A 107,629-nucleotide genomic window follows, 5' to 3' on the forward strand; every position below is an offset into this window, starting at 1 on the left:
GTTCCGCCCACGACGCCCCCACCGGTCACGCCGCCCGCTCCCCCGGTGAGCGTGACGCCTCCGGCTCCGCCCACTTCACCGCCGGTCACGCCGCCGCCGATCAGCACCACGATGCCGTGCCGAGAGTGGAGCGAGAACCGAACGATCAACTGCCCAGTGGGCCAGGTGGGCCAGGTGTTCCAACACCGCCGTCACCACTGCGGAACCGACCCGAGTGTTTACGAGGCGTGGGCTGGGTCCACGACGGCCGGCAGTTGGACCACGACCAGCAGCACCTGCACTCCGTGCCCTGCTCCCGAGACCCGCAACGTGGGATGCCCTGCAGGTCAGTTTGGCTCGATCGGCCAGCGGCGGACCTTCTCATGCACGGGCACCGGTTCGTGGGACGCTTGGACGCAAACCAACACCACCTGCGCGGCTTGCCCAGCACCTTTCCCACAAGCCGAAACCCAGTGGGTCGCCGCGAGTGCCGCTTGCCCGGCAGGCCAAAGTGGATCGCACACGTGGCAGGCCGAGCAGCGGCGGACCAGGATGGGGTCTTACAACTGCCCGGCCACCACGTGGTCGCTGCCCAGCCCGACGTTCACCACTTGGACAAATTGGGCGGAGACGGGGGTTCGTCGCAACGAGGCCAATACATGCACACCCAACGCACCACCCCCGACGTTTCCCGAATACACCGGGCGATCTTGGCATTCGTGGGGAGACGGAGGGCACTACGGCTGGGCGATCTTCTGCAACGCTCCCCGGACCCTGGCCGAGCTTCAAGCCACCTCGTTGGCATGCACCTGGCAATACGAAACGAACGACACCCCCACGTTTACGCCAGAGCCACCTGGCGTGACCCGCCCAACACCGGCTTTGGAAGCCTGTGTCTACGCGCTGCGCGCCAACTTAACTCCGATGCCAGGTTACGGCTTCGTCAACCACCCAGGCACCGCGGTTTGGCCGGCGGCTTGCTCGTGCAGCGTCGTGGGTCCAGGCGCGCGGTTCTACTGGCAAGACCTGGGAGCGAGCGACTGGGTGGGCTTTGAATTCAAATGCCCCTGACGGCAAAGAAGGCGGGGGGCATCCCTCACGTTCGAAGTGGCAAAGCTTCGGATCTCCAAAACCGACCGGAGGCAATGCCCTCGCACCAAGCGTGCTTTTCAGAAGGCAGGTGGCTTGGCCACCTGCGGCGGCTTCTGGGCTCTTCGCTGTTGTGCCTCGAAGTCAAACCCCAGCCAGGGTTTTCCACATCGCCTTGCCCTGGGCTTCGTGAACCGATGCGTATTGCTGTGGATCCCAGCTGGTCCCGGTCAGCAGCAGCCCCAGCTCTGCCACGATGGCCTGACAGCGATCGCCAAAAGCCAAGACCTCATTGAAGGTCAACCCAAGCGTGTTGATGTCAAACGCGCCAGGCTCCTCGTCCAGCTTGCGCATTTCCAGGTGGGCGTGGTGCTTGTCCCGTAGGGTCTTGATTTTCGCTGCCACGGGATCAGCCGAAAGGATCACCATTTCATTGGAGACCTTTTCCCAGCCATTATCGAAGCGCGAGTAATTTTCGTCCCGATCGCTATGTCTGAACTTCTCCTGGAAAACAGCCGAGCTTTCGGGCGGCAGGTCACTGATCGGTTCGTCGTGGAAGTGATCGAACATGCGCCCGTAGCGCTCCCGGTAGTGCTCCTTGATGGCTGGATCTGCTTGCAGCTTTCTCCACAGGTTGGTCAGGCTACCCGACCTGAGATCGTTGTCCAGAAAAAGCCGTGACTGATCGCGCACCAGGTCTTGCCCAAGAAGCGGAGCCAAGTGGTTCCACGCATTGGCGCCGGGGGTCTTATCCAATTTGGCTTTGAGCCCTGCCTGGATCGCGGGGTCTTGAATGAGTGGGGACAAAATGTGCCGGCGCTCGTCGAGGATGTGGCACTCCTGCGTGAGCACCCGAACGAATCCATCGATTTGGCGAATACGTTGTTCCAGTTCCTCAGGCTTCATTCTTGCTCCGCCTCCAGCGGCACCTGCTGGAAACGCACCTGCAGCCGCTTGATGAGCGCACGGGTTTCCGCGTTCGGAGCGCGCGTGGACACCAGCACCGCCTCCCCGTTGGGCACGTGGCGGATGGCCTTCTGCTCGGCCCGGAGAACGGCGCGGTATTTCACCGCTTGATAGACGCCTCGCTGGAGTTCGTCCTCCGAGCACTTGCTGGTTTTAACTTCCACCGCCAGGCGATGTCTTCCGTTATCGAAATGCGCGTCCAGTCGGTCACCCGAGCTCAACAACTTCTCGTTGCTCCCCATGGGGAAGTACCCAAAGTCCACGAACTCTTCGGGATGGCTGGCCACCCACGCCTTCAACGCTTTGTGCTCGTCGCTCTCTGGCCGCCCCCCCTCCTGGACTTTAGGAAGGGGAAGAGGCGCATCCGCTGCCACCTCTTCAACCGCCCCGGCGGACGGGGTCAGCATGGTGGCTCCCAGAGCGCGGGCGACCCGGTCCCAATTGGGATAGGTGAAAACGTCTTCCATCGCCTCTCGCAAGTGCGCACGGCGCTCTTCCTCGGTGTCCAGCTTCTTCCCCGCGAAGTAAGCTGGCGAGATGGTGATCGCCCCCTCGCCAGGGTGTTTCGTGTTCTTGTTGACGACGATTGCGTGGAGGGGCGGGATGGGTTCCTTCCACTGCTCGCTGAGCCACTGCAGGGCCTGGGCCACTCCCCCGGCGACGGTGCCGTAGAGGTCTTTGCGGGGTTTGATCTCGTGTCCGAAGGTGTCGTGCAGCTCTTGGGCCAGGTCGCTGTAGGAATGAGCTTCACCCTCCTGCGCCCACCGGATGAGGATGGGCAGCGCGTCCGGGATAACCCGGCTCCGCCAGGGTGTGCGTGCAAACTCCACCTTCGACCAATCGAACTTTTCCATCCTCTACTCCTCCCTTGTCGTCTCGCCATGGTAGCGGCGGGACCAGCACGGGAAAACGATGGGGGCCGATGTCCTGCCCCCTCCCTTCTCAATCCTCGTTGGGCAGCATGATGGTGACCACCGGCTCCAGGGCGTCCCCGGGCCCACACAGTGCTTTCAAGGTGACAAGGCGATGGGTCGACCGCGTCAGGCCAGACCCGGCCTCCGGGTGGGCTTCGTTTGACAACCAGTCGCCGGCGTCGGACAGAGCCACGTGGAGCTGGTAGTGGATCTCCGAACCGTTGCCCTGATGCCGCTTGATGGCGACGTGGAGCATAAAAAGCACATCCCAGAGCCGGCCGTCCACCGACTGGCCGCGCACCTCCAGTCCCGCGGGCACTTCCACGTAGCGTGCCCACGCAGCGCGGGTGATGGCCACGGGCAACTTGAAACCGGCTTCTTTGGCCACGTCGGACACGTCCACTAAGACGCCGTCCTCGATCGCCTGGGCGCGGGTGTAGGAATGGATGAGGTCGGAAGGCTCGAACATGTTGTTTCCTCGCTTGGTGAGTAATGGCCCGGTCCAGGGCATCCGGTGCGGATGTCTTGGAATGGGAAACCCACCGCCCCACCGCTCGGCGCGGTCAAGGGAGGAAATGGAAGGGCTGGCGCGGCCCGCAGCGAAGCGAGGACACGGGCCCTGGAATGGCCCTTGACCGGAGAAGCCGGGCGTTGGGGCCGCGCGCAGCGCACAGGGCTTGAATGAGGTGCCGCGGGCGGCACACCGATTCGGCGTTGAACTTGGGAATACCGTCAGGCCTGGGCGCAGGCCAGAGGGACCCGGTCCATCCAGGTGCTCTGCCCTGCCGATGCTTGGGCGGTGAGCGGGCCAAGGCCCTGGACAAACGTCAGGCGTGCAAGCTCGACGTCGCTCTGGGGCCAGTAAGGACCATCCGGCGAGAACACGAAGTGGTCCCCTTGAAGGGCCCCACAGGTGGTGCAGTGATGGGCCAGGTAGGTTTGCCCTGACGTTCGAGTAGTGGCGAAACGAAGCCAGGGCGCGTGGCCCGCCACGAAAGCGACAGTGTCCTCGTCCAAACGCTCGATGTAGCGCAACACGGCACCCTCCCCCTGATCCACCAGACCCTCGTCGTCGTGCTCCTCGAGCGAGGGCACCCAGATCGCGGCGGTGGGGGTCGGGGCGTGGCAGAAATGGCACTCGGTGTGGCCGAGCAGCAGGCCGTAGGCCGGAGCCTGAAGGGTGGATGGAGGGGCAGCGTGGGTCATGGAGCCATTTTGCCCTGCCTGGGTGTCAGCCGGTGAGACGAGCCTGCGCTGAATCATGGGTGTTTCGGAGCGTGCCCCGCTGTGAACCCAGCCACGCCATTTGCTTGTATTCGTCTTTGCTGAGCAACTTGGACACTCCCAGCCACTGCACCAGGTGGTAGTGCGCAATCGTTCGTGGGTAGCGCTGAATCCCCTCGTGCAACAGTTTTGGCAGGTAACACACAGAACCATCGCGGCGCTCGTATGCGTAATAGCGGTGGCGGGCGGCACGCGTGGTCATGGCGTTTCCCTCAGTGCGCCCAAAGGGCACGATCGATGCAGCGTTCAAGGCGCTGGGCCAACCTAACGCTGAAAGGAAGGGCGATGGGGGCAGCGATGGCGAGAAGAGAAAGGGTCATGTCGGCGGTTCCAGTCGGTGGGTAGAGCGTTGCGTTCTTCCTGATCCCAACGTAGACCGCCCTGGAAATTTGTCCACGGTTGTAGTGGACAGAATCTTGACAAAAAGTAAAAACTGCGGAGCTAAGGCCGCAGTTATTCCTAACATCCCTTCTCGCGCCGAAGGCGTCACCTGCTCTTTTCCACCGCTGCTTCTACAGATGCCGGCGCGCAGCGACCGGTGGCGGCGTTGGGCCGTTGGCTCTACAGCCTTGCCCGCTTTGCACTGACACTTCCCCGGGCTGCCCATGCATGCTGCAGGTGGACAGCACGTTGTTCGGCTTCCACCGTGGCCACCACGTGCGGCATCGCCGCCTTCAGCGATGGCGTGTTCCAGAACGGGCTGCCCCGGTGAGGGTTGCCGCCCAGCCGCAACAGCAGCAACGCCGTCTGTTCAAGTCGGCTGCGCTCGTCGGCGTCGTCGCTCAGCTGGTAGTCCGCCGCCAGCTTTTCCAGCGGGCGCTCGCACCAGTGGTTCCTCTCTTGAGGGTGCGCACCAGCTTGCAGGAGGGCTTCGACGATGCGGGGCCAGGCAAGTGCGGAATGGAGCGCGGGACCTTCGTTGAGGCGCCACGCGTTGGGGTTGGCGCCCTGCCGCAGGGCCTGTAGAGCGCCGAAAAGGCTTCCCTCGACGCACGCGTGAATCAGCTCAGCGCTCGGACTTCCTGGCGGTGGTGGGTGGCGGTCAGCCATGGCGGCTGCCCCGAACCTGGTTCCGAATGAGATGTCCTTGGACGTAGTCTCGGATGATCTGGCGCACCGCTTCTGCGGTGGAAATCCCAGCGTTCACCGCGCCCTGCTCCACCGCCTCCAAGACGCTGCGCTGCAGCGGAAGGTAGGCCAGCCGCACGTCCCGTTCCCCACCCAGCCGACGCTTGCTCAGTGGGTAAGGTTTGGCGGCATACATGGCGAGCACTTGGCGCACGGCTTCGTTTCGCGTGACCTGCACGCGCGCGGCGGCCGCCTGCAAGCGCTCCAGATCACGGGAGTAGCCCCGGGAGGACGGAAGGGTGGCCAAGTCTGGGGAACGGACGGGTTTAAGCACTTCTCTTTCCTTGGACGGCGGTCACAGACGCACGCGCTGACGGGGAGGTTCCAGGGCCGCCGCCGGAGCTGGCGCTTGGCTCTGGGCCTCTTGGCGCGGGTTCCACACTTCCCCACCGATGATCATGCTCGGGCCACCTGTAGCAGGAAGGACCTGCGAAAGCCTGGCTTGCTTCGCTGCGGCGTTGAGCGCACGCGCGGTGTCCTCCTGCATGCTTTTGGCTTCGTAGATCACCGGCCCCTTCAAGTGGCCCTGCGCTTCGTCCACAAGGGCGGCAAGGGTTCGACCGAACTTTGACTTTGGCCCTTGGTTGCGAGCATCGACGTCCCAACGCTCGATCACTTCGAACGCCTTCTCGTGACGGTGGCCAGACTTGTTGAGCTCGCCAAGCGCCGCTTCAGCGTCTTGCACGTTGAAGCGAATGGCGGAGAGCTTCACCGGGTGCGCGTAACCACCACCACTCGATGCCGATTGCGTGATGGCGACCGCTTGGTTTCCGTCGCTGACGAGGTGATGAATTTTCATGTCGATTTCCTTGGTGGTTTTCGGAAGGCGCGATTGCCCATCCACAAATTCAAGGTAGATCGCACTGGAGTTTTGTCCACGACTGTAGCGGACAAAATCTTGACTAAAAGCAAAAACTGCGACACTGAGGCCGCACTTTTTCCTAACATCACTTCTCGCGCCGAAGGCGTCACCTGCTCCTTTCCCACCCCCGCTTTTACAGAAGCCGGCGCGAAGCGACCGGCAGTGGCTCTGGGCTTTGTTTTTTTCAAAAAAAAAGCCCCCTGGCGGGGGCCTTAAAGGACATTGGTTGTTCTTACGCGAGTATTCTTTTGTCAGCACGTCTCACTCCGCGCACTCCACGTCGATCCATTCTTCATCGAACCATTCGTTCAGCGTCGCCAGGTCTTTGACCTTGCAATTGGTGCCGTAATCCGACCCTTCGATGTCGAGCCCCACTTCATAGAGGAGCTCCCCGTCCTCTTGACGCTGCACATTGACAGAGACGGTTTGCTCAGCCAGCAGCTCGTCGTCTTCGCGTCCCAGCTCTGCCCAATTGCGGTTCAGCAGGAAAGCCAGCAATGCGTCTTCAGCGGAAGACTGGAACGCGGGATAGCCCGCCGCGCCGGTCGAATAGGTATACCCAGACAACTGGTCAAACAAAGTGCTGGCAGCGGCATGCGCAGCTTCGTGAGCTTCCTTGACGGTGATGGTGTCGTTTGTGATGAGCATCGTGTGGTTCATGGCGAGATCCTTGTTTGTCGGTTGGCACTATTGCCTTCCCATGTATCCAAGGTAGATCGCCCTGAAAATTTGTCCACGGTTCTGGTGGACAAAATATTGACTAAAATCAAAAACTGCGGAGCTAAGGCCGCAGCTTTTCCTAACATCACTTATCGCGCCGAAGGCGTCATCCGCTCTTTTCCTACCCCCGCTTTTACAGAAGCCGGCGCGAAGCGACCGGTGGCGGCACTGAGCTTTTCTTGGCACAAAAAAAGGGGTATCCGGATTTTAGTGTGGGAAGACCGCACTAGCCCTTCTTGTCTGACAGCTCTCGTTCGGTAGGTTTCTGGTATCGCAAGGCTTACGCGCTTTTAGCCTTCAGTGTGGGCTTTGTCTGGCGCATGTCGGTGCAAGGAAACAATCAGTGGCAGGTCACCTTGCCCCCGGCTCGAACTGGGGTTTGAGGCGCAGTGGAACGGAAAACCGGGTTAAGCCACGCGCCTAGCTCCCGTGCAGAGAATCGATCAGCGGGCACGACACAGTGCCTCGCTGCGCATGGCACTCGTTGACCAACCGTGACAGCACCGCTTCGATTCGCGTCAGGTCCGCCATCTTGGTGCGCACGTCGGTGAGCTGGAGCGCAGCCAGCTCGGCGGCTTCGCTGCAGTGAGTGCCGTCCTCAAGCTGTAGGAGTTGGCCGACTTCGTCCAGGTTGAACCCCAGCCGCTGGGCGGATTTCACGAAACGCACCCGCGCCACGTCCGCCGATCCGTAGCGGCGAATACTGCCGACGGGCCGACCTGGTTCTGGCAATAACCCCTTGCGCTGATAGAACCGGATGGTCTCCACGTTGACCCCAGCGGCCTTGGCGAAAGCCCCGATGGTCAGTGTTTGCGGATCGTTCACCATCGCGCTTGACTCCGTACTTGACTACGGAAGTAACCTTAGCGCATCACGCAACGTCTCGGAAGGAGATCCCTCACATGGCAGACCCCAGCAACGGCCGCGGTGCACTGGCCGCCGGTGGCCTCGCCGCCATCCTCGCCTCGACCTGCTGCCTCGGTCCGCTGGTGCTGATCACGCTGGGTTTCTCCGGCGCCTGGATCGGCAACTTGACCGCGCTGGAACCGTACCGGCCGATCTTCATTGGCGTGGCGCTCGTGGCGCTGTTCTTCGCGTGGCGTCGCATCTTCCGGCCGGCTCGCGCCTGCGCGCCGGACGACGCATGCGCCGTGCCCCAGGTGCGGACGGCCTACAAGGTGATCTTCTGGATCGTCACCGCCCTGGTGCTGATCGCGCTCGTGTTCCCCTACCTCATGCCCCTGTTCTACTGAAAGGAGATTGCCATGAAGAAACTCGTCGCATTGCTCGCTCTGACCGTTGCCCTCAGCGCTCCCGCCTGGGCCGCCACCAAAACCGTCACGCTGTCGGTGCCGAGCATGACCTGCGCCACCTGTCCGATCACGGTCAAGAAGGCGCTGACCAAGGTCGAAGGCGTCATCGAGGCCAAGGTGACCTGGGAGCCCAAGGAGGCGGTGGTAACCTACGACGATGCCAAGACCACTCCGGCCGCGTTGACCAAAGCCACCGAGAACGCCGGCTACCCGTCTACCGTCAAGAACTGAGCGCACGCTCATGACCGAGGCGATCACGCTGCACATCGATGGCATGACCTGCGGGTCGTGCGCCGAGCACGTCAAGCAGACCTTGGAAAAGGTGCCCGGCGTGCGTTCGGCCTCAGTGTCCTACCCACAGCGCCGGGCCGAGATTGAGGCCAGCGTAGGTACCGCCGCGGACGTGACCTCGCTGGTCGCGGCGGTATCCGCACTCGGTTACCGAGCGCAGCTTGCCGATGCGCCGGGGCAACCCAGCGACCTGCTGAACAATGCACAAGAGCGGCTGGGCGGCGAACCAAAGCGCGAGGACGATGAGGCTGCACTGCACGTGGCCGTGATCGGCAGCGGCGGCGCGGCGATGGCGGCGGCGTTGAAGGCCGTCGAGCAAGGGGCGCGTGTGACGCTGATCGAGCGCAGCACTCTCGGCGGCACCTGCGTCAACGTCGGATGTGTGCCGTCCAAGATCATGATCCGCGCTGCCCACATTGCGCATCTGCGTCGCGAGAGTCCGTTCGATGACGGCATTGCCGCCGCCTCGCCGAAGATTCTGCGTAAGCGCTTGCTGGCTCAGCAGCAGGGGCGCGTCGATGAACTGCGCCACGCCAAGTACGAAGGCATCCTGACGAGCACCCCGACCATCACCGTGCTGCGCGGCGATGCCCGATTCAAGGATGCGCACACGCTGACCGTGGCAACCGCTGACGACGGGATGCGCGAGGTGAGTTTCGACCGCTGCCTCATCGCCACCGGGGCCAGTCCGGCGATTCCACCGATCCCGGGCTTGAAAGACACGCCCTTCTGGACGTCGACCGAAGCGCTGGCCAGCGACACGATCCCCGATCGGCTGGCCGTGATCGGCTCGTCGGTGGTGGCCGTCGAACTCGCGCAGGCCTTTGCCCGGCTGGGCAGCAAGGTGACCATGCTGGCGCGCAGCACACTGTTCTTTCGCGAAGACCCCGCCATTGGCGAGGCCATCACGGCCGTGTTCCGCGCCGAAGGCATCGAAGTGCTGGACCACACCCAGGCCAGCCAGGTCGCCTATGAGGATGGGGAATTCGTGCTCACCACCGAACGCGGCGAACTGCATGCCGACCGGCTGTTGTTCGCCACCGGCCGCACCCCAAACACCCGCACGCTCAACCTCGACGCGGCCGGTGTGGTGGTCAATGCGCAAGGCGCCATCACCATCGACCACGCGATGCGCACTACCGTGCCGCACATCTATGCCGCCGGCGACTGCACTGACCAGCCGCAGTTCGTCTACGTCGCGGCGGCGGCCGGCACCCGCGCTGCAATCAACATGACGGGTGGCAACGCGACGCTGGATCTGACGGCGATGCCGGCGGTGGTGTTCACCGACCCGCAGGTCGCCACCGTGGGCTACAGCGAAGCCGAAGCGCACCACGACGGTATCGAGACCGACAGCCGCACGCTGACGCTCGACAACGTGCCCCGGGCGCTGGTCAACTTCGACACGCGCGGTTTCATCAAGCTGGTTTCGGAGGCCGGTTCGGGACGACTGATCGGCGTGCAAGCGGTAGCCCCGGAAGCAGGCGAGCTGATCCAAACCGCAGTACTGGCGATTCGCAACCGCATGACGGTGCGAGAGTTGGCCGACCAGTTATTCCCCTACCTGACGATGGTCGAGGGGCTGAAACTCGCGGCACAAACCTTCACCAAGGACGTAAAGCAACTGTCCTGTTGCGCGGGGTAGTGGCTGGGCCTCTTACCTATGCTTCATCGGCTGAATCACAAATTCAGGCTGAAGCGCCGCCTCTTGCACAATGGGCTGAGGACTATTCGAAATACCCCTCTTCGAGTAGCCGCGCCAGCGTCGGGAGATAGGGGCCGTACTCGACCACGCGCGTGATCTTCTTCTTGCGCGTTGCCGCCGTGGTCATCCGCTGGAACACGAAGTCCGTGGTCATTGGGTCGTCGTCATCGACCAACACGGTTTCGATAACCGAGCCATCCTTGCGCGCCTTCTTGTCGTAGAGCATGCGCGCCCGAAGCACCTCGAAGCTGTAACCCCTGCCCATGCGGTTCATGTCTTTGGCCACTCGGTTGACTGACTCAGTATAGGCATTGGTAATCGGCTGCTCGAAGTAGGCGAAGATTTCGTCGTGCCAGTTGTGCACGGCGGTGGTCAGGTCCTTGAACGTGGCCGCCAATTCGGTCGGAATATTGGCCTGCCACTTCGCGCAGGCGGCTTCTGCTGCTGGGCGGGTCTTCTGATCCCAGATCGACAGAAATCCTTCCTTGAGCGCGTGGGCTTCGCTTAGGAGCGGGAACTGTTGGAACCATTCCCGCATCCGGTCCATATCTCTCCCTGTCAGGTCGTGCTGCCGCTTGAGCAGCAGGAACCGCTCGTCCTTGAGTTTGAGGCGCTGCCGGGTGGACAAATCCTTGCGAATGCGCTTGCGCAGCTTCTCCAGCGCGTCGTTCGCCATGCGCTGGATATGGAATCGATCGACCACGATCCGGGCCTGTGGCAGCGTGGCGCGCACCACCTGCCGATAAACGTGGTACATGTCCATCGCCACCCACTCGACCGAGTCCTTGTCCCGCAGGTCGCGGAAATAGGGCATCAACTCGGCTTTGGCCCGGCTGGGGCGGATATCGAACACGGTCTTGCGCTCGACGTTGGTGATCATGGCCCGGTACTGGCCGATGATCTTGAGCTCGTCGATACCCAGCACCCGCGGCGTCCGGAACTGGGTCTTGGCCTCGACCTCCTCGATGAAATCGTCGAAGACGTGGCGGACCGTCTTTTCGTCCACGGCTACTTCCCGGGCAAGGGCCGCAAAGGTCTTGGAGAAGGACTGGTCGCGGATATAACGCACCAGACGCGCCGTGGCTTGGCGTTTTCCATCAAGGTCCGCCACAGGCTCAAACAAGGTCTTGGTGCAGCTTGTACAGCGATAGCGACGGCGCTGGATGAAGATCACGACGGGTTTGCCGTGCGTCGGTGTGTCCTGAAACGACTGTTCCTGTGAGCCGTGACCATGCAGGCGTCCGGTCTTGCACAGCGGGCAGGTCACCCACTGATTGACGCCTTCGGCCTTGACGACGTAACTGTCCTCGCTGGTCAGGATTTCAAGCGTCTTCAGGCTTCGCAGCTGGAGAAAGTCCGTCACTCAGCACCTTGGGCGAACCCACACTGAAATCCGACTTTTACTCTAGCACATCCGCTCAGCCGTCCAACACCAAAATCCATTCTTTGAAAGTGATAGCTACAAAGACCCAAGGAGCCAGAACCCACACCAGATTCCGGATACCCAAAAAAAGGCCCCCTCGCGGGGGCCCCAAAGGACATGGATTGATCTTACAGGCTGGTGGAGCGCCAAAGCTTGCCTGCGATGCCACCGACGATGAGGGCCACCGGCATGAGCGCCGTCAGAGCCATCGGGGGCACGGAGGTGAAGAAGTTTCGCTCGCTCTCCTCCAACCCCGGGTAGAGCAGGCCCACAGCAACGCTGGCCAGCTGCAGGGCAACGACGACGAGCAAGCCCACCAGGGCGCCCTTTCCAAAGCCACCTTTGGGCGGCGAAACCGGGAGCCCGCTGGCCCTTGCCGCGCGCACGCGGGCCGCTCGCCAGTTCAACACGTAGAGAATCGCCAGCAAGAGCAGCACGGCTGCCCCACCAGCGGCTGCCAGGCCGGCCTGCCAGCCGTAGCCCTCGTTCTGGCCGATCTCTTGGGCCCCGGCAAGAAACAGCAAGCCCGCTCCCCCAAGGATCACAGTGGCGGGGGCCAACAAGCCCCACTGCATGTGACCGCCGGGGGTGTGGTGAGCGTTGTAAGACATGGGACCTCCTTAAAGTGGTGTTCCTCAATGCATACCGCGATTCCGGTCCTTGGCAAGGTCAGCCCTTCTTCTGGGCTCCGGCCGGCACCCAGCCGGTGGGCTGCTTCTCAAAGACGAAGTCGTAAGCCGGCGGCACGGGGACGGGATCGGGCTTCAACTGCTGCCCGCCCTGGAACCCGACCACGTCCAACGTTCCACCGGTCACGCACGTGGCACGCTGGGGACCAGTTGAGGTGCAATCCGCGGTGAGGTCTTTCCAACCCCGGACCTCGATTCGTTGGCCCATTTCACTGGAGAGGTTGGCATTGGCATGCGCCTCGTAAGCGTGGGCGACTTGTTCGATGGTGGGAAGATCAGCTTTGCTGCTGCAGGCAGCCAACCCTGCGGTGATCAGGCCGAGGGAAACGAGGGTTGCTTTCATGCCGGAGCTCCTTGCGTATGGGTCAAATCAACGTCGATCGTTTCATCGCGGTATCCGAGCCGAACCCTCTCTATCGTCACGTCCATCTTTGGCACCGTTCCCTCCACCCAGACCCGGTTGACGGAGAACACCACCAAATCGTCGCGGTAGCTGCGACCTTGTCGCGCCAAGTTCGCGGCCTCTTGGGCGTCCATTCGGATGAGCAGATGGAAGCGGCCGGCGTTGGGTGGGCTGGACACCCCCGTGGAGGTGCGGTGAACCCACGGCACAAAGCCCTTGCCGGTGACGCTTTGTCCCGCCGCGGACACCTGAGGCATCGGGATGAATCCTTCCAGCACGCCACGGTCGGCCCGATAGGCGACATCGCCCAGCGCTTGGAACGTGGGACGAATCGCAAACCGTCGGATGGCCTTGAAGCGCTGCAGGCGCGCGTCGAAGGCCGGGCCATAACGGCGCTCGATGGCAGCCGGATCATTGCCCGAGACACCGTTGGCGCCGTGGGCCTTCGTGTCCATCAGCCACCATTGCCTCAGGCACCACTGGCGCTTGTCGGCGTCGATCCGATAGGCCGAATGGGCCATTGCCAGCAGCTGCATGTCGCAGGTGTCCACGCCCCCGCCTCCGACAGCCGTCACTCCGGCCCGCAGGTGTTGAACCCCTTCCAAGCCTTCCTGATCCAGGTCCCAGTAGGTCCCAGGCGGCTCAAGGTAAGGGCTCCGCGACCTATCGCTGACCACCTTCGGCGTGCCTTGGATGGCTCGGCCGATGTGGCGAAGCAGGTCCGATCCGGCCCTCGATTGTGCCTGCGCTCCAGCCGCTGCAGTCAGGGCAAACGCCCCGATCAGCACGGTTCTTCTGACCCTCTTCATGGAACCCCCTGTTCCCACCAATAGATTTGGGATCTTGCGGCCAACTTACGTGGCACGTAGAGTCTACCCGGGGCGTAGCCTCTGGGTCATCCTGTCCGCATGCCTGCATTGCATCCGTTCAGCCCGTGACTGCCGCCCCGCCCGCTCCCCGAGCCGTGGTTGCCGCGCGTTTGCGCCAAGCCCGCGTCCTGCGGGGCTTTAGCCAACGCGAGGTCGGAGTGCGGATGGGGATGGACAAGGACGCTGCGTCGGCCCGCATCTCTCGGTATGAATCCGAGGGCATGTCGATCAGCCTGGAAGCCCTCTTCGAGCTGGCCCAGGCCTTGGAGGTGCCCCCGGCCTATCTCTTGGCGACCAGCCCAGCGATGGCCGATGCGATCTTGGCTTTGGGCGAGCAGAGCGTGGCCCAGCAGGAACGTTTTGCCGAACTGCTGGGCGTTTTGGGTGAGCTGCCGGCGAAGAAGCGCAACGCACTCATCGAGCAACTGTTACCGCCCGTCAAGGATTAGGGCATCGGCGAACAAGGACGAATCGACCCCATGTGGACATGGATCACCCACCTCTGCCGCCGCAATAGGACGGAGCCCACCCGGTCCGCCATTGCCATGGCCACACTGATCGAACTGAACATGCTGGAGCTCAACGCAGCGGAGGCCCGCAACCGCGTTGAACTGGACCCACCGGGGCATGAAGCAGCACTTCTTGAGAGATTCAAGGCATCGGCCCAGCTGATCCTCAACGAAAAGCCTCCATCCGACGCCGCAGACTCAACCTGGGAATCCCTTGGCCAGAAGGCACGCCGCCTAAACCGAGGATTCGCAGACCTCCGATTGCAACTCTCCCCGCCAGCGATCGTTGGTGGGGATACAGAGCGGCACGACAATACGCGTCCGGTCCTTTAAGGCGGCCAGGCCAGCTCTTCCATGCGGGCTTTCCTCCGTTGCATGTAGTGCAACATCCCGCTGGCGCACTGCTCAACAACGGGGCTTTCCTCAAAGGCCCCAACCCCAACCGCCGTCAGTGCTGCAATGACGCACAAGTTGGTGGTGGCCACCGCGTTGACGGTGGTCTGAAACAGAATGGCTGCCGGCACGTGCGCCCCGATCTGTCCATTGGGATCTTGATACATCACCCGAATGGCCTTCCCGCCATGGACCAGCCCGCAAAGAGGGTCCCACGAATTGGTCACCGTCCGAGCCAGCTTCTGAGGCTCATCGTCCTGCCCGATGCGTGCAATGGCCTGCTCCACGTCCGCGGCCAGGTCTTTGAGGGCAATAGCCACCCACTTTCCTTTCTCGTTTTTCCTTCGAGGGCCCCGATCTTCCTGGAGAAAGTCCGCCAGCTGTTCGTCGTCGGCAAGGAACTGGACAAACACCGCCCGCAGGAATTGCTCAATCTGGGAGCGGTGCATTGCCAAGGCCACCGCTGGAAGATCGATGGGATGGGTTTCCAACAGGAACAGCAACGCACGCCCGTAGTCCATCGAGGCCCTCAACAGTTGGAAAGCCGCCCGGTGACGCTCGCTGCCGGCGGGAACAGTGATGCGGGCCATGCAGGACATGTTCGATTCCAGGCTGGCCTTGGCCTCTCTGGCCTCCTGTGCGATGTCCAACGCCGTGGGCTGCCGCGTGGCAGCACGCGGCTCCAGCGCATCGCGGATCGCATCCTTCAACGAATTGTGCGTCATATCCTTTGCCCTTCATTCGCGTATTTCAAAAGATGCCTCAGAGCTGCGGCACGATCTTCCCAGCAATCTACGTTCCAAGATGGATGGTAGACCCAAGTCATCCACGCCCCCCCCGTTGCCATAATCGAGAGACCATACGTGGCGCTCCTCCAGATAGCGCCGCCTCCTGCCCTCGGAGTTGGCATGGCGAGCCTGGAAGGTAGGCTGGTCCGACCGCTTCCCGTGATCGAACATTCGCCAAGCGGTGCGGCCGAGCACCAGAATCACCTCTGGCCGGAGCAGAGGGAGGATCACCTCTACCAACAACTTCCCGCCTTGACTGAAGTCGGTTCCTGACGGACGGTGTCCAGCTCTCTTGCCGGCAAAGCGCTGGGACAAGTTGCAAAATGCGACGTGCTGCCAGGCGTGGGCGGCATCCACAACATTTGGGCTGCTTTGACCAGTCAGCAGGCGATCCAGCTCATCAAAGAACTTGCCACCACCTGTCCTCTTGCAAGTCTCCATGTCGCCGAACGTCTCGCGGGTGAATGGACGAGTGATAACGGGGTCGTCGGTCCACCCAGCCTCCCGGTAGTGGGACTCGCCCAGTAGCAAGACGCGGCGCCCTTCAACTCCCTTCCAGTAGCCGCGGCCGACGTAGGGCACGAAGGCCACCTCAGCCGGCCACGCTTCCATGTTCAACTCAGCCGGATCATCCATGCCATTGACCTTCGTATGATGGTGTCAGGCTACTCCACACCGTGCTGCCACGCAGCTATTGCACGCCATCCCATGCCATCCCATTTTTCCGCCACATTTAGCCGACAAAAAGCTCTTGCATACCGCTCGCACGTGCTTTAACTGTATGGGCCTTCAAGGATCCTGCGGAGGCCCCATGACAACTCACCATGGCTGGCAGGCGTGCCGCGCATGCCATGCACCAGGACTTGATGTGCGTGTGGAGGGAGGCTGGCACCTCCGTGCCAATCCCGGCTACTGGGGAACCAGCGTCCCTAAAACCTTGGTCCTGGGGTTTTCCAAGGGGGCCACCCAAATTGCCGCCGCCCAACACGGGAGCTTCGATGGGGTCGCCTTCGCGGGTGCTATGCGCCCTCGCCTCGCAGCTGTATTGCACGAGCTTGGGATCGATCTGGGTGGGCAAACGATCAACGACGCCCTGACCGCCGAAAGCCGCCACATGGGCGCCGCCTCCTTGGTGCGCTGCGGGTTGTCGGTGATGGACAACGGCAAGCTGGTCAGCAGTGGCACCATCATGCCCAAGGCCATGCGTTCGTCGTTGCCTTTGGAAGCCATGAAAACATGCGTGGCACGCCACCTGGACCCGTTGCCTGACAGTGTGGAGCGCGTGGTCTTGTTGGGGACCACCGATGCCTACATGAAGGGGGTCAAGGCGCTCATGCGCCAGCAATTCAACGACTTCCAAGAAATCAACGAGGTAGCCTTCAGCGCCCAAGGCCGGACATGGGTGTTTGCGTCGCACCCCAGCCCGGCCAACGGGACCTTTCAAGCCTGGATCGACGGTGACACCGCCACCGAACCGGGCCGCAAGAAGCAGCTGGCGCGCCAAGCGTTGGGTCACAAGGCCCCAGCGCAGCCCCTTTCAGCTCCGCCTCGCCCGGCACCGGCACCGATCCAGCGTGCCACGCCGCCTGACCCGATTTCACCAGCTAGGGCGTCCAACGGCGACCGTTTTGCCCGAGCCTTCCACCTGGTTCGCCACGATGGAAGGGTGATCGTCGCGGTGCGGATGAGGGACCGAGACACGGGAAACGTGGCGTTCCGGGTGGCCAAAATGGGCAACACCAAGGATGGCCAGCGCGAGATCCACGACGAAGCTGAGCTGTTGCGCTTGTGCGAGAGCGGGCAATACCAAGTGCGCGCCCAACCGTTGGACAAGTCCACACCGGCCAACTTTATTCGGCCGCTGCGAAACCACCGGATCGTGAAGACCCCTGCCCGTTGATCGCCGCACGGCGCGCCAATCCCTCGCAAAGCAACAAGCGAACCATCTCGCTGACATGCAGCCCCTCCCGGGCTGCCGCCTGTTCCAGCCGGTCTTTCAGCTCCTGTGGCACGCGGACGGCCATCTGCACGTAAGGTGGCCGGCTCACGTGGACAGCCTCGCCAGGGTGAGCACCCACGCCAGCACTAGCCCAGCCAGGATTTGGGCACGCAAGCGGTAACGCACACGAAGCGCCCCGCTGGCGTGCCGTGCATTGACCCAGAAGATGCCAGCCAGGCCCAACACGGTGGCCAGGAACGCTGCAGCCAGGACGGCGGCCAACACCGCGCCCACGGTGGTCATGCCAGCGCCCCTGCCATGGTGGCCAGGACGAACCACTGTCCAGCGATGAGGCCGTAGCCGATGAGCAATCCCTCCAAGCCCGCCCAGCGTTGGCCGGGGGTGCGCAGCAGCGCCGCGCTGTCGTTGAGCAAGGACCACCCGGAGAGGATGGACAGCCACTCAAAATCAATGGTCATAGCGGTCATAGATCGAGCCCTCCCCTCCAGCGGAATTGATGGTGGAGGGCAACATGACCTCCTCGTTTTTCACGCGTCCGAACACGCTGGCAAACACGTCCAACAGCGAGGTGCTTTGGGCCGCGTCCCGTTCGGCCTGGCGCGCATACTCGTCCAACCCAGACGGGAAAACCTGGCGTGCGCCGTTGACGGCGCCGCGCAACCCGCTGGCGTTGGGCATGCTCGCCCCAAAGGTGCGGTTCCACGTGTCGGAAAACCGGTCCAAGCCGTCCATGCCCATAAACAGCAATCGCGCCAGCACCAGGACAACCACGGCGTTGACGACAAGCCGCTTCGTCAGTCTGAATCCAATGAACATGTTCCCCCCTTTCGTTTCGTTGGTCGGTGTCAGACGCACGCATCGCGAACGTCATACGTTTGGGATACACCGACACGCGAAACCCACAAGGGGGTTATTTTGACTAAAGCTAAAAATTGGGAGAAAAGCCCGATCACGCTGCAGGCGCGGCTGCACTTGCCCGTCAGCCGGCGCTCGACTGGGGCATTGCTTTGAACGGTTCGACTGACGAAATTGGCAGGGCTAAATCGGGCCCAAGTCTTTGACCACCGCCTGGCCAGGCTTCAAAAAGCCCAATAGCAACCGTCCGCCGGCGACGGTCCGCCTCATGCTGGCGTTGAGGTATCGAGCCTGGAGCTGCGCTGCCACCAGCAGCTCCTGGGTGGCCATGCTGGGCGGCCGCTCCCTGAGCGGATCGCCGGGCGACGCCAGCTGTCCTCCTATGGGCTGGACAACCGCTGGAACGGTCAAGTCGTGCTTGGCATAGGCCGTGGCCATCATCCGGCCGTTCTTGGGCGACCAACCACCCAAGACCAACTCCGTGGTGCAGTGTTCCGCCGGCAACCCAGCCTCGGCAACGGCCTTCATGTAGTTGGGCCAAAGCTGATCGATCACGAGCCCGAGCTCAGCACTCAGTTGCTCCATCGTGAAATCGGCCCGAAAACTTGCCTCCAGGCACAGTTGGTAGATGCGAAGGAAGAACTGGGCTGACCCACGGGTCGCCAGCAACAGTTGGTGCTGGGGAATGAGGAGCAGTTTGGCTCCCGCCGAAGCTTGTCCGCTGTGCGCGTTTTCGGCCCATGTGTCCACGGTCACAACCAGCTGGTTGGCACTCAGCAGAACGTTGAGGATGCTCATCGCAAAAGTCTGGCGGCTTTCTGCCACTATCGGGCCTCATCTCCCCCCTGTCGAGCCCGATCATGGCCCAAACCCTAGAAGACCTGGCAGCGCGATTGGATGCCTGCGAAGTCGATCTGGAAGCCCATCGCGGATATCTCAAGGCGTTGGAGTATGGGCTGCGAACGATCATTGCCAGCCACCCGAGCCCCCAACTACTGCCTGTCGCTTGGAACATGGCTCTCGCGGGAATGGCCGACGCCCATGCCGGCCACCAGACGCTCACCTACAACACGACCTTGCAGCAGGGGCTGCAGGCGTTGACTCAACAATTCAATGCCCTTGGGCAAGGGCGCGACCGAGCATCCAACTTTCTTGGCTGACTGTCTCGGGGGGCACGCAATGCCCCCCCCACTCAGTCCACTTCACTCACCTGCCGGCTGAAGGCGTGGTGTTTTTGCGGCGGCCAACCTCAACGGGTCATGATGACTCGCGTGGATTCCCCATCCGAGAGCTTGACGCTTTGCATCAAAAGCCCACCCTGCGGAGGCATGAACTCTTGACCGGGAACGGACCACATGATGCCGGTGGTCAGGAAATATTCTCCTGCAGGCAGCCCAGTAAAACTGAAATTGCCTTGGGCGTCGCAAACCGATGTCTTACGCGCCTGCTTGTAATCGGCGCTGTCAGGGATGAACTGCACGTTGGCCGAACCCACGGTGGTATACCCGCTCTCGGCACTGCCGTAAAGCGCGAGCAGGCGCTCGCGACCATAGCCGGACTTGGGCTGCAAGGAGACTTCCAACCCCGCGCAGGTTCTGGGCTGACCACCCCGGGTTTGGAAGAAGGCTTGGCCGTTGATGGCGCCAGTGCCTTTCTCAGAGAACCAAGCAACTTCGCTGGGATCGAAAGTGGTGGTCAAAGCCACCTGCCGCGGCGGCGCTGGCGCAAACGTGGCGCAGCCTGACAGCAGCAAGATGCCGAGAGGAAGAACGAACTTTTTCATTGTGCCCCTGATAGCGCCTACCTTGGCGCGGGCACAGTTTACCGATTGCGTGACACCCCTCACAGTCTGCCCGAGCCGAGTTGGTCCCAGTGGCGTTTGTCTGGCATGGCATGGCAGCCAAAGCGGCTAGCCAAACCACCCGCGATCCACGCGCTCCAGATCGTGGTCTTCGCCAAAGGTGAGGGCAGCCTCTTTGGGCTGCAGGTCGCTGTAGCGGGACAACTCGGTGTCGGTGAGCCCCGCGTTCTGGATGGGGAGGGCGAAGTGCGCTTGCAGAGCGGCGTTGAAGGCGGTGCACCACTGGGCGTTGATGGTCGTCACGGGCGTTCTCTCTTAGGAAATGAAAGGGACCCCGAAGGGCCCCGTGGGGTTCAGGCGTCTTTGGGCTCCGGGAGGCGGAGCGCGACCACCCCGTTGACTGGCAGGGCGTTGAGCATGAACCTGCCGGCCGAACCTTGGCGATCATCGGCCAATGGGCTTCCCGGTCCCACCTCGGGGCTCCCTGGACGGGTGCGCCAGCAAGGGAGCGCTCGAGCGGTTTGAGGGCCGCCGCCGCCCCTAAAGACGGTCGAAGCCTCGGCCAACGCTGAACGCATAGAGGCTTGCGCCTTCGATCGCAGGGGATCACAGTGAAAAAAGGCCTTTCATGAGCAAAGACGACCACTGCTATGACCGCTCATCTTGATCAGTTCGCAGACCTGTGCATGGCTGCCCAGGGGTTTCGTCCCTCGCCAGCGAGGCTGACGGCGTTGTGTGATCAAGACCTGGTCTGGTTCCAGCCGGGCAAGCCAGCCCAGTTTGGACTCACCAAGCTGGGTAAGTCCCAGCTGATGGAGATGCTGAAGGCGTGTTGCTGCGGGACCGTGGATGATCCAATCGCCAGTGCCAAATCGATGCGACCGAACAACGCGGAGTTCTCGGCTGGAATGGCTTACTTCGACGAATTCGAGTGCAATTTGCGCTTGGGCGTTCGACCTGAAATTCTCCCGGACCGCCTTGCCTTCCTCGCTTGGCTGATCAAAGAGCAACCTAGCGCGCCCATGACCGCACAGAAAGCGCCATCGCCCACCCGACGCTGCCGACAGCCGTCCCGTCCGCACCTTGCACCATAGCACAAGGGCATGGCGTGTCTGACGGAGAGCGCAGGCGTGCTCTCGCAAGCCTAGGCGCTACCAAGTGCCCGCTTGCGCCATCCGTGCAACCGTATTGATCTTCGTAACAGACGCCGCAGGTGTCAATGCTGGCGATCGCCGGGCTCACGGCCTATTGCTGTACAGTTCAGACGCAGATGCATGGTTGTTCGATCGAGGCTTGCAAGCCAGTGGAGCTGGGGCTGAAGTTCATGGAAAGCTTGCCGATAAACCTGTAACAAGGTAAATGAGGCGAGAAGCCAAGCGAAGCGATGGCGCGTTTCAGATCGGGGGTTGCTTTGAGCGTTCGAGAAAATCGGCGTCGCTACGTCTCGACCGTAATAGGAGCCACGGCGGTGTGCCTCTTGGCGATGCTCGCGGTCGCCCAAGCCATCCTCTACGTGCGTGACAAGGAAGGGGCGGAGGCAGTGGCGGAAGCCGCGGTGACGCGCGCGGAGGCCATATCTCGTGACCGGCGCGTAGCGGCCGAACAAGCCTCTCGCATCGGACAGCCGCCTTGCTCCGACACCGACATCGACTCACTAAAGGAGATCGCGTTCCGCTCCATCTACATGAGCGACATCGGTCGCATCCGAGACGGACGCCTTGTCTGCAGCGCTCTCTGGGGGCGCTCGCGCCCCTACACCCTCCCCGCCCCACGCTTCTCCAGCGGCGCTGTCCGGCTTTGGCACGCGTCGGATCTCGTTGGCTCCCCCTACACCGGGTCCAATCTGATCGCCCAAGGCGACACGTTCACCGTGTCCTCCCCGTCTGCCTTCGAGAGCTTGGACCCTGCGCGCAGCAGCTCCATCAGCATCGAAACGAAGGACCGATCGTTTACATTCCGCACCTTGTCCCCGACCAGCCGCGTCGGCAGCCCGTCTCTCGTCCAAGCTCAACATTGCAGCCGGGTGGCCGACGTTTGCGCGTTCGTTACCAGCCCTAGGCACGTGGTGTCCGAACTGCCCTCGGCGTTGCTCACCACCATCCTGGCAGCGGGTGCCTCGGTAGGGCTTTTGCTCGCGTTCTTGCTGATCAAACACCAAATCACGGCTCGGCAAACCATCCAGCAACGGTTGGTGCTTGCACTGAAGCGCAGCGAGATCGAACTGGCCTACCAGCCACTGCGTCGAATTGGCACGCGGGAGCTCGTGGGATTTGAAGCGCTCAGCCGCTGGCGCCCGCCGGGAGACGATGAAATCCCGCCGGCCATCTTCGTGCCCATCGCCCACCGATTCGGCCTGAGTCCTGATCTTTTTCGATACGTGCTGGCCCGTGCCATGAATGATCTCGCCCCCGCGCTGAGGGAGCATAGGAACCTCTACGTAAGCATCAATGCCGAGCCCGTGGACATGGCCCAAGAGTGCGTCGTTCGCTACATCGGCAGCGTCACCAACGATTTTGGCGTGTTGCCAGAGCAAATTCGCATCGAGATCACCGAGCGGGAAGAACTCGTGTCCGCTGCCGCAAAGAGCAACATGCAGGCCCTCTCTGTTCTGGGATACCGGTTCTTGATCGACGACTTCGGGACCGGCAGCGCCAACTTCTCCCGCCTCGCCCAATCGCCGTTTCGAGGAATCAAGATCGATCGCATGTTCGTGGCCGCTATCAACGAGGACTCCCCCCTGCGGCCCGTTTTGCCAGGGATGTATCGCATCGCACGTGAGCTTGGGCTGGATGTCATCGCAGAAGGCGTCGAATCAGAGGCGCAAGATTTGCTGCTCTACCGGATTGCTCCAGAGGCTATTGGCCAAGGGTGGCACTATGGCTGCCCTCTCTCAACCAAAGACGCGCTTGCCGCCATCCAAGTTGGGTAGCCCTCGCGCACGGGTCGACCCGAGCGCGTTCACTGGCGCTTGACGTTCGCCCTAGCAAGATGTCCGTGCGTCCGATGGACGCGACAATCGTGAAAATCTCCGCTATGGCGCTGACCCCAGTTGGCGCCGCCGAACCCAAAGGGGTGACTCCCCCTCCCCTAGGTGACGCCCCGGCAGTTCAGGGCATCGTCGTGATCGGCACCCCTAGCAGGCGGCCTCTTTAGGGCAACGCGCGACACACACCCTCAGCAGTGGTCGCAACCGACTGGCCGCCGGTCTGGCCTTTTGCTGGTTAACGAACTGGCTCAGCGCTTTCCAACAGCGCCGCTCGGTTACTTCCCTGTGCCCAAGGCTGTCGCCGTGCAGCCCGCCTCTTTATCATGCTCCTGCGACGGCAATAGAGGGATCGGACAGCGGTATCTGGCGTGCGGACTGCGCGGACGACCCCGTAGATGAATTCTTCAGAATCCAATTGTCTCATCTGGTTCCGGTGGGGTTGTCGCGGTGCATCATATGCATTCCGCTCTGTTCAGCTTTTTGTTCATCTTCATGCCCAACATTGGACGTTTCTTCATCGATCAGGTTGAGGGTGTGCGGCGGGCCGACGGCTCGCTCTTGCAGGTCACGCGGATCAGTTGCGCTTGTCTGGAATGCGGCCGCCAACTGCGATTGGTTCCAGGGCATGGCCTGCTGGACTTGGACGGCGCCGCCGTGCTCACTTGCCCGCTCTGTGACAACCGCTAGGCGGTGGCACGCGCGAGGTTGGAAAAGCTTTGCCCCCAACCTAACCACCCGCGCATGGCGAGTCTTGATTGAAGAGTGGACCGCTGTGTGCTGGCCCGAAAGGGCCGATTGACGGTGCAGTCAAGCGGAACGCTCACCGGTTTCCAACGCTTGAGCTTGGGGCCACCCTGCTGCCAGACCGCGATTCGGTGGCCAGCCAATGGAGGAGGGGTATGCACAAGGCTGAGACGGAGGCGTTGGTCAAGTTGGAGCTCCGCCTGAGCGAGTGCGAGAGGCGCCTGCCCAACGCTGAGGGCGAAACCAATGCCTTGGAGTATGCGGTCAGGGCTTTGGTGGCCAGTTCTGCCAATCCCACCGCGGTGCGCCTTGCATGGGCCCACCTGATGCCCATGATCGTCGACATCCATGTGCCTCCCCAGCCAACGCTCCAATGCAGACTTTCTGCTTGGCTTGCGTCATGGACTGAGGTCCGTGGCCGAGCAAATCGACGCTTTGCCCTGCCCCCTAGAGACCTCCCAGATCGAGAACGGTTGCTTGGCCCTTTGAGAGAATTGCTGCCAACAGACGACCGCCCGCTAATGGCCGCTCGCTGTCGCCGTTGAGGTAAGCGGCTTGCAAGCGTCCTGCTGCCATCAACTCCGCCCGTCCCATGCCTGCTGGCTGATTCCGCAAGGGCTCTCCTGGCGACGCCAAGCCTCCCACCAGCGCTTGGACCACGGCGGGACGGCCATCTTCGGACTTTGCATAAGCGGTGGCAACCATGCGCTGGGCGTGCGCCGACCAGCCGCCCAAAACCAACTCGGTGTGCATAGCGCTGATGGGTATGCCAGCGGCTGCCGCCGCGCTCACGTAGTTTGGCCAGAGGCGATCAATCACGCCGCCAAGCTCGCCGGACAGCCGCTCTATCGTGAAGTCTGCTCGAAAACTGGCTTGGAGACAGAGCTCGTAGATTCTTAGGAAGAACTGGGCCGACCCACGCGTGGCCAAGACGGCGTTGTGCTGAGGCAGCAGAAGCAACTTGGCGCCCTCTGAGTGCGCCCCGGTTTGAGCATCTTGCGCAAGGGTATCGACGGTCACAGCCAAGTGATCGGCACTCAGCAACACGTTCAAAATGCTCATCTGCCGTCCTTGGGATCCATTCAGTCGATTGAACCTTCCAACGCCAATTCAGCCATAGGGGTTGTTGAGAATCTCAGACGCAATCCGCTCTCCCGCGTCCAACGCATGGAGGCACGACGACGCTTTGATGCTCAAATCCGAGCGCCCTCCCACGCCATGGACCTCGACAGCGAGAAGAACCCAACGGCTTTCACTGAGCCGCCAGATCTCGGAGGTGTAAACGTGCTCTCCCACCGACAAGGTGACCCGTTCTAAATCTTTGCCCGGCTTGGAAGTACCCATGGCCCTCGAACCCTGACTGTTCAAAAGCAGTGTGCACGCGAACGCCGCTGGCCTCAACTGATCGCCTTCCTGCGACGCGGGGAGTCACACTCAAGCGAAATGCCCCCCGATGGATCAGACCCAGTCCTCATTGGATGCCGGCGATGTGACCGTGACCTGCCCAACCTGGGGTGGCCGTCATGGCGTTGAAAGGGCGGGACATAGTGAGGGGGCCGCGCCCACCGCGTTCGGGGCATCTCCGGCCGACTCCACCGCTGAAATGGGCCCGATCTGCAGCAGAGCCAAGGCCGCCAAGCACGCCTGCCGACTGGCGAACGTCTCCCGGGGAGCCATCAAAACATGCCCGCGTGGCGCCACCAGCCGCCAGCGCCAACCTTCCGCCCCGGTGATCCGGGCCCAAAATCCCACCCGGTGGTATACCTCAACGTACATAGCTGCCTTGCGTGATCAATCTGCGATGCTAGCGCCATCGAACCGAGCTCGGCCTATCTTCCGGCCGGGCGTTTAACTCGTCTTTTGAACAACGCGCTCAGGCGTGCGTCGCTAGAGCCTGCTCCGGCCCCGGGACGCCCCGGCTCACAGGCTCATCCAGCAGGTTTGAGCCCCCAGGACGTCCGGGAAGAGACCGCAACAATTGACTCACCCTGTGGACGCTTCCTCCCCTACCCCCCTCCGCACCCAGCACGTAGAGAACCCGCCCCTCAAACTGGGCGGATGCCAGCTCAAGCCCCTCCACGTCTGCCAACTTCTTCGTCAGAAGAGCTCGCCACGACGCGGGCGGTTCGGATTCAAATTCGACGATCACCGCGGTATCACCGCACTCCAGCGGCATGATTTCGACGCGAAGGGCGTGGGGCGACGCTGCCGGCAAATCGGGGGCGGATCGGGCCATAGTGGGAGTGTCCAGGCGGGAGGGGGTGGGGATTGAGTATCCAGCCCTCGCGGCAAAACCGCGTCAAGGCGCGACGGCGCCCTCGCCTTCCCGTGATTGCCGTCATCACAGGGATGCACCAGCGCTTTACTCCCCGTCCTGCATGATTCCTCGAATTTTTGATCAACCAGGTTTGCTATGACTGCCTCTCGTACCCTCGCATCCTTCTTGTAGAGCACGACGTCGCCATCCGCGAATCGATGCAGGACGTTCTCAAAGACAGCGGCTATGACATCACTGCGGTCGGAGACGCTGAAGCGGCTGTGGAGCGCTTGGCACAGCAACCCGCCTTCGATCTCCTCATCTCCGACGTGGGCCTGCCGGGGATGAACGGGCACGATCTCGCCAAGCACGCCATGGCACGCCACCCTTCCGTGACGGTCCTGCTGGTCACCGGTCACGGGGGCGTTTCCGGCGCAGACCCACACTTCCTCGAAAACGACGTTATGCTGCTCAAGAAGCTTTCACGCTGCTGGAGTTGCTGGGAACGGTTCGTTCGACGCTTTGACGGCTTCCAGCAACAACTCGGTCACTCTTCTTTCCAACTCCCCCGCGGCGAACGGCTTGGTGAGTATCTCCATGCCAGACTCAAGCTGGCCGGCTCCTACCGCGACGCTTGCTGCATAGCCGGTGATGAATAACACCGGCGTGTCGGACGGCGCTGCCGGCCCGCGTCCGCCACCTGCCGCCCATTGAGCGAGCCCGTCAGGCCCACGTCCGTAATCAGCAAATCAAAGTGCTTTTCGCTGGCATGCACAGTGAGGGCGTCGCTGCCGTTTGCAGCCGCCTTCACGCGGTGGCCCAAACTGCTCAGCACCTCTTTCACCAGCGTGCGCATGGCGGTCTCGTCTTCTACCAGAAGGACCGAGCGACCAGGCGACGTGGCTGGGGGAAGCGCGGGCGTTTCCTGGATTCGGTCATCGGTATCAGCCGTGCTTTGCGGCAAATAAAGGTGCATCGTGGTTCCCACCCCAGGGATGGAGTCAACCGCCACCTGACCGCCGGATTGGCGCGTGAATACGTAGATCGGCAAGCCCCACCCCGTGCCCTACCCGATCGGCTTGGTCGTGAAGAAGGGCTCGAACACCTTTTCAACAACGCTCGCGTCCATGCCGGTTCCCGTGTCTCGGACCGACAAGCGAACATAGGGTCCAGGCGTCAGCACCAAACGCTCCGCCAGTCCGCCATCGACGTGTGAGAGCTCGGCCTCAATCGAGATGCGCCCTCCATCCGGCGTCGCATCGCGCTCGTTGATGCACAGGTTGAGAAGGGCGTTTTCCAGCTGCGGAGCATCCACCCGCACGACGTCCTCCACTTGATCCGACCGCGTCTCGATCTCAATGGAGGGCCCGATGGAGCGGGCCAGGATGTGGAGCGTCCTGTTCACCATGGCCGACACGTGGATGGCCGACGGTGCCAACGTCCGCCGGCGAAAGAACGCCAACAGTCGTTGGGTTAACGCTGCAGCTCGGTCGGCCCCCGTTCGAGCCATCTCCACGTAGCGACCCAGGTCCTCCAAACGGCCTTGGCCAACGCGCATCTCCAACAGCTCCAAGCCCATGGAGACCCCGGTGAGCATGTTGTTGAAGTCGTGGGCAATGCCGCTGGCCAGTTGGCCGGGGGACTCCATCTTCTGGCCCTGTCTCAGCCGTTCCTCCATCGCCATCAGTTCGTCAGTGCCGGCCTGCACCCGCTCTTCAAGCGTTGCGGTCAACTGCTGCAAACGCTCTTGAGCCACGCGGCGATCGGTGATGCCGGAGGCTGCACCGAACCACTCGCTCACGTTGCCTTCGCTGTCCATCAACGGGACTGCCCGCAACTGTATCCAGCGGACGGAGCCGTCTGGCAACAAGGCGCGGTGTTCTACCTCCAACGGCGACGCCAACTCCGGGGCATGAGCAATGGCCAATTCCACCGCGGGCCTGTCCTCGGGGTGGATCAGCTGTTGACGCCAGTTGCCCCCAGTGGCCTTGAGCTCGGCCATGTCCCCTTGGCGATAAATCTGCTCCTGCTGCCAATCGGGGGAGATTGAGTAACGCGACTGGGTGGCCGCGGCCACCAGTGCCCCCAGGGGCCGCTCGCTTGCGCCTAGGATTGGCACAATTGGCGCAATGGAAGCGTGCTGGCCTTGCGTTGAGCCTTTCCATCAACCTCTCCGCTCGGAATGTCGCGCGGCAAGGAATGGCCGATGAACTCGTGGCCAAAATCCACGCGCAGGGGTTGGATTGCCAGGACGTGGAGGTCGAGATCACCGAGGGAGAATGGCTGCGGGTCAACTCGCTGCCGGGCGAGCAACTCAAGCGGATGGCCTCGTCAGGCATTCGGCTCGCGGTGGATGACTTCGGCAGCGGCTACAGCAATTTCGGATACCTGACCGAGTTGCCCATTCACACGCTCAAGCTCGACAAGTCGCTGATAGACGATATTTCCGAAGACCAACGCGCGTTGCTCAAGGTCCAAGCGATCGTCGGTCTGGCCCATGATCTGGGCTACTCGACCGTCGCTGAAGGAGCCGAGACGAACGGTCAGGTCGCCAAGCTCCAAGGCCTTGGGTGTGACGAAATTCAAGGTTTCGCGCTTTCCAGACCCATCAGCGCCATTGAGTTGGCCGAGCTCCTTGCGCCCTGACCCGAGGGAGTTTGATACTCGGTCTTCCAGCCGACGAACCGTCCCGGATGGAAGCACGCGGAAGGATCCTGCAGCGTGCGTATCGCTTTCAGGAAGTCTGCGAGATCGCTGAGGCCGCTGACTGCCTCTGGCCTATTTCAGGACCCTACCCGTGGCTAAACCGGTTTTTTTTTTGCTTCGCTTTGTCAATGGAGAACTGACCTCCGACGGCGCTCTGGCGCGTCTGCATGCTGTTGAGGCCACTTGTAGCAGCTGTGGTCTCACCTCGCTGCTAGCACCGGGCGAGGGCCTGACGGACTTGGAAGGCGCCGGTGTGATGGTGTGCCCACACTGCCAGAACCACCAAGCGGTGAGCCGGATGAGGTTGGAAGAGTTCATGAAGCGAATGGCCGGCACGAACGCTACAGCCACCGCTAACCCATCGTCTTCGGACGACGGGCAGGTCTTGTCAGAGTGAGGCCCTTGGCCTGCCAATCTGAACGCCTCGGATTTCCTAGGGCATGAATTGCCACGGTGGACACATTAAGGGCATGATGCGATCGCCCTTTGGTCTTTGCCCACAGAAACCATGACCGTTCCCCTGCCTTATGATCCATTTCTGCAGGCCTCATCAGAGCCATTGCTGGAGCTGGTGATTGTGCGTGTGGGCTGCGATTTGTTCGGTGTGGATGTCGAGTCGGCCGTGGAAATACGCGGACCAGAGACGCTGACCCGAACCCGGGACCGCCAGTTTGTAGTCTCGATCAGAGGGCAAGACGTCCCTGTGGTTGATCTGGGCTTGATCACCGGAGGCGATGCAGTCGGGACGGGTTGTCCAGCAATGCTGTTGGTTCAATCCGCGGTTCAGCTGTTCGCCCTTGCAGTGGACGAAGTCTTGGTCATCGAGAGCCTGTCTGCCTGGCGTGCCGAGCCTGCCGCTCACAGCGACCGATTCGCTGAGCTCTGCCCGCAGGGCGTGCAGCTGGGGAACGGCAAACGCGTCGCCGTCATTGACCCTGGTCGTGCCCTATCCATTCAGCAACGGCTGGAGATCGATTCAGGTTGATTGCCCAATGCTGCACGGTGCTGCCGCTTTCAGTTGCAACCGATTCGCGCGCGTTCCAAGTTCCACGCTTTGCGGTAATCTCTGGCTGACAACGCGATTCCGTGCATGGGGCGCTCGATGGAGAAATTCGACGGAGCAACGTGGTTCCCACTGGACAGGTTTGAAGTCGGCATTGACGCCGAAACAGCAGTGGTTGCACTCGGGCTTTACCAAGTTCGCAACGCGGCCGGTGACTCGACCATGTGCGGCTCGACGATGACTCCGACGCAAGCGGAGCGAATTGGCAATGCCCTTCTGATCGCCGCCAACCGTGCTCGCCTGACGATCCCGGGCTCAAGCAGCAGCCACTGATCCTCTTCTGTGTTGATGTGCCTGCTCGCGGAGGGCTTGGTGAACGACGAGGTCAGGGACGCATTTTTGCGTCTTCAAGAAGCAATGAATCGCATGCATATACGTGTTGCGGCGCTGGAAGCCGCCACAGTGCTCCTGCTTCGCACGAACGCCGGCAACGCCAACGTCGCAGACGAGTTTGAGCGCAGCATTCGGCACTACCTCCAAGGGATGGACCAGCACCGGGACCATGTCTTCGCGTTCGAGGAGATCGTCGAGCCATGGCTGGGCATCCTGAGGGAACCATTGGCTGGCATTCCCCCGTCTCCGAGCCGCTGAACTGCCAAAGCGGAGCGGCCATCGGGCGGCCGTAACCTCGGCCAATGCCATTGCCGCCTCGCCGCCTCACGGCGCAAGGCGCCGAGCTTTCGGCGCGCTTGCGGGTCTGAGGCCGCCATCCAGGCGGCCTCACCCACGGTGACTTCAGCGGCAACTTCGGTCAACCATGCCCTGCGAGCGACCATGCGTTCGCACTGGCCTTGGAAGGGCGGTTAGAACTCCTGCCAGTGCGCTGCGTCCGCAGATACCTGCCGTGCGGGACGAGCTGGCAATGCCTTCGGCGGGGTTGGCTTGCCCGCGTAGGCGGTTTGAGAAAGGCGGGAGCCGTCCACAGCACCTGGCTTGGCCAAGCTTGCACTGGCCGTGGCTGGCGTCTTTCCCTGCGCGCGTTCATTCACCTTGAAGACCGCGCCGGCGGTTGCCAGCTGTACCGACTGGTCTTCCATGGATCGGGCAGCGGCGGTCGCTTCTTCCACCAACGCGGCGTTCTGCTGGGTCGTTTCGTCCATCTGAGAAACAGCCTGGTTCACTTGCTCGATGCCCGACGCCTGCTCCTGAGAGGCGGCAGATATCTCACCAATGACGTTGGACACGCGCTCAACCGAGCTGACAATCTCAGACATCGTCTGGCCAGCCTGGTCAACCAGCGCCGATCCTTGAGCGACCTTGGCCACAGAGTCCTCGATTAGCCCCTTGATCTCCTTGGCTGCAGAGGCAGAGCACTGTGCCAACGTGCGCACCTCGGAGGCCACCACGGCGAACCCTCGACCCTGGTCCCCGGCTCGAGCCGCCTCCACGGCCGCATTGAGTGCGAGGATGTTGGTCTGGAAAGCAATGCCAACGATCACGGAGATGATGTCCCCGATGCGGCGCGACGAGGCTTCGATACCCCCCATCGTCTCCACTACTTTCCCGACCACTCCACCGCCCTGCCCGGCCACGCGCGAGGCCCCACTGGCCAACTCGCTGGCCTGGCGTGCATGCTCAGCGTTTTGGTGCACGGTGGAGGTAAGCTCCTCCATGGACGCCGCCGTCTCTTCCAAGTTGGCCGCTTGTTGTTCGGTGCGTCGCGACAAGTCGCCATTGCCCGCGGCAATTTCCGTCGACGCGGTATTGATTGCCGTGGATGCCTGCTGGATGCGGGAGACGATATCGGTCAGCTGAGCCACGGTCGCGTTAGCGTCTTCGCTCATCGTCGCAAAGACGCCGCGGAAGTCGCCTTCCATGCGGTGGGTCAAGTCGCCAGAGGCAATGGCCTGAAGCAAGGTGGAGACGGCGCTGAGGCTGTGGTCAGCTGTCTCCATCAGACGGTTGAGGTCCGAAACCATCAATTCAAAGTCGTGCTGGAACGCAGACGTGTTACCGCGGGCGGAGAAGTCGCCGTCGGCAGCCGACACTGCCAACCGCTTGATCTCCGTGTTGATCGCCAGCAGACTTGCTTTGGCAGCGTCCATCGATTCGTGGAGCACGCCCGGGAGCCGGGCAGGCGTCGCGCGTCACGCCGCAGGTCACCGGCCGCATACTCGTTGAGCACTTGGATGGCATCCAGGATGGCCTCAAGGTGCTCGAACACCATTGTGTTCATGCCCTTGGCCAGCTCGCCGTAGACACCGGGCAGGTCCTCCGGAATCCGGTGCGAGATGTCTTCGGCCTCGTGAAGCTTGACCATGATCTTGGTGTCGTTCGAAAAACGCTCCAAGGTGGCAACCATTTGACGGAGGGAGAGCAGCATCTGGCCCGCCTCATCGCGGCTCTGGTAGTCGGTTCGCACGTTGAGGTCGCCATTGGCCACGCTGCGGATAGCGGGCAACGCCTCACCAATGGGCCGGGTGACCGAACGGCTGATCGCCCACCCCAGCACGCTTGCGACCAAGTACAGCACCGCCAAGACCAAGCCTGTGATCGACATCAGGTTGTTGAGGCTTGCTGCGTTGGTTGCGAGTTCAGCCTTCATGCCGCGAAGGCTGTATTCGCTGACTTTATCCATGGCGTCGAATAGCGCCACGCGCTTTGCCCTGGATTCTGTCACCGAGATCGTCTGCGCGGCCTCGGCATCGCCAGCGAGGAGCGCAGCGTGAAGCTGATCGTGGATGACAAAGTAATCGCTCAACGCAGCGCTGACCGGCTTGAACAACGCGGCATCTTCGCCATCGGCGAAGGACCGCAGGTATTGCTTCACCAGCTCGTTGATCTTGGCCTTGCCCGCCACGATCCGCTGTTCGTATTGCTTGACGGCCTCAGCGGAAGTGGCTTCGCTGACCTGGGAGGTTTCGTAGATGCGGAGATCGCCGAACTGCGCACGCATCTCTCCGATGGCATAGCTGCCAGGCGCCCAGACGGACTCAATCCTGGACAACTCCTGCTTCGAATGTGACGCGCGGACAATAGTGAAGATGCCCAACGCCAAGGTCATGCTGGTCGTTATGGCGAATGCCAGCATCAGTTTTTTGGAGATGCTTCCGACGTGGCTTCGTCGGCGCACAGGAAGAACACGGCGTCGCCGTGGCTTGAAGCACTCAACGCGCTATGAATGGAGATAAGCGCGGCGAAAGGAGACCTGACGAAGGCCTCCTGGTAACTGTGGCCTTTGATCTCGCTCGCCGTGGCCAACAGCGCGCGCTTGGCCTGCTCCGCTCGATCAGAAAGCGGCCGATTGCTGGAGTCGGGAAATCCAATGGCGAACGACGTATTCAGGAGCCAGTTCTTGAACGCTGTCTGCAGGACAACGATCTGGTCGCCGTCTTGAAAGTGACGGTGCTGAACGACAGTGCTTCTGATCATGCAAGTAGCGCGCATTGATGGGCAGCAGCGACGTTCGCTTCCAGCGTATCCACTGTAAAGAGGAAGGCTTGCGGTCCAATGCACTCCAAAGGGCGGATGCATGTTGCCAGTCAGCTAGCGCACGTGCGCGCCTGCCGGTTCGCCTCTGCAATCTTTGCCAAGCGCCTCGATCCAGGAATCGATCTGTTTGACGCCGTAGGGCTTGGACAAAACACCCCGATCCCGGTGCCGGCTGATCACATCGTTCGGATGAAGCGTGGAGGTAAAGAAGAAAGCGATGCCATCGCGCCGAAGTTCGTCTGCCAACTTGTATGCACTGCGCCGGGCGTCAGGGCTGGCGGGCACATCCAGAATGACGACGTCGACGTGCCCCGCTTGCGCTGCGCGCAAGGCTCCTGAGCTGAATTCCAAGCATTCGACGTCATAGCCGAGCTCTCTTAGTTCGACTCCAACCAACTCACAGATGGAGGTTTCAATGTCCACGAAGAGAACGTTCATGTGGATTGCCGTTCCACAAGGTCGGGTCAAATTTTCCACACGGTCAGCAGCTGGTTCAAGCTAGTTGGGACGACTTCTGCTTTCGGCAAAGCGCACAAGGAGATCCATCGCCGTTGAATTCATTGCGTCCGCATCGCCCCGCTGAGAGAAGCTGGCCCAGTCTGCCATCGCGATGCTCTGCAGCTGGCCCTCCTTGGCCAAAAACAGCCGCATAGGCCACCGCGGCAGCCGACGTTGCGAGACACGCCCGCGTGCCAACTCGATGAAGTTCAGGTGGCTGCGCACTTCGGATGCCCTGGCGTAGGCAACGCGAAGGCCATCCGGTGGACCCTCCAGGTAGGACAGGAACCGGGCCCCGTCGCACAAGGTCACCCCGGTCACGCCGGCCTGTCTGTTGAACCGCTCCGCGTCGGCTATCAACTCAACCAGCCGCCCAAGGCTAAGGTAGGGGCTGGCCTCACTCACAAAAACCACCGCACGGTTTGGCATGACACGCTCCTAAGATTGCTTCAGACCCAACAACCTGACGGGTCGGGAAGAGCAGCAAGTGCTACACGGCAACCTTTGATTTTGCCTTCCAGGCGCCTGTTTCCAGATCCTTCCGCAGCACCCAGTCCTTCGCCGGAATCTTTGCCCCACGGGCGGTCAGGTAGTCCGGCATGAATAGCATGATCTCCCCCCCTTGAATCAGACAGCTGGTCGAGAGGACCACGCCGTCACTGAGCTCGACCAAGCAGGTGGTTCTCTCGCCCAGTTCAGCCTGCTCGCCTGTCAGGGACGCGGTGGCCCCTGGGTAGATGTGGCTGTGAGTAAATTCCAACCGCATGGCATGCCCCTGTCGAATGCCTCAAATTCATGACTCCCCTGCTTCCACTGTGCAACGTGAATCGGGCGGCCTACAGAGGAAATCCGTTACCCATCACTGCGGAACGTCATCGAGACGATTGCCGACCAATGCGGCAAGCCGCTCCATCCCCGTTTCTGGGATGAATTTCCCTCCGAAGCGTTGGGAGAAATTCACCCAGTTCGACCTCATCAGTGCTTTGAGCTCGGCTTCTGAAATCCGCAGGAAGAGCAATGCATGCGCAGGGAACCGCAACTGCTGGATGGATCCCCGCGCCAGCTCAACGATTTCGGTATGCAGGGTGAAGGACTGGGTGTAAACGGAGCTCGCAGCCACCGCACTCGCTGTGCCTTCCAAATACGTTAAAAACCTGCTGCCGTCGAAGCATACAACTGCACGCGAGCCGCACTTGGCATTGAACTCTCGGCCTGCACGCATGACTTCGGGCAAGCGCTCCTCACCGATCTCTTCCACAGCCGCGCTTACGAACACCACCGCACACTTAGACATTACGGGCTACCTTTCACTCGGCACCAGTGCAAGCCGGCCAACGTGGATCAGCTGTGTACAAAACGCAGGCCAGCTTGAATTTCAGTTTTCAGTTGCGCTATTCCTGAACCTTTAAGAGTGCACCATGGCTAGCCCCGTCCCCGACTCAAGTTGGCTGCAAGAGCGATGACCTCGCTAGGGATCACGGCCCCGAGGTGCGCGAGAACCGCGGCTTGGACGACCTCTGTGTTGCAGAGGAAGAATATCCCGTCTCGCGGCCCAGCCGACGTCAGAGACCGGTTGACACTGATCACCGAAGCTGGCACATCGCTCACGAACACTTCGTGAAACTTCGACCCCGCAAAGCGCGCTTGGAGGGCTCTCCGACTTGCTTTCGTGTCCTGCCGTAGCTCCACACCGTATTTTCCAGACAATCCGATGCCACTGGCGGTAAATACGTAATGATTTTTAAACGAGGTCAACCACACCAGAATCGGTCCGCCCTCGGCGAGAACGCGTCTGTGAGCAAGCTTGCTACGTATCATCGGGCTGCTCGTTGTTGGCCTGATTGATCGATTCGTCCCTCTTGTGGCTCCGTGGGCGGCGCGAATTGCGAGCTACGAACGATGGACAGGATCAGTATCCGACAGCGGCAGCGGTGAGAGCAACGCCTGCGCGCCGCCCGTCATTCTGGCCGTCCGGGTAGATGGGCTCCACGCACCACAAACGGCCGATCTGTAAGCGAAACAAACCGAGCGGGCTGTGTAGGGCTTAAATCCTTTGGCGGCCCGACAGGCTCAGCCGAAGCGATCATTGCTCCGCCGATTCAGACCCCCGGTGCACGCGAGACAGACGCCAGCCACCGTGCGACTTGAAATAGCCGGTGTCGCCCGTCAACGAATAGCGGACTCCGGCCCAAATCGATGTCGCTACGGAGCTGTGCCAAGCGCGAGCCTTCTGGTAGGCGTAGTGAAACGAACGCATCATCTCGCTCTCCTGCGGCGCAACCATTCCCGGCAGGACGGCGCCTTGAAGAGCGCGATTACAAGCTGGAGCAGCGCCAGACCAGTTGCGGAAGCCAAGATAACCATAGCAAGAGACAAAAGTAGTTCCATGATGGGGTCCTACAGTCCCACGGGTTGGCAGCAAGTCATAGCGCCCGGGCCATTGGCGCTCAGCGGCCCCCTGTCCGCTTGGGGGTGAAGATCGCCGCAACCGCGTGACATCGGCGTGAAAGTCATCTGCCGATCGTTTGCCTATGAATCCACCCAAAGGTACCCCTGCATCGGCGCTCTACCCCAGCCAAGTCGAGTTGATTGAACGGTTCAGGCAATGTGCCTATTTCCATCAGTTAGCCTTGCCAATCTTTCGGAAGAATCATCCGACACTGGCCGCTACGTTACCGATGGGTCAACTCCCGCACGTTGACCGTTCGACACAGTTTCCCCGCCGCTTCTAAAATCAACCGAGTAGATGCGGCGCTGGTGCGCAATCGATCGCGGATGAGGCGCCAAGAAAAAGCCTCCGGCGGACATCTACGCCCGATCAGCTTTAGCCGCTGAGGCCAATGGCAGGCAGCAGCTAGCTTCAATTCCCTCTGCCGCACCACACCCTCACCCATCAGTTTCGATATCAAGACTTAGGCCTTTACCGCTGCATCCTGATTTGATCGCATGCAGGACCAGATGCAACAGCAAGCCAGACGAACCAAGGCCCTTCGCGTGTGACCGCGGTGATCTGCGCTTGAATGGGGATTCTCGCCCCCGTCCCCCGTTGCCGGGTGAGATGGCCTCGACGGCACACCCACGGTAACCAAAGCTCTTCGGGCCACCATCAGGGGCCCATGGGCATCCGGTGTCAGACTTCTTCCCGGAACACGTCGAATTTCTCGGCCAGCCACTGCTCCACGGTTTTCCCTTTGAGCTCTTGGGCCAAGTAGCTGGCGCACAACGAGCTGCCGTCCGAACGCAGGTTGGCCACCGTGTGCGCAGCCATGACTGCAGCCCCAAACAGGTGCCCCTGGGTGCGCCCGTTTTCCTCCCACCCTTTGGGCAGCGATTCAATGGCCGCCAAGGCTTCTTGCCCTGACAGGTATTGGATGCAAGTCAGGTAGGACCATTGGAGGCCCACTTCCTCGCGCAAGCGCCTGCCGGCGGCCTTCTCGTCCAATCGGCCCTCGGCACTGTCCAGCAGCACGTGGGCGGCCGCGATGGCTTTGCCTTGCGGCGAGAGCCGGCTCTTCTTCTTGGGGCACAGGCCGCGCATGATCAGGCCTTCTTGCCGGCCTTCTTGGCGACGGCTTTCTTCGCAAGTTTCTTGACGGCCTTCTGGGCGGCCTTCTTCACCGGCTTGCCCGCCTTCTTGACCACCTTGCCCGGTGCCTTCTTCGATGCGCCATGGGCCGGGGGAACTTCGCTCCGGGGTTGGCCTGAGCCCACGCCTTGCCCTCGGCGGACTTGGCCCACGCGGTGAAGGCCTTGGGGGCCAAATCCCGACCTGCCCACGTCTCACCGGTTGGGAGGCGATACTTCGGCGCGACCTTGCCCAGCTTGCGGCCCTTTCGGGGTCCCGGGGCAGCATTGGCGGCGTGCGCCGGCTTGGCGTCGATCGTTTCTCCGATGAGCTTGGCCACCTGCCGCCGCTGGGCCGGACTGAGGACCTTCGCATACTTCTGCAGGACCGCCAGGGCTTTGGGCACCTCGCCGTCGCGCTTCTCCACCAGTTTCTTCTGGGCTTAGAGCTGTTTGATTTCGGCGTTGAGGGATTTCAGGGTGGTCAGGGCCAAAGGAGCGCTCCGGTAGGGAATCCAACGGTTATAGCCCATCGTTCCTAGCATGGCCACCCGAACGGGCCCCATCTTGACACCCACCACCCTGGGGCGCGATAACTCCCTTGCCGCGAGGGGAAATGCCCCCGGCGTATTGCCTGCTTAGCTCAAGGCAACAGGTTCCCGATTCGATCGCACAAGCGACGACGGGATGGTTTTTCCTGTTTTTTGAGATCTAAGCATGCCCAAACTCCAACGGTTGAGAACCGAGGCTTTCCTCGCCCAGAAGGGCCGGTGCTGCTATTGCAGCCTGCCGATGTGGAACGCCTCTCCCGATGAACTAAGGCCGTTCGGCCTGAGCGCCAAAACGGCCACGCCGCTCCGTTGCACCGCTGAGCACCTGGTGGCCCAGCAAGAGGGCGGCAAGGACGTGGTAGGCAACATCGCTGCCGCCTGCTGGCTCTGCAACATGCGCCGGCACAAACGCAAGTCGCCGCCCTCCCCCGAGGCTTACCGCGCGTTCGTGCAGAAACGCTTGGCGAAGGGCAAGTGGCACCCGCCGAGCGTGGCCAAGTTGCGCCTCAAAACGCGTGGAACGCAACCACCCGACGGATGAGTTCCGCCACGCTCACGTGCTGCCGCTGCGCCTCGCGGCGGACGCGGTCGGCCAGGTCTCGGGAAGCCCGGATAGGCGGCAAGCGGTCGTCCCTGGGGCCGGCAACGGGAGAGCGCAGCAGTTGGGGGCGCGCCAGGTAGGCGGTGAGCCATTGGCGCACGGCTTCGCTCTCGCTCACCCGGCTGCTCTAGCGCGTGCGGCCAATGCCTGGCGCAAGGTTGAAGAAAGGGACACTTTCGGCAGCACGGCCGTCAAGGGAGGCTTGGACGTCAGCGTCACAGCCTCTGCCTCAGTCGGCCCACGGGGGCTGGGCGGAAGAAGCGCTCCAATCGTTTGGTCTCCAGCAACGCTTCCATGAAGGCCCCCATGGCGTGGGTATAAGCGTCCTCGCTGGCCGCCAACCGCAAGCTCAGCGCAAGCCGTTCCCACTTTCCGTTCGGTGCGCATGCGATGGCGAACAACCAGTGGTGCGTCCAGTCATCCTCCAACCGATCGGATGCAACGAAGAGCACCCGGTGATCACGCTGGAACGGCAGGAACGACAGCGCCTGGTCAACCGCATGGCGGTGGGCAGCCTGTAGCCGTGCCCTCTCCTCGCCGTCGGTGTCCAGTAACGCCGCGAACCCTTTGGGCAGGCGCAACGAAACGCGGTAGCCCGCCGCCCGGGCGTGGTGGCCCTCGCCTTCGCACAACCGCTGCTGCCCATCGAAATCCTGGCCCATAGCGAAGCGCCGCATGGCCTCCTCGGTCACTGGCCCACCGGGCTTCAACTGGGTCAACCACGCACCACCCCAGCGCAACGCGGCCAAGGGCGCCTCCAGCAGTTCTGCGAAGGCGAACCCATCGGCGAACACGTCCTCCCGGCAGAGGCAGGTGAGTTGCAGGTTCATGGGATCACCCTCATAGCCGTGCCCTACTATTAGGAACGGCTTTCGTTGCGCCAGGGAGAGTCGCATCCAAACGCAGGGCCTCTTGTTCCGTTTCCCATCTGCATAGGCGATCGCGTATTTCCGGACGTTGCTGTTCGAGCCACGCATCGGGACGTGGCTCTGCATTGACAAACTGCAACCAAGCCTTCGAACGCGGATTGGCCCCTGCCTGCAACAACAGGTCGAGCAGCTCCACGTTGCCCGCCAGATAGGCGAAATAGATAGGTGACCGCCTTATCTCGCCACAGTCGTAATCCGCGTCCGGATCTGCGCCAGCTTCGAGCAGCACGCGACAAACCTCGAGCCACCTTCGCCCATTTTCTTCCCATGGACTGTCCTGCATAACAGCAAGAATAAGTGGCGTTTTTCCATCTTTTCGCTCCCGAGCGTTCACATCAGCGCCATCTGCAATCAACTGCTCAAGCTCCCTCAGCTGGAACCCTCCTTCGCGGTCGAATAGCTGAAAGATGGGTGGCATCCGGCGATGCCTTCTCCATTTACCCATGCGTTTCTCAATGACATAGCGGGGGATCAGGATTGGAGACAGCAGCGTCAATACAAGGAACTCCACGCGAACCTTCCAGATCGGCTCTTGAAATAGATTTGGTGGGTTACGCAAATCCTTTAACCATCCCCGCATACCCTTTTTTATACTTGCCACGAAATTCATGTCAGCCCCCATGGAATACATTTGTATCCCTTCAGATCCATGCAAGCAGAAAGGGACATCCTGTCCAGAGGGCTTTACTGACTAAAGCGGAAAAACGCTGGGGTTGCACGACAGTTTGCCAAACTGTCACCCTCCCCTTGCGCGTTTCCGCTACAGCGGAAAATCAGTGGGTCAGGAGGACGCATGGCCAACACCGACTTACTCGCTGCAATTCAACAGCGCAACCCCGCCCAGGTGGCCCTGGCGATCGGGCGCGGGGCCCAACCCAACGCGCAAGGCCTCAGTCAGGCGCTCCCAGGTTCCGTCGGGGGCGCAGGCGGTGGCGAACAGCCAGTGATGCGTCCAGTCGCCCCCCAAGCGATCGGACGCGACAAACAGCACCTGGTGATCCCGTTGGCATGCCAGCGACAACAACGCACGTCCAACGGCTCGAAGGTGGGCGAACCGCAGCAGGTCGCGTTGTTCCGCGTCAGCCATCGCCAACTCATCGATAAATCCCTCCGGCAGGCGAAACCCCACCCGGTAGCCCGCTGCACTTTCGTAATGAGCGGCGCCCTCCCACAATTGCTGAATCCCATCGAAGTCCTGGCCCAACGCGAAGCGCCGCATGGCTTGCTCGGTCACCTGTCCGCGCAACTTCAACACAGACAGGCACGAACCGCCCCAGCGAAGCCTGTCCAAAGGTGTCCCCAACAGCGCACTGAAAGAAATGCCGTGGGCGATGATGTCCTGGCGACAGAGGCACGAGAGATCAATCACCAGAGGCCTTCCTTCTTGCACGCCTCAGGGTATTGGCTGGAATGGCTGCAAGGACGTTCCAGAATGTTCTTCGAAAACTCATAAGCGCCAAGCGCGTAGTCGGCCTCCCAATCCACCAACTCCTTGTTGTCGCCTTTCAGGCAAACCGCCCATTGGTAGCGCTTAACCTCATCCTCTCCCCTCTGGAAGAGCTTGTAAGCCTCTATCTTCTCAGTGCCCGGCACGTTCATCCGGTAGAGCACCTTAAAATTGTCGGCTGCCGCCACACGCGCCTCGTTCAGCCTGCAAGTCAGCCCATCTTTTTCCCACGTTCCATCGGAGCATTCTTTGGGAACGCCCTCGTCGGCCACGGCAATGATCTCGGCAGCCATGGGCATCGCCTCCTCGATCGCCTGCGCCCTCTTGGTTACCGCATCCTTCTTTTCCAGCTTCTCCGTCAAAACGGCGATGGTGAAGAGGACGCAAAAAAGCGCCGACATCCCCAGGGTGAACTTACCAACCTCGCTCAGGATGTCCCACGCCCGGTCCCAACCCTTCATGCACCCTCCTTTCTGGAATACGTTTGTATTCCTTCTCCCCCATGCAAACAGAGAGCGGCGCGGTGTCCAGGGCTTCGGGACGGCTAAACTCAGAATGTGCGGCCTCTGGCCGACAGATTCAGAAGCCCGCATCCTCCACCGACCTTGAAGGCACCCATGCCCGTCTCTGATCCCCTCGCGTTCGACCTGCTGCGGGCGTTCGCGCAGTTGGAGTTTCGCCTCAAGAGCGACCCAGGCTTTCTTCGGGCCGGTCCCTACCGAATGGCCCAGGTGAACTGGCCTGCGGTGGATGAGGCGGTGTCACGGCTGGACGATCCACTCTTCTTCGATCGGGTGTCGGACAGCACGCGCGAGCAAATCCTCACACCTCCACGTGATCGCCCGATGGTCCAGGAGGTGGCGGTGATCAACGGCCTCAACCACGCTGTCTTCCAGCGCCTGCCCCTTCATCAATCCAATGCCCGCGCTTTGATCGAAGCGGCACGCCGCGTGCGCAACAACCTCTTCCACGGGGGCAAGGAGGAGCCGCATTTGGGCGATGATGACGAGTGGGCCGCCGCCGCACTGGACGTGGCCGAGTGCCCGCTTCACCTGCTGAACTATGGCACGCTTAGATCGGGGGTAGGCCCGTGGGGGAGATGGGACGCCCATGCTTTACCTGAAGACCGAATAGCTTGTCGCCGGCAGACACCGGCCGACCGGTAAGCTGCTGTGCGCGCGGCAGCAGATCCAAGAGCACGCATCATAGGATGATAAAGTCCGCCCCAGCTGGACAGCTGATCTGACATTGGAGTTGCAATGGACCTAGAAGTGATCGAAGCAGTGCTGCTGAAATGGGCTCGCCAAGAACCTATCATCGCGAAGATCCACTTGTTCGGGAGCCGGCTAAGAGGCGATCATCGCCCCGACAGCGACATTGACATCGCGGTGGAGCTTGATCTTTCAGCGGCACCAGGAGTCGACTTTAGCGATGGGTTCGCGACCTTCAGCCGATACTCCGAGCACTGGGAGGCCGAACTAGCGCAACGACTGCCCATCCCGGTTGACTTGGAGTTCTACCATGGCCCCGAGGAAACCCCGATCCTCCATGCGGGGCTCGAACGGTCGGGAAAGCTCATCTACGAAAAGTTTCGTTAGAACATCGCGCTCCGGAGCACCTAACGCCGCCGCCCCAGCCCCGACTTCCGCCCTGAGCCACGAGCGCTTCGATTCCACCATTTCACTATTTCGATGGAACCAAGCGCTCACCCGGGCTACTCAAAGAGACAACACCGGTTAAATGTCGTGCTGTTTGACAAAGCGAGATACCTTCTGCGCCTCAAGGTCTTTGTTCCAGGCCTTTGCAAAATCGTCTGGAACATCTAGGTTTGCCTCGTCGAACTTTACGGTAGCCGGCAATTCACGCCAGAACAGTTCAATAGACGCAGCAAAGTCATCGACGTGAACATCCGACACCTCCATGTCGGTGTCGTCGAACAAGTTCCATCCGTGAGAACTTGCTCGCAAGAACTCCGGGTAGCGCAGCTGGAGATCGTCCAATGACTTCCCCTCCCCGTGCTTGAACACATTGACGACCAACCGCATGGCATCAATGCGTGGGTAACAGGCGAGAGCAGAAAGGTCCAAGCCGATGGCTTCAAGCAACCTCTCCAGCTTCGCGCTATCCAGCTTCCAAAGAGCGCGCCGCGTGTTGTCGCCGATCACCAACTTGGGCCACCTAAACTCACGAACGAGGAAGCGTCGAAATGTCTTGTCCCAATGGTGATACATGCCAGCCACCACACTGAGGCGGGTTCGATCATGCATCTCACTTAGAAGCTGGTAGAACTCGACGCCGTGATCGCGCGCAGCGTCCGCTAGATCGCCAGGGTCGTGCCAGTCAGGGTCGAAGGACTGACCGCTGCGCTCCCAGTGCTCGGATTCCGCTTGATCGGCCTCCGCCTCAATGTTGGCGAACTGAGACAGAAGGCGGGTCTTGGCCTGCTCAACGTAGAACCGATGCTCCGAGACGCGGAGCTCCCGTTCGGAATCCACCAGCTGATAGGCGCTCCACTCGCGGCCGCTCATGCCGGCTGAACCGCAGGCGGGGCATCCAGCCATTCGATCAAGGATCGAATGCCATCTGCGTCCGAGCAGCAATCTTCCAGTGGCTCGCTCTCCAATCGGACTTGGAGAGATAGCCAGGCGTGTTCCGACTTCTCCGAAATCCCAAGGTGAGGCTCAATGGCACCAGCGCCCCACAACCAAAGGCCTTGAGCACGCAGTTTCTGTATTAAAGCAGCGATGTGGGGCTTTGCTTGGTCATCGGCCGCAAGCAACTCGAATGCCTTCGAAGCCGGCCCTTGAATCCCCTTGCAAGGCAACGCTCCGTCTAAAGTCACGACGCCCGCGCCTGCCATCCTCGCGAGAACGTTCTTGCACGCAGCAACATCGGGATCATCCGCCTGCAGGAAACCATGCTTTGTTGCTTGGCGGAAAGCGAAATCCAAGTCCACGATGGCACACGCAGGCAACCCTAGGGCAGACAAAACTTCCATTGACTTACGAGTATCCGAGACCCCACTCATCGCAACAATTGCCAACGATGACTGCCCCATGGTTTTGCCCGCCACCAACTGGAAGATGGATGGCAACAGCCGGAGTTCGGTCTTCCCTTCTGTGAGCACGACTTTGTCGGCAAACAATATCTGAGACGAATTTGTCAGGCTGAATAGCTGCTGGAGTTGATGCGTGGGATTGTCCACCAATTGTTCTACGACGGATTGCATGCGCGGACGGGCTTTGGTTCCCTCCGGATGCTTTTTCGTCATTAGCAGAGCGTTCTTCGCGTCCTTGGCCAAGATCATCTGAGCAGAGTGGGTTGAGAACACGACCTGATATCCAGCCTCTGACAACGCACGCAAGGCTTCACGCACCTGCTCCACTGCAAAGGGGTGCATGAAGAGTTCCGGCTCGTCCACCAGCAGTAGCGTTACTCCGCCCGCAGCCGCTGCTCCACGCTTGAGATCCGCCAGATGCCGGACCATGGCCATCTGGATGGCGCGCTGCGCGCCATGGCCGTATGACCCGAAGGCACGTCCACGCCCCTCCCCTTCGTAAACTTTGACAGTTCCCGCCTTAATGAGGTCATTGAAGACCGGCACTGGGAAATCCAGCTTGATGTGGATACCAGGAAAAAGATCCGAAATCTTACGATTGATTGAATCGTCGATGCGACCCAACTCTTTAAAACGATCCCCACCTTCTGCAGAGATCATTCCTAGGATGGCTGCCAAGTGCGGGGTCAAGGCCTCCTCGTGCTGCTCTTGGATAGCGGCAAGCATCGAGGCCAGCAGCTTGCCGATCGTGGTCGTCGTCTTGGCCTTACTGGCGTCCTCCTCAGCATTCTCCATTGCTCCGATGCGAATAGGATCTGGAAAGAGTGCTGAGATGGCGTTATCGATGCCCGTAGGGTTCGGCTCCCAGTCGCCTGTGTCGGGATTCATCACGGTCAGTTCGGTGTCGCCCCCAGGCACCTGCTGTTCGCGACGAACCATCAGCGCCCCGTCCCGAACGTGTCCTTCAATCTTCTTTCGGTGCTTTTGCTCCAGGACCGCCAGATCAGCCTCGGTGATCCCACGCAGTGTTCCCATCACTTGCACCGGCAGGGTCGGCTCGTGGAAATCTTCCACACCAAGCTTTGCCTTACGCACGAGCCATTGGAGCGCGGTAAGACAATTGCTCTTCCCGCAATTATTCAACCCAACCAGCGGTGTAAAGCTGGTCAGCTGCAAGCTTGTGGAAACACATGATCTAAAATTCAGAACATCCAAACTTGAGATGTAGACAGCCATTCCATTGCCCCCTGTTATCCTGATTACTTACCGATCGCTGCAGCTGATCGGTAAGGCTGCTGTTGTTTTCATCCCTCAACTGCGCGATGAGGCAGACGGCCCGCCCGTCGCTGCGCTCGGCCCACAACTGTCCGACCAGGCGCCCTCCCATTTTCCGGCCAGCCGTAGATCAGTCCCCGCCGTTGTAGTCCACCACCAGCAGGAGCCCTTCAGCAAGACGAGCGACGAAGCCTGGTTAGCCCCGAAGGTCTACCGTTGCCCAGCATATCAATCATTTATCACAACAATACTTTCGGCGATACTACCCTTTCCAGCCTTCAGATTCAGATCCATGGACCAGGGACAGTAGTGCTCCGGAGGTGATGAGCCTCCTTGCGGCAGTCACACGGTAGATGAGCCGTCATGCGAACCAGGCAATCGCTACGCACGACCTCCAAACCACCAGAGGACACGGCTTGTTGGCCCAAGCATTGTTCATAAGCAGCATATGAGCCCCCTCTCAGCCCCTGAGACAGTGGCCTCGCCTTGCCCCCCCCCCTGTCTCGACACCTCTTGGAGCACCTGCCTCTCGCCCGGCTTGGGGTCGAGTGAGGTTAGAGTAGTAAAAACTGCGCAGGGGATGACAACGCGCAGGCTCTCAAACGGAAATTAAGGGGAACCGCATGGCTCATGACACAGACTCGCAGAAGATCAGCTTGCCCGAATGGCTGTCCATCAATCCTTGGGCGATCGTCTTGGTCGTCACTGCATTGATTGCAGGTATTCTCATGGGAGCACAACACAGCAAGGTTCCAGAGCTTGCCAACGTCATTGTCGGCCCGGCCGTAGGTTCGTTCCTTGCAGTTGGAGCTGGTGCATGGCTCGCGAATTGGCAGGAGCGCCGAAAGCGCACCGAAGCCAAAGTCTTCATCGCGCCTATCTTGGGTGAGATCACCCAAGCCATTGAAGGCGCCATCAACGGTTACGCAAATTACGAACGGCTTCTTCAGGAGCATAGACTCACCAAGCCAGCTCCAAAGGATGGACGGGTCGCCGCCGCCTCTTGCTTAGCAAAGCTTGAGGAAGAGGGCCACAAGATCAATCGCCGGCTGCACCAGCTCCAGACGGCCTTCAACTCCGTGGGCTATCAAGGCAGTGTTCTGTATGCAGACGCGCTGGAGATCCTCAAACGAATCCAGTCACGACTGGACAAGCACTCAGAGGAAATGGGGGAAACGGACGCTGACATTTCCGAGCGCACCGTCGGCGACCTCATTGATCTGTGGCGCTGGTCCGATTCCCTCAAAGCAACGGCCGTGTCTGGAAAATACACACCATCGATTCGGCCATTGCCCGATGGGGTCCGAAACGATCACCGCTGGAGTGCTAGCACGCCGTCCTGACAAATTTCTACTTGCAATCCAGATCGAGAGCGACCGTCGCGTTGCCCAAGTTGCTGGGCAACGTGGCCTTGCAGACCCCTTCCACCTCCACCGTCTGGCCGGGGCGCGGCTGCTTCAGGTAGAGCACCCCGTCATAGCCCACCTGGGTGGTCTCGGTCGCCGTCTTGGCCACCGTGCCCGCTTCGATGGCCGAGCCAGTGAGGCGGAAGGTGCGCGCGGCCTCGGTCAGGACCGGGAAGGTAAGGTGCATGCCGGCTTGGCGGCCAGCGGTGGCGGCTTGCTCGATCTCGGCCAATTGGGTGCCCAGTGGCAGCGCCCGATCGTCTACGCGGACCTCCGTGGGCACCATCGGGGTCACCTCGCCCACCACCAGGCGGCCTTGGGCGTTGGTCTTCCCCACCAATCTGCCGCCCACCCTCACCGGCACCCCGGCTTGGCCGGGCACGTCCACCACGGCGAAGGATTCGGCCGGACCTAGGAACGTCACGCCCTGGCGGTCCAGGTGGACGGCACCGGCCATCGAACCGGAAGCCCAGGTGCCGCTGGGCCCGTGCTCGGCGTTGATCTGGGCCCACCCTGCCCGGGTGGTCCAGTTGGCGTTGGCCCGGGCGGTCTGGCCAGCCGCTCCCTCGTCCACCGAAGCAGACAAGCCGACAGGGGTTCCCAACACCGTGGGACGGGCGCGTCCTTGGACGGCCCAAGCGGTGGCATCGGGGGCTTGCCGGGCCCTAACGCTCACGCCCTTGCCCCGGCCGAAATCGTAGCTGTAGCCCACCTCCACCCGGGTTTCCTTGCGCTCCAGATCGCGCAACGCGGAGACGGCCACGGTGTGCCCGTAGCCACGCCAAGTCAGCCCGGCGTCGGCGTAAGCGGTGCGAAAGCGTGGCGTGCGCACGTCCGAATAGCTGGCCCGAAGGGACCACTGGGGCGTGGGCCGCCAGAAGACCGAGCCTCGGGTGCGCTGCTCCACCTCCACCGCATTGGAGGCGCGCAGGCGCCAGTAGTCCTGTTGGCGCTCGTGCTCCAGGCGCACGCCAAACCCCGGGCCGCGGTAGTCGTAAGCCATGGCCTGCCGTTGGCCGCCTTGGGTTGACGTGCCCACTTCCAGATCCAGCGTGCCGTAGGTGCCAAGCACCGTGGTGGCCCCCAACGCCACGTTGGCCTTACCGTTCGATGAGGTTTGGGCGGTGCCGCGCAGGCTCCACCGGTCATTGAGGCCCCAAGCCACCGCCCCGGTCGCGCCCAACGCTCCATAATCGCTCTCCCCTTGGCGCACACGGCCGGCGGCGACTTCCCAGGTGGTGAGCCCTTTGCGGAGCAACGTGGGGGCGACGTAGAAACGCTGATCGCTCACCACGGTTTCGCGGCCGTAAGGGTCTCGCACCACCACTCGGGTTTGCTGCGCACCGGTGCCCAAGGCGCTGCCATCGGCCGTGAACGGCCCCTTCCCCACCTGGCCCTGCAGCACACGGGCGCGGTTGGCCAGGACTTCCACCGTGGCCGGATCGAGCGCCACGCCACCGAGCATCGGGACGGGATAGGTGGGCGTCAACGGGTCCAACGCCCGCGGGTCCTTGGCCACGCGCATCCCAGCCAGGTTGACCGGAGAGGACGACGGACCAGCGAACACATCGCCGGCCTGGTAAGTCACCAAGCGGTTGGGATCGTCTTTCTGCCAGCGCGTCACGCCGCGAACGTAGCCGGTGCCCGACGCGTCGGTGTTGACCTGCCCGCTGGTGCTGACAACGCCCCAACGGCCCGCCTTGCGGACTTCGTGCCCCAAGGAGAGCGCCTGCTGTTGCTCGGACACCATGCCCGCCACGCTGTAGTTCACCAGCACCCCGGGAGCGGGCGGCGCGATGGGGCCGCGCTCGGCGCGGACACGGGCCACGCGCTGGGCTTTGAGCCGGTCTGCCGGCAAGTCCAGAGCGACCGTGGCGCTGGCCTCGTCCACGGCAAAGCCCACGCCCAGCGCCTGGGCGCTCATCGGATCCGTTTGACCCGGTGGAAGCTGGAGTCCGACCTCGCGCCACGTGGCCGGCTCGGCGAACCACTGACCGCCTTGCTGCCAGAACGTGAGCGGATCCGCCTTGGCCTTGCCGCCGATCACCGGCACCAGGAACGCGGGTGCCACGCCTTCGGGCACCGCTGCGCTGGCCGACGATGCAGCCAGCAACAACAACGCCAAGGCGTGGCCACGCATGGATCACCGCCCCACAGGGACGGTGACGGGCTGGCCGTTGACGGTGATTGAAAGGTTTTCAGCGCGCTGCCCGGGCTGGGCCTCGTAGGTCATTGAGGCCCCCGGCAGGGTCCAACCCAACGCACCCTCGCGCCACGGCTTGCCACCAGCCGGGCCGATGGACGACACGCGGGCGGCGGTCTGGCCGTGGTTGGTCAGCCGGTAGCCCTTGGGCACCGCCTGGACGGTCACCTGGGGGACAGGCGCGTTGGCGACCTCAAAGGCCACGGGCAAGTCCTGGTTGACCAGCAACTGGACGCCTTGGACGTTGGGAGCCCTGAGCTGCATTAGCAGGACGCGGTAGTAGCGCCGCTCGCCCAGCGCGCCCACCCTCATCAACCGGGCGGTGCGCTTGGATTGGGGCGGGACGTCCACGAAGGTGGGCGCCCCCACGATATCCGTGGTGGGTGAAAACACGTTCTGCCCTGTGGCCTGATCCCACCCCACGGCTTTCACCTGGTAACGCACCGACGCGTCGCCGCTGTTGTGCAGGGTCACGGCGACGTGCTTGGCCGAGGTATCGGCCATCAGGGTGGTGGGGCCGACGGAGATGGAACCGGCGGACGCCGAAAAGGACAGCAAGGACGCGGCGGCCACGGCCAAAAAACGTTGGGAATGGGTCATGGGGTCTCCTTTAGGGGCGTCTCCATTCAAACTAGATCGGAATACCATTCCGTCAACCCATACCTACTCATCTTTTCGGCAACAAAAAGCCCCCGGGGCAAGCCGGGGGCGTCGGGACAACCGATGGGGATCAGTTGTAAGTGGCGGTGACGGTGACCGTGTCGGTGTAGTTGCCGCCCACGGCCTGCTTGAGGGCCAGGAAGCGCACCGCGTAGTTGTAGCTCTGGACGGTGCCGTCGCCAACGCCGGTGAACGCGTCGGTGTCATCCCCCCATACTTGGCTTCCCTGCGGGTCCTTGAAGAAACCGTAGGGGATGTAAGCCCCGGCGCCGTTGGTCACAGCCCGATAGGTCCCATACCCGGACAGCAGGCCGAAGTTCTGCCCCTGGCCCGGCGAAATGGAGTAAGTCGTGCCCGCGTTGCACACGATGCTCAGCCCGGAGGTGCGGGCGGCAGCTTCGGAGATGCCCGACCAGTCCATGCCTTCGATGGAGGTCACGGACAGCTGGCAGGTGTTGGTCAAGGTGCCCTGAATCGTCAGGTCCGCGGTGGTGTCGGCGGCGAACGCGGGCACTGCAAGCGAAGCCAGGGCGATGGGCAGAAGGGCGCGAAGGAAGGTCTTGCGTGTCATGGGTATCGTCTCCTTGAGAGGGATTGAGTGGGGATGAGTAGCCCCAGAATGGGCCATCCCCTTACCGATACCTCGAATCTGAAAACGCGCAAGGGTGGGCATTGAGCCAGCGGTCAGAGCCTGGCTCGTTTGCCACCGGCCGCTGACTGTCTCCATAACCCATCCAGCTCACGCGCACGGTGCTGAGCCATTGCCTCCTGAATCATCCGCTGAAGGACGAACGCAAACGCGTCAGTCACAAAAACGCCCACGCCGATCCCGCAATCATCCGGCAAGCTGGAAATCTGTTTTATCGATGGCTGGTGAATGACCTCGTCGAGCTCAGGGGGCAACGGGTCCACGAACGTGTCAATGAACGCCCTCACCTCGGTTTCGGCTGCTTTGCAAAGGTCGGCGTCAGTGAGCAGCGCCCGCAAGTCGGCAAGCGTGGGAAGCCACACCGTATTGAAGAGCGGGCCACCCACCGAGGGACTGACGAAATGGATGCCGTGAAGCACGGATGCCCTCTCACTCTTTCCGAGCTCTCCGTCTCCCCAATAACCGTTCATCGGAGGAGTCACGTCACCCATCATTAGCCAGTTCTGCGCGCCGCCCCTGCTCTTCTCGCCAGCACTTGAGCAGGTGTTTGTAACCGGGCTTGGCTTGGGGGACGTGGAAGGATCGTCCGTAAGTGTTGACCTTCCCGCCGTTGTGGAGCTCGACGGCATGAACCGCGGTCCAAGTGGTCGCCCAGCCCAGGCTGTCGTCCTCTTCAAAGCTGACGGGCTCCAAGGAGACCGCTGCATAATTTTCAATCAAGCCGGGATTCAATCCCAACGCGATCATCTTGGTTTCGTTGGTTGTGACGGTTGCGCTCATGTGACACCTCTTGGCTTGGTCGGCGGCATTGCCTACCCCTTAATTCAAGGTAGATCGCCCTGGAAATTTGTCCACGGCCTTAGTGGACAAAATCTTGACTAAAAGCAAAAAATGCGGCGCTAAGGCCGCAGTTTTTCCTAACATCACTTATCGCGCCGAAGGCGTTGGTGCTTTCCATCCATGCGGATGCTTTTTCAGATGCCGGCGCGCAGCGGCCGCCGGCGGCTTCCGCCGCAGGTCTTTGCTTTAAAGGGGGTGGTCACACCCACCCTCGTGAAGCCATCGACACGTGCGAGGTGCCCGCGATCACAAGGTGATCCAGCACTCGAATGTCGAAAAGGGCAAGGGCCTGCTTGAGGCGGTCGGTGATGGCGCGGTCGGCAGCGCTGGGCTCGGGGTTTCCGCTGGGGTGGTTGTGAAAGAAGATGACCGCGGCGGCGTTGTGGTCCAACGCCTTCTTGGCGACGATGCGGGGATGGACTTCGCACCCATCGATGGTGCCTTGAAAGAGGTGCTCGGTGGCAAGGATGCGGTGGCGGGCGTCCAGGAACACCGTGCCAAACACTTCGTGATCCAGGTGCGCGCAGCGGGCAGTGAGGTAGTTGCTGGCACTGGAGGGGTCGGTGATGGCCTCGTGGCGCTGCAGGCGACGCTCCAAGATGTGCGAGGCGGCCAAGAGGATGCCCTCATCGTCCATGGCCAGCTGGTATTGGGCCCGAATGTCGTTGGCTCGCTTCACTTGCTTTCTCCACCGGCGCGGGATTAGCGACGGGCGGGCGTGGTGTCTGCGGCGGAGGCGGTCAGTGGGAGCAGGCCGACAAGGGCCAGAGAAAGAACCAAGACGCGCATGAGGCCTCCTTTCATGAATGGGTTGCACTACCCATAACAAAAGGTTTGGTTTGCGCAACGGGATCTAGAAAAGAAAAAGGCGGCTTTCGCCGCCTTTCCCTTGGGCTTAGAAGCGCGCTCGCAAGCGAGGGGCTTCCTGGGTTTGGCTGTCCTGCCCGTGGGCCTTCATGGCCGCACCAACCTGGCGTTTGGCATCGGCCCCAAACCCGCCTTCCGGTGGCTTCCAAGCGTTGGCGGGCGGGAGCAGGCTGACCAGGAGCTTGGCCCTCTCTTGAGCCCGCAAGTCGTTGAAAAATGGCTTGCCGCTGTTGATCGGCGCTTCGCCCTTTTGGTTTTGGATGTGGGGATCTGCGCCCGCCTCAATCAGCGCACTCCAGACAGTGGCATCGCGGCCCGCATGAAGAGAGGTATTCCCGTTGTTGTCTTGGGCGTTCATATCCGCCCCTGCCTTGGCGAGCGCTTCAATCGTCTCTGGAAAAATCGCACGGTGGATCGGCGCCTGGCCGTCCATTCGCCGTGCAATGACGTCTGCGCCTGCACGGGTGAGCAAGGCCACCGCCTCGGGGTCCCTGGCTATATGCAGCGGTTGATTCCCCTGGTCATCGCTCGCCGCGGGATCAAGGCCTGCTTTCAGAAGTTCCTTAAGCGCGCCCGTGTTCGCCTCGAAGAGAGGGGTTCGCCCTCGGTTATCCCGGGCTAGGATGTCTGCCCCGGCCGCAATCAAGGCGCGGGCCTCCGTCTGCCCGGTTGCTCGGAAGAGAGGGGTTTGCCCTTCATTATTCCTCGCGCTGACATCCGCTCCCGCCTTCAGCAACGCTTTGAGACTGTCGTTGTGTGCGCCAAACAACGGGGTGTTCCCTTGGGTGTCGCGAGCGTTGATGTCAGCGCCAGCCTTCACGAGCTCCCTTAAAGCCCCTTCGCTCGCTCCGAAAAGGGGCGTTTTCCCTCGGTTATCGCGCGCATGAATGTCTGCCCCGGCCGCAATCAACGCCCTGGCATCCCCTTGCCCTCTCGCGTTAAAAAGCGGTGTTTCCCCTTGGTTATTCTGCGCATTGATGTCTGCCCCGGCCTTGATCAGTTCAATCACGGCTCCCTCGCTTGTCACAGAATGAAGCGGCGTATTTCCAAGGCCATCCCTCGCTTCGATGTCAGCCCCAGCATCCAACAGCCTCCGAACTTCGCGCGGGTGATGCGCATCATGAAGTGGCGTTTGATCCAGCCAATCTTCATCCCTTGCGTTCACATCAGCGGGGATTTTGGTAAGCCCGATTTGCTTCAGAAGAACGTCTTTGAGATTCGAAATATTCAACCCACACCTCCACAATAGTATTTTGACCTCCCACCATTAGCAGAAAATCAGAACCTCGCAAGGGAATTAAATAGAAGAAGACGGCTCTTGCCGCCTTTCTTTTTCCATGTCAAAACCGTTGTCGGATTCGAGGCTTCTGGCTTCCCTTTCCTCACCCTGGGCTTTCATGGCCGCACCGACTTGACGTTTGGCGTCGGCCCCAAATCCGCCTTCCGGTGGCTTCCAAGCATTGGCAGCGGGAAGGAGCTCGTCAAAAAGCTTGGATCGGTTGTGGGCACGAATGACCTGATCGGATTGATCATTACCTGGCCGCCCCAGAAGATCCGTGGGCGTTGTTCCTTCTAAATCGGGATCCTGAGGCGTGCGTCCAGCCTTGAGCAGGTCACCGGCCCATTCTGCATCGCCGCATGCAACAGCGAAGTGGAGCGGATACTCGGTCGCGGCCGTCAGGAAGGCCTCGTAGTCTTGCCGCTGTCGATGCGGGCGTCCTCCTTCCACTCATCTTAATTTGTCTCGTCGTCCCAATGCTCGTCAAAAGCGGCCTGGCGGAGCTCGTCGGGTAATCCCCCCATTTTTAGCAGCGGCCAAAAGTAGAAATAGGGATGGTCTGATCAATTCACACTGAGTCGTGGGTTTTCAGCGCCGGAGTCATCCTGGGCCTTCAGACGCGGCGGACTGCCATGTTTTCCGCTCTCGAAGTGCCCTTGCGGGCACCTCAAGACGGAGTTACCCCTGTGCCGCCAACAGCTTCCGGCGCACCATCCACAGGTTGGACAGCGCGAACAGGGTGAGCACCTGTGCCGTGTTCTTGATCAAGCCGAGATAGCGCACCTTGGTGTAGCCGAACTGCCGCTTGATCACCCGGAACGGATGCTCGACCTTCGCGCGCAGACTAGCCTTGCAGCGCTCCCAGCGCTCAACCTGTTCGAGCTCACGCGCGTTGCCAATGGGGAATTCAACCGGAGGATTGAAGAACGGGCTTGAAGGCTTGAGGATGAGCTACCTGGACCCGCAAACCGTCACGAGACCCCGATGGACTACCCTGACCTTGCCCCCCTGGAGGAAATCTCCGGTCCGTTCGCCCTTCTTTCGAAGGGCCCAAAATTCATCGCCGCCTGGCTTGCCAAGCGCACTGAGGAGCGCTACCGGGAGTTCACCCGTGCCGCGCTTGAGGGTCAGGTGTTCCCCGAGAACGCGGAGGCCATGACCTCGGAAGATTTTCTGGCCATGCTGCGGGCATTGGAGATGGACATCGAGGCCGAGAAGGCCACCGTCTATGGCCGCCTTGCCTGTTCAATCGCTACCGGCAAAACCGCAGGCCATCTCAAGCGCCACTTCATTAAGGCGCTGAGCGACCTGTCGTTTGGCCAGGTCGATCTTCTGCGACGCGCTTTAATCACCGAGCGTCACCACGTGTTTCCTGGCACCGGCGGGGGTAACCTGGACCCAAAAGAATTCCTTGGACTGCAGTCGAAAAGCAGCATCAATCGCCAGACCTTTGAACGCTGGGGCCTGATCGAAGAGAAAGGACTGAGCCTCGCAGGCCGACGGTTCGTGGAGGCTTGTTTTACCAGCGATGAGTTGGCGCCCTCCTCAGTGGGCTTTCAGGAATGGGCCAAGGGTCGCATCCACATCGTTTGCAACGAGATGGGCGCGCCGAGCTGCCACAGCGTCCTGGTCCAACTGACCGAAGATGGGCACCGCCGGGCCATCCATGTCCACAACAGCGCAGCACTTCGGGGACGCTCCAACCGCCTGCTGACACCCGGCCCCGTCATGGTGGTCCTTCTCACCGATAAACCCCAGCGTCTCGCCGACGAATGGACCACGGTGGAAGACACCATCCGAGGAAGAGTCCTGGCCGTGGTGGCCACGACCGATCCGAATGCGCCGTTGCCCGTCGCCATGACGGGCTTGGAACGCATAGATGCGTCACCGGACCGTGCCGCAGAAGCCGTGACGGCGATACTGGAGCGCTTTGAAGCAAAAGGGTTACGGGGCACCTGAGACCGCGATGTTAAACCCGATTCGACCGGTCATTGGAAGTGGCCGCCAACTTTCTGGCGGCCAACGAGCACTACTTACAGACCAAACGAGGCTTCACGGACAGCGACTTGCATGCCGGACAGAAGAGCCCCAAGTTGATCTTCCGCTGAAAGTGATGACTGCACTTCTCGCAAACAAAAAGGTAAGGCGCCCCTGGAACGAAGCCGGGCATCACTTTCCTTCCTTGCGCTTGAAAATGACCTTTCCGCCAGCCTCGTATTCCACATCGTAGCCTTTGTAGATTGCGAGGATCAAAGAGAGACCAAGGCTTGCGGCGGTGATGATGCCGATGATCTCGACTCCAGTGACTGTCGCGACCGCCCCCAGGCTGAGCGTGCTGAGCCCAGCCGTTACTGGAGCGAGCCCAACTGCAGCAACGATTGCTGCAACACCGACGGCACCAAGCTTGGCGAACTTGCGCGTCTTCTTCAGGTCGTCTGCCAACTTGCCCACAACCACAATCTGCTGCGCCTTTGCATTCTTGGCCGCTTCCAGCTCATCCCGCGTCCTTACTGTCACGCTTGCCATAACGCCCCCTGTTGTTAGCAATACCAGTGATGGATACCCTGGGCAGGATAGCCGAAGGGAACACCGTGTTCCTAGCAGCAATGATGGTGCCCAACTGTCTCTCCAGCTGAGACACGAACTCAACGCATCCGCTGCCACGGGTCGTCCTTGGGAGCCTCCACCGTAACCTCGGCAACGTCGTCTTCAGCGCGCCATGCCTTCCCTTCGAGCACCATGGTGGGACCCCTGGAACGTGCGATGGCGGCCTCTTTGGCGGTCGGCGGGTTCCATGACCGATGCTCCTCTAGGTAGCGCTCCGTGGACGGCCTCAACGGCAGGCCACCGCTCGGCAATGGCAACGTCCGATCATGGCGTTCGTCTTGCTGACGGGCATAGGCGACTTGCTCGGGCTCCCCAAGCGCCTCTCGGTGGGCATCCAGCAAGCGATCGACAGCGTCCACGTCCCCGCGGGCATGGAGCGATTCGGTGTAAAGCGCTTGAAGCAACGGGTCACGCTCTTCGTGAATCTCTTCGCCTGTGTCTTCGCCTTGGAACAGCCCATCCTGGCGTGGGCGGGCGTCGACGGGGTCTGGGCGCAACCGACCGTGACTCGTTCTCATGCCCGCCTCCGCGCCAGCCCGCTGCCGTGAAGCAGCCCGCATGCGATCGAATAAACGACAAGAGCCAGCGTGGATGACAGGTATAGGTTGGAAGGATCCAACCAGACTTGGCTCACCACGTGCTGTAGCTGGTAAGCCAGCAGTGCCAAGCACGCGTAGAACACGGCCAAATGCCACATCAACGCAACCACGGATGGGGCGTCCTCTTGGCCGGCTTGGAACGCCTCCCAGCCCCTGCGTGCGCTGCGGGCTTTGGACGCGCACAGCCACGCGATTCCGAAGGTGATCGCAAACATGGCGAGCTCAAACAGCACGACCACCAGAATAACGGTCATGGGATCCTCCTCTGGGTTGGGAGCAGGCCATGGGCCTGCAGGTAAGCGTGGACTGCCTGTCGGGTCACGCCCAGGCGCTTGGCAATTGCAGGGCCGTTGTTCCCCTGCTCCAGGAGGCGCACCACCAGAGCGTGTTGGTCAGCCAGTGGGCGCCGGGGCTTTTGACGCAACCCCAGGTGGGCCAGATCGGCGCTCACCACGGGCGATGGAACGCCCAGGGCTTGGGCGATGGCGGCGCGGCCGTGTCCCTCTCGGACCATCCGGGCGACTTCGGAGCGGCGGTGGGCAACGGATGGCCGCTTCATGAGCTCAACCAGAAGCCCGCAAGCCGTGCCTTCGCAATACACGCCTCCACCAACGCGTTCGCTTTTGTGCATCCTTACGGCCCCACGCGCACGCGAGCGCTGTTGTTGTCCGACCGGGCATTGATGCCAATGGCACAAGGGCTTCCGCACGAATAATCGCCAATGCGCACCGGCGAAGCATCAAGCGGCACCACCCGGGTCTTCTTACCCTTCCCCACCAAGAAGACCCGATCACCTTCGCGCACATCCACATCGGCGTCTTGGACCACCGCGAGGACGCGCTGGCGGCGATCGGACAGATCGCGCACGTAGATCTCCACCGCACGCCGGCCGCTGAGGCCCTTTTGAACCGCGGTTCCGGCAGCCGCACCGATGACGCCACCGGTCACCCGGGCTGCATTGCGGTATTCCCGGTTCTTGACCTGGTTAGCAGCCCCATAACCAACGGCCGACCCGATGGCGGAGCCGGCGTTCAGACGCTGGTCGGACGTCAGTTGAACCGTGCGAACCATCAGGACCTCGCCCAGTCGGGCGTCCTGGACGGATAGGGCCTCGGACGAACCGTAACGGCGAGCGGAGGTGGAATCGGCGGCAAAGGCGGCCGGAGCAGACAACGCCAATGCAAGGGCCAGAACGATGGGTTTCAAGGTGCACCTCCATTTCGTGAGTAGGTTCACCTATGCATAGATCGATTCTGGGAATGCGCAAGGGGGGGGGCTTCGGAGCGCGGTTACACAGACTGCAGTCCGCGTCATTAAATTGACGGAAAAGCGACAAAATGAAGCATATGGACAGAGATTGATGCTCAGGCGATGATTCTGCCCACAACTCAAAACCAACAGGGAAATGTATGGCAAGGAAGAAGAGTTCATCGGCCGCAGGTGCCGCGATTTCGACCGGCGGCGGAGCCGTCGCTGGCGCAACTTCTGCGATCCTCGGCGTAACCAGTGGTGCAGCGGCCGGGACCGCCGGTGCAGCCGCCGTGACCTCCGGCTTGGCAACCGTCGGGAGCGTTGTGGGCGGTGGCATGCTTGCTGGACTGGGGGTGGTCGCGGCTGCACCAATTGCGGGTGGTGCGGCGATGTTCGGCGTCTACAAGCTCTACCAGCGCATGGCATCCAAGAAGTAACCGCTCTGCCTGGCCCACTGCCACAAGCGGTTTCCCTCTACGTCGCGCAGGCTTCGTCAATGTCTGCAAGTGGCCATCCAAGCTAGCAACCTTGGTGGCCGCTCTTACCAACTTGTGGCTCAAGCCCTTGGACCAAAAGGCCACGTTGACCTCAATGCCCCGCTGGCGCAGCCAGAGTGCGGCGTGACGCTCAAACCCGAGCGCACTGAGGCCGTTCATGCAGGGCTAGCAGCCGGCGGAGTGCGGTGCAGTCCGCGCCTACACGTTGGGATGCACGATGGGTTCGCGCATGCTCGATAGCACACGGATCGGAATTTCTGTTACTGCACGTAGATCAGACTGGCCATTTCTTCCCCTTTCTCTCTCGCCCCTCCGCGTCTGGCAAGGAATCTGAAACCGGCAAGCTCTCCTGTCGTGCAATGTTCCTGATCGACATTCAACCTGTGATGATGTGGGAACGCTCTCCCTCAACCTGCCAAACCGTCTACGGAACTGGCAAAATTGCAGGATCACTCACAGGGGGAAATTGGATGTCCGACACAACCTACAGCCACCGCATCCTCAAGACTTATGGCCTGCTGGTGGACTTCGAAGGTAAACCACGCCTCAAGAACGTTCCGTCGCCTCTAACCGGTCAAAAGAAGGCAAAGGAGACGATGGAAAAGTGGACGCAGCGAGTGCTGGGGGATGAGGTCAGCAAGGTCCGCGTCTACCGACCGGCACGCGTTAAAAGTGACACACTCATTGCCAGCCTTACAGACACGCACGACGCCAAGCTGGTGCGTGACATTGTTCGCGGCGCCGTTCGCAAGAAGAGCAAATCAGCGAAAGCAAAGATTGAAGAGATCAAGGTGGAGCACGCCGCCGAGCTTAGAAAGCGCGGAGCCACCGCGAGAGAACTTCGGAAGGCACACGAAGAAGACCTGTCGGGAAAGCTCGATGATATCTTGGCTGCGACGGCCTATCTGCCGTTAGACGACCTTCAGGACTTGGTGGTGGAACTGGGAGAGGACTTGAGCCCATCGGTCCGCAACTGGGCACTTGCCCTGGCTCCGGCCAAGGATGCTGACGAGGTTTCCGTCATCGACGTTCTCAAGCAGATGCTCCTGCGCATGGACGTGCTGTCGAAGAATAAATAACCAGAATTTGTCAGCCACTGTCGCGCACCCTGCTGCCTCCCGACAGGCGGGTGCGCGTTCAGTCGCTTGTTCACGAATCAAACTGCCAAGTTCAGGCGCGCCCCTCTTGCCTTGAAGCGCGATCGAGACCGGTCGTTGGCGGCATGTTTTTCGATCTCATGCAGATTGGCCGCCACGGACTGCCGCTGCTGCTCAACCTTCTGGAGCGGCTCTCGAACCAACTCGGGCACCTTCAGGAACTCCACCACCCGCTCGGCCGCCGCCGCGGCTCGGAAGAGCTCCCGGGGATCGTCCCGGAGGATTTGGATCCACGACTTCACGTAAGCCGCGTGCTGGGTGGGATCGTGGCCAATGCCCAGGCGTTCGCCCATCAGCATGGATGACACCTCCGCGACCAGTTCTTCCTTGGCGTAGTCGATGCTCCCAAAAGCCCCTTTCTGATCGCGGTTGAGGCGGGTGGGAAAGCCGGTCCAGTGGCCCAGTTCGTGCAACGCGGTGGCGTAGTAGCCGCTGGCCGAGTGAAAGGTGTTGCGCTGGGGCAAGTGGATGCTGTCGGTCATCGGACGGTAGAACGCTTGGTTGCCCCCGTCGTGGTGGATCTCGGCTCCGCTGTCTCTCAGCACCGCTTCGCAGGCCTGGTGAATGTCGGGCTCTGGGCGCGCGGCTGGCAGGACCAGTGCCGGCAACCCATCGATCTGCATCGCGTTGAACACGCGTGGGAAGAAGACCTTGGGGTGGGCCTTGGCGATGAGGTCGGGGTCCCCGCTCTTCTTGGCCTCCTCCACCCGCGACCAATCCCAATACTCAATCACGCTGGCCTTCTCGCCCTTGCGCACCTGAGCGCCCACGGCCGCGGCTTGCTTGTAAGTCATCCACCGGTTGTCCTGGGTGTCCCAGGCGCTCTGAAGGGCCCACAGGTGGAGCAGGTTTCCGCCCCGGTAGCTCTTGCCAGTCGTGGGGTTCATGGGCAACCCGAGGTCCACGCGGGCGTCCCAGGGTTTGAGAAAGGGACCGGTGCCCTCCTCCATCTGGCGGATCAAGCGCTCGACGACGTCGCGGGAATGGCGCTGAAGGAAGCTTTCGTTGGGGGTGGCATCGGACACGGGCAGGCTCTCCTGGAAGGCAAGGAAAGGCGCCTGTCGGCAACGCCAAGGGGGTTAGGCTGGAAACTTCAATCGTGAATGGTGACGGCGCGTCCCTGCTCCAACAGGTTCTCCAGCAAAGCCAAGGCCCGTTCGATGGTCAAAGCGGTGCCGGGGCCCCCGTCGCCCTCCTGGAGCTGCACGCGGATGCCCTCGGGGGTTCGTTGCACGGTGAAACGGGGGGACGCCGCCAGGGAGTCCTGGCGGTCCATGCTGTCGTCTACAAAGGCATCGGAAGGGGTCATGGTTTCAGCATGCGACAGGATACGGATTTGGCAAGTCCGGGCTGGACCGTTAGCGTCACCGACCAATCCATTGGCTAGAGCTGATACGGAAGATGGGAACACGGATTTGGCCCCGCCTTTACGACCGCCGTTGGCGCGCATCCCCATCTCCCACCTTTCCGCCACCTTGGGTTTCGCTGCTTTCTCGGCCCGCCAACGGCTCACCGAACAGCGCACGAATCTCCAGTTCATTGATACGTTCCTGCAGCTGGAGTTGGATTGCCTTGGCTCTGGTGCGCCCTGCCTCCTCCCTCAACGCATCGGCATGGAGAGCTCCCATCTCAGCCGCCTGCTGCTGAGCGCTCAAGCGGTCGAATCGACGCTCTATCTCTTCCTGCCGAGCCCCTTGCTGTTCGAGGGTGGGCGTCACATCGGTTTCCCAAGGCTCCAAAGACTGAGAGCGCTCCTGCGCCACGCGCAGTGCTGTCACGGTCGCCGATGATCTCAACGGCAGATCGCCACAGGCCTCGCCGACGGTGGCTGCTCCGTTGATTCGCAGGCGCACGCATTCTTCCTGTTTGCCATTGATGCGACGGTTCGAGCGGGCGCCGTCGTCCAGGCCCATCTCTTTCAAGCCTCGCCAGAACTGGCGACCGGTGAGGAGATCGATGTCCGCCAGCCCTTGTCGGTAGCCCCAGTTTTTGTAGTTCTCGTAGACCTGCCGCATGGAAAGCGTGCACTCATCCGTCTCAATGCGCACCACGCGCTCGGCTTGAGCCCAAGCCATGACCTGGTCGCTGCCATGGCGGGCGGCCAGCTTCGCTGCGCGCACGGCTTCGGGCATGTCGGCGTCGGTGTCGGACAACGCCCTACCACGGGCCACGATGCGTCGGGCGCCTTCGAGCATCCAGTCCAGCACAAGCTGGCCTTCCTCTGCCAGGATGTTCTTGACCAGATCAGGGTCGTGCTGGTTGACCGGTACCGCCTTCTTCCAGTGCACGACGGTGAGGCGGCGCCACACCCCGTTGCTCTTGTCGCGGATGAAGGGGGCCGAATTGGACGTGATGATCCACTTGGCCGTGGAATGGTAGCTCGCCAGCTGCTTCTGGTTCTTCCGGTCGATGCCAATGCCATTGCCAGAGACCATCGTCTTGAACCGACCTTCGGCCCACTTCTCGCACTCCACTTCGTCCACCAGGATCAGGCTGGCGCCAATCATGGGTTCCAGGCTGAAGCGGTCGCCCAAAGTTTCAAGGTTGCAGCGGGCCACCTGACGGTGCATCGCTTCCACGATTTCCGCCAGGGTGGATTTGCCAGAACCTGCGACGCCGTGCCACCAGGCGGCCTGGCTGTAGACACCCGGCAACAGGGTCATGCCGCACTGCTCCTGGAGCAGGTCGATGACGCGCGGGTCGTCGTGGGCTTGGCGGAGGAACTTGGCGAATCGCGAGTCAGCCGGCAAAGGCTGGGGCTTGTATGCATGGCCCTGCCTGCCACCACAGGCCACCCTGACCGCGTGGGTCATGCCCAAGGCGGGATCAGGAGCGAGCACATGGAAACCGCCGGGAAGGATTTCCACGTAGCCGTCTGCCACCGGCACGATGGCCCGCTTGGCTTGGGCTGGCATGGGGTTTTTCTGGCGCAGCCGAAGGGAAGCCATGTCCCAGCAGTCCTTGGCGAGCTTGGGGCTGCCCGCGAAATCGGCGTTGCGGTCGATCCAATCGGATGCCACACCCACACCTTCCGCGTCGCTGATCGCTTGCCAGTAGGTACCGTTCCAATGGTGTACGATCTCGCCGGTGCCGCTGGTGGCTTGGCACGCCCACAAGCGATCGACGCATTCGGTGGTGCGGCGGGCAAACAGGATGGGGAGCGACGGTGGCTTGCGCTGGCCCTCTCGATCAACCGAGTGGCGGTAGAGCTGCTTGTGCTCCTCTGCCTCCAGGTTGACCTTGCGGGCGGAGGCTTCCGCACCCAGGAAGCGCGACGCTTCGAATGGCACGATGTTGCTTGGCTCTTCCGTCGTCGGGTTGACAGCCTTCCCTTTTGGGGACACATTGGTTGTAGACATTGTTGTTGGCTCCTCTCAAACCCTCGCCCTGGCCGGTGGGGGTTTGTCGTTGTGGGGGGACAGGCTTGCTCAGGCAGCGCGCGGGAGAGCGGTTTCCAAGGCGCGGCGAATGAACTCGCTCTCTGTCATCTCGTTTTCGGCCGCGGCGAGACGAAGGCGTTCGGCCAAGGGGCGTTTGATCCGAACGTGCTTTTTCACGCTGGCGCGGATGCTGTAAGTCGGCGGCGACGAGGGATGGGTGGCGGCGTTCACGGTGGCAACTCCGAAGGTGAAAGGTTTGGTGTGTCCCACATGGGGGACACTTCCACTCAACCACTCCAGGAGCTTTCCGCAACCCACGGTTTTTGACTAAACACGAAAACTGCGGAATCTCTCGCACTTTTTCCGGAAGCCCTGTTCTGCTGGCTTTCCCTTCCCTGCTGGTCTTCCATTAGCCAGCAGAAAGAGAAGACCAGCAGGAAGACCAGCAGGAAGACCAGCAGCTACAAACCCTTGATTCCAAAAGCTTTGCATTCATAGAAAACCGTTCCGCTGGTCTGCTGGGTCAAAAAAGAATCGGTTTTGAAATTTGAGATACCAACACTTTCCATGCGATTTGGACGCATTTGCACAGGGGAGTTGAATCGAAAGCCAGCAAGCCAGCAGCGCACTTTTAGTCGCAGAAATCCCTTGGGATTCAACGACCTTGCACTACTGGTCTTCCTGCTGGCCTTCGATCGCTGCTGGCTAGTGGAAGACCAGCAGCCGGAAGTTCCTACTCATTTTCGGCCAAACACTCCAGTTGCTCGCGCTTGCGATCGGTCAAGAACGGATGCTGAAACTCCCTCCCGCTTTCCACCTCCGTCACCACCACGTGTTCTTCAATCGTAAGGGCGCCATGGTGCCAATCGATGGCATCCAACTCCGCCAAGGACAGTCGCGCGAATGCCTCCATTGCCTCGGACTGGGTCTGGGCAAAGACCTCAATCACCTTGCTCACCAAGTAGTCACCCCGGACGACGAATTCGTAAGTTCCCATCGGCTCCTCCTAATAGTTGAGGTGGTGGCGCATGGTTGGACAAGGCCAGTTGAGATCTTCGCGTTCGGAACCATCGGGGCTGATGACCTCCACAAAGCCGTAGATCTCCTCCAACTCGGTACGCCAGCCACCGGCATGAATGTCAGCCACTCCCATCGAGTTCAGAATCTCCAAGGCTGCCGCCTCTGAGTCCGCGTCGATTCGGATTTCCAATTCGGCCGTCGCGCGGCCCAAGACAACAACGTTCCAGCGATCAGCCATTGGAGCTCTCCTGGTTCGCCGTGGCCACCTGCCCTACCCGCTGGATGGCAAAGAACTTCCCGTGCAACGCACCGCTCGCCTGCGCTTGCTGAAGGTGATCGGCGGCGCGCTTGCCGTAAGTCACCACCAACGATCCCGACGGCGCTGCCGTGCCGGTGGTTCCGTCGGGACGCACAAACCTCAGCCTCCCACTGGTGAACAGGATCGCCGTCGCGTTGGGGTGGGAAAGCACGCAGTCGTGCATCCATCCCGTCTCCATGTTGACCGGCACCAGGGCGATACCGCCGCCGGGGTGGTTGGCCAGCTTGCTCAACCACTTCTCAATCCCTTTTCCGTAAGGCGGATTCATCCACACGAATGCCTGCTTGGGCCACGGCGTAGCCAAGCCGTCCTGGCTCGGCGGGATCATCCGGCTGGCCGTGGGTGCGGGCAGCCGCGACGGGTCTTCGGGCGTGCAAGGATCGAGGTCAAAGCCGCGCCTTCCCCCCAGCGCCCTGACGATGGCAGGCGGGGTATACCAATCGACGCTCGTGTGGGCCTTGTCGCTTGCCTTGTAGCAAACGGAGGTGAGCCGGGTGGGTTTAGCCGCTACGAGGCGCTTGGAGCGGGTTGCTGCGTTGAACGGCAGAACGTTGGACTTGGGCTGCATGAGGATTCTCCAGGCAAGGCTCCGTCAGCACGGCTGCGTTGCCGCGTTGAAGAATGGGTTTTGGGAGTTGGGCTTGAACCAGCCCGAGAGGCGCTGCTGGCGGCGGGTTACCACCAAGAGTTGTAGAACACGTCCCAACCGTCGTTGATCAATGCGCGGGCCTGCGCAATGAAGTCCAGATCTTCTTCAGCTCGATCGGGATCCGATTCACCGAAGAAGAAGCCTTGGGTATAAGGCAAATCATCGTTCAGCACAGCCTGTTCCAACGCATCAAGATCGTCCAATCCAAGGAATACGGGAACTTGGTTGAAATCGAAGGGATCAACCTGCCCCGTCCTAGCACTGTGCAACTTGAACATCCAACCATGAAGGTTCGGATGCTTTCGCCAGTAGAAAAATAGTTCTTGAGTGCGATCTCGCACATCAGTGCGGGTCTTGACCGCATACATATCGAGGCCCATCGGCTTGCTCCATCGCCCCGACCACCGAGGCGTTGGAGTAATCATCCGAACTGAGAGCCTCCATCGATACGGATATTGGAGGCCTCCAATATCCGTTAGCAGCCGTTACATTCGCCCATTGCGCTTGTCGGGCATCTTTGGAGGCGCCGGCTGCAGGCGTTCGTGCAGCGCTTGTTCGATCACCCCAGCTCGCGAGGCGTCGAGCTGCTGAGCCAGGTCCCGCAGACGGCTGGCCTGGGCTTGGGCTGCGTTGTTGAATGCGTCCACCCACTGGCGCTTGACGTCAGGGTTTTGCCAAGGCTGGGCGAAGGCCTCGGTCAGCGTGCAGACCCGAATCCCAAGCCCGATTTGCACGCCCAATGCTTGGAGCTGGCGAATTAACGCATCGCTGATGGGTTGGTCAGTCAGTGGCTCCAGGAAGAACTGCTTAGCCTTGGACCCTTTGGCCACCAGAAACGGCAGTTCTGCAGTTAGGAGGGTGTCGATCGCAACGCCCCGTTCGCTCAACGGCTTCCACAGGCCCTTAGCCTTGAGCTCGGCTGCCCAGGCCATCAACGGAACAAGGGTGGTCGAGCGCTTGCGAGTTCCCTTCACCGTGAACAGCGTCCCTTTTGGGGAGTGTTCCTTCAAGAGGTGTTGCAATTGGGCCGTGCTGATCGCCAACACCCCAGCGGCCTCATTGAAGCTCAACGCCACGTCCACCTTGGGCCGCTGTTTCGCTAGGCGCAAATGGTCTGCGATCTTCTTCTCCATCTGGCCCACGTTTTCGGTGCCAGAGAGCTTGCCGAGAAAGCGATCGATGGCGCGGCGGTAAGCATCAGCAGCAGTAAGGGCCATTAGTTCGGCTCGCTCCCCTTACGGCCGACCTTTGAAGAGCGCGCGGCAGCATTGCTGCTTCGCCGCCCGACCTTGCGCGCCGGCAGGGTGCGCAGCGCCTCCAGGTCGATTCCGTAATCTAGGACACCCAAAGCTGGCGTTCCTCCGGCACCGTTGAGCTTCTCACTCACCGTAAAGGGCCTGCTGTAAGTCGCGTGGTGTTCGTCGTCCAATTCGTGGCCGACGATTTGGGCTCGCATCTCAGAGGCCACACCGCTGCCCTGCATCTCCTGAATCACGGTCTTTCGGAGACTATGGAAACCACGTTTCGCTTTCGACCACCCACCACTGTGCTTTTGGAGGTAGTAGCTGAACGCCTTCGATATCCAGTTCCCCGCACCATTCTTCGCCTTACTGTCAGCCTGCGGAAACAATCGCCAGTCCCCGCTCTCCCTTCGTTCGGCGACGTAGTCCAAGAAACCAAGCTTGATCAGGTCGGGATGCAACGGGACGACCCGATTGGAAACATCGGTCTTCAATCGCTGATCCTCCCCCTCATCGGTAAACCGTATGCACGGGATTCCCTCCTCTTCCTTGACGTCGAGGGTAAACAGCTGCCCCACCTCACCTGCCCGGGCGCCCGTATACAGGCCCAACAAAGCCGCCCAGCGCGCTCCCGTTGAAAGCTGCTTGAAGCTATCAGGCGCGAAGAGTTGATGAACCTGATCCAAGGTAAAGGCCTGGAAGCCAAATTTTCTGCGCTTGCGCTTCTCCGCCATCGAAACGCTGACGTGACCTGCGGCGACATTGTCTCCCTTGAGCACGTAGCCTGAAGCCATTGCCCAAGTGAAGAATCCTCTCTTTCCTGCGAGGTAGCTCTGGCGATTGTTGAGCGTAGAACGCGTTAACCCGCGCTTGGCCAAATGGTCGTAGAAGCGGGCCATCTCAGGCCGCGTGATGGTGTGCAGCTCGCGCTCGGCGCCCAAGAACTCGATCAGCTCTGTCACGGGAAGCAGTTTGATGCCGACCGTTTTGACCTCGATGTCCTCGGCGGCGACTTTATCCTGCCAGATTCGCTTCGCATCGATCAGGCTGATGGTCTCAGATGGCAGGGGCTGCGCCGCCGCTGATTCCAACGGGTTTGGCCCAGCCGCCGCCGGAACTGCACCCGCATCACGGAAGTGGAACTTGCCGATTTCTTCCAGCGCCTCCATTGCTCGAGCATGGTCGGCCGCATCCGTGGTCCGAAGACGGAAGCCCGGCAAGTCAATTTCATAACGCCGGGAGCCGTTCTCCGCGACGCTGCGCAGAACATCCTCAACCGTGAGTCCCTTCTTGGTCATGCACCCATCCCTGATGGCATCGAATGCTTGAGCATAACGCTGCGCGATGGCCAAGGCAGCCACTCTTGCGCTATGCAGTTGGATGCCCAAGGGATGCTTGACGAAAGGTTTGCCGACGATACCGCGCATGTCCGTCGGAACGCGCATGCGAAACTGGTAACGACCTGTGGAAGAGCGAGTGAGATAGCTTGGTAATCGCATCGGAGTTGTGCCCCGATTTGTGCCCCAAGCCGCCCTTCAAGACCTTAAAAAATGTCGTTTAAAAACAAACACTTACTAAGGATTGGCGGAGAGAGTGGGATTCGAACCCACGGAAGGTTTAACCCTTCGCCGGTTTTCAAGACCGGTGCCTTAAACCGCTCGGCCATCTCTCCAATCGGGTCCCGGTCGCCCGGGCAGCGACGTATTCTCGCACGTGAAGGGCATTTGCCCAAGACCACCTTGCCCCTGCCCTTCGCATCCGGCACGGTGGGAGCCTTCACCGCACTCGGAGCCGCCATGGCCCATCTCGATCTGGCCAACCTGCGCACCTGCCTGCTGGACGATACACAGCTGGCCGCTGTGGCCCTGCACCGCACCTTCGCGGGGCACCTGCCGGTCAGCAGCGGGCAGCTGGTGGTCTGCGATCCGCTGGTCCAGGCCGAGGCGCCTGCGCTGGCCGACTACACCGCCCCGCTGGGGCGGCACCCGGTCGAAATCATCGTGCACAGCGGCCACCCGGCCCTGGCCGTGGTCTGGTTCAAGCCCCGCGAAGCTCTTACCGCGACCGCCCTGCACTGGCAGATGGCGCGCTGGGCCACCCAGGACCTGACCGGCCTGGATGAGGACAGCTTCATCGGCTATCCGGTCGACGCTGGCATCGGTTGTTTCATGGACACCGACACCCAGCAGGCGCTGCTGGCCCTGATCGAACAGGCCGATGGCGAGGAAGAGAGTGAATGGTCGGATGCACTGATCGACCACGATGGCCTGGACGAAGGCGTCGAATACCGCCCCTGGGGGGAGAACTCGCCGCACGGCCTGGTGGTCTTCACCAGCGGCTGGGGCGACGGTGTCTATCCCAGCTACTGGGGGCTGGATACGTCCGGCATTCCGGTCGCCCTGGTCACCGATTTCCTGTGCATCCAGGGCGGCGATGGGCGCGACGAGCGCGAGATTGCCGACCAGGCCTATCGCGACAACCTGCCCCCTGCGGAAGCCGAGGCGCTGGCGCGGCTGGTGGCTGCGGTAGAAGGAGACGACGCGGAGGCATTGCAGGACCTGCTGAAGGATGCGCCGCAGCGCGCCAACCAGATCGAACCGGGCTGCGGCGGCACCGCCCTGTACGAGGCGATCCGCCTGGACCGCCCGCAGGCATTGCGGGTGCTGTTGCAGGGCGGCGCATTGCCGGCAATGCCCGAACGCCTTCACATGAGCAAGGTGACCGGCTATCTGGACTATGCGCGCTTCCTGAAGAAGCCGCGCAGCGCGGAACTGATGGCGGTGCTGGAAGCGCCCGTCGTTGCGGCCGAACCGCCACCGGCCGCAGCGCGACGCCGCAGCTTCTGGGACCGGCTGTTCGGCCGGAACTGATCGTCGGAAAACAGCAACGCCGGGCATGGCCCGGCGCTACCGTTCAGCGCTCTCAGCCGGCATCCACCGCCAGCGCACCCAGTGCACTGGCCTTGATTCGCTCCTTGGCCTTCTCACAGGCGCCACCGCAATCCAGGCGCGAGGCCTCCAGCTGCGGCGGCAGGTGCTCGGCCAGGAAGTCGATGAACACGCGCACCGCCGGCAGCAGGCCGCGGCGCGAAGCGAACACGGCGTGGCACACGCCCTGCGGCAGCGACCAGTCCGGCAGCACCACTTCCAGCTCGCCGTTGCGCACGGCGTCGGCGCACACGGTCTCCGGCAGCATGGTGATGCCGAAACCGTCCTTCACCATGCTCTGCAGCAGCGGGAAGTCGAAACCGGCCACGCGCGGCTGCAAGTCGACCCGGCGCACTTCGCCTTCCGGGCCATGCAGTTCCCAGCGCTGGCGTGCTTCGTCTTCGCTGATGCTGAGGGTGACGTGCTGGGTGAGCTCTTCCGGGTCCTTGGGGCGTCCGGCGCGGTCCAGGTACTTCGGGCTGGCCACCAGCAGTTCCTGCACCTGGCCGAAGCTGCGCATCACCAGGCTGCCGTCGTCGTCCAGGCGCGAACGCACGCGCAGGGCGACGTCGTAGCCTTCATTGATGATATCCACGCGGCGGTTGCTGATGTTCAGCTGCAGCCGCACCTTCGGGTACTGCTCAAGGAACTTGGGCAGCAGCTTGGGAAGCTGCATCTGCGCCAGTGACACCGGCACGCTGGCGCGCACCACGCCGCGCGGCTCCGCGCTGAGGCGGTCCACCACTTCGCGGGCGGCCTGGGCCTCGGCCAGCATCGTCTGCGCATGGCGATGCACGCTGGTGCCGACATCGGTGACCGCGAAACGGCGCGTGGAGCGCTGCAGCAGGCGTACGCCCAGGTCGGTTTCCAGCTGGCTGATGCGGCGGCTCAGGCGCGACTTGGGAATACCCAGTGCGCGCTCGGCGGCGGCGAATCCGCCGTGGTCGACCACCATCGCGAAGTAGTACAGGTCATTCAGGTCATGCATACCCGAGTTCCATATCTAGAACAATACGTGGCATTCAATCACCTTTATTCCGCCTTTGCAACAACCTATCGTTCTCTCCGTCGGCGGGGCCACCCCGCCCCTTCCTCCCAGAACACAGGTGACTGCCATGAAGCTTCTGCATCTCGACGCCAGCGTGCTTGGCGACAACTCCGTCTCGCGCCAGCTGTCGGCCGCCGTGGTCGCCCGCTTCGCCAGCCAGATCGATGACCTGCAGGTCGATTATCGCGATCTTGACGCCAATCCGGTACCGCATCTGAGCAGCAGCTCGCTGGCCAGGACCGACGCGGCCGAGGCGACCGATGCTGAACAGGTGATGCAGCAGTTCCTGGACGCCGACATCGTGGTGATCGGCGCGCCGATGTACAACTTCAGCATTCCGTCCACGCTGAAGGCCTGGATCGACCGCGTGGCCGTGGCCGGCCGCACCTTCAAGTACACCGAGAACGGCCCGGTGGGCCTGGCCGGTGGCAAGCGGGTGATCATCGCCAGCAGCCGTGGCGGCATCTACACCGACTCGCCGGCCGACTTCCAGGAGCCGTTCCTGCGCCAGGTGTTCGCCTTCATGGGCATCAACGAGGTCGAATTCGTGCGCGCCGAGGGCATCGCCTATTCGCCGCAGCACCGTGAAGACGCCATTGCCGGTGCACTGGCGGCACTGCCGTCGCACGAAGCGGCCGAAGCCGTCGCTGCGTAACGCGTTCCAACGTTCGGCGCTCCTCTCTCCTCGTCTGGGCGCTGAACGCGGGCCGGGATCCCCTCCCCCATCCCGGCCCACCCTGGCGGCCCCGCTATGCGGGGCCGTTTTCTTTTGCGACGCGCTAGGCTGGGGCCATGAACTACATCGTGACGGCTGCGCACCGCAGCGAATTTCCGCACCCGATCACCCTGCGCCGTGGCCAGGCGCTGGTGGTGGGCGAACGTTATGAAGGCCCGGAGGGCTGGGAAGACTGGTTCCTGTGCCAAGCCGAAGGGCAGCAGCCCGGTTTCGTGCCGGCGCCGGTGATCGGTCGCGATGCGCAGGATGACGCCTATGCCACGGAGGATTACTGCGCGCGGGAGCTGGATGTGGATCCCGGGCAGATCTTGCGCGGGCTGCGCACCCTCAATGGCTGGGCGTGGTGCGTGCCGGAGACCGGCGAACCGGGATGGGTACCGCTGGAGAAGCTGCGGGCCATAAAGGAGAGCCGAGCATAGGCTCGGCTCTACATGGATCTGTAGCGCCCGAGCCTACGCTCGGGCGGCGGCGCAAAGCGCCGGCTGTCAGGCGATCGTTTCCAGGCCGCCCATATACGGGCGCAGGGCCTCCGGCACGGTGATGCTGCCGTCGGCGTTCTGGTAGTTCTCCATCACCGCGATCATCGCACGGCCAACCGCCACGCCCGAGCCGTTCAGGGTATGCACCAGCTCCGGCTTGCCGGTGGCCGGGTTGCGCCAGCGCGCCTGCATGCGGCGGGCCTGGAAATCACCACAGTTCGAGCACGAGGAGATCTCGCGGTAGGTCTCCTGCGACGGCAGCCAGACTTCCAGATCGTAGGTCTTCACCGCCGAGAAGCCCATGTCGCCGGTGCACAGCAGCACCTTGCGGTACGGCAGGCCCAGCTTTTCCAGCACCACTTCGGCACAGCGGGTCATGCGCTGGTGCTCGGCGTCGCTGTCTTCCGGGCGGCTGATCGAGACCAGCTCGACCTTCTCGAACTGGTGCTGGCGGATCATGCCGCGCACGTCGCGGCCGCCGCTGCCGGCTTCGGCACGGAAGCACATCGAGTGAGCGGTCATGCGCAGCGGCAGACGCTCGGCGTCGACGATCTCGTCGCGCACGATGTTGGTCAGCGGCACTTCCGAGGTCGGGATCAGATAACGCGTGGAGTCGCCCACGGCGGTCTTGAACAGGTCGTCCTCGAACTTCGGCAGCTGGCTGGTGCCGCGCAGCGAGTCAGCATTGACCAGCAGCGGTACGTTGGTTTCCTCGTAACCGTGCTCGCCGGTGTGCAGGTCGACCATGAACTGGGCCAGGGCGCGGTGCAGGCGCGCGATCGGGCCGCGCAGGACGGTGAAGCGCGAACCGGACAGTTTGGCCGCGGTCTCGCCGTCCAGCCAGCCATTGCGGGCGCCCAGTTCGACGTGGTCAAGCACCTTGAAGTCGAACTGGCGCGGAGTACCCCAGCGCGCCTGCTCGACGTTGTCGTTCTCGTCAGCACCGGCTGGCACGTCATCGGCCGGCAGGTTCGGGATCCCCATCGAGATCGCTTCGATCTTCTCGCGCAGCTCGTCCAGCGCCACCTCCGAGGCCTTCAGCTCGTCGGCGAAGGCGGCAACTTCAGCCATGATGGCCGACACGTCCTCGCCCTTGGCCTTGGCCTGGCCGATGGCCTTGGAACGGCTGTTGCGCAGGCTCTGCAGCTCCTGGGTCCGCACCTGGATGCGCTTGCGATCGGCCTCCAGGGACTCCAAGGCAGACACGTCGAGCTCGAAGCCGCGGCTGGCGCGCAGGCGTTCGGCGAGGTCGGCGGGCTGGTGGCGGAGCAGGGCTGGATCAAGCATGGCAGGTGTCGTGGTGGGTATCAGGGATGGGATTATCGCTTGTTATACGGATTTCTGCCGCCCGGTTCATTCCCGCCGTGGCAGAATCGGGGCATTCCGTACTGGTCCGGTCCATGTCTGCACCCCGCTCGTCGTCCGCCAAGTCGTTTACCGTGCATATCCCGCGCAACGCCCTGAAGATCGCGGGCATCGCCTTCGGCGTGGGCGTGCTGCTGTTCGTGCTGGTCTGGTACACCGGTCGCGACAAGGAATTCTTCCGCGCCGACCCGGCCGCACAGACCCCACAGGAGACGGCGCAGGTGGAACCGCTGCCCGAACCGCTGGCTGCGGCCGCCGGTTCCAGCGACATGCCCGATGCCAAGCCGGCCCCGGTCGAGGAGGAAGCCCCGAAGCTGGTCGAAACCCCGCCGCCACCGCCGGCGCCCGTCGCTGAAGCGGCCCCGGTCGCACCGGCCCCGGCGCCAGCTGCTACAGGCAACAGCCAGCCGATGCCGATTGCCGGCCAGTCGCCTCCACCGGCCTACCCGGCCGCCGCGCTGCGCGCCGGCGAGACCGGCAGCGTGGTGGTGCGCGTGGACGTGGATGCCACCGGCTATCCGAACAATGCCACGGTGATCCAGCGCAGCGGCTCACGCGAGCTCGACCGTGCCGCGACCGATGCGGTGCGCCGCTGGCGCTTCACCCCGGCGCAGAGCAACGGCCAGGCCGTACCGGGCAGCATTGAAGTGCCGTTCGACTTCAAGACCCAGTAACTGAACGTTTCCCGGCAGGCAAACTGAACCCTGCCGGTCGCGTTGACGCAACGCTGACACTTCCCGCCACTGGCCCGCGCAACACTCTCCCCGTCGTCCATTGACGGAAGGAGTTTGCGATGACCGCCACCACCCACGAAGACCTTCATTCGCCGCAGCTGCAGCAGGACGCCAGCGAACAGCACAAGCCCACGTCGCCCTGGATGTGGATCGCGCTGATCGTGGCGATGTTTGCCGCCGCGCTGCTCTGGCTGCGTCACTCGAACCAGGAAGACGTGGCGCCGGCACCGGTCGGCGAGCGCATGCTGCCCGCGCCCGAGCAGGCGCCGGTCGCCGATGTACAACAGCCTGCGGCCCGCCAGGCCGCAGCGGCCGGCAACCAGCGCAAGGCCCCCCCTGCCGTACGCAATCGCGAGGCACGCCCGCTGGCAGGCAACAGCAAGCCGACCTACCCCGCTGCCGCGCTGCGCAATGGCGTGCAGGGCAGCGTGATCGCCAGCCTGAATGTCGATGCCCGCGGCCGGGTCACCAATGCTGCGATTGTTTCGCGCAGCGGCGAGCGCAGCCGTGACCTGGATCGTGCGGTGCTGAGCGCCGTGCAGAACTGGAAGTTCCAGCCGGCGATGCATGAAGGCCGTGCAGTTGCCAGTGTGGTGCGGGTCCCGGTGGATTTCCGTACCGGACAGCGTTGATCGCGGACGAGGGGTTCGTGATGTTTAGACGGAGGCTTCGGCCTCCGTCCTTTTATGCGGAGAAGCGTGCCGACCAAGGAAGGTCGGCACCTACCGGGCGATGTGAGCGTGCCGACCGAGGTTGGCACCTACCGGACAGGGGGCGCGTGCCAACCATGGTTGGCACCTACCGGAAAACCTGATCGGCCGGTCAGGCCAGGTTGAAGCCGGCGCTGCGCGCCAGGCCGTCGAAGTCCGGGAAGGACGTGGCGACATTGGCGATGTCGTTGATGCGCACTTCGCCGTTACTGATCTGGCCGGCAATGGCGAACGCCATGGCGATGCGGTGGTCGCCGTGGCTTTCGATGGTGCCGCTGCCCAGGCGCACGCCACCATGCAGGGTGGCACCGTCTTCAGTTTCGTCCACCTGCATGCCCAGCGCGCGCAGGCCGGTGGCCATCGCTGCGAGACGATCGGATTCCTTCACCCGCAGCTCGGCGGCGCCGGTCACCACGGTCTGGCCTTCTGCAGCAGCTGCCGCCACGAACAGCGCCGGGAACTCGTCGATCATGTCCGGCACCAGTTCTTCCGGAATGCGTGCGCCCTTCAGCGGGGCGTAGCGCACCACCAGGTCGGCCACCGGTTCACCGCCCTGTTCTGCCGGGTTCTCTTCGGTGATGTCCGCACCCATCAGGCGCAGCGCATGCAACAGGCCGGTGCGGCGCGGATTCAGGCCGACCTGCTTCAGGCGCAGCTCGGAACCGGGAATGATGCTGGCGGCGACCAGGTAGAACGCGGCCGAAGAGAAATCGGCGGGCACCACGATATCCGTGGCGCGCAGGCGCTGGCCACCGCGCAGGCGGGCCTTGCCCGGCGAAAACGCGATGTCCACGCCGAACGCGGACAACATGCGCTCGGTGTAGTCGCGGGTCGGGTGCGGTTCGGTCACGCAGGTTTCGCCCTGCGCATACAGCCCGGCCAGCAGCACCGCCGACTTGACCTGCGCACTGGCCACCGGCGAGGCGAAATCGATGCCGTGCAGCGCTTGGCCACCATGCACGTGCAGCGGCGGTGTGCCGTCGTCCTGGGTGTCGATCCTTGCGCCCATCTGCGACAGCGGGCCAGTGACGCGGCGCATCGGGCGGCCGGACAGCGATTCATCGCCGATCAGCGTGCAGTCGAACGACTGGCCCGCCAACAGGCCGGCCAGCAGGCGCATGCCGGTACCGGCATTGCCGCAATCCAGCGGTGCATCCGGCGCCTTCAGGCCATCGATGCCGACACCGTGCACGACGCGCTGCGACGGGCTGGGCGTTTCGATGCGCACCCCCAGCTGGCTGAAGATGCGCGCGGTCGCGCGGGTGTCCTCGCCTTCCAGGAAGCCTTCGATGTGCGAGGTGCCATCGGCCAGCGCGGCAAACATCACCGAGCGGTGCGAGACCGACTTGTCGCCGGGAATGGTCAGGCTGCCCTGCAGCGGCTGGCCCTTGCGGGCTATCCAGTGTTGCGCGTTGCTCATCGTTCGATCATTCCGTAAACACCGGCAGCGCCGGCGATGCATCAGGGAGCGGCGGCTGTTGCCGCCGCAGCAGCACTCAGGGCACGGCCACCGGATAGGAGCCCAGCACCTTGATCTGCGCCGAGTGCGCTTCCAGTTCGGCCAGCGCGGCCTGCATCGGCGCGTCGTCGATGTGGCCGGCCAGGTCGATGAAGAAACCGTACTCCCACTTGCCGTGGTGTGACGGCCGCGACTCGATGCGGTTCATGCTGATGCCGTGGCGGGCGAACGGGCTGAGCACGTCGAACAGCGCACCGGGCTTGTCATGGATGAACACCAGCACCGAGGTGCGGTCGTGGCCGGAGGTCGGGAAAATGTTGCGGCCCACCACCAGGAAGCGGGTGGTGTTGTCGGCATCGTTCTGGATCGGCTTGGTGACCACCTTCTTCAGGCCGTACACGTGGCCGGCACTCTCGCCGCCGATGGCCGCCGCGTCGTCGGCGTTGCGCGCACGGCGCGCGCCTTCGGCGTTGCTCGACACCGGAATCTTCTCGGCCTTCGGCAGATTGGCGCGCAGCCACGCCGAGGTCTGCATGAACGACTGCGGGTGCGCGTAGATGCGCTCGATGTCCTCGATGCGGCCGCTGCGCGACATCAGGTACTGCTGCACGCGCAGTTCCACTTCGCCGCAGATCTTCAGGTTGGAGGTCAGGAACATGTCCAGGGTGATCTGGATGGTGCCCTGCCCCGAATTCTCCACCGGCACCACGCCGAAATCGGCGTTGCCCGCTTCCACTTCCTGGAACACCTCTTCGATGCTGGCCATCGGCAGGCCCAGCGCGGAGCGGCCGAAGTGCTTGAGCACGGCCTGCTGGCTGAAAGTACCTTCCGGGCCGAGGTAGCCGATCTTCAGCGGCTCCTGCTGGGCCAGGCAGGCCGACATGATCTCGCGGTAGACGTGCACCAGCAGTTCATCGCTGAGCGGGCCTTCGTTGCGGTCCACCACCATGCGCAGCACCTGCGCTTCGCGCTCGGGGCGGTAGTAGTCGACGGCGGCGGCGAGCTTGCCCTTGGCCTTGCCGACCTGGTGGGCGAAGCGCGCGCGCTCGGCGATCAGGCTCTGGATGTCGCGGTCGATCTGGTCGATCTTCGAGCGCACATCGGCCAGCGCCAGCGGCGCCAGGGTGGGTGCCGGGTTCGAGGTGGCCTTGGCCTTGCCCTTCGCCTTGGTGGGCACGCTGTCCTTGGCCGGTTCGGCCTTCTTCGGCGCCTTCTTGCTGGATTTGCTGCTTGCCATCGGAATTCCTTGTTGCGGGGAACGCACCCGACGGTGCGCGCCGTTCATTGCTCAGCCGTGACGCTGCTGGAAATCGGCCATGAAGGCGACCAGCGCCTCGGCCCCGGCCAGCGGCATGGCGTTGTACAGCGAGGCACGGATGCCACCGACGACCTTGTGCCCCTTCAGCGCCAGCAGGCCAGCGGCCTTGGCCTCGGCCACGAAGCGGGCATCGAGATCGGCATCGGGCAGGAAGAACGGGATGTTCATCCGCGAACGGGCCGCGTGTGCAACCTCATTGCGGTAGAAGCCGCCGGAGCCGTCGATGGCGCCGTACACCAGCGCGGCCTTGGCGGCATTGCGCCTGGCGAACTCGGTCACGCCGCCCTCGGCCAGCATCCACTTGAACACCAGACCGGCCAGATACCAGTTCCAGGTCGGCGGGGTGTTCAGCATCGAATCGCGGGCGACATGCGAGCGGTAATCGAAGATGTCCGCGCGTGGCTGGCCACTGCGCTCGAGCAGGTCGCGGCGGATGATCATCACCGCGATGCCGACCGGACCCAGGTTCTTCTGCGCACCGGCATAGATCACGCCGTAGCGGCGCACGTCCAGCGGCTCGCTGGCAATGGACGAACTGAAGTCGGCCACCAGCGGCACATTGCCGGTATCGGGCACATCACGGAACTCGACGCCGTGGATGGTCTCGTTGGCGGTGATGTGCACGTAGGCGGCATCCGGCGAGAGCTGCCAATCGGCGTGCGGCGGCAGCGTGCGATAGCCATCGGCCTCGCTGCTGGCGGCGATGTTGACGTCCACGTAGACACCGGCCTGCCTGACCGCGGTCTTGCCCCAGTGGCCACTGACCACGTAGTCGGCACGCTGGCCGGGGGCGGCGAAGTTCAGCGGGATCAACGCCTGCTGGGTGGTGGCACCACCGGACAGGAACAGCACCGCATAGTCTTCGGGGATATCGAGCAGGCGACGCAGGTCGGCCTCGGCCTCGGCGGCCACGGACATGAATTCCGTGCCGCGATGGCTCATTTCCACGATCGAAGCGCCGGACCCGTGCCAGTCCAGCATTTCCGCCTGCGCCTGACGCAGGACCGATTCCGGCAAAGTCGCAGGGCCGGCACTGAAGTTGAACGCGCGCGTCATGTCACACCTGTGGGGCAAGACCCCTAGTATGCCGCAGTGCACCAGCCTTGCGGCCTTGTGCGGCAAGGGAAATTTGGTTTCATTGGAATCCATCGGCGACGCGACCGGGTAGTGCCGGCCGCTGGCCGGCAACCTCACGGATTCAGGGGCGGCGGTTGCCGGCCAGCGGCCGGCACCACCGTCAGCGCGCGCCGAACCAGAGCAGCAGGCTGAGCAGCGCGGCCAGCAGCAGCGCACTGACCAGCAGCCACGGCCAGCGCCGCACCCTGCGCGGCGCAGCCGGCAGCACCGGCGCCTGTTCCACGTCCTCGCCCGACTCGTCCTCGACCGGCAACGACCGTCGGCGCGGATCATGCGGCACTTCCAGCACGAAACGGTGCTGGCCATCGAACACCACCTGGTCGCCGGCCTGCAGCCAGCAATGGCGCACGGCCACGCCATTGACGCGGGTGCCGTCGGCACTGCCGAGGTCGCGCAGCAGCACGCGTTCGCCGTGCACTTCCACGCGGGCATGCTGCTCGGCAAAAGCCGGGTCATCGATGGCGATGTCAGCCTCGTTGCCACGCCCGATCAGGCGGGCCCGCGACAGGGTGAAGCTGCGGCCATGATGGAGGCCGCCGACACCGCGCAGCAGCCGCTGCTGCTCGTCGCTGCCATCTTCGGTTTTCGGCGCAGGCGCCTGCAGCAGGCTTTCGACCTCGCCCTGCAGGACCATCTCCACGCCATCCACATACACCGCATCGCCTGCACGCAGCAGGGCCATCCTGCGTACCGGGCGACCGTTGACGTGGACGCCGCGGATGCCGTTGCCGACCTGCAGCCAGAGGCCGCGATCATCCACGCAGAACTGGGCCAGCAGCAGTGCGCCGTGGCCGGGATCTCCGAGCCGCACGCTGCCGTTGGCCTGGCGCACGATGCGCTGCACCCCGGGCCGCAAGGGCTGGTCGGGCTGTTGTTGTTGACTGAAGTGAACAAGCAGGTTCTGCACGCGGCGCAGACTAGCAGGTTGGTCGCCAACGAAGAAGAACCCACGATGAGTGCTTGGCGCGGCGGCCCTTGATGCGCACAATGCTTGCCCTCTTCAACCTACCCCGCCCTGCGCCAGGAGCCTGCATGTCCACCATCGATGTCCGCCACGCCCACGCCCTGCCCGATGCACAGGCGCGCGCCGCGATCGAACAGGTCGCTGCCAAGCTGTCCGAGCGCTTTGGCCTGAAGTCGTCCTGGACCGCCGACGTACTGAACTTCTCCGGCAGCGGCGTGGACGGTGCGATCGAACTGCAGCCGGGTGCCGTGCGCGTAACCGCCAAGCTGGGCTTCCTGCTGTCGGCGATGAAGGGCATGGTCGAAGGCGAGATCCAGCGTGTGCTGAAGGAAAAGCTGGGCTGAACCCCGGCGGCGGCCGTCACGGCCGTGCAACGCCGGTGCGCGCTACTCTCGGGGTCAGGCCCAACTCCCACGGGAAGTGCGATGAACCACTACGAGAACGACGACCGCCGCAACGACGATGCCTCTTTCAGTGACCAGGCCGAGCGCTTCTCGCGCAAGCTGAGCGATTCGGCCCAGCAGGTCTGGCTGGCCGGGTTGGGTGCGCTGGGTCGCGCCCAGGCCGAGGGCAGCCGCTTCTTCGATGGCCTGGTGAAGGAAGGCGAAGCCTGGGAAGCCCGCCGCCGTGAACGTAACGGCGACCAGGGCCCGGGCTGGCGTGACAATGTCGAGACCTCGCTGGACGAGGCCCGCGAGAAGGCCTCCGGCACCTGGAACAAGGTGGAGAAGGCCTTCGATGACCAGGTGCAGGGCGTACTCAAGCGCCTACATGTACCCACCGCCGACGAAGTGACCGCACTGGAGGCCCGCATTGATGCCCTGCACGCGCGCCTGGCCAAGCTGGAAAACCGCGCCGCGTCCGGCACCGACGCCCCTGCTCCGGGCAGCCATCAGTCGCCGGACAGCGTGCCCTGAGCGCAATTGTTGCAACGCAATAAAAATTGATTGACAATCGCGAGCAACCCGCCAATCGCTTCGGCTGCCGTTTGTTCCCTCCCCTCACGGCTTCAGGATTGGCGGGTTTTTCGTGCCCGCTGTACGCCGATCTGCGCGCTCCATCACGCTTTCTGTCAGGAACATCCTGACCCGGCCAGGCACCGCGACCTTTACACTGTCGTTCTCCGCTTTCGCCCCTTCCGCCCTACTCCTGCATGCTCCCCTGGATCCTGGCCCTGCTGTCGGCCCTGCTTAGCTGTTTCCTGGCCGTTGTCTATCTGTGGTGGGTCAAGCGGCGGCAAAAGGAGATGCAACTCGGCCTGCAGGCCCTGGCGGGCATGCATTGGCGCGAATTCTCGGTTCTGGTCAAGCGCATGCTGCGCGAACAGCGCGGCCTGCGTGAACTGATCGATCCGGCGGAAGAAGCCCGCGAGCCAAGCAGCGATTTCATGCTCAGCGATGGCCCCAACCACTGGCTGGTGTCGTGCAAGCATGGCCTGGCCTACCGCATCGGCACCGCCGCAGTGAACGAGCTGGGTGCGGCCGCGCGCCTGGCCGGTGCCAAGGGCGGTGTGCTGCTGACCGAAGGCCGCATCGAGCGCGGCGGCCGCAGCGCAGCCGAGAAGCAGGCGGTTGAAGTGCTGGACGGCCCGCGCCTGTGGCCATTGCTGCAGTCTTACCTGCCCGGCGACATCGAAGCACGCGTGCGCGCCAGCGCCCGGCACGAAGCGCTGCGCCGCATCGCCATCGCCGCACTGGGTTCGGCAACGCTGGGGCTGCTGGTTGGCCTGGGCCTGCAGGGCCTGCGTGTGGAAGAGGCCGCGCCGGTTGCTGCGGCACCGGTGGTGGCGACGCCTTCAACCGCGCCTGCGGCGGAACCTGCTGGCACCGCGGCAGTGCTCCCGGCCGCCCCTTCACCCGCGGCTGCCGTCGCCCCGGCGGCCGACGCGCGCAGCAATCCCAATCAGGATGCGGCCACGCTGGAGCGCTTCCAGGCCGATCTGGCCCGCGCCCTGGCCGGCAAGCCCGGCATCGCCAGCGGTGTCTGGCTGACCCGGCAGACGCTGGCGATCAACCGCACCGGTGAACTGGAAAAGGTCTGGCCGCAGGTCTGTGAGGAAGTGCTGCACTACCCTGCCCTGCGCAACGTGCGCATCCAGCTCAACGCCCGCCCCGGCGTGGATGAACCCGTACGCTGGCGGCAGTGCGCTACGTATTGATGGGGCAACATCCACGCATGGCGTGGATCTACTGAATCCCGCGCCATGCGTGGATGCCTTTGCAGAGTCGAGCCACGCTCGACTCATCGCGCAACGCGCGAACAGCAGCCGACCATGGGCTGGGCTCTACAAGGCGCCCGCTCAGCCCAATGCTGCGAGATGGGCGATGTAACTGGAGCGGGATTCGCCGGCCGCCCTGGCCTGCGCATCCAGCCTGGCCAGGATGCGACGCGGCAGGCTGATGTTGACCCGCTCGATGGTGTCGTCCAGCAGAGATGGATCAATGCAGATGTAGGCAAGAATCCAGGCCGTACCACTGGGAGCCTCGGCGACGATCTTCTGTGGCGCAGAAGGACTGGGAATCGAGCGCCCCTCATCCAGGGCCGCATCGATCCAGGCAAGCGCAGACTCCTCGGCCGCGCTGAGTGCATCGTCAAGCGTGTCGGCTGCCGAGAAGCACCCCGGCAGATCGGGAACGATGACCCCCCACGCGGTGCGTTCATCGCCGGCCTCAATCAAGACTGGATAGCGCATGGGACCTCCTACGTCAATCCTGCGAGCTTCCGCAACGCCTGAACCAGCCCCTTGCCCAGATCCTTTCTGGGGTGAGGCACGGTGATGATGTGAGGCCACTGCGGGTGCACGAATACATGATGGGATCCGCGAATCCTGCAACAGGTCCAACCTGCCGCCTCCAGATCCCGGATGAGGTCCCTGCTCTTCATGCAGGGACGATACACATCGTACACACGCACCAACAGAGTTCAAGACGACAGCCGTACCGGACCAGTAGATCCACGCCATGCGTGGATGGAATCCCTAGCGAGCGCCCGGCGCGAAGCGCGCAACCAGGTCCCAGGCATCCCCCAGGAACACCTGCCGCACGCGGGTGATCGGCTGTTCACCGCGCCAGGTCAGGCGCTCGATCACCAGGCATGCGGTGCCCGGCTTCACCTCCAGCAGCCTGGCGGTAGCGGTATCCGCACCCCAGGCACTGATGCGATGCTGCGCGCGCGTCCAGGACACGTTCTGCAGCAGCCAGCTGCCCGGCGCGGTGGTACTGAAATCGACTTCCAGTACCTCGGGCACGCCCACCGGACTGATCAGGCGATGCTCCAGCGCCAGCGGACGGCCATCGGCCAGGTGCAGGCAGCGCATCGCCAGCAGCTTCTCGCTGCCGGCCAGCTCCACTTCACCGGCATTGCCGGTGTCGGCCAGACGCAGCTCGCGCTGCAGCAGGCGGTACGCGTACTGATGGCCGCGCGAACCGACCTCCATCGCGATATCGGGAATCTCCAGCGCCACCTGTTCCAGGTGCGGCGGCTGACGCGCCACGAATGAACCGGCGCGACGGCGGCGCTCGATCATGCCGCTCTCGGCCAGTGCGGTCAGCACCTTGTTCACCGTCATCCGCGAGCAGCCGTATTGCTCCATCAACTCGTGCTCGTAGGGAATACGAAAGCCCGGCGCCCACTCTCCGCTGAGGATGCGGCTTTCCAGATCGCTGCGGATACGCTGGTTGAGCGTGGCGGACTTGCTTGCCTTCACGTAATGAGGTCCCGGTGGCGGAGACGATCAGCCCAGCACGCCGCGCAGGGCGGCGGCGAAGGCGGTGGTGATCGCCTCGCGCTGCAGGTGGCGGCCCTCGGCCACGCACTGGCGGCCATGGCGCCAGACCGATCGCAGCGCGCCATTACGTGCGGCGAACACCCAGCTGTCAAGCCATGCGTCATCCTGTCGCGCCTGCAGCGCCGGGTGCGCGGCGTCCAGTTCGACCAGGTCGGCACTGGCACCGACCTGCAGGCCAGCGGCCACGCCCAGCGCCTGCGCTCCACCGCGCAGTGCGCCTTCGAACAGGAAACCACCGGTGCTGCGGGTGGCATCCGGCGCCAGCACGTTGCGTCCGCGCAGGGTCAGCCGCTGGCCGTATTCAAGCAGGCGCAGTTCTTCAGCTGCATCGATCAGCACATTGGAATCGGAACCGACACCGAAGCGCCCGCCCTCGCGGGCGAACGCCTGCATCGGGAACAGGCCGTCGCCCAGATTGGCTTCGGTGATCGGGCACAGGCCGGCCACCGCCTGGCTGGCGACGATGGCCGCGCGCTCGTCATCGGTGATGTGGGTGGCATGCACCAGGCACCAGCGCGCATCGACCGGTGCATGGTCGTACAGCCACTGCACCGGGCGCTGGCCGCTCCAGGCCAGGCAGGCCTCGACTTCGCGCACCTGCTCGGCGATATGGATGTGCACCGGGCCATCGGTGAGCGGCAACAACGCACTCAGTTCTTCGCCGGTGACCGCGCGCAGGCTGTGCGGGGCGATGCCGAGCACCGCGTCAGGCAGCGTGGTCAATGCCGGCTTTGCGGCATCCAGCAGCTGCGCAAATCCCTCTACGTCGTGGATCAGGCGGCGCTGCGCCGGATTCGGCGGCGCGCCACCGAAATCGGCATGCGCGTAGAACACCGGCAGCAGGGTCAGGCCGATGCCGGTCTGATCGGCCGCAGCGGCAATCCGCGCGCTCATCTCGGCGCGGTTGGCATAGGCATGGCCCTCGGCGTCGTGGTGCAGGTAATGGAATTCGCCGACGCGGGTGAAGCCGCTTTCCAGCATTTCCATGTAGGCCTGGGCGGCGATGGCCTGCACCGCATCCGGGCGCAGATGGGCCAGGAAGCGGTACATCAGCTCGCGCCAGCTCCAGAAGCTGTCGCCGTCACCGCCGCCGATCTCGGTCAGGCCGGCCATGCCGCGCTGGAAGGCGTGGCTGTGCAGGTTGGGCAGGCCCGGCACCAGGATGCCGACGCGGGTGTCACCGCCCTGCGCGGCCTGCCCCTTGCTGATTGCCGTGATGCGGCCGTCCCGCACCTGCAGGCGGACATCGCGGGCCCAGCCATCGGCCAGGAGGGCGTGGGCGGCGTGGAAACAGTGCGGGGAACGCGAATCGGACATGGCTGGACAACCCGAAATGGACACCTATATTGTATAGACATATAAGCACAGCCGCGTTGTGGATGCCATGCACGCCGATACCCTCTGGTCCAACGTCCACCTGATCACCCTCGACGGCGAGGGCCTGGGTGTCATCCGCGATGGCGTACTGGCCTGCGCCGACGGCCGCATCATCCACGTCGGCCCGGCCGGCAGCGATGCCCACCTGCAGCCAACCACCCGCATCGATGGCGAAGGCCGCTGGATCTCGCCCGGCCTGATCGACTGCCACACCCACCTGGTCTACGCCGGCAACCGCGCCAACGAATTCGAGCAGCGCCTGCAGGGCGTGAGCTATGCAGAGATCGCCCGTGCCGGCGGCGGCATCGTCTCCACCGTGCGCGCCACCCGCGCCGCGACGCCGGAACAGCTGGCCCGCGAAAGCCGGCCACGGTTGCTGGCGATGCGCGCCGAGGGCGTGACAACCCTCGAGATCAAGTCCGGCTACGGCCTGACCCTGGCCGACGAACGCAAGCAACTGCAGGTTGCGCGCGCGCTGGGCGAGCAATGCCAGGTCAACGTGGTCACCACCTTCCTTGGCGCGCACGCGACTCCGCCGGGCCGCGAGGCACAGGAATACATCGACGAGGTGTGCGAGGTGATGATTCCGGCCATTGCTGCCGAAGGCCTGGCCGAAGCGGTGGACGTGTTCTGCGAGAACATCGCGTTCTCGCCCGCGCAGGCGCGGCAGGTGTTCGAGACCGCCCGCGCGAACGGGCTGGCGGTGAAGATCCACGCCGAGCAGCTGAGCAACCAGCACGGTGCCGAACTGGCGGCCAGCTTCGGTGCACTGTCGGCCGACCATATCGAACATCTGGACGATGCCGGCATCGCCGCGATGGCCGCCGCCGGTACCGTCGCCGTGCTGCTGCCTGGTGCTTTCTATTTCACCCGCGATACCACCCTGCCGCCGATCGCCGCGCTGCGTGCGGCCGGCGTGCCACTGGCGCTGGCCACCGACAGCAACCCGGGCACCTCGCCGCTGACCAGCCCACTGCTGGCGATGAACATGGGCGCCACCCTGTTCCGCCTGACCGTGGATGAGTGCATCGCCGGCTTCACCCGTGAAGCGGCGCGCGCACTGGGCCACGGCGAGCGCATCGGTCGCCTGGCCGCGGGCATGGACTGCGACCTGGCGATCTGGGACATCGATGCGCCCGCTGACCTGGTCTATCGCATTGGATTCAACCCGCTGCACGCGCGCGTGGTGCGCGGGCAGCCCGACCTGCCTGCCTCCTGGAGCAACACATGAGCAACACCCTGGTTCTTCGCCCCGGCCATGTCACTCTCGCCCAGTGGCGGCAGGTCTATCGCGGTGCGCCGCTCGCACTGGACCCGGCCGCCCTGCCGGTAGTACGCGCCAGCGCTGCGGCGGTGGCCGCCATCGTCGCCAAGGGCGCACCGGTGTATGGCATCAACACCGGCTTCGGCAAGCTGGCCAGCGTGCGCATCGAGCGCGAAGACCTGGCCACCCTGCAGCGGAACATCGTGCTCTCGCATGCCGCCGGCGTGGGCGAGCCGATGCCGGCCAGCGTGGTGCGGTTGATGATGGCGCTGAAGCTGGTCAGCCTGGCGCAGGGTGCATCGGGCATCCGCGAGGAAACCCTGCTGCTGCTCGAAGGGATGCTGGTCAAGGGCGTATTGCCCGTGGTGCCGGCACAAGGCTCGGTGGGTGCCTCGGGTGACCTGGCGCCGCTTTCGCACCTGGCCGGCGTGATGCTCGGCGTCGGCGAAGCCTTCATCGGTGACGAGCGCCTGCCGGCGATCGATGCGCTGGCACGTGCCGGCCTGCAGCCGATCGAACTGGGCGCGAAGGAAGGCCTGGCGCTGCTCAACGGCACCCAGTTCTCCACCGCCTATGCGCTGGCGGGCCTGTTCGAGATCGAGACCGTCTTCCAGGCCGCACTGGTGACCGGCGCGCTGTCGGTGGAAGCGGCCAAGGGTTCCGACACGCCCTTCGACCCGCGCATCCACGCCATCCGCGGCCAGCGCGGGCAGATCGCCACCGCGGCCACCCTGCGCACGCTGATGCAGGGCTCTGACATCCGCGAGTCGCACCGTGACAACGACGTGCGCGTGCAGGACCCGTACTGCCTGCGCTGCCAGCCGCAGGTGATGGGCGCGGCGCTGGACATCCTGCGCCAGGCCGCGACCACGCTGGAAATCGAAGCCAATGGAGTGTCCGACAATCCGCTGGTGTTCACCGATACCGGCGAAGCGTTGTCCGGTGGCAACTTCCACGCCGAGCCGGTGGCCTTCGCGGCCGACATGCTGGCGATGGCGGTGTGCGAGATCGGCTCGATCAGCGAGCGCCGCCTGGCGATGCTGGTCGACCCTGCGCTGTCCGGCCTGCCTGCATTCCTGACCCCGCGCCCCGGCCTGAATTCCGGCTTCATGATTCCGCAGGTGACCGCCGCCGCGCTGGTCTCGGAGAACAAGCAGCGCGCCTACCCCGCCAGCGTTGATTCGATCCCGACCTCGGCCAACCAGGAAGACCATGTGTCGATGGCCGCGCATGGCGCGCGCCGGCTGATGCAGATGGCCGAGAACGCCGCCAACGTGATCGGCATCGAGCTGCTGGCCGCTGCGCAGGGCTGCGACTTCCACGCCCCGCTGCGCTCCAGCGCCGCGCTGGAAATCGTGCGCGCCACCCTGCGTGCGCAGGTGCCGACGCTGGAAGAAGACCGCTACTTCCATCCGGACATGGTGACCGCCACGAATCTGGTGCGCAGTGGCGCGCTGGCGCAGGGCCTGACCGACCTGCTGCCAACCGTGGAGCCGCAGGCATGAATACCCATCCCGAATGGCTGACCGTGCACGAGGGCGACGCCCCCGTCATCGTCAGCTTCCCGCATACCGGCAGCGAGCTGCCGCACGACCTGATCGGCGACTACCACTCGCCGTGGCTGGCCCGTCGCGATGCCGACTGGTGGGTGCACGAGCTGTACGACTTTGTGCGTGGCATGGGCGCGACCACGGTGCGCTCGGCGATCTCGCGCTCGGTGATCGACCTCAACCGAGACCCCAGCGGGGTCTCACTGTACCCGGGCCAGAACACCACCGGCCTGTGCCCGCTGACCACCTTCGACAACCAGCCGCTGTACCACGCCGGACGCGAACCGGATGATGCGGAAATCGCCCGTCGCCGCGACACCTATTTCCTGCCTTACCACGATGCGCTGGCTGCGCAGATCACTCGCCTGCGCGCGAAGTTCGGCACGGTGGTGGTGTACGACGCACATTCGATCCGCTCACATATTCCGCACCTGTTCGACGGCGAACTGCCGCAGTTCAACCTGGGTACCGCTGGCCCGACCGGCGCGCCGGACACCTCCTGCGATAACGCGTTGAGCGACGTGGTGGAGAACCTGCTGAAGATCAGTGGCATGAGCCAGGTGCGCAACGGCCGCTTCAAAGGTGGCTGGATCACCCGCCACTACAGCAACATCGCCGGCGGTGTGCACAGCCTGCAGATGGAGCTGGCCTGCCGCGGCTACATGCACGAACCCCTGCCAGATCAGGTGGACGAGCACAGCTGGCCCACCCCGCTCGACCCCGACCACGCCGCACCGCTGCGCCACACCCTGGCGCAGGTGCTCAACGCCTGCCTCGAATTCGCTACGAACCGGAGCGCCGCATGACCCGCAACGACCCGTCCCGCACCCTCGCCGCGCCGACCGGCACCACGCTGAACGCCAAGAGCTGGCTGACCGAAGCGCCGCTGCGCATGCTGATGAACAACCTGCACCCCGATGTGGCCGAGCGCCCGCAGGAACTGGTGGTGTACGGCGGCATCGGCCGCGCCGCACGCGACTGGGAGAGCTTCGATGCCATCGTCGAAACGCTCAAGCGCCTGGACGACGACCAGACCCTGCTGGTGCAGTCGGGCAAGCCGGTGGGCGTGTTCCGCACCCACGCTGATGCGCCGCGCGTGCTGATCGCCAATTCCAACCTGGTACCTCGTTGGGCCAACTGGGACCACTTCAACGAGCTGGATAGGAAGGGCCTGGCCATGTACGGCCAGATGACCGCAGGCAGCTGGATCTACATCGGCGCGCAGGGCATCGTGCAGGGCACCTACGAAACCTTCGTGGAAATGGGCCGCCAGCATTTCGGTGGTGACCTGACCGGCAAGTGGCTGTTCACCGGTGGCCTCGGCGGCATGGGCGGCGCACAGCCGCTGGCCGCGGTGATGGCGGGCGCCTCCTGCCTGGCCGTGGAGTGCCGCAAGAGCAGCATCGACATGCGCCTGCGCACCGGCTACTTGGACACCTGGACCGACAATCTGGATGAAGCGCTGCGCCTGATCGACGAATCGTGCAAGGCCGGTACGCCGAAGTCCGTGGGCCTGCTCGGCAACGTCGCCAACGTGCTGGCCGAACTGCTCAAGCGCGGCGTGAAGCCGGACCTGCTGACCGACCAGACCTCCGCGCACGACCCGGTAAACGGCTACTTGCCGCAGGGCTGGACCGTCGAGCAGTGGGACGAAAAGCGTGTTTCCGCCCCCAAGGAAGTGGAAAAGGCTGCGCGCGCGTCGATGGCCAACCATATTCGCGCCATGCTCGGCTTCCACGCACTTGGCGTACCGACCGTGGACTACGGCAACAACCTGCGGCAGATGGCGCTGGAAGAAGGCGTGGAGAACGCGTTCGACTTCCCCGGGTTCGTGCCGGCCTACATCCGCCCGCTGTTCTGCCGCGGCATCGGCCCGTTCCGTTGGGCCGCACTGAGCGGCGATCCGGAAGACATCGCCAAGACCGATGCCAAGGTGAAGGAACTGATTCCGGACAACCCGCACCTGCACCGCTGGCTGGACATGGCTGCCGAGAAGATCAAGTTCCAGGGCCTGCCGGCGCGCATCTGCTGGGTCGGCCTGGGTGATCGTGATCGACTCGGCCTGGCGTTCAACGAGATGGTCGCCAACGGCGAACTGAAGGCGCCGGTGGTGATCGGACGTGACCACCTGGACAGCGGCAGCGTGGCCTCGCCGAACCGCGAAACCGAAGCAATGGCCGATGGCTCCGACGCGGTGTCCGACTGGCCGCTGCTGAACGCCCTGCTCAACACCGCCAGCGGCGCGACCTGGGTCTCGCTGCACCACGGCGGCGGCGTCGGCATGGGCTTCTCGCAGCACGCCGGCATGGTGATCGTGTGCGACGGTACCGAGGCAGCGGCGAAGCGGATTGGCCGCGTGCTGTGGAACGACCCGGCCACCGGCGTGATGCGCCACGCCGATGCGGGGTATGACATCGCGATCGACTGTGCGAAGGAAAAGGGACTGGATCTGCCGGGGATCCTGGGCTGATCGCAGGGGTGCCGGCCAGCGGCCGGCACTACCGGAACGTGTGGTAGTGCCGGCCGCTGGCCGGCTCTCCCTGATGCGGGAATCGGTGCCCTTGACCCGCTCTTCCGTCGTGACCACCATGCGCCATCACCGCTGATGGATCACCGCGATGTACCGCACCTTTGCTGCTGCATTGCTCTGCGTCCTGTTCGCTGCTCCGCCCGCATCAGCGAATGATCTCTCCGCCGGCCTCTCTACCCAGCTCGACGCCCAACTGCAGGTCAACCGCGAGCGCTACGGCATTGCCGGCCAGGCGGTACTGGTCGCCCACAACGGCCAGGTGCTGTACCAGGGCGCCAGCGGCGAATGTGATCGCGCTACGCACACACCTGCCACCGTCGATTCCATCTTCGCCGCACAGTCGATGGCCAAGCTGCTGACCAGCACACTGGTGATGCAACTGGTCGATCAGAGCAAGGTGGATCTGGATACACCGGCCAGCCGCTATGTGCCGGACCTGCCTGCAGCATGGCAGGCAATCCACGTGCGTGATTTCCTCAACCACAGCTCCGGCATCGGCGAGTACTACGACCGGGTGGATAACCGCTGGGTGAGCACGGGCTACCCCGGTGTAGCGCCTGACCTTGGCACTGCGCTGAAGGTGGCCGGCGCTGCACCGATGCAGTTCGCCACCGGCAGCCGCGTGCAGTACACCCAGGCCAACTACCTGGTGCTGACGGCGTTGCTGGAAGCGCACTACCGCAAGCCCTACCCGGCCATCGCGCGCGAACGCATCCTGCAGCCATTGAAGATGGCCAGCACCTCGTGGGGCGTTGCCAGCGTGCCGGCCCGGCGCGCGGCGGTGCCGTACATCGGCAAGGATGGCCAACTGCAGCCTGCCAATGAAGATCCCTGGCCGGACTACGGCTGGGGCCATGCCGATCTGCAGACCACCGTGGGCGACATGAACCGCTTCCTGCAGGCGCTGGCGACCGGCACGCTGGTGCGCACGGCGACCCTGGAAAAGTTCTGGCAGCCGCAGAAACTGAGCGGTGGCGGCAGCAATTTCTTCTCCACGGGATGGGACACCACCCGAAGCGACGGCTACACCCAGGTCGGTCACGATGGTGGCACCCGTGTACGTGCGCGGCTGGCCTACAAGGACACGCTGGCCGACGGCTACTGGGTGTTCGTGTACCTGACCAACGGCAGCGCCCGCAATGTCTGGTCCAGCACGCTGGTGGAGAGCACGATGGCGGTCGCGGCGCCGCAGGCGTTTCCGCACGCGGTGCTGTCCGAGCGGCTGGTTGCGTATGCGCTGGATGATGATGCAGGCGCCGCCCAGGCGATACGCAGCTGGTTGCGCGATAACAACCGGGTGACGGGCAGCGAGCTGGAACGTGCGATCAACGCCAGCGGCTATGCCATCCGCCAGAGCCTGGGTGCACGCAGGGCGTTGAAGGTATTCGCCCTCAACACCGAGCTGTATCCGGATTCGGCCAATGTGTGGGACAGCCTGGCCGAGTGTCATGCGGCATTGGGCGAGAAGGAAGCAGCTGATCAGTTCTACGCAAAGTCGAAGACGCTGACGAAACCCTCGCCATAAACCCTGCTGTAGAGCCGAGCCCATGCTCGGCTGCTCTTCGTCGCGATGGCAGACAACCCGCGCTGCGCGCGATTAGCCGAGCGAGGGCTCGGCTTTACAGGAACGCGGCGAGCGGCCATACGCCGCCGATGGGTGACGTGGCGCCGTCGACCTGTTAACTTGCGCGCCACTTTCGTGGTTTACAGCATTCCCGCATGTCGCTCTCGTCGTACCGCCCCATCCCCTCGCTGCTGTCTCTGGCCGTTTCCCTTGGCCTCGCCTCCACTGCCGCTGCAGCCCCGCAGGCCACCATGCTGGATGCGGTGCAGGTCACCGCTGCTGGTGATGCCACCGCGCAGGCGCGCGAGGCGCTGAAGCGCGTACCCGGCGCCAGCAACGTCATCGACGTGGCCAAGGCCGACAGCCGACTGTCCACCAGTGCGGATGTGCTGGCCTATCAGCCGGGCATCAGCGCGCAATCGCCGGGCAACGAGGGCACCAGGATCTCGATCCGTGGCTCGGGCATCAACCGCGGGCCGGGCGCGCATGCCTCAGGCATTGCGGTATCGATCGACGGCCTGCCACTGACCGGCCCGGGTGGCACGCCTTACGAACTGCTGGAACCCCTGTGGCTGTCGCGCGTGGAAGTCCTGCGCGGCGCCAACGGCTTCGAGCGCGGCGCGTTGGCGCTGGGCGGTGCCATCGACTACGTCAGCCGCAGCGGCCGTGATTCGGCGGGCGTGCAGCTGCACTACGAAGCCGGCAGCCGTGGCTACCAGAAGCGCGGCCTCAGCTGGGGCGGCGTCAACGGCGATGTCGACTACTTCCTGGCCTACACCGATACCGAGTTCGACGGTTACCAGCGCCATGCGCACGGCGACGGCAAGGGCGCGATGGCCAACATCGGCTGGCAGATCACGCCCGATCTGCAGACGCGCTTCTTCGTGCGCTACCGCGAAACCAATCACGAAACACCCGGTCGCTTGACCCGCGACCAGATCCGCAACGATCCACATGCCGCGAATGCGGCCAACCTGGCCATCGATGCGCGCCGCCCGCAGCCGGGCAGCACCTGGGTGGGCAATGTCACCACGCTGCAGATCGATGAGGACTCGTCGCTGCAGGCCGGGCTGGTCTACCACACCTACCCGATGGACTTGAACGAGAGCCTGTATCGCCAGCAGCTGGACTACGCCAACCTCAACGCCACACTGGACTACCGCCGCCGCCACCGGCTGTTCGGCCTGGACAGCGAGACCACGTTCGGCCTGCGCGTCACCCATGACCTGGATGCCGATGTGCGCGAGTCGCTGCGCTTTGCCAGCAACGGCTATGCCGCCGGCACGCGCACGCGCGACTTCCGCCACCACGGCACCGACAGCACACTGCACGTCAGCAACACCCTCACCTTCAATGACCGCCTGCGCATGCAGGCTGGGCTGGCACTGATCAACACCCGTCGCGATGTGCAGGTGACCTGGCCGAGCAGCGGCGGCCGCCTGCGCGAGCACGACTGGGACTACGCACCGCGACTGGGCTTTACCTGGCAGCACAGCGCGCAGACCCAGTGGTTCGGCAACCTCAGCCGTTCGGTGGAGGCACCGCACCCATGGTCGATGATCTGGGGCTCGAACCAGTACTTCGGGCCGGGCAATGGCCCATCCACTGGCCGCCAGCGCGCGCCGGTGCCGATGCAGAACCAGACCGCCACCACGCTGGAACTGGGCGCGCGCGGTGACGCGGCGCTGGGTCGCTGGGAACTGACCGGCTACTACGCCCACGTGAACCACGAACTGCTGAGCGTCGAACTGCAACCGGTGCCGAACCTGTTCATCGCCGAGAACAATGCCAGCCCCACCGTGCACCGCGGTATCGAAGCCGGATTGGACAGCACGCTGTGGCAGGCTGCACCGGGCCGCCTGTCGCTGCGCCAGGCGTATACCTTCAGCGATTTCCGCTACCGCCACGATGCACGTTTCGGCAGCAACCGCCTGCCCGGCCTGCCGCGCCACGCCTACCAGGCCGAGCTGCGTTTCGATCATGCATCCGGCCTGTACGCGGCGCTCAATACCGAATACGCCTCGCGCATCGCCGTGGACTACGCCAACAGCTACTGGGCCGACAGCCATGTGATCTTCGGCAGCCGCATCGGCTACGACGCACCCGGTGGCCGCTGGCAGGCCTGGGCGGAGATGCGCAACCTAGGCAATCGCCGCTACGCCGCCACCGTCACGCCGGGCTATGACGACGCCGGCAAGGATGTCGCGCGTTCGACGCCGGGCGAAGGCCGCGGCGTCTACGCGGGCGTGCGCTGGCGCTTTGAGTGATTGCTGCAGGCGGCGCCGGGTGTGATCCGGCGCCGTCGTTCCAGGGTCAGCCGATACGCCAGGGCGGCAGGCGCTCGCTGCGCTTCCAGATGGAAGGCGCGAAGCCGACCAGCACCAGTGCCGCCAGCCACTTCGGCGACGTACTCAGCAGCGTCGAACCGAGCGAGCCGCCGCCGGGTGCGAGCGGCTCCTGCCACGGGTTGTAGCCCAGGTAGACGACGCTGCCAGCCCACCACAACAACGCCAGGCCGATGCCCACCAACAGCAGGGCCAGGGTGCGGCAGGTCCAGCGCTGCGAGGTGGTTCCCCACTCGCGGGACACCGCTACCAGCAGACCCACCACCAACAGCGACACCAGTGCCACCAGGCCGATATCGACCTTCGGTCCAATGCGCTCATAGGCGCAGGCACGGCATTGCGTCTCTTCCGCGGCAGTGGCGGCTTCAGCGCCATCGCCCTGCCCGGCTGCCGGCTGCGCCAGTGCTGCAAACGGCAACAACACCGCCAGCAGCGTCACCATGATCCAACGAAACAACGTCCTGTTCCTGCGTGCAGCGACATCCATGCGCTCTTCCTCGTCAGTGGTTGTGTGTCTCAGTGGGCGTTCGGCCATCCAGCGCCCCGGTTCCCGAAGCAGTATGACAAGCTCCCGATAGGTGAAACCGCCAGGACACGAATCCTCGGCGACCGCGATCATAGCCCACTGTTCATTGCGGCTGAAAACCGGTCGGGACCGGGCCATATGAAGGGAGCAACCGCATTACAGCCCCTGGATGACCTGCAGCAGATGGCTTGCACCTGGCACGAGTTCCTGAGCAAGCCAGCCCAGCACCGCGAAGAACAGCAACAGGCCGATCAGCGGCCAGACCGTGTGCGACACGCATACCCGCCACCATCCCTGCTCGTGCATGCCCTGCATGCGTCGGTACAGGCCGCCGGCGATGGCCGCGTCCACCAGCAGTTCGGCCATCAGCACCGGCGCCGACCACACCACCCATACGCTGGCCAGCAGGACGGTCGCCACCAGCGCGACGATGCCGAGGATGGCCAGCAGCGGCAGGCCCGCTTCGTCTTCAGCCAGCCCGGTCAACGGCAGCTCTCCGGCATCGCCACTGCTCACCGATGCCGGCCCGTTCCACGAGGCCGACGCACCGCCACCGCCGGAACGGCCGCCGGCGCCGCTCCACGGTGATTCCACGGCACTGCCGCGAGGGGTTGGGCTGCCACCGCCCACATCCGGCGACAGGCCATCCAGCACGTTGTCCCAACGCCAGCGGATCCAGATCCACATCAGCAGCAGGAACACGCCGTAGGCCAGCACTACGGCCATCGGGTAGCGAAACCACATCGCGTCGATACCGGCCAGGCGCAGCAGGTGCGAGGCAAGAAAACCTGCAGCGCCGGTCAGGGCGACGATCAGCGCCATCTGCAGGCGTGGCCAACCGCGCTGCTGCAAGTGCCTGCGCGCACGCACGACTTCGCTGCCGCGGTTCATCGGCAATGTCAGTGGGCTGCGTGAAAAATGGCGCGAGCGCTTCATGCCGCCGCCAGGGGGCGGGAGGCATCGCGGCCAGGGACCTCGGGAACCTGATGCTGCATGCGGACATCCTTGCCGGGCACGCGTAGGCGGTGTTGGGCGGATTCTACCGCGGGCAGCTCCGCTGTCCAGACGGCGGTTCCAAGCGGCCGATCCTCAGCTGCGATCAATGATCCGTTCGATGCGGCCTCCCGCGAACACGAACTCGCTCTGGCCCTGCAGTTCCAGCTCGGTGCCCGCACGCGGTCCGTCGGGAACATCCTGCGCGAACACGCCGCGCCAGCCAATCGTCGCCGTCGCCCGATCACCATCGAACACCAGCGCCAGCAAGCGCTGTTCGCGCTCCCGGAACAGGCGCGCAGACTGGCGTGCCAGCTCGCCAAAGGCATCGACGCCTTCGGTGGCCATCGTCAGCTGGCCGCCACTGTGATTCTCGAAGCGTACGTTGTGCGCCAGCACGGCCAGCATGGCGTCGATATCGAAGCGGTTGTAGGCCTGCAGGTAGTGCTCGATCAACTGACGATGGTGCAATTCGTCCATGGCGGCATCCAGTCGCGGGCTGCTGGCGAGTCTGGCCTGCCCGCACCGGCCGATCAAGGCCGCGTGGCCGCCTTCAGCAGCTGCACTGCCACCTGGTCGAACGGGGCGATGTCCTGCAGCGCACGGCACATCGCTACCGCGCCCTCCACGCTGGCGATCACCAGGCTGGCCAGTTCACCCGCCGCTGCCGGGACATGCCCTTCAGCGACGAACGCCGAGGCAAGATGCCCCTGCCAGCGCATGAACACCTCGGCCGCCGCCGCGCGGGGTTGGCTGGGCGTGGCCTCCACCGGCTCCTCCACGGCAGCGGCCAGCACCGGGCAGCCGGCGCGGAATTCTGAGCGCAGCAGACGCTCGCGCCACATCGCCAGGAACTGCTGCAGGCCCTGCACCGCCCCACCCTCCAGCAGCTCCATCAGCAGCGCCTCCACCTTGTCGCCGGCCATGTGGGTGGCGCGCGCCAGCAACTCCTGCTTGCCGCCGGGAAAGTGGTGATAGGTGGAACCCAACGGCGCCTCGGCCAGCTTGGTCACTTCGCGGATGCTGGTGGCATTGAGGCCTACCCGCGCCAGCATCTGTGCCGCAGCATCAATCACGCGTTGTGGCGCATCAGAGGGTCGCGGGCTCACGGCGGTCTCCTTGCTAAGACAATCGTCATAGATTAGCGTACCGGCGATTCTATAACAGTCGTCATAGCCATGAATCTCTGGTTCCGTCTGCTCCACCTGCTGCTGTGCAGCCTGTTCCGGCCGAAGCTGGAGGCCCCGTTCGGCGTCTCGCGGCTGCAGTTCCGGGTGCTGCCCAACGACCTGGACAGCAACCTGCACATGACCAACGGCCGCTACTGGAACATCTTCGACCTGGGCCGGCTGGACCTGATCCTGCGCATGGGCCTGGGCCAGGTGGCGCTGCGCGAGAAATGGGCGCCGATCGTCGGCGCCGGCACCATCCAGTTCCGCCGCGAATTGAAGCCGTTCCAGCGCTTCACCCTGGAAACACGACTGGTGGGCTGGGTCGGCTCGCGCGGCATCATGGAGCAGCGCGTGCTGATCGGTGCCGAGCAGAAGATCGCCACGCGCGCGCTGCTGGTCACCGGCATCTACGACCGTCGCGCGCGCAAGTTCCTGGGCATGCCGAAGATGATGGAAGCGATCGGCGTGGTCGCCCCGCCCTCGCCGCCGCTCAGTGCGGCCGCCGAAGCGCTGCTGGCCGCCGACGCAGCGTTGAAGCAGGACGACGCCTGAGCCTCAGGGAGCCGCCACCGGCATCATGTGCTGTCCGCGCGATACGACCTGGGTACGCCCTCCCACGTGCAGCACGTACTCGAAGGACTGCCGCATGCGGCTGTACGCGCCGCCCTCCGGCACGCCGTAGTTGGCACCCACGCTGAGGGTATGCCGGCCCGGCGGCAACGGCTTGAGCATCACCCAGTAGCCGTCGGCGGCGGCCAGCCGTGAGTCTGCGTCATCGGCATCCATGCGGAAGCAGCCTTCACTGCGCACCCGATGCATGCGCATGTCGCCCAGGGGTTGCCCATCCAGCAGCACCACTGCACTGATCAGATAATCGTTGTTGACCGCCGCCCCCGCCTGCAGCTCCTTGCAGGACACAGACTCATCCACCTGGTAGTGCGCCATGTTGATGATCGGCAGCAACAGGTACTTGCCCGCCGGCACCACGCATTCGCGATGTGGCCGGAAACGGCCATTGGTGCCGGCCAGGTTCCAGACCGGGCCTTCCTGGCCCACATCGCATACACGGCCATCCGGGTCGAGATAGGGCGCGCCGCCCTGGGCGTCGGCCCAGCGCCACCAGCGGGCGGTCCATTCGGCCAGTGAAACTCCGGCCACCGGCTCACGCGTCAGCGGCGAAGGCGCCGCCGTGTCTGCACTGAACGCCGGTACGGCCGCCAGCAGCAGTGCCATCGTTGCGCCGCTGCGGCGCAGCCATCCCTGGATTCCCTTCCGCATCACCCACCCCATCGTCCCTGGCGGCCACGCTGCGTGGCCAGCTCCAGGGCCATTTTACCTCGACGGGCTGGACGCTGTGCATTGCGGGTGCTGTGCCTAGTCCGGCGCCATTGCGCGCCTGATTGCAGCCTCCGCCAGCGGCGCCATCACCGCATAGCCCTTCGCCGTGGGATGCACGCCATCCTCGGCCAGCTGCGGATCCAGCCCTCCGGCGGCATTGGTCATCGGCGTGTAGTAGTCCAGATAGACCAGCTGCTTCGCATCGGCATAGCGCTTCAATGCCGCGTTCAATGCGCGCACCTTGGGCGCAGGTGCCGTGCCCGGCAACCACGGGTAATCGCTGACCGGCAGCACCGATGCCAGTACCACGGCGATGCCATGTGCGCGTGCCAGGTCCACCATCGCGTGCAGGTTGTCTTCAATCATCGCCTGCGTGGTCGGGCCGGTGTTGCCGGCGATGTCGTTGGTGCCGGCCAGGATCACCACCACTTGCGGCTTCAGTGCCAGCACGTCCTGCGGGAACCGCACCAGCATCTGCGCCGTGGTCTGGCCACTGATGCCGCGGTTGAGCCAGCCCTTGCCGGGAAAGAACGATGCGCTGCCTTCCCTGCCCCAGCCTTCGGTGATGGAATCACCGAAGAACACCACGCGCGGCTGGCTTGGTACCGTCGCAGGCAGCCGCGCGTTGGCTTCACGATAGTGCTGCAGCTGCGGCCAATCGGCCAAGCGCTGCTGCATGAAACGCACTTCGTCCGCGCGCAGGCTTTCGACAGGCTCCAGCAGTAACGGGTTGATTGCGGGCATCTCGGCCGCCCCCCCGTGGGCGCTCAGCGCGATACCGAGGGCAACTGCGGCCAGGCCGCCGGACAAGGAACGCATGGGGTCTCTCCCTTGAATGTCCGGGCCAGTCTAGCGCGCGGCCTCGCGCTTACCGCGCCGCAGACCGCGCGGCCACGCCGGTCACCTTGGCCGGCATCCACATGCCGGGCGTCCAGCCGCTGGCGGCCAGGATCGCCTTCGGGTTGTCCTGCTGGATCAGCGCGCGCACCGCGTCACGCTTGTCCTTGGCCTGCAGGTAGTAGGCCTTGGCGATGCGGTAGCCCACCCAGTACCCGAGGTCATAGGGCTCCTGCGAACCGGGCTTGTAGTTGTACAGCCACGGCGACAGATCGGTACTGTCCACATCCAGCGCAAAGGCGCTTTCAATGTGGACCTCGCGGCCGCGCGTCCACGCCGCATGGCGACTGTTGCCGACGTTGCCGGAAATCAATTCGGCGATGAATTCGGCGATACCTTCGCCCAGCGAAACACGCAGCACCGTCGCATGCGGGTCGCCGGGCTCGAAATCGTTCAGGCCGGTCTGCTGGATGTGCACGTACTCGTGCGCGATCACGTGCACGAAACGGTCCTGCACGTTGGGATTCATGAAATCGGCTGCACACAGCACTTCCAGGCCGATGATCAACCCACTCTTCGAGGTCAACCCGACCGGCCGACCACGGCCGACCGCGAGGGTCACCGGAGGAAACGCGGCCTGCGGATAGATCGCCTGCAGGTTGCCGAACACCTCCGCCAGGCGCTGCTTCACCGCCGGCAGCTCCGCCAGGCAGCTGCGGCCCTGCGCATACGCCCCGGGCTGGCTGGCAATGGCTTCGGCCATGCGTTCGGGCGTGACACGGCGCGCCTTCGCCAGTTCACCCGGGCCCGGACTGCCTTCGGCCAGGTAACCGGCCAGCTGGGCGACACTGGGCTTGCCGCCGGTGCTGTCGTAGAGCGCGTAGAAGCGGCTGGCATCGGTGGTGAGGATCTGCGGCCCCGGCGGGGTACCCGCCGATGCCACGCCGACCACCCCGGCACAGGCAAGGGCAAGCAGGCAACGCAGGAAACTGGACATCGCTCCGTCCTTGGTGGAGTGCATGCGAAGCGCGCAATCTATCACTCCGCCCCGGCCACCGCAGCGGGCACATGCAGGCCCTTCGGGGCTGTGCCAGACTCACTCAGGCACCTGCCATGGATGATGGAGCACCGCACGATGATGATCGTTCCCGCGTACTGGGCCGAAGCCCGCCTGCAGGCCCGTTTCCGTGGCCGGCCGGTGGTCGTGCGCCGCTTCGGCTGGTCCGATGAGGGACCTGCCGAGGCCCAGGCCCACGCCGACCGCCGCGCCAACGAAGCCCTCAATGCCATCCTCGCCGGGCAGGTGCTGCCGCGTCGCGAAGTGCGCAGCAACTATGGCGTGGAGGGTGTGCCAATCCGCGAGCAGATCGTGCAGCGCGACGGCGATGTCATCATCACCCGCAACAGCTATGGCGCATTGTGTCTCAACAGCCCCGACGTGCTGTTTGCCGACATCGATCATGCGCAGCCACCGGCCGGATGCGTGATACCGGCCATCGTCGCTGCGATCGTGCTGCTTGCCGGCGCCATCATCGGCACCCTGCTCTGGCACTGGCTGGTGGGCCTGGTACTGGGCGTGGCGGCAGTGCTGCTGGTCAACGCGGCACTGCTGATGCGGCGGAAGCAGCGCCTGGCCGCCGCCGGCGGTGCTGAAGGGCTTGCGCTGAAACGCGTGGACGCCTTCAGCGAACAGCATCCCGATTGGCACCTGCGTGCCTACCGCACACCCGCCGGGCTGCGCGTGCTGGCGATGCATGCCACGTTCTCACCGGAGGACGAGCAGCTCCAGGCATTCTTCAAGGCACTGGGCACCGACACCCTGTACGCGCGCATGTGCCGGCTGCAGCATTGTTTCCGTGCGCGACTGACACCGAAGCCATGGCGCGTCGGCCTGAAGTACCGCATCCGGCCGCCTGTGGCCGCGTGGTCAGCCGAACAGGCCAACAATCCGGATCGACTGGCCTGGATTGCCGAGTACGAAAAGAAGAGTGCCGGCTTTGCCGCGTGCACCTACCTGCGCAGCTTCGGCGACACCTCCCGGGTGCATGCCAAGGCCGAGCATGTGCGCGAGCTGCACGATCGGCTGTCGCACGCTCAGGACCGGTTACCGCTGGCCTGAACGCAGTGAGCGCTCAGTCCACGCCCTGCACGAACGGCTGCCCTGCCAGGGTAACGCCCAGCCGCACCGCGATCTGCTGACCTTCCTTTTCGAAGGTCGTGGCGCATTGCTTGGCGCCCTTCTGGCATCCAACTTCCGGAAAGCCCTCGAGTGACTCAGGCGCGCGCTGGACCGGACTCGCCTGCCACCCTGCCGCATCCATGAGGCGCTTGGCCTTGGCATAAGGCATGCCGGCGACAATGCCCAGCTGCGCCAGTTCGGAGGGGAGTGATTGGCCATGCAGGCTCGGCGTCATCACCAGCGCCAACACTGCGACAACACGTTTGGACTTCATAGGTGAAACCCGTGGCAGACAGCAACAGGCCTGCAGCGTATCGCAGCGTCCGCACGCCATGGCACCCGCATCACATATGGTTACGCAATCGCAACGGCCAATGACACGAGGTCACCCTCCGGATCCATCCGGTACTGTTGAGAACCGCCACGGGCGCCTCGCGCGCCGCCCGCCGCGCCGGTACCCAGGCAGCCAGCTGCCCCAGGGTGAACACCAGCCCGACGCCCAGCACCAGGTACCCGGGATCGATGCGAGGTACCTCGTAGTAGCGCGAAACCCAGACATTCAACGCCAATGCCAGCACACTGCCAGCGAGCGCGCCGACGAAGGTCAGCATCAGATTCTCGATCATGAAGTAGCTGGTCACATCGCGCCTGCGGGCACCCAGTGCACGTCGTATGCCGATCTGCGGATAGCGCTTGCGGACCCAGAAGCTGGCCAGCCCCTACACGCCCGTGCCGGTCACGATCAACAGCGAGATGCCGGCGCACAGGAAGATGATCGCCATAGTCTGGTCACGCCGGAAGTATTCCGCACGCAGTTTGCTGAAGCGCTGGACCCGGGGCAGCATCCGGTTCGCTTCGCGCGCGGCCAGCGCATTGCAGGCCGAGTCGAGGACCGCGGAAAGCGCGTCCGGCTCGCTGCGCACCGCGTACATCACCCGGGTGCCGGCTGCAGCAGGCTGTCGCCTGTTCAGCGACTGCGCTGGCGCTCGATTTCCGCATGCAGTCCCTGCAGCTGCGCCAGGTACTGCTGGAAAACGCCCAGATCCTCCTCGACCAGGCGTGACCAGTCGGGCTTCACATTCAGCAACTGCTCGACCTGCCGCTGCGGCGGGCGAGCAAACCCCTCGCCCAGGACTGCCAGGTAGCGCTCCCTGAATCCCTCCGGATCCTGCCGGTCCTGTGCGAAGAGCTGCACCGCAATCAGTCCTGCATACAGGTAATTGGCCAGGTAAAGCGGATCCTCATACATCAGCCGCTTGGATACCCAGGTGCTGCGCAGCTCGGGATACTGCTCCGATGCGCCCCCATACCTGCCCAGTACCTTCATCGTCAGCGCATCAAGCGCGTCTGCGTTGCCAACCCCATCGGAGGCCACCTCCTGATAGATGGACTGCTCCAGATCGGCCTCTTCAGACGATACGAACAGCTGCAGGATGATGTCATCGAGCAACGACTTCAGGTAATACGCCTTGGCACGTGGATCACTGGCCTGCCGGTAGAGCTGATCGCGGAACTTCAGTTCGTTGTAGATGGCGAAGGCCTCGGTCAACCACTTGTTGCCGTTGCGCTGGAATGATGATGCGCCGCCGCGCTGCATCCACTGGCCATGCATGGCATGGCCGGCTTCGTGAGCGATCTGGACATCCCCCTCCAGATCGCCCTGGCGATGGCCAACGAACAGCAACGAAGGCACACCGGGGGCGCTGATCGAAAACGCATCCATCGCGCGCCGCCCTGCCGATCCGCCCAGATCCATGCGTCCGCCCGCAGGATCGAGCAGCCCGCGCAGCCCTGTCACGTAATCCGGCCCCAGCACCCGCATTGATGCCGCCGCCGCATCACGCAACTGCGCCAGGTCAAGCGGCGGAGGAATATAGCCCGCATCAGGCAGGTCCATGTCCCAGATCTGTGGAGACGCCTGGCCCATGCGCTCAAGATGGGTCAACTGCATCTGCTGGTAGTTCCGCCGCAGCAGCGCGTGGCGCGCTACCGCCGCCAGTGTCGCGTCGACGGCGGCCTGATCCAGGCCCATGTGCCGGTAGCTGCGGTCAGGCGCAGTACCATCGCCCTGCAGTTCCGACGCATGCTCGTTGAGGCGGACCAGGCCCAGCAGCACCGTTGCCATTTCGCTGCGCCGCGACGCCATTCCCTGCCAGTAGGCACGCCATGCCGCTTCGCGCAGTGAACGGTCCGGCAGGCGGGAAAGGGCTCGCGCGTCGGTGCGGCTGTCGAGCGTGCGGCCTTCATGTTCGAAACGCGCAAAGGGGGCCGACTGCAGCAGCTGCCGGTGCAGACGGCCGAAGCTGTCCAGCGCCGGATCAGCCAACGTGTCGACCGCATCCACCAGCGCTGCATTGGCCGGCTGCACATCCTCCCGCAACGCCCGTTCACGCAGGTCGGCATGCGGCGCGATCCAGGCAGCATGCGCGGGCGCATCACGCAATGCCTGCTTGGCAATCGCCGCGATGCGTCCACATGTGCTGGCGACTTCGCCCTGGGTGTTGGCCAGCCGGGCATCGTCGGCATTGCGCGCTGCCTGAAGATGCAGGTAGCCATGGTGCCGGAGGCACTCGCCATACAGCTGTTCGGCCTGCTGGAACCTCACGTCTGGCGGCGCATGAAGTGCCTTGAGGGCATGGGTCCTCCGCTCGAGGTTCTGCCACGCCTCACGTTCCTGGGAGGCGCTGCCAAAGTAGCTGCGGTCATCTGCCCGCAAAGCCTGCGCTTTCACTCCGTGTGTCATCCCGGCCAACAGCGTCGCGATGACAAAAGTGATGGCGCGCATCCCATTGCGATGCATCGATGTCTCCTGGTTTGTTTCCACTCCCAGCTTAGCAGCCCGGGTGGACCCGGATGCCGCATGGCAGGTGGCTTCCCGATTCCCGATTGCGCATCCGGATCCAGGCCGTCTACCCACTCACATCCCGATACAGCAAGGCCGCCCTGGGGCGGCCTTCCCGTCTCATTACTTGGCGTTCTTCACGTAGGTGTCGAACCAGTTCAGCATTTCCGCTACCAGCTGCTCGTTCGATTCCAGCGCGGTGTACCAGTGCGGTTCGTTCGGCAGCATCACCAGCCGCGTGATGCCGCCGTTGCCTCGGATCGCCTGGTAGAGCTTGCGCGACTGGAACGGCTCAGTGCCCGGGTTGGCGTCGTCCTCGCCGTGGACCAGCAGCAGCGGCAGCTTGATCTTGTCGGCATAGAAGAACGGAGAGGCCTTCAGGTACACGTCCTGCGCCTGCCACACCGAGCGACGCTCGTTCTGGAAGCCGAACGGGGTAAAGGTCTTGTTGTACGAACCGCTGGTCGCCACGCCAGCCTTGAACAGGTTGGTATGGGCGATCAGGTTGGCGGTCATCAGGCCGCCATGGCTGTGGCCGGTCACGCCGATGCGGTTGCGATCGACCACGCCCATGTCCACCGCCTTGTCCACCGCCGCCCTGGCGTCAGCTTCCAGCTGCTCCAGGTAGGTGTCGTAGGCGTTCTTCGGGTCACCCACGATCGGGAACGAGGCGTTGTCGATGATCGCGTAGCCGGCCAGCAGCATCAGGCGGTACGGCTGCAGGCGGGTGAAGGTCTGCTGCGAACCGGACACCTGCCCCGCCTGCGCGGCGTTGGCGAAGTCGGCCGGGTAGGCGTACAGGATCGCCGGCACGCGCTGGCCTTCCTTGTAGCCCGGCGGCGTGTACAGGGTGAACGACAGGTCCACGCCATCGGCACGCTTGTAGGTCACCAGCTGCTTCTTGATCTGGCGCACTTCCGGAGTCGGGTCGACCAGCTTGGTCAGCGCGGTCGCGGTGGACGCGAACTGCGCCTCGCCGGTCTTCGCATCGGCCACCGCCTCACCCTGCTGACGGATGAAGGCGTTCGGCGGATCGATCACCGACTGGTGCCAGGTCAGGTAGCGCCCAGGCGTATTGCTGAAACCAAGGAACTGCTCGTAGGCATCGGCGCTGCTGCGGAACAGGCGCTCGCTCTTCAGCGTGCCGAGGTCGAGGCGGTCGAGGAACGGACGGTCGCCCTGCGGCGAGGCACCACGGCCGCTGAGGAAAACATGGTTGCCCTCACGGCGCACGACCTGCGCACCATTCGGCAGGCGGGTGAAGACCAGGTTGCCGGGGTTGCCGTACAGCTCATCGCTGGACATGTCCCACAGCAGGCGGCCTTCCTTCTTCGGCTGGTCCACATCGACGATGCGGGTCTGCATCCAGTGGCGGTTCTCGTCGTTCTCGAACTGGAACGCCACGGCCGGATCGGCAGTCCATGCGAAGCCTTCGAAGCGTTGTGCGGTGCGGGTGATCTCGACCGGCTTGCCGTTGAACGGCGCCTTCAGCATCAGCACCCGGTCGCGATGCGGCACGTTGACCTTCCAGTCGCCCTTGTCCAGCGCTTCGGCATAGACCAGGGTGGCCGGATCGGTGGCACGCCAGTCGAAACCACGCGGGCCTTCCGGTACGCCGTGCACCGGCACGCGGTCGGCCAGCGGCAGGCTGGCGATCGGCGTGGACTTGCCGCTGGCGATATCCAGCACGGCCACGTCGTTGGCGAAGCGCTGGTAGGTCACCGCATGCGAGTACGGCGCCTTGATCGATTCGGTCAGCACGTGCACGCCATCGGGCGCGGCGCTGACTTCGTTGAACAGCGCCGGCTGCCCGACCGGACGCACGCTGTTGGCGGCAGTATCGACCACGGCCAGCTGCGAGGCGCCGTAATAAGCGAACAGCTTCTCGTCATGCACGCTGGTCAGCGTATCGCGGGCTTCGTAGGTGCTGCTCTCGCCACTGCTGCCCAGCGACTCCTGTGCATCCGGGCCGGTCGGTACGCCACCGTTGGACGGTGCTGGGCCCTGGTTGGCCGGCACCAGCTTCACCAGCAGGTTCTGGCTGCCGCCCAGCCACTGCACGGTGTAGCCGAAAATCGGGTTCAGCTGAACGTTCGGCACCTGCTTCACCTGGCCGGTAGCGGCATCGCCCACCCACAGCTGCACGCTGGTATCGACCGCGTTCTGGAACGCAAAGTGGCTGCCATCGGCCGACCACAGCGCGCCGGTGGCACAGCCCTGCGGCAGGTTGACCTTGGTCTGCTGGCCACTGCCGATGTCGACCAGGGTGAAGTCGGCCACGCAGGCCGGGATGCCATAGCCACCGGGGGTGTCATGGCGGCTGCGGTTCTTCGGTTCCAGGCGCACGCCAGCCAGCTTCAGGTACGGCTGGGCGACACGGCTGATCGACGGGTAGGTCTGCGCAGTGGTCAGCAGCAGGCGCTGGCCACCCGGGGCCACGTTCGGCGCCGGCGGCGGCGGTGCCTTCAACACCTTGAGCAGGTGCTCCGGCGGCTTCGCGTAGTCTGCAAGCGCCGGGCCAGCGGCCAGCAGGCCGAGGGTGGCAACGGCAACGGCCGCCGCCAGAGAGGTTCGACGGATGAGCATCCTTATCCCCTGGGTGTGAATGGGTACCCGGAATCGGGCAAGGTCCCGAATCTAGCACCGCAGGGGTTGTCGTGAATGGGCCGGAAGGGCTAGTGGCCGGATGGGGCAAAGTGGGACACGCCCGGAGAGGCCGGCAATGGACCGGCATCTGCCAGGTGTGGTCTGTCGTCACTGCTGGGCGTGCAGGTCCCAGGCAGTCAGGTAATCGGGGTCGACCACGATCATGCCACTGTTCCGCATGCGGTACTCGCCGGGCTCGGCGGGCAGGTACTGGTCCAGCATCGGCGGCAGATAGCGCTCGTGGCCATCATTCTCGTCGGCCAGCACCACGCCCTCGTCGGCGCTGATGCGCAACACCGTGCCGGCGTACTGCTCCAGCCCCTTCACCTGGCCGTCGCCGCCATAGCGGGTCACACCTACCAGTACGACCTTGCCGATCATTTCTTCCGCCTTGGCATCGTCCAAGGGCGGCAGCATGGGAGTGAATTCATCGCTCATCGGTGCACCTCCGTAGCCTGCTGGACATCGTGGATGAGGTTTCCGCTTCGCAGTGCGCGTCGCTGGCAGCCGAGCAGGTGCCCAGCCCGAAGCCTCGGCATCGAGAGTGCCAGTGCGCCCATGAACCCAAGGGTTCCTGGAGCACGATGCTGCCATCGCAGGCGGAAGGGACAGGTGAAGGCCGAAATCGGTCCTCGCCGATCAGAGGGTTGTACCTGCACCCACGCTAGAATGCGCCCATGCGCACCGTACATGCCCTCCGCTACATCACCCCGTTACGGGAAGGCGGCTCCCTGCCGGCCGTGGTCGAGACCGACGACGACGGCATGGCCGTGCTGAAGTTCCGCGGCGCCGGCCAAGGCCCGAAGGCGTTGATCGCCGAGCTGATTGCCGGTGAGATGGCACGCACGCTGGGCCTGCCGATTCCGGAAATCCTGTTCGTCGAGCTGGATCGCGAGTTCGCCCGAACCGAGCCCGACCCGGAGATCCAGGAGCTGATCCGCGCCAGCGAGGGCCTGAACCTGGGCCTGGACTACCTGCCGGGTGCGATCAATTACGATCCGGCGGCGATGCCGGTGGACGCCGACCTGGCCTCGCGCATCGTCTGGTTCGATGCGTTCACCAGCAATGTCGATCGCACCACCCGCAACCCCAACCTGATGGTGTGGCACCGCAAGCTGTACCTGATCGACCACGGCGCGGCGATGTACTTCCACCACGACTGGGCCAATGCCGGCGATGCCTGCGAAAAGCCGTTCGTGCTGATCCGCGACCATGTGCTGCTGTCGTTCGCCAGCCGCATCGCCGAGCTGGATACCGAACTGGCCGCGCGCCTGAGCGATGCCGAGATCGAGCGCATCGTCGGCCTGGTGCCGGACAGCTGGCTGGTCAACGAGCCGGCATTCGACAGTCCGCAGGCCTATCGCCAAGGCTACATCGACTATCTCAAGCACCGCCTGAAAGTGCGTGTGGTGTTCGTGCAGGAGGCCGTCCGTGCCCACGCTGCACACGTATGACTATGCGGTCATCCGCGTGGTACCGCGGGTGGAACGCGAGGAGTTCATCAACGTCGGAGTGATCGTCTCCTGCCCCGGCGCGCGCCATCTGGAAGCGGCCATCGAGATCGATCCGGCACGCCTGCACGCGTTCGCTCCAGCGCTTGATCAGGATGCGTTGCAACCGTGGTTGGATGCGATCGTGGCCATCTGCCGTGGCGACGCCAGCGCCGGACCGATCGCACAGCTGCCCGCGCGCGCCCGCTTTCATTTCCTCACCGCCAAGCGCAGCTCGGTTGTGCAGATGTCGAGCACGCATGTCGGCCGCACTGCGGACCCGGCGGGTGTGGTGGAACACTTGATGACGAAGATGGTGCGGGTACCGGCACCAACCGAGCAACATTGATTGGGTAGAGTCGACCGCTGGTCGACTGCCGTTCGCGGGAAGCAGGCGCACCGTCTTCGTGGCCGTACCGGTGCTCCCTACCCTCGCCCTGCACCACGAAACCAAGCCATACCAGCCCTTGTGGTTCTGCGCCGTGGTGGCCCGCTGCAGCAATGCAGGTGAGACCAGCGCTCCGCTTTGCAGGCCTGGGCGAGCTTCATCTTGTCCGGCGTTTCAGCGCCCACGATCTGGAACCGCTTCACCTGCCGCAGATTGGCCAGGTCCATGACGGTCGTCCCCCCAGCTGC

General features: G+C 63.4%; 122 protein-coding genes, 1 tRNA gene and 2 pseudogenes. 39 read left to right on the top strand and 86 right to left on the bottom strand.

Translation table 11 applies throughout. The annotated features are described in order from the left end of the window. Nucleotides 1–1,212 precede the first annotated feature (1,212 nt). From A7X97_RS17325 to merR, 10 genes are all read right to left on the bottom strand, one after another. A complete protein-coding gene (locus tag A7X97_RS17325; protein ID WP_111008240.1) occupies nucleotides 1,213–1,974 on the bottom strand; it encodes an AbiU2 domain-containing protein in 762 nt (253 codons plus the stop codon). Further along, entirely contained in the window at nucleotides 1,971–2,888 is a 918-nt protein-coding gene (locus A7X97_RS17330) for a hypothetical protein (protein WP_061478918.1), read from the bottom strand. Before A7X97_RS17330 ends, A7X97_RS17325 begins: the two co-directional genes overlap by 4 nt. Nucleotides 2,889–2,976: 88 nt before the next feature. After that, nucleotides 2,977–3,417 carry a DUF6573 family protein gene (locus A7X97_RS17335; protein ID WP_044570520.1) on the bottom strand — a complete coding sequence of 147 codons (441 nt, stop codon included), beginning with the start codon at nucleotides 3,415–3,417 and terminating at the stop codon, nucleotides 2,977–2,979. A 263-nt stretch (nucleotides 3,418–3,680) separates the two neighbouring features. Then, nucleotides 3,681–4,154, bottom strand: a complete 474-nt coding sequence (locus A7X97_RS17340; RefSeq protein ID WP_061478919.1) for a hypothetical protein — start codon at nucleotides 4,152–4,154, stop codon at nucleotides 3,681–3,683. A gap of 25 nt (nucleotides 4,155–4,179) precedes the next feature. Then, nucleotides 4,180–4,434, bottom strand: a complete 255-nt coding sequence (locus A7X97_RS17345) for a hypothetical protein (protein ID WP_061478920.1) — start codon at nucleotides 4,432–4,434, stop codon at nucleotides 4,180–4,182. Nucleotides 4,435–4,793: 359 nt separating this feature from the next. Beyond that, the gene (locus tag A7X97_RS21770) at nucleotides 4,794–5,282 is read right to left on the bottom strand and encodes an ankyrin repeat domain-containing protein (RefSeq protein WP_125895662.1); all 489 of its coding nucleotides are present in this window, start codon (nucleotides 5,280–5,282) and stop codon (nucleotides 4,794–4,796) included. Next, nucleotides 5,275–5,634, bottom strand: coding sequence for a hypothetical protein (locus tag A7X97_RS17355; protein WP_111008241.1), 360 nt, complete (start codon nucleotides 5,632–5,634; stop codon nucleotides 5,275–5,277). The genes A7X97_RS21770 and A7X97_RS17355 overlap by 8 nt, the downstream gene beginning before the upstream one ends. Before the next feature lie 21 nt (nucleotides 5,635–5,655). Next, on the bottom strand, nucleotides 5,656–6,480 hold the full coding sequence (locus tag A7X97_RS21775) for a hypothetical protein (protein ID WP_125895663.1): 825 nt from the start codon (nucleotides 6,478–6,480) through the stop codon (nucleotides 5,656–5,658). 3 nt (nucleotides 6,481–6,483) lie between these two features. Further along, on the bottom strand, nucleotides 6,484–6,882 hold the full coding sequence (locus A7X97_RS17365; protein ID WP_111008242.1) for a hypothetical protein: 399 nt from the start codon (nucleotides 6,880–6,882) through the stop codon (nucleotides 6,484–6,486). Between the two features lie 480 nt (nucleotides 6,883–7,362). After that, entirely contained in the window at nucleotides 7,363–7,770 is a 408-nt protein-coding gene (gene merR, locus A7X97_RS17370; protein WP_012480188.1) for a mercury resistance transcriptional regulator MerR, read from the bottom strand. Nucleotides 7,771–7,844: 74 nt separating this feature from the next. On the opposite strand from merR, the gene merT reads away from it, so the two are divergent. From merT to merA, 3 genes are read left to right on the top strand one after another with little or no spacing between them, the layout of a single operon-like run. Beyond that, nucleotides 7,845–8,195: a mercuric ion transporter MerT gene (merT, locus tag A7X97_RS17375; protein WP_019183730.1), complete on the top strand. Its 351-nt coding sequence runs from the start codon at nucleotides 7,845–7,847 to the stop codon at nucleotides 8,193–8,195. Between the two features lie 12 nt (nucleotides 8,196–8,207). Continuing rightward, a complete protein-coding gene (merP, locus tag A7X97_RS17380; RefSeq protein WP_053506977.1) occupies nucleotides 8,208–8,486 on the top strand; it encodes a mercury resistance system periplasmic binding protein MerP in 279 nt (92 codons plus the stop codon). Between the two features lie 10 nt (nucleotides 8,487–8,496). Beyond that, the gene (gene merA / locus A7X97_RS17385; protein ID WP_012480191.1) at nucleotides 8,497–10,191 is read left to right on the top strand and encodes a mercury(II) reductase; all 1,695 of its coding nucleotides are present in this window, start codon (nucleotides 8,497–8,499) and stop codon (nucleotides 10,189–10,191) included. Between the two features lie 82 nt (nucleotides 10,192–10,273). Here the strand turns inward: merA and A7X97_RS17390 are convergent, their stop codons facing one another. From A7X97_RS17390 to A7X97_RS17405, 4 genes are all read right to left on the bottom strand, one after another. Beyond that, nucleotides 10,274–11,614, bottom strand: coding sequence for an ISL3-like element ISStma11 family transposase (locus A7X97_RS17390; protein ID WP_019183731.1), 1,341 nt, complete (start codon nucleotides 11,612–11,614; stop codon nucleotides 10,274–10,276). Nucleotides 11,615–11,802: 188 nt separating this feature from the next. Beyond that, nucleotides 11,803–12,285, bottom strand: coding sequence for a hypothetical protein (locus A7X97_RS17395; protein ID WP_061478924.1), 483 nt, complete (start codon nucleotides 12,283–12,285; stop codon nucleotides 11,803–11,805). Between the two features lie 58 nt (nucleotides 12,286–12,343). Beyond that, complete coding sequence (locus tag A7X97_RS17400; RefSeq protein ID WP_061478925.1) at nucleotides 12,344–12,706, bottom strand: hypothetical protein; 363 nt, start codon at nucleotides 12,704–12,706, stop codon at nucleotides 12,344–12,346. After that, nucleotides 12,703–13,317 (bottom strand): hypothetical protein, encoded by a 615-nt coding sequence (locus tag A7X97_RS17405; protein WP_241776755.1) that lies wholly within the window; start codon nucleotides 13,315–13,317, stop codon nucleotides 12,703–12,705. The genes A7X97_RS17400 and A7X97_RS17405 overlap by 4 nt, the downstream gene beginning before the upstream one ends. 413 nt (nucleotides 13,318–13,730) lie before the next feature. On the opposite strand from A7X97_RS17405, the gene A7X97_RS17410 reads away from it, so the two are divergent. After that, nucleotides 13,731–14,084 carry a helix-turn-helix domain-containing protein gene (locus A7X97_RS17410; protein ID WP_082783312.1) on the top strand — a complete coding sequence of 118 codons (354 nt, stop codon included), beginning with the start codon at nucleotides 13,731–13,733 and terminating at the stop codon, nucleotides 14,082–14,084. Between the two features lie 96 nt (nucleotides 14,085–14,180). Next, nucleotides 14,181–14,477 (top strand): hypothetical protein, encoded by a 297-nt coding sequence (locus A7X97_RS17415; protein ID WP_143568383.1) that lies wholly within the window; start codon nucleotides 14,181–14,183, stop codon nucleotides 14,475–14,477. Here A7X97_RS17415 and A7X97_RS17420 read toward each other — a convergent pair. Continuing rightward, a complete protein-coding gene (locus tag A7X97_RS17420; RefSeq protein ID WP_054172066.1) occupies nucleotides 14,474–15,262 on the bottom strand; it encodes a DUF6988 family protein in 789 nt (262 codons plus the stop codon). The two genes, A7X97_RS17415 and A7X97_RS17420, sit on opposite strands and share 4 nt — an antisense overlap. Nucleotides 15,263–15,274: 12 nt before the next feature. Beyond that, on the bottom strand, nucleotides 15,275–15,961 hold the full coding sequence (locus A7X97_RS17425; protein WP_235649996.1) for a uracil-DNA glycosylase family protein: 687 nt from the start codon (nucleotides 15,959–15,961) through the stop codon (nucleotides 15,275–15,277). Between the two features lie 385 nt (nucleotides 15,962–16,346). On the opposite strand from A7X97_RS17425, the gene A7X97_RS17430 reads away from it, so the two are divergent. Then, the gene (locus A7X97_RS17430; RefSeq protein ID WP_146260258.1) at nucleotides 16,347–17,225 is read left to right on the top strand and encodes a hypothetical protein; all 879 of its coding nucleotides are present in this window, start codon (nucleotides 16,347–16,349) and stop codon (nucleotides 17,223–17,225) included. Between the two features lie 144 nt (nucleotides 17,226–17,369). Here the strand turns inward: A7X97_RS17430 and A7X97_RS17440 are convergent, their stop codons facing one another. The 4 genes from A7X97_RS17440 to A7X97_RS17455 all read right to left on the bottom strand — a co-directional run bounded on the left by A7X97_RS17440 (nucleotide 17,370) and on the right by A7X97_RS17455 (nucleotide 18,938). After that, nucleotides 17,370–17,567: a hypothetical protein gene (locus A7X97_RS17440; RefSeq protein ID WP_046272122.1), complete on the bottom strand. Its 198-nt coding sequence runs from the start codon at nucleotides 17,565–17,567 to the stop codon at nucleotides 17,370–17,372. Next, nucleotides 17,564–17,743: a hypothetical protein gene (locus A7X97_RS17445; protein WP_046272123.1), complete on the bottom strand. Its 180-nt coding sequence runs from the start codon at nucleotides 17,741–17,743 to the stop codon at nucleotides 17,564–17,566. The genes A7X97_RS17440 and A7X97_RS17445 overlap by 4 nt, the downstream gene beginning before the upstream one ends. Further along, entirely contained in the window at nucleotides 17,733–18,101 is a 369-nt protein-coding gene (locus A7X97_RS17450) for a hypothetical protein (RefSeq protein WP_061478930.1), read from the bottom strand. Before A7X97_RS17450 ends, A7X97_RS17445 begins: the two co-directional genes overlap by 11 nt. Before the next feature lie 222 nt (nucleotides 18,102–18,323). Next, nucleotides 18,324–18,938 (bottom strand): apurinic/apyrimidinic endonuclease family protein, encoded by a 615-nt coding sequence (locus A7X97_RS17455; protein ID WP_111008259.1) that lies wholly within the window; start codon nucleotides 18,936–18,938, stop codon nucleotides 18,324–18,326. Nucleotides 18,939–19,000: 62 nt separating this feature from the next. Here A7X97_RS17455 and A7X97_RS17460 point away from each other — a divergent pair, with 62 nt between their 5' ends. Next, nucleotides 19,001–19,300, top strand: coding sequence for a hypothetical protein (locus A7X97_RS17460; RefSeq protein WP_100443809.1), 300 nt, complete (start codon nucleotides 19,001–19,003; stop codon nucleotides 19,298–19,300). A gap of 89 nt (nucleotides 19,301–19,389) precedes the next feature. On the opposite strand, the gene A7X97_RS17465 is transcribed toward A7X97_RS17460, so the two are convergent. Together A7X97_RS17465 and A7X97_RS17470 are read right to left on the bottom strand one after the other, a co-directional pair. After that, on the bottom strand, nucleotides 19,390–19,923 hold the full coding sequence (locus tag A7X97_RS17465; RefSeq protein WP_061478932.1) for a hypothetical protein: 534 nt from the start codon (nucleotides 19,921–19,923) through the stop codon (nucleotides 19,390–19,392). A 126-nt stretch (nucleotides 19,924–20,049) separates the two neighbouring features. Then, on the bottom strand, nucleotides 20,050–20,244 hold the full coding sequence (locus A7X97_RS17470; RefSeq protein ID WP_061478933.1) for a hypothetical protein: 195 nt from the start codon (nucleotides 20,242–20,244) through the stop codon (nucleotides 20,050–20,052). A gap of 1,180 nt (nucleotides 20,245–21,424) precedes the next feature. Here A7X97_RS17470 and A7X97_RS17480 point away from each other — a divergent pair. Beyond that, nucleotides 21,425–22,870: an EAL domain-containing protein gene (locus tag A7X97_RS17480; RefSeq protein ID WP_235650041.1), complete on the top strand. Its 1,446-nt coding sequence runs from the start codon at nucleotides 21,425–21,427 to the stop codon at nucleotides 22,868–22,870. A 477-nt stretch (nucleotides 22,871–23,347) separates the two neighbouring features. Here A7X97_RS17480 and A7X97_RS21950 read toward each other — a convergent pair whose 3' ends face one another. From A7X97_RS21950 to A7X97_RS17495, 3 genes are all read right to left on the bottom strand, one after another. Beyond that, the gene (locus A7X97_RS21950) at nucleotides 23,348–23,554 is read right to left on the bottom strand and encodes a hypothetical protein (protein ID WP_153643642.1); all 207 of its coding nucleotides are present in this window, start codon (nucleotides 23,552–23,554) and stop codon (nucleotides 23,348–23,350) included. A gap of 564 nt (nucleotides 23,555–24,118) precedes the next feature. Next, nucleotides 24,119–24,733: a hypothetical protein gene (locus A7X97_RS17490; RefSeq protein WP_032971128.1), complete on the bottom strand. Its 615-nt coding sequence runs from the start codon at nucleotides 24,731–24,733 to the stop codon at nucleotides 24,119–24,121. 48 nt (nucleotides 24,734–24,781) lie between these two features. Continuing rightward, complete coding sequence (locus A7X97_RS17495; RefSeq protein ID WP_106468504.1) at nucleotides 24,782–25,015, bottom strand: hypothetical protein; 234 nt, start codon at nucleotides 25,013–25,015, stop codon at nucleotides 24,782–24,784. 1,050 nt (nucleotides 25,016–26,065) lie between these two features. Between A7X97_RS17495 and A7X97_RS17505 the strand changes: the two genes are divergently transcribed. After that, nucleotides 26,066–26,587: a response regulator gene (locus A7X97_RS17505; protein ID WP_061478936.1), complete on the top strand. Its 522-nt coding sequence runs from the start codon at nucleotides 26,066–26,068 to the stop codon at nucleotides 26,585–26,587. Here the strand turns inward: A7X97_RS17505 and A7X97_RS17510 are convergent. Together A7X97_RS17510 and A7X97_RS17515 are read right to left on the bottom strand one after the other, a co-directional pair. Further along, nucleotides 26,551–26,979 carry a response regulator gene (locus A7X97_RS17510; protein ID WP_065427813.1) on the bottom strand — a complete coding sequence of 143 codons (429 nt, stop codon included), beginning with the start codon at nucleotides 26,977–26,979 and terminating at the stop codon, nucleotides 26,551–26,553. The genes A7X97_RS17505 and A7X97_RS17510 overlap by 37 nt on opposite strands. A 15-nt stretch (nucleotides 26,980–26,994) precedes the next feature. After that, a complete protein-coding gene (locus A7X97_RS17515) occupies nucleotides 26,995–28,005 on the bottom strand; it encodes a sensor histidine kinase (protein WP_082783306.1) in 1,011 nt (336 codons plus the stop codon). Between the two features lie 44 nt (nucleotides 28,006–28,049). Between A7X97_RS17515 and A7X97_RS17520 the strand changes: the two genes are divergently transcribed. The 4 genes from A7X97_RS17520 (at nucleotide 28,050) to A7X97_RS17540 (ending at nucleotide 30,288) form a co-directional block, all read left to right on the top strand. Further along, nucleotides 28,050–28,574, top strand: coding sequence for an EAL domain-containing protein (locus A7X97_RS17520; RefSeq protein ID WP_235649995.1), 525 nt, complete (start codon nucleotides 28,050–28,052; stop codon nucleotides 28,572–28,574). 568 nt (nucleotides 28,575–29,142) lie between these two features. Continuing rightward, the gene (locus A7X97_RS17530; protein ID WP_046272126.1) at nucleotides 29,143–29,619 is read left to right on the top strand and encodes a chemotaxis protein CheW; all 477 of its coding nucleotides are present in this window, start codon (nucleotides 29,143–29,145) and stop codon (nucleotides 29,617–29,619) included. Nucleotides 29,620–29,736: 117 nt separating this feature from the next. Next, nucleotides 29,737–29,970 carry a hypothetical protein gene (locus A7X97_RS17535; RefSeq protein WP_125892000.1) on the top strand — a complete coding sequence of 78 codons (234 nt, stop codon included), beginning with the start codon at nucleotides 29,737–29,739 and terminating at the stop codon, nucleotides 29,968–29,970. 39 nt (nucleotides 29,971–30,009) lie between these two features. Further along, nucleotides 30,010–30,288: a hypothetical protein gene (locus tag A7X97_RS17540; RefSeq protein ID WP_125892001.1), complete on the top strand. Its 279-nt coding sequence runs from the start codon at nucleotides 30,010–30,012 to the stop codon at nucleotides 30,286–30,288. A 212-nt stretch (nucleotides 30,289–30,500) separates the two neighbouring features. Here the strand turns inward: A7X97_RS17540 and A7X97_RS22270 are convergent. The 7 genes and pseudogenes from A7X97_RS22270 to A7X97_RS17585 all read right to left on the bottom strand — a co-directional run bounded on the left by A7X97_RS22270 (nucleotide 30,501) and on the right by A7X97_RS17585 (nucleotide 37,165). Next, nucleotides 30,501–32,728, bottom strand: a pseudogene (locus tag A7X97_RS22270) (methyl-accepting chemotaxis protein). Next, nucleotides 32,728–33,069, bottom strand: coding sequence for a hypothetical protein (locus A7X97_RS17550; protein ID WP_125892003.1), 342 nt, complete (start codon nucleotides 33,067–33,069; stop codon nucleotides 32,728–32,730). Before A7X97_RS17550 ends, A7X97_RS22270 begins: the two are co-directional and overlap by 1 nt. Before the next feature lie 114 nt (nucleotides 33,070–33,183). Beyond that, nucleotides 33,184–33,567 (bottom strand): response regulator, encoded by a 384-nt coding sequence (locus A7X97_RS17555; RefSeq protein ID WP_046429004.1) that lies wholly within the window; start codon nucleotides 33,565–33,567, stop codon nucleotides 33,184–33,186. 60 nt (nucleotides 33,568–33,627) lie between these two features. Continuing rightward, on the bottom strand, nucleotides 33,628–34,056 hold the full coding sequence (locus A7X97_RS17560) for a BLUF domain-containing protein (protein WP_061478940.1): 429 nt from the start codon (nucleotides 34,054–34,056) through the stop codon (nucleotides 33,628–33,630). 61 nt (nucleotides 34,057–34,117) lie between these two features. Next, nucleotides 34,118–34,393: a hypothetical protein gene (locus A7X97_RS17565; RefSeq protein ID WP_049452609.1), complete on the bottom strand. Its 276-nt coding sequence runs from the start codon at nucleotides 34,391–34,393 to the stop codon at nucleotides 34,118–34,120. Between the two features lie 93 nt (nucleotides 34,394–34,486). Next, nucleotides 34,487–34,921: a BLUF domain-containing protein gene (locus tag A7X97_RS17570; RefSeq protein ID WP_006375649.1), complete on the bottom strand. Its 435-nt coding sequence runs from the start codon at nucleotides 34,919–34,921 to the stop codon at nucleotides 34,487–34,489. 1,836 nt (nucleotides 34,922–36,757) lie between these two features. Next, nucleotides 36,758–37,165, bottom strand: a complete 408-nt coding sequence (locus tag A7X97_RS17585; RefSeq protein ID WP_061478942.1) for a hypothetical protein — start codon at nucleotides 37,163–37,165, stop codon at nucleotides 36,758–36,760. Nucleotides 37,166–37,908: 743 nt separating this feature from the next. Here A7X97_RS17585 and A7X97_RS17595 point away from each other — a divergent pair. Then, nucleotides 37,909–38,283: an HNH endonuclease gene (locus A7X97_RS17595; protein WP_082783308.1), complete on the top strand. Its 375-nt coding sequence runs from the start codon at nucleotides 37,909–37,911 to the stop codon at nucleotides 38,281–38,283. A gap of 275 nt (nucleotides 38,284–38,558) precedes the next feature. On the opposite strand, the gene A7X97_RS17605 is transcribed toward A7X97_RS17595, so the two are convergent. The 4 genes from A7X97_RS17605 to A7X97_RS17620 form a co-directional block, all read right to left on the bottom strand. Next, nucleotides 38,559–39,173: a relaxase domain-containing protein gene (locus A7X97_RS17605; RefSeq protein WP_157805966.1), complete on the bottom strand. Its 615-nt coding sequence runs from the start codon at nucleotides 39,171–39,173 to the stop codon at nucleotides 38,559–38,561. Nucleotides 39,174–39,183: 10 nt separating this feature from the next. Beyond that, nucleotides 39,184–39,882 (bottom strand): ankyrin repeat domain-containing protein, encoded by a 699-nt coding sequence (locus tag A7X97_RS17610; protein WP_181503448.1) that lies wholly within the window; start codon nucleotides 39,880–39,882, stop codon nucleotides 39,184–39,186. A 198-nt stretch (nucleotides 39,883–40,080) separates the two neighbouring features. Then, nucleotides 40,081–40,641, bottom strand: coding sequence for a hypothetical protein (locus A7X97_RS17615; RefSeq protein ID WP_061478945.1), 561 nt, complete (start codon nucleotides 40,639–40,641; stop codon nucleotides 40,081–40,083). Beyond that, a complete protein-coding gene (locus tag A7X97_RS17620) occupies nucleotides 40,638–41,180 on the bottom strand; it encodes a hypothetical protein (protein WP_061478946.1) in 543 nt (180 codons plus the stop codon). Before A7X97_RS17620 ends, A7X97_RS17615 begins: the two co-directional genes overlap by 4 nt. Before the next feature lie 156 nt (nucleotides 41,181–41,336). On the opposite strand from A7X97_RS17620, the gene A7X97_RS17625 reads away from it, so the two are divergent. Together A7X97_RS17625 and A7X97_RS17630 are read left to right on the top strand one after the other, a co-directional pair. Beyond that, nucleotides 41,337–41,885: a hypothetical protein gene (locus A7X97_RS17625; protein ID WP_061478947.1), complete on the top strand. Its 549-nt coding sequence runs from the start codon at nucleotides 41,337–41,339 to the stop codon at nucleotides 41,883–41,885. A 93-nt stretch (nucleotides 41,886–41,978) separates the two neighbouring features. Further along, nucleotides 41,979–42,317 (top strand): nucleotidyltransferase domain-containing protein, encoded by a 339-nt coding sequence (locus tag A7X97_RS17630; RefSeq protein WP_046272133.1) that lies wholly within the window; start codon nucleotides 41,979–41,981, stop codon nucleotides 42,315–42,317. Between the two features lie 138 nt (nucleotides 42,318–42,455). On the opposite strand, the gene A7X97_RS17635 is transcribed toward A7X97_RS17630, so the two are convergent. Together A7X97_RS17635 and A7X97_RS17640 are read right to left on the bottom strand one after the other, a co-directional pair. Next, nucleotides 42,456–43,247, bottom strand: a complete 792-nt coding sequence (locus tag A7X97_RS17635; protein WP_046272134.1) for a hypothetical protein — start codon at nucleotides 43,245–43,247, stop codon at nucleotides 42,456–42,458. Continuing rightward, the gene (locus A7X97_RS17640) at nucleotides 43,244–45,013 is read right to left on the bottom strand and encodes an ATP-dependent nuclease (protein ID WP_082783310.1); all 1,770 of its coding nucleotides are present in this window, start codon (nucleotides 45,011–45,013) and stop codon (nucleotides 43,244–43,246) included. The genes A7X97_RS17635 and A7X97_RS17640 overlap by 4 nt, the downstream gene beginning before the upstream one ends. A 662-nt stretch (nucleotides 45,014–45,675) precedes the next feature. Here A7X97_RS17640 and A7X97_RS17645 point away from each other — a divergent pair. Then, on the top strand, nucleotides 45,676–46,395 hold the full coding sequence (locus tag A7X97_RS17645) for a hypothetical protein (protein ID WP_049430732.1): 720 nt from the start codon (nucleotides 45,676–45,678) through the stop codon (nucleotides 46,393–46,395). 7 nt (nucleotides 46,396–46,402) lie between these two features. On the opposite strand, the gene A7X97_RS17650 is transcribed toward A7X97_RS17645, so the two are convergent. From A7X97_RS17650 to A7X97_RS17690, 9 genes and pseudogenes are all read right to left on the bottom strand, one after another. After that, nucleotides 46,403–48,598: a fimbria/pilus outer membrane usher protein gene (locus tag A7X97_RS17650; protein WP_061478949.1), complete on the bottom strand. Its 2,196-nt coding sequence runs from the start codon at nucleotides 48,596–48,598 to the stop codon at nucleotides 46,403–46,405. Nucleotides 48,599–48,601: 3 nt separating this feature from the next. Continuing rightward, nucleotides 48,602–49,261 (bottom strand): fimbrial biogenesis chaperone, encoded by a 660-nt coding sequence (locus A7X97_RS17655; protein WP_061478950.1) that lies wholly within the window; start codon nucleotides 49,259–49,261, stop codon nucleotides 48,602–48,604. A gap of 130 nt (nucleotides 49,262–49,391) precedes the next feature. Further along, nucleotides 49,392–49,892, bottom strand: coding sequence for a Csu type fimbrial protein (locus tag A7X97_RS17660; RefSeq protein ID WP_061478951.1), 501 nt, complete (start codon nucleotides 49,890–49,892; stop codon nucleotides 49,392–49,394). Between the two features lie 113 nt (nucleotides 49,893–50,005). Beyond that, nucleotides 50,006–50,452, bottom strand: coding sequence for a hypothetical protein (locus tag A7X97_RS17665; protein WP_111008248.1), 447 nt, complete (start codon nucleotides 50,450–50,452; stop codon nucleotides 50,006–50,008). A 1-nt stretch (nucleotide 50,453) separates the two neighbouring features. Beyond that, nucleotides 50,454–50,750 (bottom strand): hypothetical protein, encoded by a 297-nt coding sequence (locus A7X97_RS17670; RefSeq protein WP_049403041.1) that lies wholly within the window; start codon nucleotides 50,748–50,750, stop codon nucleotides 50,454–50,456. 259 nt (nucleotides 50,751–51,009) lie between these two features. Beyond that, nucleotides 51,010–51,489: a JAB domain-containing protein gene (locus A7X97_RS17675; protein WP_061478952.1), complete on the bottom strand. Its 480-nt coding sequence runs from the start codon at nucleotides 51,487–51,489 to the stop codon at nucleotides 51,010–51,012. A 216-nt stretch (nucleotides 51,490–51,705) separates the two neighbouring features. Further along, nucleotides 51,706–52,908 (bottom strand): ankyrin repeat domain-containing protein, encoded by a 1,203-nt coding sequence (locus A7X97_RS17680; RefSeq protein ID WP_075677511.1) that lies wholly within the window; start codon nucleotides 52,906–52,908, stop codon nucleotides 51,706–51,708. 66 nt (nucleotides 52,909–52,974) lie between these two features. Beyond that, complete coding sequence (locus A7X97_RS21780; RefSeq protein WP_125892011.1) at nucleotides 52,975–53,406, bottom strand: hypothetical protein; 432 nt, start codon at nucleotides 53,404–53,406, stop codon at nucleotides 52,975–52,977. 228 nt (nucleotides 53,407–53,634) lie between these two features. Further along, nucleotides 53,635–53,856: pseudogene (locus A7X97_RS17690) on the bottom strand (transposase); the annotation flags it as partial. Nucleotides 53,857–53,940: 84 nt separating this feature from the next. Between A7X97_RS17690 and A7X97_RS17695 the strand changes: the two are divergent. Further along, complete coding sequence (locus A7X97_RS17695; protein WP_006375894.1) at nucleotides 53,941–54,915, top strand: hypothetical protein; 975 nt, start codon at nucleotides 53,941–53,943, stop codon at nucleotides 54,913–54,915. A gap of 210 nt (nucleotides 54,916–55,125) precedes the next feature. Here the strand turns inward: A7X97_RS17695 and A7X97_RS17700 are convergent, their stop codons facing one another. After that, nucleotides 55,126–55,482, bottom strand: coding sequence for a hypothetical protein (locus A7X97_RS17700; RefSeq protein WP_006375896.1), 357 nt, complete (start codon nucleotides 55,480–55,482; stop codon nucleotides 55,126–55,128). A gap of 347 nt (nucleotides 55,483–55,829) precedes the next feature. Here A7X97_RS17700 and A7X97_RS17705 point away from each other — a divergent pair, with 347 nt between their 5' ends. Continuing rightward, complete coding sequence (locus A7X97_RS17705; RefSeq protein WP_061478953.1) at nucleotides 55,830–56,111, top strand: hypothetical protein; 282 nt, start codon at nucleotides 55,830–55,832, stop codon at nucleotides 56,109–56,111. On the opposite strand, the gene A7X97_RS17710 is transcribed toward A7X97_RS17705, so the two are convergent. Together A7X97_RS17710 and A7X97_RS17720 are read right to left on the bottom strand one after the other, a co-directional pair. Beyond that, nucleotides 56,078–56,416 (bottom strand): hypothetical protein, encoded by a 339-nt coding sequence (locus A7X97_RS17710; protein ID WP_032971199.1) that lies wholly within the window; start codon nucleotides 56,414–56,416, stop codon nucleotides 56,078–56,080. The genes A7X97_RS17705 and A7X97_RS17710 overlap by 34 nt on opposite strands. A gap of 379 nt (nucleotides 56,417–56,795) precedes the next feature. Further along, entirely contained in the window at nucleotides 56,796–57,368 is a 573-nt protein-coding gene (locus tag A7X97_RS17720) for an outer membrane lipoprotein (protein ID WP_061478954.1), read from the bottom strand. A 203-nt stretch (nucleotides 57,369–57,571) separates the two neighbouring features. Here A7X97_RS17720 and A7X97_RS17725 point away from each other — a divergent pair, with 203 nt between their 5' ends. Together A7X97_RS17725 and A7X97_RS17730 are read left to right on the top strand one after the other, a co-directional pair. Then, nucleotides 57,572–57,850, top strand: a complete 279-nt coding sequence (locus tag A7X97_RS17725; RefSeq protein WP_006375898.1) for a hypothetical protein — start codon at nucleotides 57,572–57,574, stop codon at nucleotides 57,848–57,850. Nucleotides 57,851–58,269: 419 nt separating this feature from the next. Continuing rightward, nucleotides 58,270–58,989 carry a hypothetical protein gene (locus A7X97_RS17730; RefSeq protein WP_024956731.1) on the top strand — a complete coding sequence of 240 codons (720 nt, stop codon included), beginning with the start codon at nucleotides 58,270–58,272 and terminating at the stop codon, nucleotides 58,987–58,989. A 77-nt stretch (nucleotides 58,990–59,066) separates the two neighbouring features. Here the strand turns inward: A7X97_RS17730 and A7X97_RS17735 are convergent, their stop codons facing one another. The 11 genes from A7X97_RS17735 to A7X97_RS17785 all read right to left on the bottom strand — a co-directional run bounded on the left by A7X97_RS17735 (nucleotide 59,067) and on the right by A7X97_RS17785 (nucleotide 67,348). Continuing rightward, nucleotides 59,067–60,092 carry an ArdC family protein gene (locus A7X97_RS17735; protein WP_006375900.1) on the bottom strand — a complete coding sequence of 342 codons (1,026 nt, stop codon included), beginning with the start codon at nucleotides 60,090–60,092 and terminating at the stop codon, nucleotides 59,067–59,069. A gap of 68 nt (nucleotides 60,093–60,160) precedes the next feature. Further along, nucleotides 60,161–60,376, bottom strand: coding sequence for a hypothetical protein (locus A7X97_RS17740; protein WP_024956732.1), 216 nt, complete (start codon nucleotides 60,374–60,376; stop codon nucleotides 60,161–60,163). Between the two features lie 118 nt (nucleotides 60,377–60,494). Beyond that, nucleotides 60,495–62,426, bottom strand: a complete 1,932-nt coding sequence (locus tag A7X97_RS17745) for a DNA primase family protein (RefSeq protein WP_061478955.1) — start codon at nucleotides 62,424–62,426, stop codon at nucleotides 60,495–60,497. A 69-nt stretch (nucleotides 62,427–62,495) separates the two neighbouring features. After that, on the bottom strand, nucleotides 62,496–62,678 hold the full coding sequence (locus tag A7X97_RS17750) for a ribbon-helix-helix protein, CopG family (protein WP_141098938.1): 183 nt from the start codon (nucleotides 62,676–62,678) through the stop codon (nucleotides 62,496–62,498). 502 nt (nucleotides 62,679–63,180) lie between these two features. Continuing rightward, on the bottom strand, nucleotides 63,181–63,444 hold the full coding sequence (locus A7X97_RS17755) for a hypothetical protein (RefSeq protein WP_006375902.1): 264 nt from the start codon (nucleotides 63,442–63,444) through the stop codon (nucleotides 63,181–63,183). A 9-nt stretch (nucleotides 63,445–63,453) separates the two neighbouring features. Continuing rightward, nucleotides 63,454–63,705, bottom strand: a complete 252-nt coding sequence (locus A7X97_RS17760) for a hypothetical protein (RefSeq protein ID WP_006375905.1) — start codon at nucleotides 63,703–63,705, stop codon at nucleotides 63,454–63,456. Further along, complete coding sequence (locus A7X97_RS17765; protein ID WP_111008250.1) at nucleotides 63,698–64,354, bottom strand: DNA N-6-adenine-methyltransferase; 657 nt, start codon at nucleotides 64,352–64,354, stop codon at nucleotides 63,698–63,700. The genes A7X97_RS17760 and A7X97_RS17765 overlap by 8 nt, the downstream gene beginning before the upstream one ends. 107 nt (nucleotides 64,355–64,461) lie before the next feature. After that, nucleotides 64,462–64,815 (bottom strand): hypothetical protein, encoded by a 354-nt coding sequence (locus A7X97_RS17770; protein ID WP_012480712.1) that lies wholly within the window; start codon nucleotides 64,813–64,815, stop codon nucleotides 64,462–64,464. 105 nt (nucleotides 64,816–64,920) lie between these two features. Further along, nucleotides 64,921–65,652 carry a hypothetical protein gene (locus A7X97_RS17775; protein WP_006375976.1) on the bottom strand — a complete coding sequence of 244 codons (732 nt, stop codon included), beginning with the start codon at nucleotides 65,650–65,652 and terminating at the stop codon, nucleotides 64,921–64,923. Next, nucleotides 65,652–67,175, bottom strand: coding sequence for a site-specific integrase (locus A7X97_RS17780; RefSeq protein WP_012480713.1), 1,524 nt, complete (start codon nucleotides 67,173–67,175; stop codon nucleotides 65,652–65,654). Before A7X97_RS17780 ends, A7X97_RS17775 begins: the two co-directional genes overlap by 1 nt. Before the next feature lie 83 nt (nucleotides 67,176–67,258). Continuing rightward, nucleotides 67,259–67,348 (bottom strand) — tRNA-Ser (locus A7X97_RS17785). A 124-nt stretch (nucleotides 67,349–67,472) separates the two neighbouring features. On the opposite strand from A7X97_RS17785, the gene A7X97_RS17790 reads away from it, so the two are divergent. Then, nucleotides 67,473–68,546 carry a DUF4241 domain-containing protein gene (locus A7X97_RS17790; protein WP_072168108.1) on the top strand — a complete coding sequence of 358 codons (1,074 nt, stop codon included), beginning with the start codon at nucleotides 67,473–67,475 and terminating at the stop codon, nucleotides 68,544–68,546. A gap of 52 nt (nucleotides 68,547–68,598) precedes the next feature. Here A7X97_RS17790 and A7X97_RS17795 read toward each other — a convergent pair whose 3' ends face one another. Then, nucleotides 68,599–69,591, bottom strand: coding sequence for a LysR family transcriptional regulator (locus A7X97_RS17795; RefSeq protein ID WP_005410175.1), 993 nt, complete (start codon nucleotides 69,589–69,591; stop codon nucleotides 68,599–68,601). Nucleotides 69,592–69,718: 127 nt separating this feature from the next. Here A7X97_RS17795 and A7X97_RS17800 point away from each other — a divergent pair, with 127 nt between their 5' ends. Further along, a complete protein-coding gene (locus A7X97_RS17800; RefSeq protein WP_088497907.1) occupies nucleotides 69,719–70,306 on the top strand; it encodes an FMN-dependent NADH-azoreductase in 588 nt (195 codons plus the stop codon). Nucleotides 70,307–70,443: 137 nt separating this feature from the next. Then, complete coding sequence (locus A7X97_RS17805) at nucleotides 70,444–70,806, top strand: SH3 domain-containing protein (RefSeq protein WP_088497906.1); 363 nt, start codon at nucleotides 70,444–70,446, stop codon at nucleotides 70,804–70,806. A gap of 66 nt (nucleotides 70,807–70,872) precedes the next feature. Here the strand turns inward: A7X97_RS17805 and serS are convergent, their stop codons facing one another. Next, the gene (gene serS, locus A7X97_RS17810; RefSeq protein ID WP_088497905.1) at nucleotides 70,873–72,153 is read right to left on the bottom strand and encodes a serine--tRNA ligase; all 1,281 of its coding nucleotides are present in this window, start codon (nucleotides 72,151–72,153) and stop codon (nucleotides 70,873–70,875) included. 113 nt (nucleotides 72,154–72,266) lie between these two features. On the opposite strand from serS, the gene A7X97_RS17815 reads away from it, so the two are divergent. Continuing rightward, a complete protein-coding gene (locus A7X97_RS17815; protein WP_005417291.1) occupies nucleotides 72,267–72,905 on the top strand; it encodes an energy transducer TonB in 639 nt (212 codons plus the stop codon). A 119-nt stretch (nucleotides 72,906–73,024) separates the two neighbouring features. Next, complete coding sequence (locus tag A7X97_RS17820; protein ID WP_111008251.1) at nucleotides 73,025–73,597, top strand: energy transducer TonB; 573 nt, start codon at nucleotides 73,025–73,027, stop codon at nucleotides 73,595–73,597. A 190-nt stretch (nucleotides 73,598–73,787) separates the two neighbouring features. On the opposite strand, the gene aroA is transcribed toward A7X97_RS17820, so the two are convergent. From aroA to A7X97_RS17840, 4 genes are all read right to left on the bottom strand, one after another. Beyond that, nucleotides 73,788–75,095 carry a 3-phosphoshikimate 1-carboxyvinyltransferase gene (gene aroA / locus A7X97_RS17825; protein ID WP_072168115.1) on the bottom strand — a complete coding sequence of 436 codons (1,308 nt, stop codon included), beginning with the start codon at nucleotides 75,093–75,095 and terminating at the stop codon, nucleotides 73,788–73,790. A 76-nt stretch (nucleotides 75,096–75,171) separates the two neighbouring features. Next, on the bottom strand, nucleotides 75,172–76,371 hold the full coding sequence (gene pheA, locus A7X97_RS17830) for a prephenate dehydratase (protein ID WP_005417297.1): 1,200 nt from the start codon (nucleotides 76,369–76,371) through the stop codon (nucleotides 75,172–75,174). A 51-nt stretch (nucleotides 76,372–76,422) separates the two neighbouring features. Next, entirely contained in the window at nucleotides 76,423–77,508 is a 1,086-nt protein-coding gene (serC, locus tag A7X97_RS17835; RefSeq protein WP_072168116.1) for a 3-phosphoserine/phosphohydroxythreonine transaminase, read from the bottom strand. Nucleotides 77,509–77,689: 181 nt separating this feature from the next. Further along, nucleotides 77,690–78,496 (bottom strand): FHA domain-containing protein, encoded by an 807-nt coding sequence (locus A7X97_RS17840; RefSeq protein ID WP_111008252.1) that lies wholly within the window; start codon nucleotides 78,494–78,496, stop codon nucleotides 77,690–77,692. 125 nt (nucleotides 78,497–78,621) lie between these two features. Here A7X97_RS17840 and A7X97_RS17845 point away from each other — a divergent pair, with 125 nt between their 5' ends. The 3 genes from A7X97_RS17845 to A7X97_RS17855 all read left to right on the top strand — a co-directional run bounded on the left by A7X97_RS17845 (nucleotide 78,622) and on the right by A7X97_RS17855 (nucleotide 80,711). Continuing rightward, a complete protein-coding gene (locus tag A7X97_RS17845) occupies nucleotides 78,622–78,897 on the top strand; it encodes a polyhydroxyalkanoic acid system family protein (RefSeq protein WP_005417302.1) in 276 nt (91 codons plus the stop codon). Between the two features lie 81 nt (nucleotides 78,898–78,978). Continuing rightward, complete coding sequence (locus A7X97_RS17850; RefSeq protein ID WP_005417304.1) at nucleotides 78,979–79,470, top strand: phasin family protein; 492 nt, start codon at nucleotides 78,979–78,981, stop codon at nucleotides 79,468–79,470. A gap of 236 nt (nucleotides 79,471–79,706) precedes the next feature. Then, nucleotides 79,707–80,711, top strand: coding sequence for a restriction endonuclease (locus tag A7X97_RS17855; protein ID WP_111008253.1), 1,005 nt, complete (start codon nucleotides 79,707–79,709; stop codon nucleotides 80,709–80,711). A gap of 141 nt (nucleotides 80,712–80,852) precedes the next feature. Here the strand turns inward: A7X97_RS17855 and A7X97_RS17860 are convergent, their stop codons facing one another. The 4 genes from A7X97_RS17860 to A7X97_RS17875 all read right to left on the bottom strand — a co-directional run bounded on the left by A7X97_RS17860 (nucleotide 80,853) and on the right by A7X97_RS17875 (nucleotide 83,657). After that, nucleotides 80,853–81,245: a type II toxin-antitoxin system HicB family antitoxin gene (locus tag A7X97_RS17860; protein ID WP_005417308.1), complete on the bottom strand. Its 393-nt coding sequence runs from the start codon at nucleotides 81,243–81,245 to the stop codon at nucleotides 80,853–80,855. Between the two features lie 8 nt (nucleotides 81,246–81,253). Beyond that, entirely contained in the window at nucleotides 81,254–81,436 is a 183-nt protein-coding gene (locus tag A7X97_RS17865; RefSeq protein WP_072168179.1) for a type II toxin-antitoxin system HicA family toxin, read from the bottom strand. Between the two features lie 94 nt (nucleotides 81,437–81,530). Further along, complete coding sequence (gene hutC / locus A7X97_RS17870; protein WP_072168119.1) at nucleotides 81,531–82,259, bottom strand: histidine utilization transcriptional repressor HutC; 729 nt, start codon at nucleotides 82,257–82,259, stop codon at nucleotides 81,531–81,533. A gap of 27 nt (nucleotides 82,260–82,286) precedes the next feature. Continuing rightward, nucleotides 82,287–83,657, bottom strand: a complete 1,371-nt coding sequence (locus tag A7X97_RS17875; protein ID WP_111008254.1) for a formimidoylglutamate deiminase — start codon at nucleotides 83,655–83,657, stop codon at nucleotides 82,287–82,289. 67 nt (nucleotides 83,658–83,724) lie between these two features. Here A7X97_RS17875 and hutI point away from each other — a divergent pair, with 67 nt between their 5' ends. The 6 genes from hutI to A7X97_RS17905 all read left to right on the top strand — a co-directional run bounded on the left by hutI (nucleotide 83,725) and on the right by A7X97_RS17905 (nucleotide 92,892). Then, nucleotides 83,725–84,948: an imidazolonepropionase gene (gene hutI, locus A7X97_RS17880; RefSeq protein WP_111008260.1), complete on the top strand. Its 1,224-nt coding sequence runs from the start codon at nucleotides 83,725–83,727 to the stop codon at nucleotides 84,946–84,948. Continuing rightward, nucleotides 84,945–86,486, top strand: a complete 1,542-nt coding sequence (hutH, locus tag A7X97_RS17885) for a histidine ammonia-lyase (protein ID WP_088496099.1) — start codon at nucleotides 84,945–84,947, stop codon at nucleotides 86,484–86,486. Before hutI ends, hutH begins: the two co-directional genes overlap by 4 nt. Next, entirely contained in the window at nucleotides 86,483–87,337 is an 855-nt protein-coding gene (gene hutG, locus A7X97_RS17890) for an N-formylglutamate deformylase (protein ID WP_088496100.1), read from the top strand. The genes hutH and hutG overlap by 4 nt, the downstream gene beginning before the upstream one ends. Then, nucleotides 87,334–89,001, top strand: a complete 1,668-nt coding sequence (hutU, locus tag A7X97_RS17895) for a urocanate hydratase (protein ID WP_088496101.1) — start codon at nucleotides 87,334–87,336, stop codon at nucleotides 88,999–89,001. The genes hutG and hutU overlap by 4 nt, the downstream gene beginning before the upstream one ends. 148 nt (nucleotides 89,002–89,149) lie before the next feature. Then, nucleotides 89,150–90,586, top strand: a complete 1,437-nt coding sequence (locus tag A7X97_RS17900; RefSeq protein ID WP_088497074.1) for a serine hydrolase domain-containing protein — start codon at nucleotides 89,150–89,152, stop codon at nucleotides 90,584–90,586. A gap of 194 nt (nucleotides 90,587–90,780) precedes the next feature. Next, nucleotides 90,781–92,892: a TonB-dependent receptor family protein gene (locus A7X97_RS17905; protein WP_088497073.1), complete on the top strand. Its 2,112-nt coding sequence runs from the start codon at nucleotides 90,781–90,783 to the stop codon at nucleotides 92,890–92,892. A 46-nt stretch (nucleotides 92,893–92,938) separates the two neighbouring features. On the opposite strand, the gene A7X97_RS17910 is transcribed toward A7X97_RS17905, so the two are convergent. The 4 genes from A7X97_RS17910 to A7X97_RS17925 all read right to left on the bottom strand — a co-directional run bounded on the left by A7X97_RS17910 (nucleotide 92,939) and on the right by A7X97_RS17925 (nucleotide 95,598). Beyond that, a complete protein-coding gene (locus A7X97_RS17910; RefSeq protein ID WP_053497341.1) occupies nucleotides 92,939–93,457 on the bottom strand; it encodes a hypothetical protein in 519 nt (172 codons plus the stop codon). Nucleotides 93,458–93,652: 195 nt separating this feature from the next. Continuing rightward, nucleotides 93,653–94,432: a hypothetical protein gene (locus tag A7X97_RS17915; RefSeq protein WP_088497072.1), complete on the bottom strand. Its 780-nt coding sequence runs from the start codon at nucleotides 94,430–94,432 to the stop codon at nucleotides 93,653–93,655. 153 nt (nucleotides 94,433–94,585) lie between these two features. Next, on the bottom strand, nucleotides 94,586–94,969 hold the full coding sequence (locus A7X97_RS17920) for a nuclear transport factor 2 family protein (protein ID WP_088497071.1): 384 nt from the start codon (nucleotides 94,967–94,969) through the stop codon (nucleotides 94,586–94,588). A gap of 53 nt (nucleotides 94,970–95,022) precedes the next feature. Next, on the bottom strand, nucleotides 95,023–95,598 hold the full coding sequence (locus A7X97_RS17925) for a TetR/AcrR family transcriptional regulator (protein WP_088497070.1): 576 nt from the start codon (nucleotides 95,596–95,598) through the stop codon (nucleotides 95,023–95,025). 69 nt (nucleotides 95,599–95,667) lie between these two features. Here A7X97_RS17925 and A7X97_RS17930 point away from each other — a divergent pair, with 69 nt between their 5' ends. Continuing rightward, nucleotides 95,668–96,213, top strand: coding sequence for a thioesterase family protein (locus A7X97_RS17930; RefSeq protein WP_088497069.1), 546 nt, complete (start codon nucleotides 95,668–95,670; stop codon nucleotides 96,211–96,213). A 3-nt stretch (nucleotides 96,214–96,216) separates the two neighbouring features. Here the strand turns inward: A7X97_RS17930 and A7X97_RS17935 are convergent, their stop codons facing one another. The 3 genes from A7X97_RS17935 to A7X97_RS17945 all read right to left on the bottom strand — a co-directional run bounded on the left by A7X97_RS17935 (nucleotide 96,217) and on the right by A7X97_RS17945 (nucleotide 98,833). Then, nucleotides 96,217–96,939, bottom strand: coding sequence for a hypothetical protein (locus tag A7X97_RS17935; protein WP_245885050.1), 723 nt, complete (start codon nucleotides 96,937–96,939; stop codon nucleotides 96,217–96,219). Nucleotides 96,940–97,035: 96 nt separating this feature from the next. Continuing rightward, on the bottom strand, nucleotides 97,036–97,818 hold the full coding sequence (locus tag A7X97_RS17940; protein ID WP_088497067.1) for an SGNH/GDSL hydrolase family protein: 783 nt from the start codon (nucleotides 97,816–97,818) through the stop codon (nucleotides 97,036–97,038). A gap of 49 nt (nucleotides 97,819–97,867) precedes the next feature. Next, nucleotides 97,868–98,833 carry a DUF2268 domain-containing putative Zn-dependent protease gene (locus tag A7X97_RS17945; RefSeq protein WP_088497066.1) on the bottom strand — a complete coding sequence of 322 codons (966 nt, stop codon included), beginning with the start codon at nucleotides 98,831–98,833 and terminating at the stop codon, nucleotides 97,868–97,870. 138 nt (nucleotides 98,834–98,971) lie between these two features. Here A7X97_RS17945 and A7X97_RS17950 point away from each other — a divergent pair, with 138 nt between their 5' ends. Next, a complete protein-coding gene (locus A7X97_RS17950; RefSeq protein WP_088497076.1) occupies nucleotides 98,972–99,955 on the top strand; it encodes a hypothetical protein in 984 nt (327 codons plus the stop codon). A 13-nt stretch (nucleotides 99,956–99,968) separates the two neighbouring features. On the opposite strand, the gene A7X97_RS17955 is transcribed toward A7X97_RS17950, so the two are convergent. The 6 genes from A7X97_RS17955 to A7X97_RS17980 all read right to left on the bottom strand — a co-directional run bounded on the left by A7X97_RS17955 (nucleotide 99,969) and on the right by A7X97_RS17980 (nucleotide 105,941). Beyond that, nucleotides 99,969–100,289 (bottom strand): hypothetical protein, encoded by a 321-nt coding sequence (locus A7X97_RS17955; RefSeq protein ID WP_072168131.1) that lies wholly within the window; start codon nucleotides 100,287–100,289, stop codon nucleotides 99,969–99,971. Nucleotides 100,290–100,359: 70 nt separating this feature from the next. Further along, nucleotides 100,360–100,731 carry an ABC transporter permease gene (locus A7X97_RS17960; RefSeq protein ID WP_080376942.1) on the bottom strand — a complete coding sequence of 124 codons (372 nt, stop codon included), beginning with the start codon at nucleotides 100,729–100,731 and terminating at the stop codon, nucleotides 100,360–100,362. A gap of 3 nt (nucleotides 100,732–100,734) precedes the next feature. Then, the gene (locus A7X97_RS17965) at nucleotides 100,735–100,947 is read right to left on the bottom strand and encodes a hypothetical protein (RefSeq protein WP_072168133.1); all 213 of its coding nucleotides are present in this window, start codon (nucleotides 100,945–100,947) and stop codon (nucleotides 100,735–100,737) included. A 35-nt stretch (nucleotides 100,948–100,982) separates the two neighbouring features. Next, nucleotides 100,983–102,815, bottom strand: coding sequence for a M3 family metallopeptidase (locus A7X97_RS17970; protein ID WP_088497065.1), 1,833 nt, complete (start codon nucleotides 102,813–102,815; stop codon nucleotides 100,983–100,985). A 165-nt stretch (nucleotides 102,816–102,980) separates the two neighbouring features. Continuing rightward, nucleotides 102,981–105,443 (bottom strand): S9 family peptidase, encoded by a 2,463-nt coding sequence (locus A7X97_RS17975; protein WP_088497064.1) that lies wholly within the window; start codon nucleotides 105,441–105,443, stop codon nucleotides 102,981–102,983. 168 nt (nucleotides 105,444–105,611) lie between these two features. Continuing rightward, the gene (locus tag A7X97_RS17980; protein ID WP_088497063.1) at nucleotides 105,612–105,941 is read right to left on the bottom strand and encodes a hypothetical protein; all 330 of its coding nucleotides are present in this window, start codon (nucleotides 105,939–105,941) and stop codon (nucleotides 105,612–105,614) included. A gap of 239 nt (nucleotides 105,942–106,180) precedes the next feature. On the opposite strand from A7X97_RS17980, the gene A7X97_RS17985 reads away from it, so the two are divergent. Together A7X97_RS17985 and A7X97_RS17990 are read left to right on the top strand one after the other, a co-directional pair. Further along, nucleotides 106,181–106,957, top strand: a complete 777-nt coding sequence (locus A7X97_RS17985) for a HipA family kinase (RefSeq protein ID WP_088497062.1) — start codon at nucleotides 106,181–106,183, stop codon at nucleotides 106,955–106,957. After that, entirely contained in the window at nucleotides 106,935–107,342 is a 408-nt protein-coding gene (locus tag A7X97_RS17990; RefSeq protein WP_061480045.1) for a DUF3037 domain-containing protein, read from the top strand. The genes A7X97_RS17985 and A7X97_RS17990 overlap by 23 nt, the downstream gene beginning before the upstream one ends. Nucleotides 107,343–107,629 lie beyond the last annotated feature (287 nt).

Origin of the sequence: Stenotrophomonas sepilia, from assembly GCF_003244875.1 — a bacterium.
Taxonomy (GTDB): Bacteria; Pseudomonadota; Gammaproteobacteria; order Xanthomonadales; family Xanthomonadaceae; genus Stenotrophomonas; species Stenotrophomonas sepilia.

What these genes read in the sequence shown, in the direction of transcription:
- A7X97_RS17705 (WP_061478953.1), top strand. Translation starts at nt 55,830, where the DNA reads ATGGCGTTCGTCTTGCTGACGGGCATAGGCGACTTGCTCGGGCTCCCC.
- A7X97_RS17745 (WP_061478955.1), bottom strand. Translation starts at nt 62,426, where the DNA reads ATGTCTACAACCAATGTGTCCCCAAAAGGGAAGGCTGTCAACCCGACG.
- A7X97_RS17905 (WP_088497073.1), top strand. Translation starts at nt 90,781, where the DNA reads ATGTCGCTCTCGTCGTACCGCCCCATCCCCTCGCTGCTGTCTCTGGCC.
- merT (WP_019183730.1), top strand. Translation starts at nt 7,845, where the DNA reads ATGGCAGACCCCAGCAACGGCCGCGGTGCACTGGCCGCCGGTGGCCTC.
- A7X97_RS17495 (WP_106468504.1), bottom strand. Translation starts at nt 25,015, where the DNA reads ATGGGTACTTCCAAGCCGGGCAAAGATTTAGAACGGGTCACCTTGTCG.
- serS (WP_088497905.1), bottom strand. Translation starts at nt 72,153, where the DNA reads ATGCTTGATCCAGCCCTGCTCCGCCACCAGCCCGCCGACCTCGCCGAA.
- A7X97_RS17940 (WP_088497067.1), bottom strand. Translation starts at nt 97,818, where the DNA reads ATGCGTTCCTTGTCCGGCGGCCTGGCCGCAGTTGCCCTCGGTATCGCG.
- merA (WP_012480191.1), top strand. Translation starts at nt 8,497, where the DNA reads ATGACCGAGGCGATCACGCTGCACATCGATGGCATGACCTGCGGGTCG.
- A7X97_RS17955 (WP_072168131.1), bottom strand. Translation starts at nt 100,289, where the DNA reads ATGAAGTCCAAACGTGTTGTCGCAGTGTTGGCGCTGGTGATGACGCCG.
- A7X97_RS17585 (WP_061478942.1), bottom strand. Translation starts at nt 37,165, where the DNA reads ATGCGCGGCCTGTGCCCCAAGAAGAAGAGCCGGCTCTCGCCGCAAGGC.
- A7X97_RS17330 (WP_061478918.1), bottom strand. Translation starts at nt 2,888, where the DNA reads ATGGAAAAGTTCGATTGGTCGAAGGTGGAGTTTGCACGCACACCCTGG.
- A7X97_RS17930 (WP_088497069.1), top strand. Translation starts at nt 95,668, where the DNA reads ATGAATCTCTGGTTCCGTCTGCTCCACCTGCTGCTGTGCAGCCTGTTC.
- A7X97_RS17855 (WP_111008253.1), top strand. Translation starts at nt 79,707, where the DNA reads ATGCTCCCCTGGATCCTGGCCCTGCTGTCGGCCCTGCTTAGCTGTTTC.
- A7X97_RS17445 (WP_046272123.1), bottom strand. Translation starts at nt 17,743, where the DNA reads ATGACCATTGATTTTGAGTGGCTGTCCATCCTCTCCGGGTGGTCCTTG.
- A7X97_RS17570 (WP_006375649.1), bottom strand. Translation starts at nt 34,921, where the DNA reads ATGTCTAAGTGTGCGGTGGTGTTCGTAAGCGCGGCTGTGGAAGAGATC.
- A7X97_RS17790 (WP_072168108.1), top strand. Translation starts at nt 67,473, where the DNA reads ATGGCCCATCTCGATCTGGCCAACCTGCGCACCTGCCTGCTGGACGAT.
- A7X97_RS17610 (WP_181503448.1), bottom strand. Translation starts at nt 39,882, where the DNA reads ATGAATTTCGTGGCAAGTATAAAAAAGGGTATGCGGGGATGGTTAAAG.
- A7X97_RS17630 (WP_046272133.1), top strand. Translation starts at nt 41,979, where the DNA reads ATGGACCTAGAAGTGATCGAAGCAGTGCTGCTGAAATGGGCTCGCCAA.
- A7X97_RS17490 (WP_032971128.1), bottom strand. Translation starts at nt 24,733, where the DNA reads ATGAGCATTTTGAACGTGTTGCTGAGTGCCGATCACTTGGCTGTGACC.
- serC (WP_072168116.1), bottom strand. Translation starts at nt 77,508, where the DNA reads ATGACGCGCGCGTTCAACTTCAGTGCCGGCCCTGCGACTTTGCCGGAA.
- A7X97_RS17775 (WP_006375976.1), bottom strand. Translation starts at nt 65,652, where the DNA reads ATGGCCCTTACTGCTGCTGATGCTTACCGCCGCGCCATCGATCGCTTT.
- hutU (WP_088496101.1), top strand. Translation starts at nt 87,334, where the DNA reads ATGACCCGCAACGACCCGTCCCGCACCCTCGCCGCGCCGACCGGCACC.
- hutH (WP_088496099.1), top strand. Translation starts at nt 84,945, where the DNA reads ATGAGCAACACCCTGGTTCTTCGCCCCGGCCATGTCACTCTCGCCCAG.
- A7X97_RS17365 (WP_111008242.1), bottom strand. Translation starts at nt 6,882, where the DNA reads ATGAACCACACGATGCTCATCACAAACGACACCATCACCGTCAAGGAA.
- A7X97_RS17550 (WP_125892003.1), bottom strand. Translation starts at nt 33,069, where the DNA reads ATGATCAGAAGCACTGTCGTTCAGCACCGTCACTTTCAAGACGGCGAC.
- A7X97_RS17820 (WP_111008251.1), top strand. Translation starts at nt 73,025, where the DNA reads ATGACCGCCACCACCCACGAAGACCTTCATTCGCCGCAGCTGCAGCAG.
- A7X97_RS17985 (WP_088497062.1), top strand. Translation starts at nt 106,181, where the DNA reads ATGCGCACCGTACATGCCCTCCGCTACATCACCCCGTTACGGGAAGGC.
- A7X97_RS17945 (WP_088497066.1), bottom strand. Translation starts at nt 98,833, where the DNA reads ATGTCCAGTTTCCTGCGTTGCCTGCTTGCCCTTGCCTGTGCCGGGGTG.
- A7X97_RS17650 (WP_061478949.1), bottom strand. Translation starts at nt 48,598, where the DNA reads ATGCGTGGCCACGCCTTGGCGTTGTTGTTGCTGGCTGCATCGTCGGCC.
- A7X97_RS17860 (WP_005417308.1), bottom strand. Translation starts at nt 81,245, where the DNA reads ATGCGCTATCCAGTCTTGATTGAGGCCGGCGATGAACGCACCGCGTGG.
- A7X97_RS17480 (WP_235650041.1), top strand. Translation starts at nt 21,425, where the DNA reads ATGCTCGCGGTCGCCCAAGCCATCCTCTACGTGCGTGACAAGGAAGGG.
- A7X97_RS17460 (WP_100443809.1), top strand. Translation starts at nt 19,001, where the DNA reads ATGGCCCAAACCCTAGAAGACCTGGCAGCGCGATTGGATGCCTGCGAA.
- A7X97_RS17450 (WP_061478930.1), bottom strand. Translation starts at nt 18,101, where the DNA reads ATGTTCATTGGATTCAGACTGACGAAGCGGCTTGTCGTCAACGCCGTG.
- A7X97_RS17875 (WP_111008254.1), bottom strand. Translation starts at nt 83,657, where the DNA reads ATGTCCGATTCGCGTTCCCCGCACTGTTTCCACGCCGCCCACGCCCTC.
- A7X97_RS17420 (WP_054172066.1), bottom strand. Translation starts at nt 15,262, where the DNA reads ATGACGCACAATTCGTTGAAGGATGCGATCCGCGATGCGCTGGAGCCG.
- A7X97_RS17910 (WP_053497341.1), bottom strand. Translation starts at nt 93,457, where the DNA reads ATGGATGTCGCTGCACGCAGGAACAGGACGTTGTTTCGTTGGATCATG.
- A7X97_RS17530 (WP_046272126.1), top strand. Translation starts at nt 29,143, where the DNA reads ATGACCGTTCCCCTGCCTTATGATCCATTTCTGCAGGCCTCATCAGAG.
- A7X97_RS17395 (WP_061478924.1), bottom strand. Translation starts at nt 12,285, where the DNA reads ATGTCTTACAACGCTCACCACACCCCCGGCGGTCACATGCAGTGGGGC.
- A7X97_RS17740 (WP_024956732.1), bottom strand. Translation starts at nt 60,376, where the DNA reads ATGACCCCTTCCGATGCCTTTGTAGACGACAGCATGGACCGCCAGGAC.
- A7X97_RS17655 (WP_061478950.1), bottom strand. Translation starts at nt 49,261, where the DNA reads ATGACCCATTCCCAACGTTTTTTGGCCGTGGCCGCCGCGTCCTTGCTG.
- A7X97_RS21950 (WP_153643642.1), bottom strand. Translation starts at nt 23,554, where the DNA reads ATGCCCTGGAACCAATCGCAGTTGGCGGCCGCATTCCAGACAAGCGCA.
- pheA (WP_005417297.1), bottom strand. Translation starts at nt 76,371, where the DNA reads ATGGCAAGCAGCAAATCCAGCAAGAAGGCGCCGAAGAAGGCCGAACCG.
- A7X97_RS17975 (WP_088497064.1), bottom strand. Translation starts at nt 105,443, where the DNA reads ATGCTCATCCGTCGAACCTCTCTGGCGGCGGCCGTTGCCGTTGCCACC.
- aroA (WP_072168115.1), bottom strand. Translation starts at nt 75,095, where the DNA reads ATGAGCAACGCGCAACACTGGATAGCCCGCAAGGGCCAGCCGCTGCAG.
- A7X97_RS17730 (WP_024956731.1), top strand. Translation starts at nt 58,270, where the DNA reads ATGTTCCTGATCGACATTCAACCTGTGATGATGTGGGAACGCTCTCCC.
- A7X97_RS17900 (WP_088497074.1), top strand. Translation starts at nt 89,150, where the DNA reads ATGTACCGCACCTTTGCTGCTGCATTGCTCTGCGTCCTGTTCGCTGCT.
- A7X97_RS17970 (WP_088497065.1), bottom strand. Translation starts at nt 102,815, where the DNA reads ATGCATCGCAATGGGATGCGCGCCATCACTTTTGTCATCGCGACGCTG.
- A7X97_RS17595 (WP_082783308.1), top strand. Translation starts at nt 37,909, where the DNA reads ATGCCCAAACTCCAACGGTTGAGAACCGAGGCTTTCCTCGCCCAGAAG.
- A7X97_RS17440 (WP_046272122.1), bottom strand. Translation starts at nt 17,567, where the DNA reads ATGACCACCGTGGGCGCGGTGTTGGCCGCCGTCCTGGCTGCAGCGTTC.
- A7X97_RS17845 (WP_005417302.1), top strand. Translation starts at nt 78,622, where the DNA reads ATGTCCACCATCGATGTCCGCCACGCCCACGCCCTGCCCGATGCACAG.
- A7X97_RS17425 (WP_235649996.1), bottom strand. Translation starts at nt 15,961, where the DNA reads ATGGATGATCCGGCTGAGTTGAACATGGAAGCGTGGCCGGCTGAGGTG.
- A7X97_RS17535 (WP_125892000.1), top strand. Translation starts at nt 29,737, where the DNA reads ATGGAGAAATTCGACGGAGCAACGTGGTTCCCACTGGACAGGTTTGAA.
- merP (WP_053506977.1), top strand. Translation starts at nt 8,208, where the DNA reads ATGAAGAAACTCGTCGCATTGCTCGCTCTGACCGTTGCCCTCAGCGCT.
- A7X97_RS17625 (WP_061478947.1), top strand. Translation starts at nt 41,337, where the DNA reads ATGCCCGTCTCTGATCCCCTCGCGTTCGACCTGCTGCGGGCGTTCGCG.
- hutI (WP_111008260.1), top strand. Translation starts at nt 83,725, where the DNA reads ATGCACGCCGATACCCTCTGGTCCAACGTCCACCTGATCACCCTCGAC.
- A7X97_RS17340 (WP_061478919.1), bottom strand. Translation starts at nt 4,154, where the DNA reads ATGACCCACGCTGCCCCTCCATCCACCCTTCAGGCTCCGGCCTACGGC.
- A7X97_RS17700 (WP_006375896.1), bottom strand. Translation starts at nt 55,482, where the DNA reads ATGGCAAGCGTGACAGTAAGGACGCGGGATGAGCTGGAAGCGGCCAAG.
- A7X97_RS17640 (WP_082783310.1), bottom strand. Translation starts at nt 45,013, where the DNA reads ATGGCTGTCTACATCTCAAGTTTGGATGTTCTGAATTTTAGATCATGT.
- A7X97_RS17455 (WP_111008259.1), bottom strand. Translation starts at nt 18,938, where the DNA reads ATGAGCATCCTCAACGTTCTGCTGAGTGCCAACCAGCTGGTTGTGACC.
- A7X97_RS17950 (WP_088497076.1), top strand. Translation starts at nt 98,972, where the DNA reads ATGATGATCGTTCCCGCGTACTGGGCCGAAGCCCGCCTGCAGGCCCGT.
- A7X97_RS17920 (WP_088497071.1), bottom strand. Translation starts at nt 94,969, where the DNA reads ATGGACGAATTGCACCATCGTCAGTTGATCGAGCACTACCTGCAGGCC.
- A7X97_RS17400 (WP_061478925.1), bottom strand. Translation starts at nt 12,706, where the DNA reads ATGAAAGCAACCCTCGTTTCCCTCGGCCTGATCACCGCAGGGTTGGCT.
- A7X97_RS17805 (WP_088497906.1), top strand. Translation starts at nt 70,444, where the DNA reads ATGAACTACATCGTGACGGCTGCGCACCGCAGCGAATTTCCGCACCCG.
- A7X97_RS17765 (WP_111008250.1), bottom strand. Translation starts at nt 64,354, where the DNA reads ATGCAGCCCAAGTCCAACGTTCTGCCGTTCAACGCAGCAACCCGCTCC.
- A7X97_RS17335 (WP_044570520.1), bottom strand. Translation starts at nt 3,417, where the DNA reads ATGTTCGAGCCTTCCGACCTCATCCATTCCTACACCCGCGCCCAGGCG.
- A7X97_RS17760 (WP_006375905.1), bottom strand. Translation starts at nt 63,705, where the DNA reads ATGGCTGATCGCTGGAACGTTGTTGTCTTGGGCCGCGCGACGGCCGAA.
- merR (WP_012480188.1), bottom strand. Translation starts at nt 7,770, where the DNA reads ATGGTGAACGATCCGCAAACACTGACCATCGGGGCTTTCGCCAAGGCC.
- A7X97_RS17800 (WP_088497907.1), top strand. Translation starts at nt 69,719, where the DNA reads ATGAAGCTTCTGCATCTCGACGCCAGCGTGCTTGGCGACAACTCCGTC.
- A7X97_RS17345 (WP_061478920.1), bottom strand. Translation starts at nt 4,434, where the DNA reads ATGACCACGCGTGCCGCCCGCCACCGCTATTACGCATACGAGCGCCGC.
- A7X97_RS17560 (WP_061478940.1), bottom strand. Translation starts at nt 34,056, where the DNA reads ATGCCAAACCGTGCGGTGGTTTTTGTGAGTGAGGCCAGCCCCTACCTT.
- A7X97_RS17865 (WP_072168179.1), bottom strand. Translation starts at nt 81,436, where the DNA reads ATGAAGAGCAGGGACCTCATCCGGGATCTGGAGGCGGCAGGTTGGACC.
- A7X97_RS17465 (WP_061478932.1), bottom strand. Translation starts at nt 19,923, where the DNA reads ATGAAAAAGTTCGTTCTTCCTCTCGGCATCTTGCTGCTGTCAGGCTGC.
- A7X97_RS17605 (WP_157805966.1), bottom strand. Translation starts at nt 39,173, where the DNA reads ATGAACCTGCAACTCACCTGCCTCTGCCGGGAGGACGTGTTCGCCGAT.
- hutG (WP_088496100.1), top strand. Translation starts at nt 86,483, where the DNA reads ATGAATACCCATCCCGAATGGCTGACCGTGCACGAGGGCGACGCCCCC.
- A7X97_RS17565 (WP_049452609.1), bottom strand. Translation starts at nt 34,393, where the DNA reads ATGCGGTTGGAATTTACTCACAGCCACATCTACCCAGGGGCCACCGCG.
- A7X97_RS17710 (WP_032971199.1), bottom strand. Translation starts at nt 56,416, where the DNA reads ATGACCGTTATTCTGGTGGTCGTGCTGTTTGAGCTCGCCATGTTTGCG.
- A7X97_RS17635 (WP_046272134.1), bottom strand. Translation starts at nt 43,247, where the DNA reads ATGAGCGGCCGCGAGTGGAGCGCCTATCAGCTGGTGGATTCCGAACGG.
- A7X97_RS17770 (WP_012480712.1), bottom strand. Translation starts at nt 64,815, where the DNA reads ATGGGCCTCGATATGTATGCGGTCAAGACCCGCACTGATGTGCGAGAT.
- A7X97_RS17670 (WP_049403041.1), bottom strand. Translation starts at nt 50,750, where the DNA reads ATGAGCGCAACCGTCACAACCAACGAAACCAAGATGATCGCGTTGGGA.
- A7X97_RS17660 (WP_061478951.1), bottom strand. Translation starts at nt 49,892, where the DNA reads ATGACACGCAAGACCTTCCTTCGCGCCCTTCTGCCCATCGCCCTGGCT.
- A7X97_RS17850 (WP_005417304.1), top strand. Translation starts at nt 78,979, where the DNA reads ATGAACCACTACGAGAACGACGACCGCCGCAACGACGATGCCTCTTTC.
- A7X97_RS17780 (WP_012480713.1), bottom strand. Translation starts at nt 67,175, where the DNA reads ATGCGATTACCAAGCTATCTCACTCGCTCTTCCACAGGTCGTTACCAG.
- A7X97_RS17325 (WP_111008240.1), bottom strand. Translation starts at nt 1,974, where the DNA reads ATGAAGCCTGAGGAACTGGAACAACGTATTCGCCAAATCGATGGATTC.
- A7X97_RS17815 (WP_005417291.1), top strand. Translation starts at nt 72,267, where the DNA reads ATGTCTGCACCCCGCTCGTCGTCCGCCAAGTCGTTTACCGTGCATATC.
- A7X97_RS17620 (WP_061478946.1), bottom strand. Translation starts at nt 41,180, where the DNA reads ATGAAGGGTTGGGACCGGGCGTGGGACATCCTGAGCGAGGTTGGTAAG.
- A7X97_RS17915 (WP_088497072.1), bottom strand. Translation starts at nt 94,432, where the DNA reads ATGAAGCGCTCGCGCCATTTTTCACGCAGCCCACTGACATTGCCGATG.
- A7X97_RS17415 (WP_143568383.1), top strand. Translation starts at nt 14,181, where the DNA reads ATGGCCACACTGATCGAACTGAACATGCTGGAGCTCAACGCAGCGGAG.
- A7X97_RS17695 (WP_006375894.1), top strand. Translation starts at nt 53,941, where the DNA reads ATGGACTACCCTGACCTTGCCCCCCTGGAGGAAATCTCCGGTCCGTTC.
- A7X97_RS17980 (WP_088497063.1), bottom strand. Translation starts at nt 105,941, where the DNA reads ATGAGCGATGAATTCACTCCCATGCTGCCGCCCTTGGACGATGCCAAG.
- A7X97_RS17795 (WP_005410175.1), bottom strand. Translation starts at nt 69,591, where the DNA reads ATGCATGACCTGAATGACCTGTACTACTTCGCGATGGTGGTCGACCAC.
- A7X97_RS17935 (WP_245885050.1), bottom strand. Translation starts at nt 96,939, where the DNA reads ATGCGGAAGGGAATCCAGGGATGGCTGCGCCGCAGCGGCGCAACGATG.
- A7X97_RS17755 (WP_006375902.1), bottom strand. Translation starts at nt 63,444, where the DNA reads ATGGGAACTTACGAATTCGTCGTCCGGGGTGACTACTTGGTGAGCAAG.
- A7X97_RS17725 (WP_006375898.1), top strand. Translation starts at nt 57,572, where the DNA reads ATGGCAAGGAAGAAGAGTTCATCGGCCGCAGGTGCCGCGATTTCGACC.
- A7X97_RS17965 (WP_072168133.1), bottom strand. Translation starts at nt 100,947, where the DNA reads ATGTACGCGGTGCGCAGCGAGCCGGACGCGCTTTCCGCGGTCCTCGAC.
- A7X97_RS17430 (WP_146260258.1), top strand. Translation starts at nt 16,347, where the DNA reads ATGCGCCCTCGCCTCGCAGCTGTATTGCACGAGCTTGGGATCGATCTG.
- A7X97_RS17645 (WP_049430732.1), top strand. Translation starts at nt 45,676, where the DNA reads ATGGCTCATGACACAGACTCGCAGAAGATCAGCTTGCCCGAATGGCTG.
- A7X97_RS17555 (WP_046429004.1), bottom strand. Translation starts at nt 33,567, where the DNA reads ATGAACGTTCTCTTCGTGGACATTGAAACCTCCATCTGTGAGTTGGTT.
- A7X97_RS21770 (WP_125895662.1), bottom strand. Translation starts at nt 5,282, where the DNA reads ATGGCTGACCGCCACCCACCACCGCCAGGAAGTCCGAGCGCTGAGCTG.